Source organism: Aminivibrio pyruvatiphilus (assembly GCF_004366815.1).
GTDB lineage: Bacteria > Synergistota > Synergistia > Synergistales > Aminobacteriaceae > Aminivibrio > Aminivibrio pyruvatiphilus.
Map to the genome: position 1 here is coordinate 1 of NZ_SORI01000009.1, position 115,343 is coordinate 115,343.

The window sequence follows — 115,343 nt, forward strand, 5'->3', positions numbered from 1 at the left end:
GCGGCTCTCGATCTCCGCGAGAAGATTGCGTTTCTCCGTTTCGTCGGTAGTCAGCATCATCTCGAAGAGATTGGCCCTGATATAGTTCATATTTGCCCTGGAGTCGTTCATCCACTGGACGGGCAATACACCGCTCCGGAACATGTCCGTCATGTCCCTTTCCGCGGTGACAAGGCGCTGATAGCCCACAAACGAGGCGCCTGCGGTAAAAAGGCACAGTATGGCAGTCAAGGCGACAAGGCGGACACGGATGGAAACATTTCTGAGAAACTGTAGCTTCAACATAAATGGTCACTCCCCACAAAAAATTAGGCAGCCCGGAGGGGCTGCCTGCATCAGATCCAGTGTCCCCACGCACCACTGGTATGAGCCTGAAAGGTAGTTGAAAAATGCATATCAAGAAAAAATGCTGTTGCCTGAAATCTGCAGGAGGAAAATCCGGAAATCTTCAGGATGCCTCGCAGGTGTTGAATGAAATCTTTTCGAGGATGGTGAAAATTTCTTCGAAAAAAGTTTTCAGTCATCATCCCATGTGCCATGAATGCTGTCAAAAGAAATAAGGGGGAAATAAGCGGGGAAAAGAAGCCTTTTGCTCGAAAAAACATTCAAATGTGTCCCGTTTTAAATAGTTCTCAGGAAGGATATGTTTTTGGTAAGTTTTGCTGTTTAGTTAGGGCAAGAAGCAATATGAAGCATGGTTATAAAGTCCCGGTTCAATCCGGGATAAAGGAATTCTTCATGGTCTGGAAGAGGATGAACTTGGGTGTGAACTAAGGTGATCAGCAGATAATGGTTTGGGGCGGGGAGGAATGAAAACTTCGTTGAAGGATCTTGAATCAGCCTGCGGGAAGGAAAAGCTCCGTGGCGGGTGGACCTCCGGCAGAGTTTCCCGGAGAGAACCAGCGGCAGAGGAGTGATACCCCTGCCGCCCCATGCCTGTCGAACTGACGGTCTGTCCGAACGAAAAATCTTTATTCCTCAACCCACTTCGTCAGGTCTTCCCTTTGACCGGCGACGAGGATCATGTCCCCGGCCTCGATGGTGGTCTCCGCCCTGGGGATGAACCGTTTCCCGCCGCGGTTTATGGTGAGGACCACCGCATTGTACCTGATCCGAAAATCGAGCTCTGCGAGGGTCTTGCCTACCATTTCGGGGATGGGGCGGATTTCGCCCACGTAGAAGAGCGATCCAGGCACCTGGGCGAAATGGGACATCCACGGATGGACAAGCAGCTGTGCCAGCCGTTCGCCCATGTCCCGCTCGGGAAAGATGACCCGATTGGCTCCCACCCTGGCAAGAACCCGGGCGTGAATGTCGTTTTCCGCCCGGGCGATGACATAGGGAACGCCAAGGTCTTTCAGGATGGTGGTGGCAAGAATGCTGGCCTCGACGCTTTCACCAATGGCGACCACTGCGATGTCGGCTTCTTTTGCGCCGCATTTGGCAAGAGCCTCGGCGTCGGTGGCGTCCGCCTGAACGCAGAAATCAACGAGTCCGGCGGTTTCCTCGACGCACTCACTGTCATTGTCTACCGCGATGACCTGGTTATGAAACTCGGAGAGAGTTTTGCACAGAGACTGACCGAACCGGCCCAAACCGACGACCAGCACCACTTTTTCTTCTTTTTTCACGTTCGTTCCTCCAATGGGGGTGAGTCAGGGAATTCCGGCGCACCCGTCCTGCGGATGATACCGGAATTCAGGCGCCGCTGCGGCCGTTCGGCTTCAGTGGGTCTTGACCCAGCGCTCGGCCTCGCTCGGATACGAGTCCCCGTCTCCGGCGAAGACCACCACATCGTCATCTTTATACAGAACGATGGAATGATCCGAAAAAAACAGGCGAAGGCAGCCGTTTTCGTCGAAGGAGAAAGAGCAGTGTTTTTCGGCGAGATCACCAAGACACAGCATCCTTTCCATCTCCTTCCTTTCCCGATTTCCCGCCGTCATTTCCGGCATGGCGGGTTTCACCTGGTACAGACTACCAGAGGGCGAATTAAGGCACCGTCAAGAAAGGAGCCGTCGGCGTAAATTTTTAATAAAGAAAGGGGATTACTGGGCGGAGAAGCGGAATCCTACCCCGGGTTCCGTATGGATGTACCGGGGAAGGGAGGGGTCCGGTTCGATCTTTTTCCTCAGGTTGCTCACGTGGACGCGAAGAAGGGCAGGGTCCCGTTCTTCCCTGTCGTCCCAGATTCTTTCACTCAGCATGCGGTAGGTTACCACGCAGTCGATATTCTGCGCGAGAAGGGAAAGAATCTCGAATTCCGTTCTGGTGAGGGCAATTTCCTGCCCCTGCCGCAGAAGCTGCCGTTTTGCCAGGCTGATGATCAGGTCGCCGGCAACGATCTCCGGAGGCTGGATAATCCTCGATTCCGCCCGCCGGAGAATGGCCCGTATTCTGGCGAGCAGTTCCCCTGCCTGGAAGGGTTTGGTGAGATAGTCATCCGCCCCCAGGTCAAGGGCCTGCACCTTGTCGCTTTCGTTGCCCCTGACCGAGAGGATCAGGATTGGCGAGTTCATCCAGGTGCGCAGTTCCCGGCAGACGTCCTTGCCGTCCATATCCGGAAGGGAAAGGTCGAGGACGACAAGTTCCGGGTTGGTCTCTATGGCCTTTTCGATACCTTCAGCGCCGCCTGAGGCAAGGGTCACGTCGTATTTCCTCAGGGAGAGAATGGACTGGAGGGCCCTCCTGATGGATTCCTCGTCGTCGATGACCAGTATTCTGACGCTTCTTTCCGGGGAGCTCATGGCAGGTCAGCCTCCGTTTCTTCCCTGACGTGGCCGGCAGGCAGGGAGATGATGAAAACCGTTCCTGAAGGCGCATTATCCTCCACCCGTATTGTCCCTTCGTGTACCCGGGCGATTTCCAGGGCGATGGGCAGGCCGAGCCCCGTTCCGCCGGGAAGCAGCCCCGAGTGGATTCCCCGGAAGAACTTGGTAAAGATCATGCGTTTTTCGCCATCAGGTATCCCCGGGCCATTGTCGCCGATGCGGATGTCAAGGCCGGAGGCGGTGCGTTCCGCTCCGACGGTGACGGGGCTGTCTGGGGGACTGTAGGAGAGGGCGTTTTCCAGTATGTGCATCAGCAGTCTGCCCCATTGCTGAAAGTCCACCAGGATGAGAGGGAGATTCTCAGGCAGTTCCGCCTTTACCCGCTCGCGGGCGTGCCGCTCCAGCCGGAAGAGAACCCAGCCGAGGACTTCTCCGGGCTCCACCCACTGAAGGTCGGGCTTCCACGCTTCGGCGGCGAGCCTCGAAAGGTCCAGCAGCGATCCGATGGAGTGGGAGAGTCTGTCCAGATCCTTTTTGACCGATCCGAGTTCCTTTTTTACGTGGCCTGAATTCCACGTCCTGTCCCCCTCGAGAATATCGGAGATCGTTGCCGTCAGTGATGAAAGGGGAGTCTTCAGCTCGTGGGAAACCGAGGAAAAGATGGCCGACTTGAGTTTGTCCCCTTCCATGAGGGTTTCCGCCCGGCGGGCCGATTCGTCCAGCCGGTTTCTCTCCAGGAAGGTTCCGGCCATGTGGGCCGCCGCTGACAGAAGCTGGATTTCGTTCCAGCTGTAGCCCTTTTTGCTCCTCCGTTCGCCGATGTGCAGAATCCCTTCAAGCCCGCTGGAGGAGAGGACGGGAAGAAAAACATCGTTCCGTGAGACGGAGGGGAAGAGAGCGGTGTGAGGGAGGAATCCGGTCTCCTCTCCCGGCGTCGGGCCCCGGGAGGGGGCGATGACAGGTGAGGCGATTCCTGCGGACCGTTCCGCCGTTTCCCGGAGGAAATCCTCTTCAAGGGGATCGATGTCGAGGTCGTTTTTCAGGCCGAAGAGCAAAGACCTGCTCCCGCCTTTGTCCGCCAAGTGAAAACGGATGAACCTGGGGGAGAAGACGGCCTCGATCTCGTTGCAAAGAGCTTCCGCCATATCCAGGGGTTTCTGAAGGGCCAGGAGGCGCCCGGTGAGCCTGTTGAGGAGGGCCATTTCCCGCTCCTGGGCGACGGCAAGGGCTTCCCTTTCCCTCAGCCTGCCGGATGTGAGTCCGATGAGGAGTCCCACCACGAGGAAGACGCCGAGGGAGATCCAGTCCTTGGGGTCGTCCACTCTGAAGGTGTTGTATGGGGGGAGAAAAAACACGTCCCAGGCGAGGAAGGCCGACAGGGCAGCCGCGAAGGAGGGACGAGATCCTGCCACCGAGGCGACCACGGAAATCACCAGAAGGTAGAGAAGGGCCCAGTGTCCCTTTCCCAGGAGTTCCCGCCCCGGAAGAAAAAGCAGGGTCGCTGCTCCGACGATGCCGGGGGCAAAGATAAAGGGGTGGTTTTCAGCCCAGTGCCTTACACTTGTGAAAAACATTCTTCTTCCCGTCGCTTTCATGAGGTTTCCGGCGTATCCGCATCCGGGCTGAACAGCACGGCCCGGCAGGGCGCGCCTTCCGCTCCCCTGATCTTGATTGGGGCCGCCGAAAGGAAATATTCCCCGTCGGGAACTTCATCCAGCCACAGGGATTCGATGAGGGCCACGCCTCCCGAGAGGAGGGGGATATGAATGCCTGCCTCGTCCTCGGGAGGGGCGACGGAAGAGGCGTCCGTCCCGAGGGTCAGGATTCCCCGGCGGAGCAGAAAGGCTGCCCCCGACGGGGCGAGGAAGGATGTGCCGCCGGATTTCAGCAGCAGCCGCCTGGTCCCTTCGGGGATGCGGTCCCTGAGGTCGTCTTCGGTGACGAGGCTGTGTCCGGGCACGGAAAGAAGAAGGCATGGCCCGATAAAATGATCGAGGGGCATGGAGGCGATGTCCTGCCCGTCCCGGCAGAAGTGAAGGAAGGCGTCGCAGTGGGTGCCGGCATGAAGACTGCAGGAAAGGGAGCAGAGGTTGAAGTCCGCTCCCTTCCGCATGTCGAAGACTTTTTCCAGCTCCGGTTCCCGGTCTCCGGGGTAGACCGGCGACGAAAGGAGTTCCCGGGTGATGTCGTAGTATTTCATGAAAAGGGCTCGATCGTTTTAAAAATGCCCGTTTTCGTCATGTTCCGGCGGATTTCAAAGCCGCCGATGGCTTCCACGGGATCAATATCCGCCAGGGCGAAGAAGTTGATGTCGTTCCACTGGTCCCTGTGCACCCGCAGGCTGAAAAGATACTGGTCCTCTTCCCTTCCCGTGGAGGACTGTACTTTCTGGGTATACCCCGAGAGAACGATTTCTGTGACCATGGGAACCGCCCTGAAGACTTCTCCCAGAAGCAGGAAGGCCACGCCGTGGACGTGTCGGGCATAGTCCTTCCGGACCTGGGTTTCGCTTTTCGGCGACTCCGTGAGGCCTGAGCGTTTCGAGAACCCGTAGACCACAGGGGGCATGTCCTCGATCTCGGGAAGGTCCACGTCGAGAAAGGCTATGGTGCCGTCCACCTGGTAGGAGACGTGGGTTTCCCGGGGCCACTCGATGGAGGATATCACCGCTTCGAGGGCGGCTTCGGGCTTCTCTCCGGCGAGCTTCAGCGCTTCTTCGAAGCGGACGGCCCGTTTGTCTTCCTCCCGCTCAAAGGCTTTTTTCCGTTCCTCCCATTCGGCGAGGAGCAGACCGTGGTTTTTCTTCCTCGCGTAGTAGATGTAGCCTTCCCAGAGAGCCCAGGGGATGAAGGAGAGGCCCCATGTGAAGTAGGTGAGGGCGAGTGCCGCCGCCAGCACCGCTCCCCGCAGCCAGAGAGGGAAAGGGGACGGAGGCAGTTCCGGTGCCGGTTCGCCGTATTCCGAAGGGGTGTAGGCAAGGGGCGCCGTGGGCGGAAGGGTCCGGAGATGGATGTCGATGATCTCCTGGACGGCGCTGTTCAGCTCGTCCGCGGCGTTCCTGCCCTCCGGAGCCCCGCCCGCGCCGGAAGAAGGAGCTCCCGCGGCGGAGCCGGACTTCTTTGCCCCGCCGGGCCAGGGAATGGGAAGCTTCTTGCGGTAGAAGATGCCCGATCCGGGAATGCCCACATTCGCGTGGACGCCCCCCCTGCCGATTCCCAGGGTGGCTCCCCTCGGGCCCACCGTGGCGCTGACGCCGCTCTTGCTCAGGTTGATCCTGACTCCGGGGGCGATGGTGATGGTTTTTCGAAAGCGGATGCCCATGGTGCCCTTCTCATCCTCCTTTCGTTGAAGGAAAGGGGTTTCCGTTCCTGATAAGCGGGGTGAAAGAGCCGCCCCTTTGCAAGCCTAGGCTTCCTCTTCCTCCGGGTCGAAGAGCAGGTAGTCCCAGCGTTCTTCTGTGATTTCTCTCCCCCAGATTTCATGCTTCACTTCCTCCGTGGGGGAGAAGCCGTACAGTTCGTAGAGGTGACGGGCTTCCCTGAGTTCCGAAAAGGTCCAGAGGTAGATGCGTCGGTAGAGGTTCAGCCTGCAGAACTCCATGACTTCGTCCATGAGGCGTCTGCCGAGTCCCATGCCCCGGAATTCCGGATGGACCAGGAGCCACCGGAGCTTGGCCGTCCCGTCGTCCTCGTGGTCGATGGCGATGGATCCGACCACGGTGCCGTTGTGATCGGCAACCCAGGCTCCGCCCTTTCCGGCCTCCCTGTTTTTGAGGAAGCGGGCCATACCCTCGAAGAGATAGTACTCGAAGGTACTGTCGAGGCCGTACTCCTTCATGTAGAAGTCCATGTGCTGGGAGGCCATTATCCCCAGATCTCCGGGCTTCGCCGGCCTGATGATCACTTCCCTGGGCTCGCTGGTCAGAATGTTCCGGATGTTCTCCATGGACCGGAGGAGGGTGTCCACATCCACTTTCGGCAATGGGGCCAGAAGGTCTGAAGTCTTTTGTTCCGCCGCTTTTTCGAGGGCTTTGAGGACGTGTTCGCCACGGGGGGTGAGTCGGAGGATGTAGGCCCTGCCGTCCAGGGGGGACCGTTCTTTTTCGAGGAGTTCGTCATGCTCGAACCGCCGGATTATCCTGCTGAGGTAGCCCGGGTCCAGTCCAAGCTGGACGTTGATCTCGCTTGCGGTGGGGGAGTTGTTGTGCTTGATCTCATAGAGAACCCGTGCCTCGGCGAGGGAGAAGGGACTGTTGAGCACCGACTGGTTGACTGCTCCTATGATCCCGGTATAAAATCTGTTGAAACTCCGTATTTGTTTCGTAAACTGTTCGGGAATGTCCTTCACTTGTTTTACCCTCCTTTCAGATACTCTCATCTCTTATAGTATTCCAGTTTATTGCTGATGTCAAGCAAAATATACAATTCGTTCTGTTAATTGATGCTTTTCCTGCGGGGTTTCCTAGCGTGCCGTTCCCGCCTTCGCCATGTCCTTGAGGGCCTGGAGCTCCCGGGGGGACATGGCGCCGGCAAGATAGGCGGAATAGGCCGTCTTGTTTGAGAGCAGGGGTTCGTCCCTGAGTGCGGGGAGCGTCGCGGCAGCCTCTTCAAAGGACGGGGTTCCCGGAACGGGGGAAAACTCCGCAATTCTCGGATTGCCGCCGTGTTCCAGGACGAAGCGGATGGAACGCTCCACCGATTCAACCGACTGGCCCGGCACTCCGGCGAGGATGTAGGTCTCCATCTGCCGGTCCGAAAAGCCGGCTTTCCTGAGGGAAGCCAGGGCGGACAGGTATTCTTCGTCTGATGTCTTGTCCGATCCTCTGTGCTGCATGCCCGGGTCAGAGCTTTCAAAACTGAGCCGCAGGGTCTGGAATCCGCTTTTCTTGAGCACCGAAGCGCATTCGCCGTCGATCTCCCGGACGTGGAGGCCGTTGGGGGTGTGGAGTCCGAGGCCGGGGTACCGTTCGTTCAACGTTTCGAGAAGGGGGTACAGATGCCGTTCCTTTCCTGTCAGGAGGGCGTCGTCGTAGAAGGCAAGATCTCTGACTTCACCGCTCGAGAGCTGCCGTGCCGCGTCTTCCAGCACGAGAGCGGGATCCCTTCTCCTGCAGGACGGCTCGAGGAGGCGGGAGGCGCAGTATTCGCACCGGAAGGGGCAGCCGAAGGTCGTGGCCAGGACGCCGTACCGCAGTCCCAGGTACAGGTCGGTGGCCGGCAGGGAAAAATCGAGGTCCAGAGGTTCCGTCTGGATCATGTCGGCTCCCGAGAGTTTTGCGTGGTCCGGGCAGAGCCGGGCATACACCCCGCCGAGGATCACCGGGATGCCGGGGAACACCTCCCGGAGGGTCTGGATGCAGCTGAAGACTCCGCCGTACCAGTAGGTCATCATGGAGGTCACGAGAATGTAGTCGGGGGCAGGGCAGCTTTCAAGGAGGACGCGGAAATCTTCTTCGCCGAGACCGAAACGGTGATATCTCCTCGGTATTCCGGCGAGGCAGGCCGGCTTGGGTATCTCCGTCTTCCTGACGGCGTTTCTTCCGAAGGAGAGATCTCCCGTCCGTCCCTCAAAGATGCAGTCCGCCAGGAAGACCGTGTTTCCCTGGCGGCGGAGGAGGTCCAGCAGGAAGAGGAGCCCCAGGGGCTTGGCCCACAGGTCGAAAAAGGTGAAATCATGGACTGGGGGGTTGACCCCCAGGACCACGGCTCCCGTCATTTTGCGAAAGAAGGACGACAGATCGGACACGGCGGCATCTCCTTCCCGAAATCCCCTCCCGAGGCGGAAGGGGAGAGATCATGCCGTGGAGTATAATAGCAAAAACGTGCCGGTACGGAGCGGCGACGGGCAGGAATAGATCCCGTCCATTTTTTTACCGGAGCGGAAATCTGTCCACCGGGAGAATTCTGATGAAGTCTGTAACCGAAGAAACACGGTCGATCCTTCTTGAGTTTCAGCGGACGGAGATCACGGAGCATGCCATTTACTCGGCACTGGCGGGGCGGCTGAAGGGCCCCAACAGGGACCTGTTCCGGAGAATCGCCGAAGATGAAAAGCGGCACGCTTCCGTCTGGGAGCGGTACACCGGTGTTTCCCTTTCTCCGGACAGGTGGAAGGTGGTCCTTTTCGTCCTGCTTGCCATGGTGATGGGCATCACCTTCGCCATCAAGCTCATGGAAAAGGGTGAGGAACGGGCGGAGAAGAACTACGGCGCGGTGAAGGAGGCCATTCCCGAAGCCGCCGAAATTCTCAGGGAGGAGACGGAGCACGAGGCAGCCCTTGCCGACCTCATCGACGAAGAGCGCCTCCGGTACATGAGCTCCATGATCCTCGGGCTGAACGACGCCCTGGTGGAGCTGACGGGAGCTCTGGCGGGCTTCACCTTCGCCCTGGGCAGCGGCAAGGTGGTGGCCATGGCGGGAAGCATCACCGGCATCGCTGCTGCCCTTTCCATGTCGGCGTCCGAGTACCTCTCCCAGAAGTCCGAGGAGGGAGACCGGAAGCCCCTCAAGGCGGCGGTGTACACGGGCATTGCCTACCTGGGCACCGTGGTGGTGCTGGTCTTCCCCTATATGGTTTTTGACAGTCCCTTTGCGGCCCTGGCGCTGACCCTGCTGAACGGCGTTGGCATCATTCTGTTCTTCACCTTTTTCATGTCGGTGGTCCGGGATGCGCCCTTCCGGAAGAGCTTTCTCGAGATGCTTTCCATCAGCCTCGGCGTGGCGGGCATCTCCTTCCTCATCGGATACCTCGCCAGGCTTTTTCTCGGCGTGGAGCTCTGACGATATCGGTCCGGTCAGGGACAGACCTTGAGTGAACCGAAGGAGACATCATGCAGACCTTTCTTCCCTACCCCGATTTTTTCCGGTCCGCAGAGGTGCTGGATGTCCGGAGGCTCGGAAAGCAGAGGGTGGAGGCCTTCCAGCTTCTGAACGCTCTGTCGCCGGAGTACGCTCTCCGGGGGTGGCGGAATCACCCGGCCCGGATCATGTGGAGCGCCCATCCGTCGGCCCTTGCCTTCTACGGGGTGGTGGTGTGCCGACGATGGACCGGGCTGGGCTACCGGGACACCTGCAGGGACAAGATCCTGGGCGCACTGAATATCATGGGCGGCGACGGCGACGAGGAACGGCTCGAAGGGCGGTACCGGGACGCCCTCGCCGGGAAGGGACGGGAGTTTCTGCCTCCCTGGTTCGGCGACGAAACCTTCCACCGGTCCCACCGCTCGAACCTCCTGCGAAAGGATCCCGAGTGGTACGGCCGGTTCGGTTGGAGCGAAGGACCAGATCTTCCCTACGCCTGGCCTGTCCCGGCGGCTGAAGAAATGAAAAGGAGCTGACAGAAAGTGAAACCCTTTACCGACCCGGCCTATGCCGGCATTGCCACGTTCCTGAGAGCCCCCGCAAGTGCCCCGGACGACCTTCGGGAGGGGGATATCGCCATTGCGGGCATTCCCTTCGACACCACCTGCGGCTCCCGGCAGGGGGCCCGTTTCGGGCCGAGGGGCATCCGCGAGGGAAGCCTGCATTTCGTCTACCAGATGGACGCCCTGAACAAGGGGGACAAGACCATGATCAACGCCGTCACGGGAGAGACGGTCCGGTTTCCCTTCCGGGACGCGGTCCGTGACCTTGGGGACTTCACCGTGTATCCCGCCGACGTGGAGCGCACCTCCGCTTCCGTGAGGGACGGGGTGGAGGAGATAGTCCTGAAGGGTGCCTTTCCCGTGCTGCTCGGCGGCGACCATTACGTCACCTTTCCGGCCGTGGAGGGGTTCGAGCGGGCGTGGAAGAAGAAAAAAGCCGCTCCGAAACTGGGCTATATTCACATCGACTCCCACCTCGACCTGTCCGATGACACGGAGGCCTGGGGCAGGCTCTACCACGGCTCCACGGCGAGACGGGTGAGCGAGCTTGAATGCTTCTCGCCCTCAAACATGGTCTGGATCGGTGCGAGCGGAGGGTTCGTCAGCAGGGACAGGTGGGATTTCCTGCAGAATTCGGGGACCGTCCAGTTCTCCATGGCCGATATCGAATCCCTGGGCGTCGGCGAAGTGGTCCGCCGGGCGGCGGCCATCGCTTCCGCCGGCTGCGATTCAGTGTACGTCACCATCGATATCGACGTGGTGGACCATGCTTTTGCCCCGGGGACGGGGTCCTATGTCTACGGAGGCATTACGTCCTTCCAGTTCCTTCAGCTTATGGACGCTCTCCGCACGGTGCCCGCCGGGGCCGTGGACCTGGTGGAAGTCGCCCCACCCCTGGACCCGACGGGAACCACGTCCCGCCTTGCGGCCACGGGTCTCATCCGGTTTCTTCTTCCCCGGCTCTCGGGGCGGTGACCGGAAAGGAAGAGTGGAGTATAATAGGCTCATTCGCATCGGGGGAGTCCGAAAAGGACTGAGAGGGGGCATCGCCGCCCCGACCCCTGGAACCTGATCCGGGTCATGCCGGCGAAGGGAAGGTGCCCGCTTCAAGGACATTCCTCCGATGCATATCTGCAAAGGAGGATTTTTTTATGGCCGGTGATAAAAACAGGATTCTTGTGGAAGGCGCCCTCGCTGTGGCCCTTTCGGTTGTCTTTTCTGCGCTGAGACTCTGGACCATGCCCCAGGGAGGCTCCATCACCCTGGAGATGGTGCCTCTCTTCCTCTTCGCCCTGCGGAGGGGAGGAAAGGCCGGATGTTTCGCCGGCGCTGTCTCAGGTCTCATGCAGCTCATGACGGGGGGCTACGTGGTGCATCCCCTTCAGGCTGTGCTGGACTATCCGGCGGCCTTCGGCGTTCTCGGCCTGGCCGGGTTTTTCGCAGGCAGGCCCCTGGCCGGAATGGCCCTTTCGGGGCTGCTGCGGTTCGGATGCCATGTTCTCTCCGGCGTGATCTTCTTCGGCAGCTTCGCCCCCGAGGGGACCAACGTCTGGCTCTATTCCTCGGTCTACAACGGCTCGTTCCTTCTTCCCACCCTGATTGTGTCCGCCGTGCTGGTGCACCTCATTCTGCCCCGGCTTTCGGTGTTCGGGACAGGCAGGCGATAAGCCCCGCCCGGAAGAGCATCTTCCGTACCCTGGCGCTCCCGGCGGGGAGGGGAAGGGAGGCGAGTTCGTCACCTCCGGCCCATCTCCCGCCGGGAGCGTTCTCTTCCAGGCCGTCCGGAACCGGAACGATCACCACCCGGAGGGTGATGCGCCACCGGGTGAAGGAGCACCGGATCAGGCCGAAATCAGCCCCTTCGGTCCGAGAAAGCGCATGGGGCAGGAGAGGCTCCGCCGGGGGAGCTTCCCAGGGGAACTCTTCGAAGCCGGCCCAGAGTCCCCGGGAAGGGCGCTTCCGGAGATAGACTTTTCCATCCCTGAGAAGGACGAGCATGCGCCCCTCCGCCGTCTCCCCCTTTTCCCGCCTGGAAAAGACGGGCCGGAGCAGGGCGGTTCCCCGTTCGCGGGCGCGGCAGACGCCTGATAGGGGGCATTCACCGCACTTGGGCGACCGGGGGACGCAGAGGGTAGCCCCCAGCTCCATCACCGCCTGGTTGAAGTCCCCGGGGCGGTCCCGGGGAAGCATGAGGGAAAAGGCCTCCCGGACGGCTCCCTCGCCGGCGGAACGGTCCACGGGGCAGCCGAGGTCAAGAAGGCGGGAGAAGACCCGTTTCCCGTTGGCGTCTACCGCCGGAACGGGAAGGCCGAAGGCGATGCTCGCCACCGCTCCGGCTGTGTAGGGGCCTACTCCCGGAAGAGCCAGGAGTTCCTCGTAGGACTCCGGAAGCTTTCTGCCCAGGGTATCGGCGATCACCTTCGCCGCTGCCCGGAGGTTCCGTGCCCTGCCGTAATAGCCCAGTCCCTCCCATGCCTTGAGGACGTCCTCCTCGGGGGCGCGGGCAAGGGCTTCCGCCGTGGGGAAGAGGCCGGTCCACCGGAGGTAGTAGTCCGCTGCCCGGGATGTCTGGGTCTGCTGCAGCATCACCTCGGAAATCCAGATTTTGTACGGGTCAGTGGTCTCCCTCCAGGGAAAGGGACGCCGGACCCTGTCATACCAGTCCAGAAGGGCTGATGCCGCCTGCTCCGCTCCCTGCCGGGAGGTGAAGAGTTCCTTTTTCGTCATGAAATAACTCCTTCCGTGTTTCAGTGAAAAACGGTTCTCTCTGCCGTCATAGGGTACAATAACTTTCAGATCGATGCACCACCTGGGGGAGGAGAGAACCATGGCCGGAGCAGAAAAAACGGAGTATGATTTTTCCCTTTTCGGGGAGATGGACTCGTATCTCTTCCGGGAGGGGAACCATTGCCGCCTGTACGAAAAGCTCGGTGCCCACGTCGCGGAACACGGCGGGAAGCGGGGAACATATTTCGCCGTCTGGGCCCCGAACGCCGAGGAAGTGAGCGTGACAGGCACCTTCAACGGGTGGAACAGGACCGCCAACTATCTCTCTCCCCGGAAGGACAGCTCCGGCGTCTGGGAGGGCTTCATCCCGGGCGTGGAAAAAGGGGCGCTCTACAAGTACTCCCTCCGCACACGCCGGGGGAGAGTCATCGAGAAAGGGGATCCCTTCGCCAGTTTCTGGGAAGTGTCCCCCAAGACGGCCTCCATCGTCTGGCCCCATGAATACGAATGGGGCGACGGGGAGTGGATGGCCTCCAGAAGTGAGAAAAACGCCCTCGGCGCCCCCATGTCGGTGTACGAGGTCCATATCGGCTCATGGAGGAGGAATCCCGTGGAGGGGTTCCGGTCCCTCTCCTACCGGGAGCTCGGCCATGAGCTGGGGGACTACGCCCTGTCCATGGGGTTCACCCACGTGGAGCTGCTCCCGGTGATGGAGCACCCCTTCTATGGCTCGTGGGGATACCAGACCCTGGGGTACTTCGCCCCCTCGAGCCGGTACGGCACCCCGGAGGATTTCATGTACATGGTGGACGTGCTGCACCAGAAGGGCATCGGGGTGATCCTCGACTGGGTGCCCTCCCACTTCCCGGCCGACGCCTACGGACTGGCGAAGTTTGACGGCACGTGCCTTTTCGAGCACGAGGATCCCCGCAAAGGCTACCACCCCGACTGGGGAAGCTGGATTTTCAACTACGGCCGGAACGAGGTGCGGGGGTTTCTTCTGAGCAGCGCCTTCTTCTGGCTCGACCGGTTCCACGCCGACGGCCTGAGGGTGGATGCCGTGGCCTCCATGCTCTACCTGGACTATTCCCGGAAGGCGGGGGAGTGGATTCCCAACCGGTTCGGCGGCAGGGAGAATCTCGAGGCCATCAGCTTCCTGAAGAAGCTGAACGAGGCCGTATACAGCGATTTCCCCGACGTGCAGACCATCGCCGAGGAGTCCACCGCCTGGCCCATGGTCACCCGCCCCGTGTTCGTGGGGGGGCTGGGATTCGGCATGAAATGGAACATGGGGTGGATGCACGACACTCTCGCCTTCATGTCGAAAGACCCGGTGTACCGGAAATACAGCCACGACAAGATCACCTTCAGCATAATGTACGCCTTCACGGAGAACTTCCTTCTCCCCTTTTCCCATGACGAGGTGGTCCACGGAAAGGGTTCCATGCTGGGCAAGATGCCGGGGGACGCCTGGCAGAAGTTTGCCTGTCTCCGCCTGCTCTACGGCTATATGTTCGCCCACCCCGGGAAGAAGCTCCTGTTCATGGGGTGCGAATTCGGCCAGGGGAAGGAGTGGAACCATGACGACAGCCTCCAGTGGGACCAGCTTTCCATCCCGGAGCACAGGGGGATTTCCCTTCTCGTTGCGGAGCTGAACAGGGTATACCGGCAGGAGACTGCCCTCCACGAGCTGGATTTCACTCCTGACGGCTTCGAGTGGTGTGATTTCTCCGACTGGGAAAAGAGCGTGGTCTCCTTCGTCCGGAAGAATTCCTCCGGCGGCATGGTCCTGGCAGTGTTCAACTTCACCCCGGTACCCAGGCTCCATTACCGCATCCCCGTCCCCTGCGGGGGCTACTGGCGGGAGATAGTGAACAGCGACGCCGGGGAATACGGCGGTTCGGGGTTCGGCAACTATGGGGGCCTTCATTCGGAGGAGCTTCGGTGGAAACAGAGCGAACACTCCCTCTGCCTCACCCTTCCTCCCCTGGGGATGCTGCTGCTGAAACTGGAACGGTAAAGAAGGGGCGGACCCGGACAGGTCCGCCCCTTTCCCATTGTGACGGTGTGTTTCAGACCGCGGTCTTCGCCAGGGAGAGCACCGCGCCGAGGACCACGTCCACGCCCTTCTTGATCTGGCCGTAGTCGGTCCACTCCTCAGGGCAGTGGCTCCGCCCTCCCTTGCTGGGAACGAAGACCAGGCCCACGTCCGCGGCCGATGCCATGATCATGGCGTCGTGCCCCGCACCGCTCTGCATGACCTTCGACGTGTAGCTCCGCTTCGCCGCCTCGGCTTCGAAAAGGCCGAGGATCTCCGCCGACATCTCCACGGGCCGGACGGTCAGCTTGTCTGTGACGGATATGGTGACGCCGTGCTTCTTCTCCAGTTCCTTCAGGAAGGCGGCGAAGGACCCGGTCACCTGTTCGAGCTTCTCCATGTACACCGAGCGGACGTCGATGGTGAAGAACACCCTTCCCGGAACGATGTTCGCCCCGCCGGGGAAGACTTCCATCCTGCCCACGGTCCCCACCGTTCCACCGGCGGCTTCCTTCGCTGCCCGGTCGAGGAAGAGGACCGCCTCTGCGGCCGCGGTCAGGGCGTTGCACCGCATGTCCATGGGGGTTGTCCCGGCGTGGTCCGGCCTGCCGAGGATCTCCACTTCCCTCTGGCTGATTCCCACGATGGTCTTGACCAGGCCCAGATCCGTCCCGCCGCTCTCGAGGATGGGGCCCTGTTCGATGTGCATCTCGATGAAGGCCTTCAGGCTGCCCTTTGGCCGGACTGCCTCGCCGATTTTGTCGGGATCGAAGCCGAAGGCTTTCATGGCCTCTGCGGCGGACACGCCGTCCCGGTCTTTGAAGGTGTCCAGGGCCTCCCTGGTGACTTTGCCGGTCATGGCCCTGCTGCCGTAGAGCCCTCCGCCGAACCGGGCTCCTTCTTCTTCCACTAGGGCGGCGAACTCCAGGGGGTGCTCCGCGGCGATGCCGTTCTCTTGGAGAACCCTGGCGATTTCCAGGCCCATGACCACCCCCGCCGGGCCGTCGAAGGCCCCGCCGTTCTTCACCGAGTCGAAATGGGATCCGATCATGACAGCCGGCGCCCCGGGAACGGTTCCCTCCCGCCGTCCGAACAGGTTTCCTGCCGCGTCCTCGAAGACCGTAAGCCCTGCCCCTTTCATTTCCGAGGCGATGTAGTCCCTGGTCATCCGGTCCTCCTTCGAGAAGGAGAACCTCGTCATGCCCTTCCCGGGCGTTGCCGTGAACCCGGCCATGGTTTCGATGTCCTTTCTGATCCTCTCTGTTTTTGCCTCCAGCATGTCTATCCTTCCTTTCTTCTCTTGTGCGGTTCGTTCTTTTCCTCTTGTGACGCGATGAAAATCCCCGCCAGGATGAGGGCCCCTCCCGCCGCCTTGCCCAGGGTCACGGGCTCGGAGAGGAAGAGGGCCGCGAGGATGGTGCTGCCGATGGGCTCCCCCAGAAGGCAGAGCGCCACGGTTCCCCCCGAGAGCCAGCGGAGGGCCCAGTTGTAGCTTGAATGGCCCAGGATCTGGGGCACCAGGGCCATGAGAAAGAAGGCAGCCCAGGTTGTCCCGGAATACCCCGAGGGCGGGAGGCCCATGGCGGCCACGATGGCCCACAAGACAAGGGCCGAAGTGCCGTAGTTCAGGGTCACGTAGCCCGTCAGGGACATCCTCGGTCGGACTCTTCTGCCGAAGAGGATGTACAGGGCGGCGAAGAAGCTTCCCAGCAGGGCGAGAAAATCCCCCCAGAGAGCTGTCCCGCCCAGGGCGAAATCCCCCCACCCTATGATGACCCCTCCGGGAAGGGCGAGCAGCAGGCCCTTCTTCAGCCGGGAGGAAAAAGGATCCCCCGTCAGCATGGGAGAGAGCAGCCCCGTCCACAGGGGGATGGCGTTCACGATAACCACGCTGCTCGCCACGGTGGTGTAGAAGAGGGAGGAGATCCACGCGGCGAAGTGCAGGGCGAGGAAGCCCCCCGAGAGAACCACCGTCAGGAGGTCCTTTCTTGAGAGGCCCCGGGCCTCCCGAAGAGTACCCGCGCCGGTGAAGGGCAGGAGGAAGAGGGAGGCGAGCCCCGTTCTGTAGGCGGCGATCACCAGGGCCGGGGCGTCCGCCATGCGGGCGAAGATGGCCCCGGTGGAGATGGCGAACACCCCCACGGAAAGGACGAGCCAGGGCGATACCGGGGGCTTCTCCGCCATGACAGTCTAGGCCTTCGCCTTCCTGTGGCCGAGGTACAGATCGTAGTGCTTTTTCAGCATGGACGGAATGGGGAGGGTGTAGGGGCACTTTTTCACGCAGGCCCCGCACTCCGTGCATTTGGGCAGGGTGTCCATGCCCGCGGAGGCGAATTCGGACGCAACCTCCGGGGACATGCGGCTCGCCAAGAGGGGATAGATCATTCCCTGGGTGATGGAGACTCCCTGGGGACAGGGCTGGCAGTACTCGCACCGTCGGCAGAACTGGCCTCCCAGCTCGCTCCTTACCGCCTCCATGGCGGCAAGGTCATTGCCTGTGACTTCGTTCGGTTTCTCGTAGAACGCGACGATCTGCTCCACCGACTCTACCGAGTCGTACCCGGGAATGGGAAAGAGATTTTCGTGGGAGCGGAGGTACTTGAAGGCCAGGGCAGCGTCGGTGATGGCCCCGCCCGCGAAGGGTTTCATGGCGAGGATGGCCACGCCCTTTTCCCGCGCGAGGGGGTGGAGTTCCTTCGCCGCGTCGGTCTCGATGAAGTTGAAGGGGAACTGGATGGAGACGAACAGGCCCGACTCCACGTACTTCTTCGCCATGGAGAGGCTGTGGGAGGTGATGCCGATAAAGCGGATCTTCCCCGCCTTTTGTGCCTCCAGGACCGCCTCCATGGCGCCTCCGGGAGCCATGATCTTCTCCCAGTCCTTTTCAAGGGCCACCTGGTGGAACTGGAAGAGGTCGATATAGTCGGTATTCAGCCGCCTCAGGCTCAGGTCGATGTGCTCCGCGGCGGAGGCGGCGTCCCGCTTCATGGTCTTTGTGGCGAGGAAGATTGTGTCTCTCACCGGGGCAAGGGCCCTGCCGATTTTCTCCTCGCTGTCGTGGTAGGCGTTCGCCGTGTCGAAGAGGGTGATGCCCAGGTCGCAGGCCCGGCGGAGGGTCCGCTCGGCCTCGGCGAAGGACAGCCGGATGATGGGTATGGCCCCGAATCCGAGTTCGGAGACGGAGACTCCTGTGGTGCCGAAGGGAAAATATTGCATGGTCGTCAGCTCCTTCTCGCCGGACGGTTTCCGGCATTTCACCACAGGATAGCAGACAAGTCCCCGGACCGGAAGAGAGGGGCTTGCATTCCCGCCGCCCTTTGCCTATACTGTGCCTGATGAGAAAATTATTTCAGGAATATATTTCAAACGGAGGATCCCCATGTATTCGGACGCCCTGCTGGTAAAAACCTCGGAGCTCTACTACTACTCCCGGATGTCCCAGGCCGAGATCGGCCGCGTGCTGGGCGTCTCCGTCCCCACGGTCTCCCGCATCCTCCAGGAAGCCATGGAACGGGGCATCATCGAGGTCCGCATCCGGGACACCCTTACCCGGACGGCAGACGCCGAGGAGGCGCTGAAAAAAAAGTTCGGCCTGCTGGACGCCGTGGTGGTGGAGATTCCCCAGGACACCGACGGCAATTTTCTCCGCAAGCTTCTCGGAAAGAAGGCCAGCGAGCTGCTGCCCCGATTCTGCGACCGGGGAGGGACCATAGGCATCGGCTGCGGGGTGACCATCCGGGAGATGATCGAATCCCTGGACCGGTCGCGCCGTTTCCCCGACCTGAGGATCGTCCCCCTCCTGGGGGGATGGGGCAAAGAGGAGCCCGAGCGGGAAACGAACCGCCTCGCCAGCGACATGGGCAACATCCTGGGGTGCGCTTTCTCCTACCTGCTGGCCCCCGCCATCGTCAGCTCCGCGGAAGTGCGTGACCTGCTGCTGCAGGAGCCCCAGATCCAGCTGACCACCCGCCTGTGGGATTCTGTGAAGACGGCCTTTTTCTCCATCGGGCCGGAGCTGGACAGAATGTTCTTTCCCTACATCCCGGCGGAATACCTCGACATGGAAAAGGCCCGCAAAGCAGGGGGCGTGGGCGATGTGCTCGGCAGGATCATCGACGGAAAGGGAAGGGAAGTGCCCATCCCCTACAACGGCAGGCTGGTGAGCATCCCCTTCGAAACCCTGAAGAACATTCCCCGCCGCGTGGGCATCGGCGGCGGGCCCCAGAAGTACAGGGGAATCTACGCCGCCCTGGCGGGAAAACTGGTGAACGTGCTCATCACGGATTTCGAGACGAGCGAATATCTCTTGCATCTGGAGGCGATGGAACATGACGGTATTTGAAGAACTGTTCAAGGTAAAGAAACCCCTTCTCGGGATGGTGCACTTTCCTCCCCTTCCCGGGTCCCCTCTCTACGACGCCGGGGCGGGCATGCAAAAAATCCGCGACACGGCTCTGAGGGACGCGGAAGCCCTGGTGAAGGCGGGCTTCGACGGCATCGTCTTCAGCAACGAGGGAGACCGGCCCTACCTTTCGAAGGTTGACCACGCCACCGTGGCGGCCATGAGCAGAGTCATCTCCGAGACCTCGGCGACCTTCGACGTGCCCTTCGGCCTTTCGGTCCTCGCCGACCCCGAGGCAGCCGTGGCCATCGGCGCGGCGGTGGAGGCCGACTTCGTGCGGATCTTCCTCTCCTGGGTCTTCGTGGGCGACTGGGGCATCGTGGACCCCGACGCGGGGAAGATCCAGAGACTTAAGTCCTCCCTGTCGGGAAAGATGAAGGTCTTTGCCAACATCTCGGGCCACACGGAACCCCTGGGGGGCCGGAAACTCGAAGACATCGCCCGGGGGGCCGTGAAGTTCGGCCTTGCCGATGCGGTCTGCCTGGCGGGCACCACCGCCGGGAGCGAGATCGCCGAGGACGATCTCCGTGCCGCCCGCCGGGGAGCGGGGGATGCCCCTGTGATCGCCGGCACCGGCGTGAGCGTGGAGAACGCGGAGCGGATGCTCTCCCTTGCCGACGGCGTGATCATGGGAACGAGCATCAAGTTCGGCAGGGACACCTTCAAACCCGTGGATCCGGAGAAGGCCGCCGAGTTCATCCGCCGGGCGAAGGACATCAGGGACAGGCTGAAATGACCGTCCTCGAGACCCGGAACCTCACCAAGGAATTTCCCGGGGTACGGGCACTTTCTGACTTCTCCTTTACCCTGGAGAAGGGAGAGATTCATGGGCTCGTGGGCGAAAACGGGGCGGGGAAATCCACCCTGGTGAAGATCCTCGCGGGGGTTCACACCCCCTCCTCGGGGTCCTTCCTCCTGAACGGCAGGGAGATGCATTTCCGGTCTCCCAGGGACGCGGCGGACCGCATCGGCGTGGTGCACCAGGAGAGAGAGCTTGTTCCCCATTTTTCAGGGTGGGAGAACCTGTTCCTCGGCCTGGAATTCTCCTCGGCCGGTTTCCTCCTGAAGAGGAAAATGCGGGAAGATGCCCTCCGGTTCGCTGAAAAATACGGCATGGACGTGGATCTCGACGCCCCCGCGTCCGAGATGGGCAGCGGGAGGCAGGAAATGCTCTCCATCCTGAAGGTGCTTTTCCGGAATCCGGAAGTGGTGATCTTCGACGAGCCCACCGCCCCGCTGAGCGTGAAGGAGTGCGAAAGCCTCTTCGCCCTCGTCCGGGACCTGAAGGCCCGGGGGCTGGCCATCCTCTACATATCGCACCACCTTTCCGAGGTGCTCGACCTGGCCGACCGGGTCACGGTCCTCAGGAACGGGAAAAAGGTGGATACATTGGACGCTTCCTCCGTGGACGAGCAGGGGCTCATCCGCCTGATGATCGACCGGGACCTCGCCGGGCAGTATCCCAAGCGCCCAGTCGCACTGGGGGAAGAGGTCTTTGCCATGGAAGGATGCTCTTCGGCGGCGGGCAGGTTCAAGGACGTGTCCTTTTCCGTCCGCCGGGGGGAGATCGTCGGCTTCGCCGGGCTTGTGGGCTCGGGCAGGACGGAACTTGCCCGGGCGGTCTTCTGCGGGCTCCCCTTCGAGGAAGGGACCATGCGCCTCGCCGGGAAACCCTTCACCTCAGGAAGTCCGGGGGAGAGCATCGCGAAAGGCATGGCCATGATACCGGAGAACCGCAGGGAAGAAGGGGTGGTTTCCGATCTGTCCGTGGGGGAGAACCTGGTGCTGCCCCTGCTGGGCAATTTCACCTCCCTCGGCTTCCTGCGGAAGAAGGATGCCGCCCGCCATGCAGTTTCAGTGTCTGAACGGCTGTCCATCAAGTCGGCGGGCCTGTCCCAGGACGTGCGGACCCTGAGCGGAGGCAACCAGCAGAAGGTCTCGGTGGGGAAGTGGTTCGGCACGCCGTCACTGCTGTGGATTTTCGACGAGCCTACCCAGGGGATCGATGTGGACGCCAAGCGGGAGGTCTACTCCATCATGGAGGACCTCGCCGAGGGCGGCGCGGGCGTGTGGTTCATAAGTTCCGACCTTCGGGAACTGCTCGCCATGGCCGACAGGATCATTGTCATGAAAAACAACCGCATCGCCGGGGAGTTCCGCCCTCCCTGCGACAGCGAAGAAATACTCGCTACCATGATGGGGGAGGAAGGCTGACATGTCCCAGGATAAACTGAATTTCCAGCAGTCGCTGACGAGGTTCGGCACCATACTCGCCCTGATCGTCATCTCGGCGGGTTTTGCCGTCGCCGTCCCCGGCTTTGCGGGCGGGGAGAACATCATGAACATCCTCCGGCAGATCGCCCTGCTTGCCGTCATTTCTGAAGGGTTCACCATGTGCCTCATCGTGGGCGAACTGGACCTGGCCTTTCCCCATATCGCCAGCCTGTCCGGGGCACTCGTGGCGGGGCTTATCTTCGGGGGGATGCACCCCCTGGCGGCGGTGCTCATCTCCCTGGCCGTGGGGATCGCCTTCGGCCTGGCGGCGGGACTGCTGGTGACCAAGATCGGCATCCCGTCCCTCATCACCACCCTCGCCACGGGCATCATCGCAGGCGGCATGGTCTACATGTACACCAAGGGTGTCTCCTTCTACGGCCAGATGCCCCCGTCCTTCCTCGCCCTCGGCAGGGGGAGCGTGGGGCCGGTGCCGTCCCTCATCTTCATCATGTTCGCCGTGGTCGCGGCGGCCCAGGTGATGATTTCCTCCACCCGCACGGGCAAGTACATGCAGGCCACGGGGGCCAACCCTGCAGCCTCCCGCCTCGCGGGCATCAACATCGACCGGTGCAAAATATTCGCCCTTAGCCTCTCCGGCCTGGCTGCGGCCTTCACGGGCATCCTGCTCACGTCCCGCCTCGGCTCGGCCAACCCCGAAGGTGCGTCGGGGTTCATGATGGACGCCTTCGCGGCGGCCCTCCTCGGCATGACGGTGCTCAGCGTCGGCCGGGCAAATCCCTTCGGTACCTTCGTCGGTGCCCTTATGATCGGGGTCATCAACAACGGCATGACCCTCGCCGGGGCGCCCTACTACACCCAGGACATCGTGAAGGGGCTCATTATCCTGCTGTCCGTCACCATAACGTCCCTTCAGGCGAAAAAGATGGCGCGGCACTGACCGTGCCCGGGAAGCACTTTTTCTGGAACGAAACACACATCAGGGAGGGAAGAACGATGAAAAGAACGGCGGTACTGTTGGCGGCAATAGCGGTTGTCCTCGCGGCGGCGGGGTACGGAGCGGCGAAGGAGATCTCGGTGGGCTTCATCGCCACGAACTTCTCGGCGGAAGCCCAGGCGCGGGTGGCCAATTCCTTCGAGAAGCTGGCGAAGGACAAGGGCTGGGACGTGAAGATGCTCAACTCGGCCGGATCCATCGAGACCCAGTCCAACCAGCTCGAGAACCTGTACCAGATGAAGGTCGACGCCGTGGTCATGGCCATGGCCCATCCCCAGGAGATCCGCCCCGCCCTGGACAAGCTCGTGGAGGCGAAGATCCCCGTGATTACCATCGACTCCGGGTACGTGGACGGCGTTGTGGCGGACATCACGGCCGATAACTTCGCCATGGGTGCGAAGGCGTCCACCTTCCTGATGGACACCATCGGTGGCCAGGGCAACATCATCGTCATCAAGTTCGAGAAGCACTACGGCACCCGCCGGAGGGGCAAGGTCCTCGACGTGGTGCTCACCGAGTATCCCGGCGTGAAGATTCTGGCCGAGTACAGCGTGGTGGCCACCAAGCGCTTCATGGACGACACAAGGGCCGCCATGGAGACCTACGCGACCCGTTTCGGCGACCAGATCGACGGTGTGTGGTGCGCCTTCGACCAGCTTGCTTATGTGGCCGGCGACGTGCTCCAGGAGCGGGGCAACAAGAAGGCAGTGATCGTGGGCGTTGACGGCAACCAGGAGACCTTCCGCCGGATCGGCGCCGGACAGATGGCAGCCACGGTGGCCCAGCCCTTCGAAGCCATGGCGGGGAAGGCCATAGAGCTGGTGAACGCCCTCGCCGTGGAAGGAAAGACCGTTGAGGAAGCCACGGGCGGCCGGAAGATCTTCTACATGGACGCTCCTCTCATTGACAGAACCAGCCTGCCGGAATAACATCCGACCAGGTAAAAACAAGCGGAACGCCGCGGGCCGCCGGAAGCTTTTTTCCGCGCGGCCCTTTTCAAAGGAGATGAAGTGTATGCCCCTGTTTCTGGGTGTGGACATGGGAACATCCTCCCTCAAAGCCTGCGTCATCGACGGTGAAGGCCATGGGGCCGCCGGGGCCAAGGTTCCGTCGGAGACCCTTTCTCCGGGGCCGGGCATGTACGAGGTGGACGGAGAAACATGCTGGTGGCGGGGGTTCCTTTCTCTCTGCGGGGAGATTTCCCATTCCGTTCCGCTGTCGGACATCGCCGGGATCTGCGTCAGCTCCGTGTGCGGATCCTTCATCCCGGTGGACGGGCAGGGGCGGCAGACCCACAATGCCATCCTTTACGGTATCGACCGGCGGGCGGCCAAACAGGCGGAGGAACTGAATGAAAAATACGGTCCCCAGCTCGCTGCAAGGCTCGGAGGCCCTTTCACCACCCATTCCGTCTTCCCCAAGATCCTCTGGCTGAAGGAGCGCTGCCCGGATGTATTCCACAGGACAGCCTTCTTCCTGGAGCCCAACAACTTCGTCACCTTCCGCCTTACCGGAGAACGGGCCTGGGATTTTCCTTCCGCCGCCGGGACGACCCTGGTGGATCGTCCGGCTCTGGAGTGGCCCGGGGAGCTCTTTGCCGCGGAAGGGGTCGATCCTGCCCGGTTTCCCCCTCTCCGCTGGCCTCTCTCCGTCCTCGGGCGGGTGACGGCCGGCGCTGCCCGTGAAACGGGACTCCCCGAGGGCATTCCCGTCGCCGTCGGAGCCTGCGACATCAACGCCGAGGCGGCCGCGGCCAGGGCCTTTTTCCCGGGGGACTGCGTGGTGGTCTTCGGCTCCACGGTAAGCCTGCTCCTGACCACGGAGAGACCTGCCGAGGTTCCGGGCTTCGTCTCAGGCATGTCCCTCCTCGAAGGGACCTTCCGCGTCGGCGCGGCCACGGCGTCGGGCTCCCGGTTCCTCCAGTGGATGAACCGGACGTTTCGTTCGGGGGATCCGGAGCGGGAGCAGTCTCCCACGGGCATTCTCATCCTTCCCTGGCTCGACGGGGCACGGACGCCCTTCCACAACCCGGAGGCAAGGATGACCTTCAACGGCATGGACGGGTCAGCCACCCCCGGAAGAATGATCCGGGCAGGAAGGGAAGCCCTGGGCTACGAGCTTTCCTTCCTGCTTTCCAGGATAGGGGAGGTCCGAGCCGTTCCGGACGTGCTCGACGTTTCCGGGGGGCTCTGCAACGACAGGACCCTCATGGGGATCATCAGCTCCATTACGGGGAAAAAGCTCAGGCTTCACCGGGATGTTGACGCGTCCTACGGAGATGCCCTCATTGCGGCCTCCGCGTCGGGCTTCCTTCCGCCGGATGAGCTGAAAGCCATGGGCGGAGGAGGGACCATGGTCTTTCCCGACCGGGCCCTCCACGAGAAATTCCTGCCCTGGAGCCGCTGCTTCAGGAATCTGGCCGAAAACGGGGGAATGACCCGGCCCTAGCCGAACAGAAAGGTCATGAGAAGGGGAAATACCATCAGAATCGTTACGAGGCGGACCGTCTGGAGAATGCTCACCTTCAGGGGGTCCGCCCCCATTTCTTCGGAGATGATGGACATCTGGGAGAGTCCTCCCAGGGAAGTGGAGAGCAGGCAGGTGGGGTAGTTCCACCCCGTCATCCTGTGGAGCAGAAAGCCGAGGGAAAGGCTTGCCGCCAGCATGGCGAAGGTGATGAGGATGACCGGACCGGCCATGGTGGTGAACTGCCTCAGGGTGTCCAGGGTGATGTTGGCGGCGATGATGATACCGATGCCGATTTGAGCGGAGGTTCTCAGGCCTCCGGGCAGGGGAGGCTGTTCTTTCCCCGCCAGGTTCATGGCGGATACGGCAAACATGGCCCCGGTCAGAATGCCCACGGGAAGATGGAGCCGGTACCCCGTGAATCCTCCGGCGAGGGCCGCGGCCGCAAGGACGGCAAATCCACGGGCCGAAGGCCTGTTTTCCCCCCGCGGGGGAGGAAGGTCATCGTCGGCGCCCATATCACGGATTTCCCGGGGCAGGGGGCAGGGGCATGAAACGGCGCCCTGTGTTCTGCCTTCGCACCAGGCGGTCCACCTCCTGCAAAAGACGGGCGTGGCCAGAATGGCGGCGAGAAGCCGGAACACCTGCAGAAGGGTAACGCTTGCCACGTCCGCGCCGAGGGACATGGAAAGCAGGGCCATCTCTGAAATCCCTCCTGCGGTGGAACCCAGGAGGGCCGTGACGGGGGAGAGGTCACTCATGAGATAGAGCAGTCCGCCTCCCGCAAGGGAGATGACCAGCATACCCGCCGAAATCGTGAGGGCGGGGACCGGGAGGTCCCGCAGAAAGCGGACGGAGGTGCGGGTCACCTTCTGCCCCACGTAGGTGCCGATGACGATGTTGCTGAACCACACCACGTACCGGAGAGGAAACTCGGGATAGAAGCCTGCCAGGTTCAGGGCCGCGGCGAAAGAAAGAGAGCCCAGCACCCCCGGAACGGGCAGCCTGAGGCGCCGGAAAACGAAATAGCCGGTGATTCCTGCGGCGAAAACGAGGAGAAGACCTGTCATGGAAGAAAACCTCCGGATAAAATGTCAGAAATGGCGTATGACGAACGAGTCCTCCCCGTTTTCAGGGGGCTTTTCAATGATCGTCAATCGTGTGACCCTGGCGGAAGACGGTCCCCGCCGCAGCCAGTCCGCCATTCTCTCAAGGGATTCCCTTTCCCCCTGGGCCTGGACTTCGACCGACCCGTCGGGGAGGTTCCGGACCCATCCCGTGAGCCCGAGGGAGAGGGCCGTCCTGGCCGTCCAGTGGCGGAATCCCACTCCCTGTACCCTTCCCTCCACGAGAAAGTGATGCCGTTCCACCGTCAGGCGGACGCTCCCATGAGTCCCTCCAGGCGCTCGATCCGGGACGAAAGGGCCGGATGGGTGCTGAAGAGGCTGTCCTTCCCCTTCTTTTTCTTCAGGAGGGGGTTCACGATGTAGAGGTGCTGCATCCCCTGGCTCGCACCCTTCAGCTCCGCGGTGTCGGCGGTGAGCTTCTTCAGGGCCGAGATGAGCCCGGCCGGGTTCCGTGTCAGCTCCACGGCGGATGCATCGGCCAGGTATTCCCTCTGGCGGCTCACCGCAAGCTGGATGATGGATGCCAGAAGGGGGGCGATAATGGAAAGGATCACGGCCACGATGGCCAGGACGGCCTGGGCCTGTCCGCCTCCCCGGGAATCGCGGCTCCGCCGTCTGCCGCCCAGGGAGCTGTAGAATATGCTTCGCCGCACCACGTCGGCCAGGAGGACGATGGACCCCACCATCACCGCCATGAGCATGGCGAACCGGATGTCATAGTTCCGCACGTGGGACATCTCGTGGGCCATGACTCCCTGGAGCTCTTCCCTGTTCAGCTTTTCCAGAAGCCCCCTGGTGATGGCCACGCTGGCGTGCTGGGGGTCCCTCCCGGTGGCGAAGGCGTTCATGGCCTCGTCCTCGATGAGGTACACCTTCGGCATGGGCATCCCTCCCGCGATGGAAAGCTCCTCCACCACGTTCCAGAGCTGGGGGGCCTCTTCGTGGGAGATCTCCTTCGCGCCGCTCGACGCCAGGATCATGGAAGCGCCGAACCGCCAGGAGATGAAGAAGTAGAGTCCCGCCACGGCCACGGCGATGATCACGCCCGTGAGCCAGTCACCGCCCCAGTAGGCACCGAGAGAGGCTCCGAAAAAGGCGAAGAGGACGGCCATGACCCCGAAGAGCAGGATGCTCATGTGCTTGTTGTGGTCGATCAGTTTGTTGAAGCTCGCCATGGAAATCGCCCCCTACCTGAAGGAAACGTCGACGGCGTTCCGCTCGGAAGCGTCGTCCACGGCCCAGAGAGTCCGAGGGGCGTAGCCCAGTTTTCCGGAGATAAGGTTGTTGGGGAAAACGGCGATGGCGATGTTGTACTCCTTCACCGCATCGTTGTAGTACTGTCGGGCGAAGGCTATCTTGTTCTCCGTGGAGGCGAGCTCTTCCTGGAGGGCGAGGAAATTCCGGTTCGCCTTCAGGTCAGGGTAGTTCTCCGACACGGCCAGCAAGGATTTCAGCGCACCGGTGAGCTGGTTCTGCAGCGGGGCCGTCTCTTCTACCGTGGTCGCGGCGAGGGAAGCGCTCCGCAGGGCGGCGATCCGCTCGAAAATCTCCCGTTCATGGGTTGCGTAGGCCTTCACCGTCTCCACCAGGTTGGGGATGAGGTCGTACCGCCTCTTGAGCTGCACGTCTATCTGGCTCCAGCCGTTGTCGGCGTGGGCCTTCTTCCGGACAAGAGAATTGTAGATGTACACGACGTAGAGGACTGCCGCCGCAAGAAGAGCGAGCAGAATATAGAGAATGTTCTCCAAAGAAACCCCTCCTTCACTGGCCAATGGTTGATGTATGTAAGCATTATACCTTTTCTTCAGTCGAGATACAGCGGTATCTGCTCCCTGAACAGCCCGATCAGATTCCGGGTCACGGGTCCCGGCGTTCCGCCGCCCATCACCCTTTCACCGATCTTCACCACAGGCGCCACTTCCTTCACGCTGCCGGTGATGAACGCCTCCGTGACGCACTCCAGCTCGTCGAGGTGGAGACAGCGCATTTCCACGTTCAGGCCGTTCTCCCGGGCGATCTCCATGACGATCTCCCTCGTGATGCCCCGAAGGACCCTGTGGTCCGGCGCCGTGATCAGATTGTCCCCTGCGATGGAGAAAAAACTGCTCGTAGCGGACTCGGTGATCTCGCCCCCGGGACAGTAGAGGGGCTCGAACGTGCCTGCCTCGCGATGGCAGAAAGGGGTCATGTAGTTGATGCTCTTGATGCGGGGCAGTTCTCTCTCCTCGGGAAGAAGGGAAAGGGCCAGCCCCTTTGAATAGACCTCCTCCGGAACGGGAGAGAGGGGAGAGAAGAGGACGAAAAACCTGGGGTGGGGAAATGTCCCGTTTTCTTCCGAGTCGCCGGCGGTCAGAAAAGGTTTGGCAAGGCTGTCGCCCGGAATGCGGGACGCCCCCTCCCGAATGACGGCGGCCATGTCCTCCGGGGGCAGGGGAAGGCGGATCCCGGACAGCCGGGCCGATTCGGCAAGCCGCTCCAGGTGACGCCCCATGGCGAAGGGGCGGCTGCCGTAGGTCCGAACTGTGTCGAATACGGCGATCCCCCTCTGGAGCGCCAGGTCCGAAAGAGGAAGCGCAGCGCAGGAACCCTCCACGAATTCACCGTTGAAATAGCAGAATGACATTTTGAAGAAAGCACCTCGATCCGTTTTTCGATGGCTAATCCTAGCACTTTGAAGGCGGGGGCTCAATGAAAAAATTGCGTCCGGACGAAACTTTTTCTCCGAGAAGGCGCAAAAAAGAGGCTGCCTCCGAAGAGACAGCCTCTTTCTTATATTATGGTAGCCCCAACGGGATTCGAACCCGTGTTTTAACCTTGAGAGGGTTACGACCTAGGCCGCTAGTCGATGGGGCCTTGCTTGCTGGCTGGGGAACCTGGATTCGAACCAAGATTACCTGATCCAGAGTCAGGCGTCCTGCCATTGGACGATTCCCCAACTTCAGTGCTTCTCGTTGCTATTGGTTGTGCGGGGAGTATATTACCACAAATCAAGCATTTGACAAGGGGCGGGCGTGGTAATTTTTTCGATGAAAAAACTCCGAAAATTTAGTCTTTGAGTGTTTTTAAGGAGCTTTTGCTTTCCGCTGCCCCCTCCATATACTCTTATGGGTATATGCTTTGTTCACAGGCAGAATATATTTCTATGTTTTCTTGACACGTCCGGCGAAAGCACTCACAATGACCGCATACGGATTTTCAGCGCGAAAATTTGCGGCCTCGGCCGCTCTCCCTGGGGGAATGAACGATGTTCGAAATGAAAATTACGGCCGAGACCTGGGGGCGAAATGTCTCGCTCACCGGACGGCTGGACGCCAGATCAGCGCCCGATTTCGAGAAGGAGGCCATAGCTGCTGTCGATGCGGCCGGGGGGAGTATCCACCTGATCCTCGACTTCACGAATCTCGAATATATCAGCAGTGCAGGACTGCGGTCGATCCTTGTGCTCGCCAAGCGCATCGCCCCCTCGGGCGGCAAGGTGGTGCTCTGCGGCATGTCCGGCGTCGTTGAGGAAGTCATCGGCGTCTCAGGCTTCGACAGCTTCCTTCCCGTGGCAGGGAGCCGCGAGGAAGCCCTCCGGATCGTCGGAGCGGCGTAGAGGGGGACGAGAAGAATGGAATCCACCGTCAGGGAGCGGACTTTTCCCGCCTCTCTCGATTGCCTGGGCGACTTCCGGGCTTTCATTCTGGAGGAAGACGGAGCAGAGGAGCGCTTGCCCCCGAAGCGCGTGGCTCATCTGGATGTGGCCATCGAGGAGATTGTGGTGAATATATGTTCCTACGCCTACGAGACTCCTCCGGGAGAACTCAATATCAGGGTTGAAGAGTCCCCCGAGGCTTTCGCCGTCGAATTTCTGGACAACGGCGTGGCGTTCGACCCTCTCGCGGTGGACGAGCCGGATGTCACCCGCCCGCTTGAGGAACGTGATCCCGGCGGATTGGGCATTCTTCTGGTCCGGAGGATGATGGACGAGGTCCACTATTCCCGGAAGGGGGCTTTGAACAGCCTCCGTATCGTGGTGAAGACGCCCCGGGAGAGGTAGGGAGGCGACTCAGATGTTTCCCGGTTCTTGGGCCGTCCGTCGTCTGCCGCTTCTCATGGTTCTTTTTCTCCTGTTCGCCGGCTGCGCGCAGGGGCAGGAGAACGCTGCCGCAATGACCAGGGCGACTCTGACCCTTCAATGGTACCCCCAGACACAGTTCGCGGGGTACTATATGGCGCTGGAGAAGGGCTTCTATGCTGCCCGGGGCATCGACCTGGAAATCCGGCGCGGGGGCTCCGACGTGGATGCCATAGGGGATTTGCGCTCCGGCAGGACCGACTTCGCGACGCTCTTCCTCACCGCGGGCATACGCTATCGCTCGAAGGATCTGCCCCTGGTGAACGTGGGGCAGATAGTCAACAGGGGGAACCTGCTCATTGTGGCGTACAAAAACCGCGGCATCAGCTCGGTCAGGGACCTGAACGGGCGCAAGATGAGCCTGTGGGGAGACCATTTTTCCGGCGGATACAAGAAGCTCTTCAGTGACAACGGTATCTGGCCGGTTATCATTCCCCAGTTCATATCGGTGGAGGTCTTCCTGCGGGGAGGAGTGGACGCCTGCTCCGCCATGAGCTACAACGAGTATATCCGAATTCTGCATGCCGGACGCCGCCCCGAGGATCTCGTGGTGATCTCTCTCCGGGATGAGGGGTACGATTTCCCGGAGGACGGTATTTACTGCACGGAAGAAACGTGGCGAAGGAATCCCCGTCTTGCCCGGGATCTGCGGGAGGCCTCGCTGGAGGGGTGGCGCTACGCCGCCGAACACCCCGACGAGGCCGTCGAGCTGATTCTCCGCAAGGCCGACGAGGCAGGGTACATCGTGAACCGTCTTCTTCTGCGCCGGATGCTCGACACGATCCTTCCGTCGATCCTTCCGGAAGACGCCCCGGGATGGACTCCGGGGGTGCTCTCCAAAGCAGACTACGAGCGCACCTTTGACATGATGGAGACTGTCTTCGTCGAGATGACGGAGCGGGTTCCCTATGACGTTTTCTTTCCGGGGGCCGGCGGGCGATGAAGGAGCATCTCTTCCCCCTCTTTCCCGACGGCCGCAGGGGAATTTCCATCGCGGCCAAGCTTTCCCTGATGATTATCGCGGGGGTCGGCGCAATTTTTCTTGCCATCGTTTTTTACGGCTACTCCACGTCGAGGGCTGTCCTGCAGGAGGAATTCGCCGCCCGGATGGAGAATCTCGGCAACGCCGCTGAGAGCAAGTTCCGCCAGATACCTCGCGTGGCCGAGGCAGTGACCCGTGATCTCGTCTCCATGCTCACCTTTTTCAATCCTTCTCCCGGGAAGATTCCCGAAATGATGAGAGTGCTTCTGGAGTCTCATTCCGAAGTCTCCGGGCTCTCGATCGGCTTCTCGAAGCAGGCGGCGGACCCGCTGCTGCGGAACTTCTGCCCTATCGTCTTCCGGAGAGGGGGTTCGATTCTCTACCAGGATCTCGCGCAGGAACTTGACTGGACGGTGCAGGACTGGTACCAGCTCCCGCTCCAGATGGGGAAGCCCCTCTGGACGGAGCCCTTCTTCGGCGACGACGGATCGGGAGCGATGATGGTCAACTACTCAGTTCCGGTCTACGATTCTTCCTGGCGCTACCTGGCCTCGGTCGGCGCTTCACTGGAGCTGAACTGGCTGGCCGGCATCATCTCGGCCATGGAGGTGGGCGGCAAAGGGTACGTCTTCCTGGTGACTTCGAACGGCGCCTTCGTCTCCCACCCGCGCCGGGAGCTGCTCATGAGGGAGACGCTCTTCACCGTCGCCGAGATGGAGAACCGCCCTGACCTGATCCCCCTGGGGTACAGCATGATACGCGGGGAGACCGGAGTGCACTCGCTCTACGATCCTCTCCGCGGAAGGCTTCTGGTCTTCTTTCGCCCCGTGGGGGATATGGGATGGTCGCTCGGCATCGTCTTTCCCGAGGAGGAGGTGCTGGACGACATCATCCGCCTTCGGCGGGTGCAGACGTTCCTCGGCCTGGGCGGATTGATGGCCCTGCTCCTCATGGTCTTCTTCATCTCCGGAAGGATCAGCGGACCCATACGCAGGCTCAAGGACGCCACGCAGCGGCTCTCCTCGGGCGACCTGAACGCGCCTCTCCCGCCGGCCTCCGGACGGGACGAGGTGGCCCTTCTGACCGTCTCATTTGCCTCCATGAGGGAAAACCTGCTTCTTCACCTGGACCGGCTCAAGGCCGAGACGGCGGCGCGTGAGCGAATCTCCAGCGAACTGGACATCGCGCGGTCGATCCAGATGAGCCTCGTTCCGCGAACCTTCCCGCCCTTTCCCCAGGATGGCCGGATCGACCTCTACGCCCGCCTTGAACCGGCCCGGGAGGTGGGGGGAGACTTCTACGACTTCTTCCAGACTGACGAAGACCACCTGATGCTCGTCGTGGGCGATGTCTCCGGAAAGGGGATCCCCGCCGCCCTTTTCATGGCAGTGACGCGAAGCTTCGTTAAGGCCCTGGCGGCGGCTTCAGGCGGATGCCCTTCGCCGGCGGAACTGATGGCGGCGGTGAACGACCGGATCGTCGAGGGGAACGAGGCCTGCATGTTCGTCACCCTTTCCTTCGTCCTGGTGGATCTCCGGGACGGATCATTCCGGTACGCCGGCGGAGGACACCCTTTCCCTAGACTTTTCGGCAGCGAAGGCGCCGCGGCGCTTCCTCCGGTAAAAGGTCCTCTCGTGGGGGCGATGCAGGGAATGCGGTTCGAGGAAGGTTCGGGAAGACTGAAGCCGGGGGAGGGACTCTTCCTCTTCACCGACGGAGTGACCGAAGCGTTCAATGCTGACGAAGCCCTGCTGAGCGAGGATGTCATGGACGGGTGGATTTCGGAGACGCGCTCCCTTGGAAGCGAGGCGCTTGTCCTTGAGATGCGCCTGCGCATCTCGGCCTTCGCAGGCGAAGCGGAGCAGTCGGACGACATCACGATGCTCTGCTTCCGCTATGAGGGACCGAAACCCCGGACGCGGCAGCCGGAGTGAGTTCATGGGGACGCTGAAATGACGGGGCATAGTATGTGATCTTGAGGGAGTGACCATAATGAACGAAGTGTTTTCCATGTGGAAGAAGATGAAGATGGTTGTGCTTGCGGTGCTCTGCGCAGCTGTGTACGCGGCTCTGCTGATCCCTTTCAAGGGATTCGTGCTGATTCAGGGTATCACGGAGTTTCGCCCTGCGAGTGCCCTTCCTGTGGCGATGGGACTGCTTTTCGGCCCGGCAGGGGCCTGGGGGGCAGCCATAGGAAATCTCGCCGGCGACTTTTTCGGCTCGCTGAGTGCCGGCAGTCTCTTCGGTTTCGTGGGGAACTTCATGTTCGCCTACGTGCCGTACAAGCTCTGGATCAACCTGGGGCTGGTCGCGAAGCCTGACAGGGAGCCCGATCTGAAGTCAAAACGGAAGATCGCCGCGTTTGTTATCGTCGCCGTTCTCGGCTCGCTCGCATGCGCCCTGGTGATCGCGTGGGGGCTGGATGTACTGAGAATGGTGCCCTTCGCCGCCCTCGGCAGCATTATCTTTCTGAACAACTCGATCCCTGCGATCGTTCTGGGCATTCCCATGATGATTGTCCTCTACCCGAGGATCAAGGGATGGAATCTTCTCTGGACCGATATTATGAATGAGGAGGACATACCGGCGGCAGGGGGTATGTCCGGAATCGGAGGCATTTTAATGACGGTCAGTATTCTCGTCGGCATGATCGGCGGTTTCATAATGGCTTCCGCGGCCGGGCAGGCGTTCTTATACAGGGGATTCGGCGCGGGCGGTGAAGTCGGCTCTTTCGGTGTGCTTCTGGTCGCCGGAATGGGGACGGCGGGGCTGGTGCTCTCGTGCTTTATTCAGTCCATGCCGGTAAAAAAGTAGGGGAAAGATGTTTTCTGGACGTGGTGGTGACGCCTTATTATAAGGCCTGCCGGACCCATCGCCCCATTACTCTGTCGGCTTCCGCGAGGACGAGCCATAATTCCTGGATTGCGTTTATCAGCTCCGTCCTGCTTTTCTGGTCAGCTTCCTGCGCGGTGATCAGGTCAAGCTGGGATCCCAGCCCTTCGCGGTACATCATCTCGGCGATCTCCAGCTCCTTGTCGGCCCGTTCGGCCTGACGGCGGCGGATGGCGACGATTTCGAGCGCCCGCCCCCATCGTTCGCGGACAAGATCAGCTTCCCGCTTCAGGCTGTCGCGCCTCGCCTCCAGTTCGTACCCGGCCTTTTTGAGCAGCGACTCAGCCGCCCCGGTTTTGTTGGCCGTCTTCCCCCCGTCCGTCAGGGGAACTGTCAGCACGGCGCGGACGAAGACCTCACCGCCCCGCTCCATGGAGGAATTGAGGTCTTCCAGAACCCGCAGCCCCAAGGAGAGATCCACGAAGGGAGACAGCCCCTTCGCGGCGAGGGAGCGCTGCACCGAGGCCCGTTCCCTGGAGAGCATCAGCGAGGCGACGTCGGGGCGGCTCTCCCATGCCTTCGTCTCGTCCACGGCGGGACTCAGCTTCTCGAGTTGGGGGAACATGGTCTCCGGCGTTACCGGAACTCCCCCTGCGAGAGCGCTCATCTCGACGAGCTGCTGTTCGTACTTCTGGCGGGCCTGGAGGAGGAACGCCTCGCCGTCGTCAACCTGCGACTGAGCCCGCAGCAGCTCCAGAAGGGAGACAAGCTCCTTGTCGAATTTCTCGCGGGTGATGAGCAGCGATTCGCGGCGTTTCGCCACGATCTGTTCCATGGCCTCCCGGTTCAGCGCCGCCATCACCGCCCTGCGGTAGGCGGACGCTGCGAGGGCGAGCCGTTCATTGACCGCGTCGGCGTACTGGTTCCGGAGAATCTCGACTCCGAGGAGAAGCTCCCGCTCCTGGAGTCCGTAGCTTCCCGAGAGGTTAACGCGGTGCGAGAGGGAGAGGTCGATCTGCTGATCGCCCCGCTCCTGGTCGAGCCACTTGCTTGCCTCGGCGGAGAGCCCGAGCGAGGGGCGCTGAACGGAAAGTTCCGCCCGGGCGGAGAAAAGCCTCGCATCGATCTCCTGCCTTACGGCGGCGAGGTCGTTGTTTCGCTCCATCACGAGGGCCAGGTACTGAGCCTCCGAAAGCGGCGCGGAGAAGGCCGTCAAGGGAAAGAGAAAAAGAAAAGCAGGCAGTGCGGCGAAGAACATGCTAAATTTCATGGGGCCTCCTTGTCGTCACTTTCGCAGGGTATGGATTTCGGTCCCTCGGGATCATTCTACTCTTTGTGGGAGCACTGAATCCATAGGGTTCACAAAAACATCTCTTTGTGTGAGCACTGAATCCATAGGGGTCACAAAAACATCGAAAGCATCTCCTGAGCCTGCTGCATACGTTACGATGCCTGAAAAATCATCCACAGGCAAAGTGGCGGTGCAAAAAAGAGATCAAATCGCTGACGGAGACGCCGTATTCTGCTCAAAAAGCGGAGTTTTTTAAAACGCGGTTCTTCAGCGATTCAGAGACCTAAATCCGCAGGCAGCGGGGAGCGTCACCGGTGCTCGCTTGTGCCGCCGGTGCAGATTGTCGTCCTTGACAACTGCACCTGAAACCGACATCCTTGTCGGTTTCTCGGCCCGGGCGCTGTCCCCCAGGGGATGATCTCTTCGCCCCTGGCGGGGCGAATTCACCTTATGCCCGGCGACACTCCCTCTGCCAGGAAAACCTGCGGATTTGGGAGAGAGCCGCTGATTGACAATGTTCCCCAGGCTTGACATACTGTTTCAGTATATTCAATCGATTGGGGGGACCATTTGGCAGTAGATGTTTTGCCCTCACAGGACTCGATGGAAGCTGTTTTTCCGGTACGGGAACCCCCCTGTTCCGAGGTCAAAAACGGACAGTGTATATGGCCGCAGGGAAAAGAAGCCAGGCGGCAAATGAATGGCTGTTACCTGTTTTTTGTGAAAGCCGGACGCTCTTTCATTAATTGATCGGTTGGTATTGTATCAACCTGATTCCAAGTATTGGCTGACGCATTCCATGCTTCAGCCAAAATACCCAGCAAAGGAGAATAGATATGACGATTGACGGGGCAAAAGCATTGGCTGCAAAGGTTTTAACCGATGAAGGCCTGGCGAAGCAACTGGGGGAAGCGAAAACCGAAGCGGAATTTAATGCGGTTGTTGCAAAGTTGGGGTACACCTGCACAGCGGCGGAGTTCGAGGCTGCCTTCAAGGAGGCGCAGGAAAACACACCGCTCAGCGACGAGCAGCTGGATCAGGCTTCCGGGGGCCTGAGCATCGTCGGCGTGGATTACGCCTTTACTGCGGTACAGACATCCAAATTGTAGCGAAGGGGTTTTCTCCTTCCAGGTTAATGAAAACGGAGACTGGATAACCATCCAGCCTCCGTTTTCAGGTGGAGGCGAACACGTGGATCTGCTGCTGATTAAAACACACCGCTACGTCAGCGGGTACATTCCCGGAAGCAACCTGGGAATGAATATATTGATACAGCTGCTGACACGACAAGGGTATACGGCACGGATGTATCAGGGCTATGCAAAAGAAGCCCTGAACTACGTGAGAGCGATCATGGACAGCGAGGACCGGCCGAAAGTCATCGGCTTTTACTGTGATTTTGACAATGTTCACTGGGTGAAGATCCTTGCACGGGAAGTGAAAAACGGGTACCCCGGTGTAATTCTGCTGGCAGGCGGCCCTCAGGCCGTCGACATGGACGCCTGGTTTTTGAAGGACACGGGCATTGCTGCCGCCTGCATCGGCGAAGGGGAAGAAACGGTTCCGGAACTCATGGAGTATTTCATTCATAACCGCGGTGCCCTGGAGGCGATTCAGGGAATAGTGTTTCTGGATGCCTCCTCGAACTTTGTTGCCACATCCCCGAGAACCCCGCCGGAGGCGCTGGATGATATCCCATGGCCTGACATCACCCTGACCAGCGATTATAAACACTACGCCCTTCTCCCCATTTTAACCGGACGGGGCTGCCCTTTCGGATGTACTTTCTGTTATGAAGGGGCCAATGCCAAACGGGTCCGCCGTCACTCGGTTTCCTCGCTGATGAAGGAAATCAGGGCGAATTTTCAACGCAATCCGGACATAAAATATATTAATTTTCTCGATGACACCTTTACGCTGGATTCTCAACGGGTCGACCGGATTTGCGAAGAGATCAGGGAAATCAGGAAAGAGTATGATTTCGTCTGGTTTGCCAGCGCCCATATTTCTCTTATCGACAGGCACCGGGCCATGGCCCGGAATCTTGCGGAGTCCGGGCTCAAAAAAATCTTTTTCGGCCTGGAATCCGGCAGTGATGCTGTTTTAAAAAGCTACAACAAGAAAATAACGCGGAAGATGGCAGTGGACGTCATTGAACATTGCGTTGAATCGGGGATTCACGCAATTTCCGGCAACATTATCCTGGGGGGACCCCACGAAACCCGGGAAACCGTCCAGGAGTCCGAAGATCTGATCATGGAACTGCTGTATAAGGCCCCCGGTCAGTTCGAAACCGCCTACTTCTCATTTCTCCCCTTTCCCCAGACCCCGATCACGCTGAATCCCCAAAAATTCGGAATGGAAATTTATGAGGACCTCATCGACTGCTGCAATGAAGATATTCCCCTTTCCGGAACCGCTGCACTGGATTTTCTGGAGCTGACACAGATTCGGCTTGAGGCCAACAGGCGGCTCCAGTATGAAATGCGGAAGATCTATCTCGAAGGAAGAATTCCCGAAGCGGTGATTCTGGATGCGTACCGTTACGGCGGTCAATACGGAGTGTTCACCCGCTGGAACGATTATGTGTACAAGAATCTGCCCATTGATGACGCCTACTGGAAAATGCGCGTTTTCGGCGGGTATGTGCCCGGCAGCCAACTGGGATCACGCGGGGAAGACGCCATTCCGCACCGGACCTTCGAGTTGTGGCTCCATACAGACGTCAGCGGAGAAAAACCGCAGATTGCCGATATCCCCCTGGAGACAATGGATTTCACCCTTCTCACGTTGTGCAGCGGAAAACTTTCAAAACGGGAAGTGCTTCAGCAGGGAAAAACGGCGCTGGATCCTTCGGGGTGCCGGCCTGATTTCTACAGACAGGCAGAAGAATCGCTGAATGCCATGGAAAAAAACAAGTGGATACTCTACCAGAAGCCATGAGAGAAAACCCAATCGTTTTGCTGGTGTACACCCAACGGATGGTCATTGGGCGAACCTTTGAAATGATCGGGAATCTGGGGATATTGACACTGGCGGCCCAGCTCAACGCCAACGGCTTCGACGCAAAAGCCTGTACCGGCATCACCACCGATGTGGCAAAAACCATCGGACGAAGAAAAGACCAACTGTTTGCAGTCTGTTTTTACTGTGACTTCGATAATCAGACGGCTGTTGCGGCCATCATCAAGGATCTGAAAAAAGACGCCGGGAATGCTTTTTATGTGGTCCTGGGCGGACCGCAAACCCTGCATATGACGGAAAGGGATCTGGAAACCTACGGCGCCGATGCCATCATCAAGGGGGAGGGAGAAGAATCCCTGCTCGCCTGGCTTAAAGCGAGGAGCGGGGGAGAAGAAATCTCCGTGCCGGGGGAAATCCTTCCCCATGAGAATCCGGAGTACATATACCTGGACGATTTCTCACAGTACCCTCTGCCTCAGGATGAAGCGGTGCTGGAGTATGCCGAAAGGCCCCTGATGTCCGTGATTACCGCCAGGGGGTGTCCGTACAGATGCGCGTTCTGCTTCGAAGGGGGCAATTCAAAAAATTTGCGAATGCGCTCCGCGGAGCATGTGCTGTTCGAAATCGAAACACGGCTGCAGAAAAGCCGGAGACCCCGCTACCTTTTTTTTTGCGACGATACTTTTACCGCCAATCCCCGGAGGCTGAAAGAGCTGCTTGAAGGATTGAGGCGCCTTCGGAAAAGCCATGATTTTGTCTGGTTCTGCGAAGGGCATCCGGGATTTCTTTCAAAACGCCCGGAGTTGATCAGGGAAATGATGGAGAGCGGCATGGTCCGGATGCAGATCGGTCTGGAGTCCGGAGCTGATTCCGTCCTTCAGGCCTACGGGAAACAGGCCGGCCCGGAAGACGTGAGGAACGTGGTGGATATCTGCTGCCGGGAGGGACTGCCCCAGCTCGCCGGAAATTTCATTATCGGCGGAGCCTTTGAAACCCCGGAAACGCTCGAGGAAACCACCCGCTTCGCCCTTGACCTGCTCGAGGCTGCCCCGGGGATGCTGGATCTATCCACCACCTTTCTGACGCCGCTGCCGGGTACCCGGATCTGCAATGATCCCGGGCAATTCGGTATTGCCATGGAAGACCGGGACTGCCTCACCTCCCTGGAGGACTTTCCGGTGAACCGCACGGGGGAGTTATCCCTGCCGGAAATCTGCAGGGCGCGCTCCGTCTTTCTCACCCGCATTTCGAACGCCATGAAAGAGCAGTACGCGAGCGGGCGGATTCCGGCGGGGCGGATCCGGCGCGACTTCGAGCTGGCCTTTCGATACGGCATTGCGGCAGGATACCTGAAGTTTCTTTACGGCCGGAACCCGGTCACGGTGAGCTACTATCGAAACCTCACCGGGTACCGGGGGCTTCTGAAGGAATGGCATGAGCTTGAAGCGTCCGAAAAGGAAAGGTTTGTCATCCAGCGCGTTCCGGATTTTTCACTGGTGGATTTCACAGCCTTGAGCGATATGGAAACGGATATTCTTCTGGATGCCGGTGTGTATTCGGTGAAGGAGACGGCGGAGAAGCTGGCCGTTTCGGCGGAGAAACTGGCTGTCTGTCTTGAAGGAATGAGCCGGCGTCACCTGGTGTTATTCTCACCCTGCCCCTGAGGCACCGCAAACAGGGGGTTATTGCAGACAATATCTGAAGATGCGGGTGATCCTGTTGATCGCCGGGGTGATTTCGTGAAGCCACGGCAGCAGGTATGCATAAAAATAAAACGTGGAGGCGCGGTGTGAAAACGTTCAACCTGAGACTGATGCTGATCCATCGCGGAACGAGAACCCATTCGATCACACAGATCGAGCCTATCGGTCTTATGTCGCTGGCGGAGATGATGACCGGCCAGGGGATTGAAACGGCCGTTTTTTCAGGAGAGCTGCTGAAAGGGCTGGAATTCCTGAACGCAGCGGGCTGCAGCCGGGATACGGTAGTGGGATTATACTGTGATTACGAGAATCAGTCGGCGGTCGAGAGTTTTTCCAGGGTGATCAAGGAGCGCTTCGGTGCCGTCGTTCTCGTCGGCGGCCCTCAGACCGTGGGGCAGGGAGAAGAATTTCTGCGGGCAAGCCGGGCTGACGGGATCATGCGGGGCGAAGGGGAGTACTCACTGCACGCCGCCCTCCGCGCACTGGAAGAAGACCGGAGGGACCTGTGGGAGACCATCCCCGGGATGTGTTCGTTCACCAAGGACGGAGCATACTTCGACAACGGGATCTACCCGGTCATCGAGGACCTGGACGCCATCCCCGGCATTTCGGGAACCATCAGATCGGCCCAGCACCGGGGCATCAATCATATGGCGGTGATGACAGGGCGTGGCTGTCCTTTCCACTGCTCTTTCTGTTATGAGGGGGCCAACAGCAAAAACGTCCGGCAGCGCAGCGTGGCGGGTGTCATGAAGGAGATCCGGTGCCGCCTGCGGGAGAATCCCAACGTGAAGTATCTCTTTTTTTGCGACGACACCTTCACCCTGAACAGGGAACGGGTGCGCGCCTTTTGCGAAGAGCTGAAAGAGCTGCGGAAGGAGCACGATTTCGTCTGGTTCGCCGACGCCCATGTCAACGTCGTCATCAACCACCCCGATATCGTGAAGATGATGGTGGACGCCGGCCTGGTCCGGATGCAGATCGGCATTGAAAGCTGCAGCCAGCCCATCATCGACATCTACAACAAGAACGTGAAACGGGAAGGCTTTTTTGAAGTCATCGAGATCTGCAAAGCGGCCGGACTTCCCCAGCTTGTGGGCAACATCATCATCGGCGGCGCCCTGGAAACCCGGGAAACGCTCACATATACGTTCGACACCGTCTATGAAATGATACGCGCAGGCAGGGGGATGGTGGAAGTGGTCAGCACCTTCTACATGCCCTTCCCGGAAACGGCGATGTCGAGGGACCCCGAAAGATTCGGCGTTATCGTGAAAGACGGGAAGGCGCTCACCTCGGTGGGAGATTTCCCTGTGATAGAGACGAAGTCCCTGGGCATCGAAGAAATCTGCGCGGCCCGGAACGAATTTTTTGAAGGGACGACCGGAGTTATGCGGAAAATGTTCCGCGACGGCGAAATCCCCGACGAGACCGTCCTGCAAAGTTACGCGCTGAGTGAACGCTACGGTCTCAGCGGTATGTGGCAGAGCCTGGCGTACGCCCGATACCCCTATTTCGACGCCCAGTACAAGGCCCGGATTCGGGGAGACAAGCTCACCAGGGACTATGACGACACCGCCGTGTTCGATACCCACCCGCAGCGGCTCTTTCTGCTTTCGCTGACGCCCGCCCTCTCGGCGGAAATTCCGGCCCTCAATGGATTTGTCTTTTCTCCCTTTGAATTTGAAGTCCTGACATACACGTCCGGCAAGCTGACCATGCTTGAAATGGCGGAAGCGCTTTACCCCGGATATCAAATGAACTTCGGGAGTTTTGAAGCGTTCTCTCTGCACCTGCTGGAAACCGTCAAAAAACTGGAAGCGGCGGGAATGTGCGTGCTGTCCGGCCCGTTGAAGCCGAAAGCAGCCGATCGGGAATGGAAAAATCAAAAACACTCAGAGGAGCCCCCCGTGAAAAATAAGGTCATACTGTTCAAACTATCGACCATGGGCATGCAGATAGCCGGTTACAGCCGGAGCGGAGCATTCCTGGGGATCTACGGGCTGGCAGGCTATCTGGAGGAAAAAGGGTATGATGCCGTGGCCTGCGAATGCCGGCCTGATGAGGTCATGGAGTACCTCCGGCGCATTCCCTTCGGGGAAATCTGCTGCGTCGGCTTCTCGGCGGACTTCGAGAACAGGCATGCAGTCAAAAAGGCCTGCGCCGCCATTGCGGAGTCCTGCGGGATTCCGGTGCTGATCGGCGGCCCCGAATCCATCGCCCTGGATGAAGAGTACCTTCGCCGGTCAAAGGCAACCGCCATTGTTCGGGGCGAAGGCGAACTGGCCATGGCGGCGGTGCTGGATGCCCTGCAGGAGAACAGGAGCCTGGACGGTATTCCCGGGATTTTCTATATCGGCGAAAAAGGGGAGTGCATCGACAGGGGCGAAGGACCGGCGGTGGAAAACCTGGATGAGCTGCCCTTCCCCGCCTATGACAAAAGCATGACCCCCATAGACTGCTCCAACCTGTACATCATGACCAGCCGGGGGTGCCCCTTCCACTGCGCTTTCTGTCATGAAGGCGCCCTCAAACGCCCCATGCGGCAGCGAAGCGTAGCGAATGTCATTGCGGAAATGCGCCATTTCCTTTTGAAATATCCTGAACTCACGTACTTCAGTTTCTGCGACGATACGCTGGTCACCAATCCCGCGTGGCTGGACGAATTTTGCCGGGAGGTAAAGGCCCTTCAGGTCCTCAGACCCTTCCGGTTCTACTGCGAGGCCGATGTGGCCTCCCTGAGCAGGCGTCCGGAGGTCATAAAGGATATGGTGGACGCTGGTCTCAACCGGCTGCAAATCGGCATTGAAACTGTCGACCGGGAGATGCTGAAGATTTACCGCAAAAACATCACGCCGGAAATGGTGGAAATTGTGGTGAAAGCCGCTTACGATGCCGGAGTGCAGCAGGTTTTCGGGGCCCTTCTGGTGGGCGGCCCCTTTGAAAACCGTGAGCATATCGAGAAGAACAAAGCCTTCGGCGCAAAGCTGCTGCGGCTCGGACCGGGGATGATGGAAATATCCCCCAGTATCGTGATGCCCTACCCGATGACCGACATCGGACAGCACCCCGAAAAATACGGCCTGAAGATCACTGACAGGCAGGGGTTGGCCTGCAACTCCGATTACCCGCTCCTGGAGAGCGAAACCATGAACAGGCGGGAGATCATGGCGGCGTACCAGGAGTACCTTCAGAGCTTTGTGGACGAAGTGAAGAAAATGCTCGATACAGGCGAACTGGGTCATGAGGACATCCTGGGCTGTTTCCGCTCATCCCTGAATTCCAGGGGGCCCAAATACTGGAGCAACATCATAGCCCATCATAAACCCGCTCTGACCCCCTATTACACCATGCTGGCCAGGGACGCCGCCAGCCGCATAGTGGACGTGAAGCCGGAGGAGCTGCCCGAGTGGCGCCCGCAGCGGCTCCTCGAAATGTGGCGCGATGTGGACTTCTCCAGGGGCTATCCCCTTGTGAGGGGCGAGGCGCTGTCGCCTTTTGAGTACGAGGTGCTGAAATACTCCACAGGAAAGAGCACCATCGCCGCCATAACCCGGATCCTCCATGACCGGTTCGGAAAACCGTTCGGGGAAACGGAGGAAGAGCTGATGGCGCGAATCATTGAAACCCTGAAGGCCCTTGATGCAAAATACTGGCTGCTCGTGGTTCCGTACTAGAAAAGGTGACGGGATGAAGATTCTTCTCTGCAACGTATCGAAAAAGTACGATACCAGCACCCATGATTATGTGGGGCTCTTTTACCTGGCGGGCGCCCTGGAAGAGGCCGGTTTTGAACCTGTGGTCTTTCATGGAAAACCGGAGCATCTCCTGGACGAGATAGAAAAGAACGGGCCCCGGGCAGTGGGTTTTTCCTGTGATTTCGACAATGTCCGGATCATCGAAGACCTGTCCCTGAAGATAAAGGAACGCTGGAATATCCCCATTATTGTGGGGGGCCCCCAGGGCATTGCCCTGGGGAGGGAGTTTCTTGAAAGCAGCGGTGCGGATTTTATCCTGCGGGGCGAAGGAGAGGTCTCGCTGCCCAGGCTTCTCAATGCGGTCCTGAAGGATGAAGGCGATGTCGGCGAGGTGAAGGGACTGGCGGGAATCAGAGACGGGGTCTTTATGGAAACCCCTCCTGAGATCATCGCCGATCTGGATACCCTGCCGCTGCCGGCCTACCATACGTCGCTGCACAAAGACCGCGCCTACGGAAATTTGATTTTTACCGGCCGGGGCTGCCCCTACCGGTGTGCCTACTGCGCCCCCAGCCCCGGAAAGCAGAAGGTCCGGCTGAGAAGCATCCCCCTTGTGCTGAAGGAAATCAAAACCAACCTGCACAACAACCCCGGACTGCGCTGCCTGATTATCATGGACGACACCTTTACCCTCAGCCGGGAGCGGATACAAGCCTTCTGCGAAGGGATGAGGGAGCTGCGGAAAGAACGGGATCTGGTCTGGTACTGTGAATGTCATGTGGGGCACATCAAAACCTTTATGGATATCCTGCCGGAGATGATCGATGCCGGCCTGATCCGTCTGCAGATCGGGATAGAATCCGGGGACCAGAATGTCATCGACCAGTACAACAAGCACGTCAGAATCGACGACATCGTTGAATTTGTAACCTATGCCGCCGGCTGCGGCCTTGCCCAGATCGCCACGAACTTCATTGTGGGGGGGCCGGCGGAAAAAGACGGGGCGACCGCCTCGCTGATCCGGACCCTGATCGACCGGGCCCCCGGAGTCATCGATATCATTACCGGTTTTTTGCGGGCCTACCCGGGAACTGACATCTCGGAGCATCCGGAGAAATTCGGCTTGCAGCTCCATGACGCCTCCGGCCGCCGGACCGGGGACGACTACCCCTTCGTAACGCCGGTCGGATGCAGCCAGGTTGAGGTGATGCACCATCGCCAGGCACTCAACAAAGAGATCCGCCGCAGCATGCAGCAGAAAATCAAAAAACGCGAACTGAAGCAGGAAGCGGTGAGAAAGCAGTTCGAAGCCGCATTCAAATACGGAATCCGAAGCCGGTGGTTCGCGGAGATTTCAGCCAATCCCAGAGCCTATGAATATTACTATGTGCTGTTTTTGAACGAGGGACAGCCCTTCGAGGAATCCCTGGATTTTTCCCGGGATTATCCCCAGCGGACTTTTGAATTATGGCGTGCCATGACGTTTTCGGAAGGATTTCCCCAGCTGGACGGCACGGCGCTCTCGCCGCTGGAGTATGAGCTGTTGTTGCGGTGCGCAGGTAAAAGAAGCCTCGGGACCATTGAGAATGAACTGTATGGATTGTTTGGTGCCCCGTACGAGGACCAACGGGAATTTCACGCAATGCTGCTCGGCATGCTCGGTACATTCGATTCCAGGTATTGGCTGACTCATTTCGTGGTGTAGCCGGAAAAACGGGGAGCCGGAGGGGCCCCCGCTCCGGCCGCGGAAGAGGTATGCCCGGGCATAGGGGTAGAAGCATATCCAGCATTCAGTAACAGCCGGGCACGCCCCTGTTCTCCGGGAGGCAGCGAACGGGGGCTCTACACCGTCTGCCTGCGGACCAGCTCTGCGAAGAGGCCGTTTTTCGCCATCAGCTCGCCGTACTTCCCCTCTTCGACAAGCCGCCCGTCCTCCAGAACGCAGATCCTGTCCGCTCCGATGATCGTTGAGAGGCGGTGGGCCACCACGATGCGCGTCGCCTGGATACCCTCCAGGCTGCGGCTGATCATCGCCTGCGTCCTGTTGTCGAGGGCGCTCGTGGCCTCGTCGAAGATCAGCACCCGCGGCTTTCCGGCAATGGCCCGTGCCACGAGAAGGCGCTGCTTCTGCCCTCCGGAGACCGTGTTCGCCCCGTCGGTGATGACGGTGTGGATCCCCATGGGCATCGCGGCGATGTCCTCCTCCATTCCGGCCATCCGGAGCGCCTCGTCTATCTGCTCCACCGACAGGCTGCGCGAACAGCGGATGTTGGATGCGATATCGCCCGAAAGCAGCCCTCCGCCCTGGAGGACCACGCCGATCTGCCGGCGGAGTTTCCCCAGGTCCAGCTCGGTGATGTCCCTGCTGTCGTAGAATACTCCTCCCGATTCCGGCTGGTCGAAGCCCAGAAGAAGCCGGATGAGCGTGGACTTCCCGGCCCCCGACGGCCCCACGATCGCCACGAACTCCCCCGGCTCGATGTGGAGGTCCAGCCCCTTCAACACCGGGGGGCCGTCCTTGAGGTACCGGAAAACGACCTGTTCCAGGTCGATCTTCCCCGAAATCTCCCCGGGATCGGTCTTGAGGTCGCCCGCCTCCGGTTCTGCCCGGAGAATGGGCGCGAGGTTCTCGACGAGGGGAAGCATGTTCATCGTGGCGGTAAAGGAGCTCACGATCTGGAAGAAAGCCGCCTGGAGCGCTCCGAAAGCCGACCAGAAGGCCATGAATTGTCCCGTGTTGTAGATGCCGTCCGCGGCGCTCCAGCGGACGAGGGCGTAGAGGACCGCGATGGCGACGGAGAGCGGGAAGAGCGCCAGTACGGTATTCAGAAAAACCTCGAGCTTTCTTGCTTTCGTCCCGAGCATCCGCTGTGCACCGAAAAGCTCGGCCCACCGGGCGAAGGACCGCTCCTCGGCCCCCGCTACCCGTATCTTCGAGATGCCGGTCATGATCTGGAAGGTGAGTGCCAGCAGGCGGTTCTGCAGGCCGGTCATCCTGCGCTGGAAGCGGAGCTGAACGAGATTCACCGCCACCATGAGCACCGCGGGGACGAGAAGGCACCCAAGGCCGGCGAGGGCCAGCTTCCAGTCGTACCAGAACGACTGCCCCAGGAAGAATACCAGGAAGACGCTCTGCACGAGGAATGTCTTCACCGTCCTCGACGCCGTCTCCCGGAGAGCGAAGAGGCCGAGCGCCCGGTTGGCGAGGTCGCCGGAGGTCGTCTTCCGGAAGAAGCCCACCGGCAGGCGCAGGATGCGGTCCCAGAGCCCGGTTGCGACGTCGTGGTCCAGCACTGTCTCCGAACGGAGAAAGGCGATGCCGTTGGCGTAGTGCAGCAGCCCCGAGGAAACCGCCACCGAAACCAGAATTGCGAAGAGCTGGAGCATGCGTCCCCGCTCGGCATGGGGAATCACCTCGCCGAATATCTGGCGGTTGACTTCGGGGGAGACCAGCCCGAGAAGGGCGAGGGCGACCGAGACGACGAAGACGAAGCCGAGGTCCTTCTTTGTTCCCTCAAGGCCGAAGCGGAGCAGGTCCATCCCTCCCAGCGGGGAGCCGGGAAGAGGACGATAGATCTGCACCGCGCCCGGTGCGAGAGTTCCGGCGATTGCCTCGTCGACTGCCCGCTCTCCGTCGTCGTCCGCGATGCGGTATCCGCGGCTCGTGGGCAACAGGGCAACCGGCGTACCGTCCCGGTACGCGATCAGGGGCGCTCCGTCGGAGAGCCACCACGGACCGGCGAGCGTCACCGTTCGATATTTGAGGTTCGAAGCCTGGGCGAGGTCGCGCAGCGATTCGTCTCCTCCCCCCTCTCCTCCCGGGGCGATTTTCCGGCCGAGGTATCCCGCCACGGTGGAAAAGGCCCTCCGGAGCGGAGAGTCCTCCCGCCGCGCAGCCCCATCCTCGCGGAGTTTTCCCGAGAGGGCGGACGCAAGGGTCGAGAGGGCCGTGGAAATGGCCCGCCTGCTCGACATCTGCATCTGCCGGAGTGCGCCGAGGTCGTCCGCGGCCCGAAGCCTGGCGTTCATGGCGAGGGAGGAGAAAACCATCTCGCAGAAGGCGTCGAAGACGGACGGGAATTCGCCCCCGCGAATCAGGTCCTCCGTGGATCGCCCATGCACGGTGCAGGATTCCAGCGGAACGATCCAGCAGTTCGGCGGAAGGGCGAAGGGCGTTCCTCCCGGCGAGAGGTCTTCGGTACCGACGAAGAGGGCTCTCCCCTCGACGATCTCTCCCCAGAGAAGCTCGTCCGTTCCCGCCGGCTTGTTGGCTTCGAGGGCCCCTCTCTCTCCGCCTATCTTCTGCCGCACCTTCGGCAGAGGCACGATGTCCTTGACGATGCCCCGGCCCAGCCCCTCGAGAAATTTGTCGACCAGGGAGGCCGTGAAGGCGATTCCCTGCCCTTCAGTCCCTTCGAGCAGCTTCGACCGGGCGATTCGAAGGACCTTCGTTCCCGGAATTCCTCCGGCGAGAAGCCCCATGGTATCGCCGAAAAATCCCCTTTCAACGCCGAAGAGGGCCTCTCCTGCCTCCATGGTGAAGAGGTAATCCCGCCCGCCGGTCTGAAGGGCGCCGTCCCGGGCGGTGACGTAGACGTCTACCTGGCCGGCGAGGACGCACCAGACGGTCTCCGGATCGTCGAGGAAGAACGGCGTTTTTCCGGTGATCTCAAGTTCTGTGCCATGGAGGGCAAGCTCTTCGAACATGGGGTTCATCCTTCCCTGGCGATCCGAAGCATTCCGCGGCAGGAACCGGAACAGCCCGCCGTGCCCGCCGGCTGTCGGCATGCACTGCTTCCTCCGGTACCGGCGGCAGAAATCTCAGTTCTCGATAAGACCGGCATAGCGTCCTCCAAGCCGCATCAGTTCCTCGTGAGTTCCCCGCTCCGCAACCTTTCCCTGGTGGAGCACGATGATCTCGTCGCAGTCGCGGATGGTCGAAAGGCGGTGAGCCACGATGAGGCAGGTGCACCCCCGGCGGCGGAGCGCACGGTCGATAGCCTCCTCGGTGGGCGCGTCCAGGGCGCTTGTGGCTTCATCGAGCACTATCAGCGACGGGGAGCGGACGAGCGCCCTGGCGATCTCCAGGCGCTGGCGCTGTCCGCCGCTGAAGTTGCGTCCGTTTTCCTCCACGATGGCGTCGTATCCTCCCTGGCGCGCGACCACGTCGCGGTGGATGCAGGCGTCACGGCAGGCCGCCACGAGCTGCTCCGTCGGTATCGACGGGTCCCAGAGGGAGAGGTTGTCGCGGATCGTTCCCTCGTAAAGGGATATCTCCTGGTCCACGAAGGAGAAGGATGTGGCCATCTCCTCCCGGGAAATTGACCCCAGGGGACGGCCGTCCAGCAGAATCTCACCCGTCCACGGCTCGAAGAGGCCGCAGGCGATGCGGGCCAGAGTGGACTTGCCCGAGCCGGATCCTCCCACAAGGGCCACCCGGGAGCCGGGAACGAGCGTCAGCGAAAAGTCACCGATCAGCGGATCGGAAAGCCGCGAATAGCCGAAGGAGATGTTCTTCATCTCCAGGCGCCCCGAGAGACGGACCTTGCGCCCTCCGGACATGGCGCCGTCTTCAAGTGCGGGGCGCTCGGCCATCCGCGGGTAGCGAAGCACGTCGTCGAGACGGTTCAGGTTCCCCTGCGCGGTCTGGAAGGAGTCCCAGAGGGTCACCAGCTCGGTTACCGGATTGATCGTCTGCTGCATCAGTGTCTGCAGCGCGAGCAGCATGCCCATGGTGAGCACACCGTTCATTACGCGGAAGCCGCCGAAGCAGAGCACTCCTGCGGCAGCCAGCGAGGTAAGGGCGGGAAGCACCGACTGGGTGCGGACGGCCAGGCGGGAGAGTCCGGCGCGGCAGTCCGCTATCTTGCTGAGCGAGCCGGCCAGGCGGGCGAACTGCTCTTCCTCGCCCCCGAAGGACTTGATGGTCTCAATGACCGCGAGCCCGCCGATGGCGGCCCCTGCGAATTTCCCCACCTCGCCGGTGAAGCGCTCGTTCAGGTCCGTCCGCCTGCGGTTCACCGAGACGATCAGCAGAGCGCACGTCACCGCCGTCAAAAGGGCGATCACCGAAACGGGCGGGTCGTACAGGGTGATCATCACCGCGTAGAAGAGCACCATGACGCATTGGAGCATGGTCGTCGCAAGCTCCCGCGAGAGGAGCTGCGCGACGCGGTCGTTCAGCTGCACGCGGTTGCCGATCTCCCCGGCGTAGCGCTGAAGAAAGAAGGTGTACGGAAGTTTCAGGAGGTGATGCACGAAGGATGCCGAGTCGCGGATGGCCATCGAGAGCTCCTGCCGGAGGAGCACCGACCCCTGCAGCCATGTCAGCGCGCCCTTGACGAGTGCGATGGCCGCCATAAGGGTGAGCATGGGGCGGAACCACTCGAACCGGCCCTCCACAAGAAGACGGTCGACGAAGATCTGCTGGAACGCGGGCTCCATCAACCCCGGAACGACCAGGGCCAGCCCCGCAAGAACGGCGAAGAAGAGGGCCGCTTTCGCCCCGGCCAGCCTTCTGCCGAGGGCCGCCCATGGACTCCGGCGGCGGCCTGCCGGGCGGAACTGCTCCCCCGGCACTATGGATATGGCGATCCCCGTGAACGACCGGTCCAGCGTCTCCCGGTCCACGGTGCGGGGGCCGGATGCAGGATCGTTGAGATAGACCGTACCGCCCTTGATGCCCTCGAGCACCAGGAAATGGTTGAAGTTCCAGAAGAGAATGAGCGGCAGCGGCAGATCGAAAAGACCCTGAGGCTCCTTCCGGAAACCCGAAGCCTCCATTCCGTGGCTCCGCGCGGCCTTGAGCAGGTTCGTCGCTTTGCTGCCGTCCCGGCTGACGCCGCATTCCTCCCGAAGCGTCTCCAGGGGCAAAAAGAGGCCGTAGTACCCAAGAACAATCCCCAGTGAGGCGGCACCGCACTCGGTGGCCTCCATCTGGATCATCGTCGGTGTCGAGACGCGGCGGTTCTTCCATAAGGGGAATTGTCCCGAAGGGGCAAGGGAAGACTCCCTGGGGGGCGGCGTCTTCATGACGGGGCGATCAGGCATCGCCCTTCCCTCCGCCGATTTCTTCTCCGATCCCGAGGAAGAACTTCTTCAGAAAGGGAAGGACCAGTGTCACCGGGGCCTGCCGCCTGACCACGACAGTCACGCCGCAGAGGGTGCCGCTCTGCAGGACTACGGGGGGGCCGTCGCCCGACGACCACACGTATCCGCTCTCCGTCTCTTCAGAGGGATAGAGAGCCATCATCACGGTGATGGGGGAGCCTCCCCGGGAGAGGGTCTGCACAAGCTGTTCGTTGCCCAGGACACGGGTCATTCCTCTCGCCGAAGCCGGAAACGAGGAGACGTTCGTCACCTTTCCGCGCAGGACGCCGAACTCTTCCTGCTTCACCACGGAAGGGGAGATCTGCGCCTCCATCCCGGACAGGATTTTCTTTCCGTCCTGGGGCTGGACGAAGGCGTGCACGTAGAGAGGCGCCCCGTCGCCGAGCGATTTCTCCACGGAGAGAAGCGCCTCCCCTGCGGATATGACCTGGCCTTCCGACTTGAAGACCTCGAGCACCCGCCCTGCGGCAGGACTGCGAACGGCCGTCTCCAGGTCATATCGTTCTTCGAGAGCGGCGAGCTGCTTTTCTGCGGTCAGAAGGCGCATGTCCACGTCGATCCTCTGCCGTTCGATCTGCGAGGTCGAGTCGGCCGCCGTCATCGGAAGGCGGGCAAGCTCCTCGTTGAACGAGAGGATCTCCTGCAGCACGGCGTTGTAGCGGTCCTTCACCTCGAGATACTGGGAACGGGTGATGTACTTTTTCGCGTAGAGGGCATCGTACTGCTCCAGCTGCTCACGCAGCGAGGATGCACGGTCCCGGGCGACCTTGATGGAGGAATTCAGCGCCTGCCTGCGCCGCGCGAGGTACTCCGACTCCAGGACTTTCTTGCTGTCTCCCATCTCCGTCCCCATGGTCCGTTCGGTCTTAAGGATCTCCACCCGGCCGCGCAGCTCGGTGATCTGGTGCCGCAACTCCATCTGGGCCAGCCGCGCAATGACCTGGTCCTTCTCGACGGGGTCGTCGATATCGACGTAGATGGCTTCGAGACGGCCGTTCCCCGGTGAGGGAGCGTCCGCATGCGCACCGAGGCGCAGCAGAATGCCCTGCCCGGAAACCAGCGTGGTCACCGTACCGTAGAAGCCCCATGCCGCCAGTACCCCCAGCAGCAGCAGCAGTGCTGACAGCGCCGCCCACGTCGCGGGGCGGACGACCTGAAAGAGCATGTCGAGCTGTTCGGGCGAGGAGAGCCTGTCGAGTGCGGACTGGCGGAATATCTGTTTTTTCACGGGCGAACACGCTCCTTCAGATACGGATCGACCTGCTGCTTTATCTCCAGGAAAAAAGCCGCCTTGGAGCCTGTTATAAAGGTTCTTTAAAAAGGGGCTGAATCCTGCGAGCCGTTTTCAGGAACAGGCCCGGCGAAAAAAAGCCTGCGCGGCAGGATGGGGCTGTCGGAACAATTGATTCACTGCTCAAACGGATGAAACAGAATCCCCGCCCCAAAAACATACCCTTCCAGGGGGAAGCATCACGCTGTCCGCTGATCGGAAAATTGATGCCAGGGCAAAATTATACACCGGATCTTTCAAGGAAAAAATCAGTCGCCCTGTGCGTTTTTTCGAGATGGACCGCAGGGAAAAATCTGAATGGCTCTATCTTGCCCGTCTGTGCAATAATTTGAACTGGGTAGCCTCACTACCCAGTTGATCTCTCAGACGTTCTTTTTCGGAGACGGCCTGTCAGGATCTAGCCGAAAGGGTCAAAAAGGCGGCGGAGGTGAACCGGAAAATCCGCGGCGGAGAAGAAGTGCTTTTTCCACAGAATCCATGAAGGAGGCTTTTCCATGATCATCTATCGGAACGCGGTGCCGGACGATCTGGCCGGTGTCGCCGAGCTGCAGAAACGGTACCACATTTCGACCATCCTGGAAGAGGACAAGGCGGACGGGTTCGTGACCACCCTGTTTTCCCCGGAACAGTTCCTGTCCCTGATGCGGGATGAAAACGGCCTGGCTGTGGCGTGCGACGGCGGCAAAATCATTTCCTATGCCATGGCGGCATCCTGGGAATACTGGTCCGCATGGCCCCTGTTCCGGCACATGATCGCCGACCTGCCGAACATCGAATACCTCGGGAGGGTCCTTTCCACGGAGAACTCCTACCAATACGGGCCGGTCTGTATCGCCGGGGAATATCGGGGGCAGGGAGTGCTGGAGCATATTTTCGAATTCTCCCGCCGGCAGATGGCGTCCCGCTACCCGGTGATGGTCACCTTCATCAACAGGATCAACCCCCGGTCCTATGACGCCCATACCCGGAAGGTGGGCATGGACCTGATCAAGACCTTCGACTTCAACGGCAACCACTATTACGAGCTGGGGTACGACATGAGCAGACCTGTCCCCGGGACGAGCCTTCTGTAGTTGCTTCATGCGGATGTTCTTATGGGAACGATTGCGATTCATGTAACGCCGGAAGAAGAGGCAATGTTGAGAAAATGTGCTGAAGGAGCTGGTGTGAGCATCGAGGAGCTTTTAAGAAACTCTGTTCTTCAGTATGTCGCGGATGAGTCCGACAGGCAGGCGTACAGTGTGTATCTTGGGTACAAGGACCGTTGTACTATGCTGTCGTTTGAAGAGGCGAAAAAACTGTGGAAATGAGCTGCTTAAACCGGCTCAGAAGCAGATTTGATCATTCGAGAGAATGGAGCTTTTCTTCGATTCAAAAGGAGGCGATTCTATGATCGAAGCCGTCAGGACAAGGCGCAGCGTGCGCAAGTTTACCGGCAGGGACGTGGAGGACGAGGTTGTCCTTCAGCTTTTTGAGAGTGCCCGGCTGGCCCCGTCGGGGCACAACACCCAGCCGTGGCGGTTCATCGTGGTACGGTCTCCCGAGGCGAAACGGGCGCTGGCGAAGGCTGCCCACGGCCAGTCGTGGATGGATGCGGCCCCCGTGTTTATCGTCTGTGTGGCCGATGTCCGGTGCCGCATACAGGACGAACCCGGCCTCGAGGTAAACGAGACGAGTCCCCAGTTCGCCCTGAAGCAGGTGATCCGGGACACGGCCATCGCCGTGGAGCATGCGGTGCTGGAGGCGGAGGCCCTGGGCCTGGGTACGTGCTGGGTGGCGTGGTACGAGCAGGCGGACGTCCGTCCTATTCTTGGTATTCCGGCCGACAAATTTGTGGTGGCCATCCTGCCCCTGGGGTACCCCGCCGAGGCCCCCGGGGAACGTCCGCGGAAGAAGCTGGACGAGATTGTCATGTTCGAGAAATGGGAGGAAAAGGCTGGAAAAGCATAAAAAAGCGGGATCCTTCCCCTCCGGGGATGTTGCTCGGTTTTCCGCTCTCAGAACGATACTGTTCTGTTGTCATCCTGAGGAGCCGAAGGCGACGAAGGATCTCGTTTTTGGGGCAGGCTGAATCAAAAGCGAGATCCCTCGCTTTCGCTCGGGATGACAGGCAAGGACGGGATCCGCCGCTCCGCTCAGGATGACAAGCAGGGGCGAGATCCTTCCCCTCCGGGGATGCTCCCTCCGCTGCGCTCTGGATGCTGCGCGAGCGCGATCGTTTTGCTCAGGATGATACTGGTCTGTTGTCATCCTGAGGAGCCGCAGGCGACGAAGGATCTCGCTTTTGGGGCAGGTCGAATCAAAAGCGAGATCCTTCCTTTGCTCAGGATGACAAGCAGGGGCGAGATCCTTCCCCTCCGGGGATGTTGCTCGGTTTTCCGCTCTCAGAACGATACTGTTCTGTTGTCATCCTGAGGAGCCGCAGGCGACGAAGGATCTCGTTTTTGGGGCAGGCTGAATCAAAAGCGAGATCCCTCGCATTCGCTCAGGATGACAGGCAAGGGCGAGATCCCTCGCTTTCGCTCGGGATGACAGGCAAGGACGGGATCCCCCGCTCCGCTGGGGATGACAAGCAACGGCGAGGTTATTTCTGCTCCTGCTGCAGTTTCTTGAAGTCCTCCCGCACGGGGCAGAACACGTCGATGACGAGGCAGTCCTCGTGGGCGAAGCCTCCGTGGGCCTCTCCTCCGGCGAAGACGATGCCCTGTCCCGGGGTGAGGGTGACCTTGTGTTCGGCCGTGCCGATCTCCATTTTTCCGGCAAGCAGCAGTGTGGTCTGCTCGTGGGGGTGGTCATGGAAGGTGAGTTCCGTTCCCTTCTTGATCTCCCACTGGGCGAAGGTGAACCCCTCGGAGTGGATGAATTTTCCGATGAAGCCCGGCCTCCCCGTGAATTTTTCGACGGTTTCCATGTCAAATGTCCTCATGTCTGCACGCATCCTTTCGATTGAATGTCGCGGCGCCTGCGGTGAGCCCGAGAATGGGGCGCCGCCCTTGACACAATCCGGTCTCGCGAGTATAAGTAGGAATCAATTTCGTTTCCAATAATATGCCATTTACGCGATGAAGGGAAGAGTACCTTTTTCGGGCGGCGGACAGAGATGGGGGACCCTGGCTGAAAATCCTCCTCCGAAGCGGAAAAGGGAAGACCACCCCCGAGCGGGCGCCGAAGTCCTGAGGGAGGGAAGGCGCCGGGGTCCGCCCCCTACAGCGGGATTGAGCAGCCGATTTATTCGGAAGTGGAGTGGGACCGCGATGAGCCTGCATCGTCTCCAGCATGAGGACGATGCAGGCTTTCTTTTTCAGGAGGGAGATTTATGAGAAAAGGCATTCTGCATTCCTACGAGCGTTTTTTTCCCCTTACGGAGCGGACTCCCCGTCTTTCCCTGTGCGAGGGCGACACTCCCCTCGTTCCGCTGCGGAATATGGGCAGGGAACTCGGGGTGGAACTGTACGGCAAGTATGACGGCCTGAACCCCACGGGGTCTTTCAAGGACCGGGGGATGGTGCTGGCCGTGTCGAAGGCCCTGGAGGAGGGGGCGAAGGCCCTCATCTGCGCGTCCACGGGAAACACGTCCGCCTCGGCGGCTGCCTACGGAGCCGCGGCGGGAATTCCCTGCTTCGTCCTGCTGCCGGCGGGGAAGGTCGCCGTGGGAAAGCTGGCCCAGGCCCTGATTTACGGCGCCCGGGTCATCGCCGTCAGGGGCAATTTTGACCGGGCCCTGGAAATGGCCCGGGAGGCCTCCAGGGAAAAGGGAAGCCTCGCCATCGTGAACTCGGTGAACCCGTACCGGCTGTTCGGCCAGAGGAGCGCTTCGTGGGAGATCTGCGACGAGCTGGGCGACGCGCCGGACTGGCTGGTTCTGCCCGTGGGCAATGCGGGAAACATCAGCGCCTACTGCGCCGGTTTCGAGTTTTACAGGGAGATCGGCCGCATCGAAAAACTGCCCCGCCTGATGGGCGTCCAGGCCGAGGGGGCGGCCCCCCTGGTGAAGGGAAGCCCCGTGGACGAGCCGGAAACGGTGGCCACGGCCATCAGGATCGGTCATCCCGTGAGCGCCGACAAGGCACGGCGGGCCGTGGAAATTACCAGCGGCCAGTTCCTCTCCGTTTCCGACGACGAGATTCTGGATGCCCAGAAAATGCTGGCCTCCTCAGACGGGATTTTTGCCGAACCCGCTTCCTGCGCACCCCTGGCAGGCCTGGTGAAGCTCCGCAAAAACGGAAGGCTGCCCGGGGGGCTGCGGATCGTGCTGGTGCTTACCGGCAACGGTCTGAAGGATCCCGATTCCGCCGTGAGCAGGGTGGATCTGCCGGTGGAAATCGACGGAACTCCCGAAGCCCTGGCGGAGGTGCTCGGACTGTGAGCCTGCTCCGGGTGAAGGTGCCCGCGTCGAGCGCAAACCTCGGCTCCGGTTTCGACACGGTGGGGCTGGCCCTTTCGCTCTATAATTTTTTCGATGTGCTGGAGATCCTGCCCCATGGTCAGTACGAGGTGGACGTGGTGGGGGAGGGTGGCGGCGAGGAGTCCCTCGTGGCACGCAACGGCGTGGTCCGGAGCTACGAGCGGGCCTGCAGGGAGTGGGGCATGGAGCCGCCCGGGCTCCGCCTCCGGACCCTGAACGCCATTCCCATGAAGCGGGGGCTGGGCAGTTCGTCCTCGGCCATCGTGGGCGGTGTGGCCATCGCCAACGAGCTTCGTGAGCGCCCCCTGCCCAAGGAGGATCTCCTCCCCATGATGGTGGCCATGGAAGGCCATCCTGACAACGTGGTGCCCTGCTGCCTCGGCGGCATGGCGGTGAGCTGCTGGGATGGCGGGAACCTCCGGTTAGTCCGGATGCCGCCCCTTCCGCCGGACATGGTGGCCGTGGTGGCCGTGCCGGCGGTGGAACTGAGCACGGAGGACGCCCGGAACGCCCTGCCGAAGGAAGTTTCCATGAAGGACGCCGTCTACAACCTGAGCCGCTCCGCCCTTCTGGCCGCTTCCTGGGCCACGGGGAACTGGGACAATCTCCCCTGGGCCATGGACGACCGGCTGCACCAGCCGTTCCGGGCGAGGCTTTTTCCCGGCGGCGAAGCAATTCTCGAGGAGGTCCGCAGAATCCCCCAGTGTTCCGGTGTGGCCATCAGCGGCTCGGGCCCGAGCGTGCTGGCCTTTGCCCGGGGCGAGGCCCACAGGGTTGCGGAGCTCATGTGTTCCATCTTCACCCGGTCCGGCGTACGGTCCCGGTTTTTCGTCCTCTCGGAGGATTCCGCCGGTGTGACGGTGGCAAAGAACGTCAGCAGTACCGATATTTACCGCCCTCTCAGGAAAGGAAGTGTGTTCCCCATGGCTTTCGGTGTAGACGGTTCGGGCAGGTGCGTCGTGGAAGAAGTGATCAGCGACATGGACGTGGCGAAGATCGCCGTTCTCGGCGTTCCCGACGTTCCGGGCGTGGCGGCGAGGCTGTTCTCGGATCTCGCCGGAGCCGGCGTGGGTGCGGAGATGATCGTCCAGAGCGTCATGAGGGGGCAGATGAACGACATCGCCTTTATCGTGAAGCAGAGCCTTCTCGGGGATGCCATCGCCATCTGCAGGTCCTTCGCTTCCGGCGTGGGAGCCCAGGGGGTCACCTTCGACGCTGAGGTGGCGAAGGTGGCGCTGAAGGGGGATCTTCTCTCCGGGTGCCCGGAGATTCCGTCCCAGATGTTTTCCGTCCTCGCGGGGTGCAGGATCAACATAGACATGATAGCGGCGGCCTCCACGATCATCGCCTGCATCGTTGCCTCCCCCGACATGGAGGGAGCCTCTTCCGCCCTGTCCCAGGCTTTTCTCCGCTCATAGCCCCTATGGCGGAGAGTAAAATTCCTGTACAATAGGGGAAAATTCCGTATGGGAGGCTGTCCCATGAGATATGTTCGTTTCTCCGCTTTTCTTGTTCTGCTTGCTCTCTTCGCCGTTTCGCCCCTTTTTGCCGAGGACCTGGAGCTCACCTCCGACAAGATGCGCTACGAGTCTGAATCGGGGGATTTCTGGGCCGACGGGAACGTGAAGGTTACCAGGGGCACCATTATGGCCACCTCCAAGACTGCGGACGGGAACATGAACCGGCAGGTCTTCACCATGAAGGGGGGCGTCCACGTCTTCGGCGCCTGGCAGAACGACAAGGTGGACATGAAGGGCCAGACCCTGTCGGGAGTGTTCGCCGAGCCCCAGGAATACATCTTCGACGGGGGCGTGAAGGGCTTCTGGGGGTCCCGCCAGGTGGATGCAGACATGCTCCGAATGAAGGGCGACTACTTCTGGGGAACGAAGCTCCGCCGGTACGCCGACACGAAGGAAGGATACGTTCTCGTCTGCGACGCCCTGGAGGGAAAGCTGGAGAACGGTGCAATATCTGAATTTACCGCTGCCGGGAACGTCTATTTTCTTTCCACCCCGAAGCAGGGTGACCCCACGGAGATCCGGGGCAGCAAGGCCGTCTATTCCAAGGCGAGGGGAACCCTGGTGGTGTCCGGCGGCGTGACTGCCGTCCAGGCTGCCAGATCCCTGAAATCGGAAACCCTGATATTCTTCCCCGACAGGAACCGGGTGGAGGCTACGGGCAAACCCCAGCTGATCTTCAAGACGGGCGGATCGAAATGAGCAAGGCAATAACCGCGCGGTCCCTCTGCAAAGCGTACAGGGGCCGCACGGTGGTTTCCGAGGTGGACCTGGACGTCCACATGGGCGAGATCGTGGGGCTGCTCGGTCCGAACGGTGCGGGGAAGACCACCACGTTTTACATGATCGTCGGCCTCGTCAAGCCCGATTCAGGGGCTGTCTCCATCAATTCCCGGGAACTGACGGCCCTGCCGGTCTACCGCAGGGCCCGTCTCGGCGTTGGATATCTTCCCCAGGAGGCGTCCATCTTCCGGAACCTCACGGTGAGGGAGAACCTCGAGCTGGTGCTCCAGGAGAACCCTCCCCCCGAGGAACCGGCAAGGAACGTGGTGGACAGGCTGATAGAGGATTTCGGCCTCCAGAAGATCACCAATATCCCCGGCTATTCCCTCAGCGGAGGGGAGCGCCGCCGTGTGGAGATCGCCCGGAGTCTTGCCATCCTGCCGGACTTTCTTCTTCTGGACGAGCCGTTCAGCGGCATAGACCCCATCGCCGTCTACGACATCCAGCAAATCATCCTCAGCCTGAGGAAGAAGGGATTCGGCATCCTGCTGACGGACCACAACGTCAGGGATACGCTGGCCATCACGGACAGGACCTACCTCATCCACCAGGGAAAAATCGTCATCGAGGGGCCTCCCCAGGATGTGGCGGAGAGCGAAGTGGCACGGAAGTTCTACCTGGGCGACAGGTTTTCCTGGTAGCGCTCCAGTTCTTCCGTGCGCCCAGAACGGAGAACGCCCGCGACCCGTTTCACCGCATCCGCCGCTTCAGGTGAGAGCCTGTCGCCGAAACCCCTTCTCGCCGGCTGGATGCCGATGACGATTATCTCCATGGTGTCCCTGAACGGTTCCAGGAGCAGGGACAGGGGGATGCCGTGGCTGCTGAAGGAAATGCCCCCCGTGTCCTCCAGGTTCATTCGGCGGACGGATCCGCCCGGGAGTCCCATGTCGGCGGCGTCGGCCACGATGAGGACCCGGGGCGGATTTTTTCTGAGGGGGGCGAGCTGGTTTTCCGGCGTGGTTTCGCAGTTCACCGGGGTGACCCCTTCGGCGGGGAAGGCCTCCAGTTCGGCGAAAAGGGCGGGGCCGGCGCCGTCGTCCAGAAGGATGGGGCTGCCGATGCACCACAGTATTGTCTGGTTCATGGGTTTTCACGCTCCTTGCACGTCCGCGGGGCGGAGTGCGGATCAATTTCGGGGAGGCCGCTGACAGTGGCGAGATCGACTTCAACCATGGTGCGTCACGCCCTCTTCATGATGGCGGGAACGCTGGCGAGCAGGGTTCTCGGCCTGGTCCGGGAGATCGTCACCGCCGCGTGGTTCGGCGCGTCGGGGGTGCTCGATGCCTTCAACGTGGCCTTTACCCTAGCGAACCTCGCCCGGCAGCTTCTTGCCGAGGGAGCCCTTTCGGCTTCCTTCGTTCCCGTCTTTTCCAGGGTCCTGGCCGACAGGGGACGAAAAGCGGCGGAAGGACTTGCCCGCCAGGCCTTTACCGTGCTCCTGGCGGCCACGGGTCTGGCCGTTCTGGCCGGCATCGTTCTGTCGCCTCTCCTGGTGGGCATTATGGCCCCGGGATTCGATCCTGTCAAAACGTCCCTTGCGGTGTCCCTCACCCGGTGGATGTTCCCCTTCCTTCTGTTCGTCTCTCTGGCGGCCCTCGCCATGGGCGTGCTGAACAGCATGGGCTCCTTCCTGGTCCCGGCCCTGGCGCCCGCCCTGAGCAACCTTGTCTACATCGCCCTGGTGCTTCTGGTCGCTTCTCCCTGGGGAGTGTGGGGCCTCGCGGCGGCCGTCCTCGCCGGGGGAGCGTGCCAGTTCGCCCTGCAGTGGGGGTGGACGGGAAAGATGGGAGTCTCCCTTCTTCCCGCAAAGCCCGACCTCCGCGACCCGGACCTGCGGAGGATGCTCTCCCTGTTCCTTCCCTATGCCGCCGGACTCTCCCTCAACCAGGTCAACCCTGTGCTCAGCAGGATGCTCGCCTCTTTTCTGCAGGAGGGGGCCATCTCGGTGCTGAACTATGCGAACCGGGTCATCCAGCTTCCCCTGGGGCTGTTCGTCATCGCGGTCTCCCAGGCGGTGCTTCCCCAGCTTTCCCGGTGTTCCGCCGACAGCGTGGACGAATTCCGGGAGATCATGAGGGATTCTCTCCGGTTTGCCCTGTTCGTGGTGCTTCCGGTCACCCTCGGGATGACCCTGGTTTCCAGGGAAATCGTCCACCTTCTTTTCTTCCGGGGCGCTTTCGGGACGTGGGCATGGGAGGGAACGGCCCATTCCCTGGCCATGTATTCCGTCGGCCTCCCGGGCATGGCGTGTTCCACCGTGGTCATGAGGGGGCTCTATGCCCGCAGCCTTCCCAGGCAGGCACTGTGGGTCACCCTGACGAGCGTGGCCGCCACGGCCCTGTTCTCCCTGATCCTCATGAAGCCCATGTCTTTCGGAGGGCTTGCCCTGGCCACCTCCCTCTCCTTCACCCTTTCAGGGTGGGTGGGGGTGAGGCTGCTCTCCAGGAACCTGGGGACCGGCCTCGGTGTTTTTTCTCTTTCATGGGCCGGAAAAATGGCTGCCTCTCTGGCGGTGACCGCGGGGGTAGTCTTCGTGTACACTATTGGAATGCCCTATCCGGCGGAGGGAAGTCTTTCTCTCCGGGGGGCGTGGCTCGGAGGCATCTTCCTGGCCTCCTGCGCCGCCTACGGGGTGAGCACCGGAGTGATGCGCTTCCAGGAATGGGGCTGGCTTCGGGGCGCCCTGGCCCGGAAAAAGGGCGGCAGAGAACCGAAACGATCTGACGGGGAGGAATGAACCATGAAATTGAGAAAAATCGCGGCTCTTCTGTTTCTGTTGATTTTCGCCGTCGCCGGAGCCGCCGGCGCTCAGGATACGGAACGGCTTCTGGATCAGCGGACGGCAAACCTGTGGTTCGAAGGGGAGGCCCTTGGAGATCTCATCATCGGCGCCAGGGCCCAGTTCGCCTTCATTTACGTGGACGGGAAGCTCGTCGAGTCGGCCTGGTCCGACCCCATGGCCCCCGAATGGCTGAAAAACAACACCAGCTTCTACGGAGGCAAGGAAACCAGGAAGAAGGCCATGTTCATCATCCGGGTCCGGACGGTGAAGAACCTCACCCTCGACCATTCCATGATATCCATCGGCTCCCACGTGCTCACTCCGGCGGACGTGCTGACCAACCGGCACTTCGTCCCTGTGGGCGAGCTGCCCCCCGACCTGACGGCGGAGTTTGCCGTGGCCGTTCCCGCGGCGGCGGTGAAGGGGAAGACGGTGCGTTTCGCCGTGGGGGATTACGCCACGGAGCTGGAGCTGCCGAAGAGATGAGCTCACCGGAGCGGGAATTCCTCACCCTCGGAATCGAGAGCAGCTGCGACGACTCCGCCGTGGCCGTTCTTCGGGGCCAAAGGGACGTGGCCGCCGAGCTGCTCTCGAGCCAGGTGGAATCCCACGCCCCCTATGGAGGAGTCATTCCGGAATTTGCCGCGAGGATGCACCTCGAGGCTTTTCTCCCCCTCACGGAGGAAGTGCTCCGGAGGGCCGCCGTAAGGGAGCCGGCGAAGGAGATCGGTCTTATCGCCGTGACCGCCGGGCCTGGGCTCATGGGATCCCTCCTCGTGGGGGTCATGGCCGCCAAGGCCCTCTCCCTTGCGTGGAACGTGCCCCTCGTCGCAGTGAACCATCTCGAAGGGCACATGTTCGCCAACGTGGTTTCCTTCCCCGAACTGGCCCCTCCCTTTCTCTGCATGATCGTCTCCGGAGGCCACACGGAGATCGTCCTTGCTGAGGATTTCGGCAGGTATGTTTTCCTTGGCGGAACGAGGGACGACGCCGCCGGGGAAGCCTACGACAAGGTCGCCAAGGTCCTCGGCCTGCCCTATCCCGGAGGTCCCGCCGTGGATCGTCTCGCCGCTTCCGGCAATCCCGGGGCCTTCGATTTTCCCGTTCCCATGAGGGGAAGTTCGGCAGGGATCGTGTTCAGCTTCAGCGGCCTGAAGACCGCGGCGGTGACGGAAATCGGCCGCCTGCGGGCCGAAGGGAAAACGGTCCCGGTGGAGGACATCTGCGCTTCCTTCCAGAGAGCCGTGGTGGATTCCCTGGTGGGCAAGCTCGCCCTGGCGGTGAAGCGGACCGGTGTGAAAACCGTTGCCCTTTCCGGAGGGGTTGCCGCCAACAGCGCCCTGAGGGCGGCGCTGAAGGAGCAAAGAGGATGGAACGTCTTTCTGCCCCCCGTGAACCGCTGCACCGATAATGCCGTGATGATAGCCGCCGCAGGCTGCAGCGCCTATCTGCGGGGCGTCCGGACGCCCATCGACTTTGCTCCCGATCCTTCGTGGGAGCTCTGGTGAAGCATCTTTAAGCTAAAAAACTCGATAAATCGAAGAAAACAGGAGCAATAACGATATATTCGCCCATAATTCCCCATATTTCCCCTCTCCCGGTGTTGAGATTCCACCTCTTCATCCGTAATATCTATTCCGGTCATTTAGCACTCGCTTCGAATGAGTGCTAGCATTTTGTAAAACATTCTTAGGAGGGATTTGTACCATGAATCTGAAACCGCTTGGAGACAGGATCGTAGTCAAGGTCGTCAACCATGAGGAAAAGACCAGGGGCGGCATCGTTCTTCCCGACACCGCCAAGGAAAAGCCCACCGAGGGCGAAGTCATCGCCGTCGGCACCGGCAAGGTTCTCGAGAACGGCCAGAAGCTTCCCCTTGAGGTGAAAGTCGGCGACAGGATCATCTTCAGCAAGTATGCCGGCACCGAAGTGAAGCTTGACGGCGATGAGTACGTCATTTTCAGCGAGCGGGACGTGCTCGCCATCATCGAGAAGTAGTTCCATCTTCCAGAGGAGGTAGAAAATAATGGCTAAGATTCTTATTTTCGGAGAAGAAGCCCGCCGCGCGATGCTCCGCGGTATCGATAAAGTTGCCGACACCGTGGGTGTCACCCTCGGCCCCAAGGGCCGGAACGTGGTTCTCGAGAAGAAGTTCGGTTCTCCCACCATCACCAATGACGGCGTGACCATCGCCAAGGAGATCGAACTCGAGGACGTGTACGAGAACACCGGCGCCCAGCTGGTGAAGGAAGTCGCCTCCAAGACCAACGACATCGCCGGAGACGGCACCACCACCGCCACCGTTTTCGCCCGGGCCATCATCGCCGAGGGAATGAAGAACGTGGCAGCCGGAGCCAACGGCATGCTTATGCGCTCCGGCATCGAGCGGGCCATCGACCTCGTGGTCGACGAGCTCAAGAAAAAGGCCATTTCCGTGAAGAACCGGGACAAGATCGCCCAGGTCGCTTCCATCTCCGCCAATGACAAGGGCGTGGGCCAGCTCATCGCCGAAGCCATGGACAAGGTCGGCGAGGACGGCGTCATCACCGTCGAGGACAGCCAGACCGTGGGCACCACCCTTGAAATGGTGGAAGGCCTCCAGTTCGACAAGGGCTACATCAGCCCCTACATGGTCACCGATCCCGAGAGGATGGAAGTCTCCCTTGACGACGCCTACATCCTTATCCACGACGGCAAGATCAGCAACATCAAGGACCTCCTTCCCACCCTCGAGAAGGTCGTCCAGACCGGCAAGCCCCTGCTCATCATCGCCGAGGACGTGGAAGGCGAAGCCCTTGCCACCCTCGTGGTGAACAAGCTGCGCGGCGTCATGCAGGTCGCTGCCGTGAAGGCCCCCGGATTCGGCGACCGCCGCAAGGCCATGCTCCAGGACATCGCCATCGTCACCGGCGGCCAGGTCGTCAGCGAAGAGATCGGCATCAAGCTTGACAGCACAGAACTCTCCATGCTCGGCAAGGCCAAGAAGGTCCGCATCACCAAGGAAGAGACCACCATCGTGGAAGGCGCCGGCAATTCCGAGGAAATCCGGAAGCGCGCCGCCCAGATCAAGAAGGAGATCGAGGACTCCAGCTCCGAGTACGACAAGGAAAAGCTCCAGGAGCGCCTTGCCAAGCTCGTCGGCGGTGTGGCCGTGATCCAGGTCGGTTCCGCCACCGAGACCGAGCAGAAGGAACTGAAGCACCGCATCGAGGACGCCCTCAACGCCACCCGCGCCGCTGTCGAGGAAGGCATCGTGGCCGGCGGCGGAGTCGCTCCCGTGAGCTGCATCGACGCCCTCGAGAAGTTTGTCGCCACCCTTGCAGGCGACGAGCGCACCGGCGCCACCATCGTCCTGAAGGCTCTCACCTCTCCCCTGCACCTCATCGCCGAGAACGCCGGCTTCCAGGGCGACGTGGTCGTCGAGAAGGTCCGCGGCCTGAAGGCCGGGCACGGACTGAACGCCGCCACCGGAGATTACGTTGACATGATCGAGGCCGGCATCATCGACCCCGTGAAGGTTACCCGGAGCGCCCTCCAGAACGCGGGTTCCATCGCCGCCATGGTCCTCACCACCGAGGCCATCGTCGCCGACAAGCCCGAGAAGAAGGAACCCGCCATGCCCAGGGGCGGAATGGGCGGCATGGAGGATATGTACTAGAATCCATCCCCCCGCGGGAAGGAAGAAATGGTATAGTGAAGCCTCCCGGAGCAATCCGGGAGGCTTTTCCATTCCTTCATGGAAAGGGTGTGGCGTTCATGAAAGAACCGGCAGCGGACGGAGGTTCCGGAATGACAGCCCGGGAGGGAGGCAGACAGGCCCTTCCGTTTTTCGGCATTCTGGCGGCGGTGGCTTCCCTGGCCCTTGCCGTGGTCTTTCCCCTGATCAAGCCCCTCGCATGGTCGGTGCTCCTTTCCTTTTCAATCTATCCACTGTTTATGAAAATGAAGGAGGGGCCGTTCCGGAGGCGGTCCGACAATTTTTCCGCCGCTGCCGCCACCGGGATGATCGTCCTTTTCGCCGTCCTTCCCTGTATCATTGTCGTCGTCCTGGCCCTGCGGGAAGGCGTCCGCCTCCACGGATTCGTCCTCGAGGTGCTGGCAGCCATGGAATCTACAGGTGAGGGAGCTCTCGCCACTCTCCTTCCGGAATGGCTCGTGGAGCATATCCGCCCGTGGATGGTCCGGTATCCGGCGATCCGGGGGTGGGTTCGGGAGACGGCGGCCCGGGGCGCCGTGGAAGCGGTGTCGGCGGCGGGAGACGCGGCGCTGTTTCTCTACTACGTTTCCATCATCACCGTTTCCTGCTTTTTTCTTCTCCGGGACGGAAAGTACATCGTCTCCTACCTGCGGGAAATCGTCCCCCTCCCATCCGGTCAGGCTGCGGCCTTTTTCGACCGGGGAAAGGGGACTCTCCAGGCGGTGGTGTACGGTGTCCTGCTCACGGCCCTGGTGCAGGGGGCGGCTGGTGGACTCGGGTGGCTCATCGCCGGCCTGCCCAACCCGGTGCTCTTCGGCGCCCTCATGACGTTTTTTGCCCTGATTCCCTTCCTCGGGACCGCCTTTGTCTGGCTTCCCGGCGCTGCATACCTTCTGGCGGTTTCGGACTGGACCGGCGGCCTCATTCTGCTTGGATGGGGCGTTCTGGTGGTGGGGACCATCGGCCGGGTATTGAAGGCCCTTTTCATTTCCGGCGGAGGAAAGATCCACTTCTTCGTGGTCTTTGTGGGCATCGTGGGCGGTCTTGCCGCCTGGGGGATTCTCGGCCTTTTCATCGGGCCGCCCGTGATGAGCCTCTTTCTTTTTCTTCTTGAAAATTACAGGATCATGCGAAAGACCCGGAATCTGCAGCAGGAGGCCCATGCCGGAGCGGATATGGCCTCTTCCGGTGCCGGGGTGTATGATCAGGAAAACTGACGTTCCCGGAGGAAGGCATGAACGAACGGACCCGGAAGCTCGTTGACTGTTTTTTTGCTGAAAACCCCGGCCTGGAACCTGTTAGGGATCAGGTGCTCGAGGCTGCCCATGTGCTGGTCCGCCGATTTTTGGAGGGCGGCACGCTTCTTGTCTGCGGCAACGGGGGAAGCTGTGCCGACAGTGACCATATCGTAGGGGAGCTCATGAAGGGCTTCCTCCTGAAGCGCCCCCTGCCGCCGGCGGAGCGGGAACTCTTCGGCTCCCTCTTCGGCCCGGAAGGCACGGCTCTGGCGGATAAGCTCCAGGGAGCTCTGCCCGCCATATCCCTCTGCAGCCAGCAGGCTCTCGTGACGGCGGTGGCCAACGACGGCGATTACGGCCTCGTATTTGCCCAGCAGGTCATGGGGTACGCCGGCCCGGGAGACGTGGTGCTGGGCATTTCCACGTCGGGGAACGCCCGGAATGTGAAATGGGCCCTCATGGCGGCGAAGGCGAGGGGCGCCTTTTCCATGGCCCTTACCGGCGAAGGGGGAGGGGCGCTGAGGGATGCGGCGGACCTGTGGATTCCCGTCCCGGACGGACGGACATTCAGGATCCAGGAGCTTCATGGGGCCGTCTATCATTTTCTCTGCGCCTTCGCCGAATCGGAGATGTTTCCGGAATGACGGAACACGGAGCGCCTTTTCTGCTGCTTCCGGCGTACAAGGACTACCTGTGGGGCGGAAACAGGCTGGCCTCCCTCTTCGGAAAGAGAGGGGGCCCGGAACGGATCGCCGAGAGCTGGGAACTGTCCGCCCATCCTGACGGTGAATCGGTGATCGCCGGCGGACCGTTCCGCGGGCAGACCCTGACGGCCTTTCTGGAAAGCCACCCCGGGGCGGCCGGGACGGCAGTGCCGGCGGGGAGGGGATTCCCTCTGCTCGTGAAGCTCATCGACGCCGCCCGGAACCTTTCCGTACAGGTCCATCCCGATGAAGACTACGCCCGCCGGACGGAGGGAGGACGGGGAAAGACGGAGATGTGGTATATCCTCCGGAGCGATCCCGGCGCTTTCCTCTACTGCGGCTTTTCCCGCCCGGTGACGAGGGGGGAAGTGGAACGGCGCATCCGGGAGGGCACTCTGCCGGAAGTCCTTCGTTCCGTCCCCGTGGAGCCGGGAGGTGTTTTCTTCATCCCGGCGGGAACGATCCACGCCATAGGGGAAGGCATCGTCCTCGCGGAGGTACAGGAGAGCTCCAACATTACCTATAGGGTCTTCGATTACGGCAGGGCCGGGGAGGACGGACGGCCCAGGCCCCTCCACATCGGGAAGGCCCTGGATGTCCTTCGCATGGATGAAGGCTGCCCTCCGCCCCCGGGGGGGGAAGGGGAGTTCCGTTTCGTTCCCGGAGGGAAGCTTCGCCTCCTGTGCTCCTGCCCATCCTTCACCTGCAGCGTGCTGGAACTGAACGGGCGTTTTTCGCAAAAAGTGGGGGACGAGTTCTTTCTTTCCCTGCTCTGTCTCGACGGAAAAGCCCGTCTCTCATCGTCCGGAGGCGGACTGGGGATCGGCACGGGGGACAGCGCCTTCGTCCCTGCCGGGCGAAGAGACATTGTCCTTGAAGGAACGGGTCACTTTCTGCTTACATTCCCCGGCAGGCCGGAGTAATGTTACTTGCCCGGAGATTCAGCTCAATGTTCCCTTCTGTGGAACGAAGAAGGGCTTTCTGATAAGATACCTGTGCTATACACCCCATTGATTCGGGAGGAATGGTTTTTTGGACAACATCGTCATTCTTGATTGCGGTTCCCAGTTCACCCAGCTCATCGCCCGCAGGGTCAGGGAGCTGAAGGTGCACAGCGAAATCCTTCCCTGGGATGTTTCCCTGGGTGAGATCGAAAGCCGCAGACCGAGGGGCGTCATCATCTCGGGAGGCCCCATGAGCGTCACCGACGAGGACGCCCCCGCCTTGCCGGAAGGACTGTTCTCCCTGGAAGTGCCCGTGCTGGGCGTCTGTTACGGAATGCAGCTTGTCACCAGCATGATGGGAGGCAGGGTCACATCGGGAAAGGCGAGGGAGTACGGCCGCACTGAAATTTCCGTTTCCGGAGAATCCCTTCTCTTCGAGGGAGTGCCGTCCTCTTTCGAGGTCTGGATGAGCCACGGCGACCACATCGATGCCCTCGCCCCCGGCTTCCGTCTGGTCGCCGAGACGTCGAAGGGCGTTCCGGCGGCCATGGAGAATCCCGAAAAGGGCATCTGGGGTCTCCAGTTCCACCCCGAAGTGGTCCATACCCGTTTCGGCACCGAAATCCTCTCCAATTTCCTGTTCAAGGTCTGCTCCTGCTCCCCTGACTGGGACCTGGGGAACTGGATCGATATCATGGTGGAGGAGATCCGGCAGAAGACCGGCGATGACCGGGTGATCTGCGGCCTGTCGGGCGGCGTGGATTCGTCGGTGGCGGCTGTTCTTACGGCCAGGGCCATCGGCGACAGGCTCGACTGCATTTTCGTGAACAACGGCCTGCTCCGCCTCGGCGAGGCCGAGGAAGTGCTGGAGCAGTACAAACAGCTCAGTCTCAAGGTCCACTACGTGGATGCATCGAAAACGTTCCTTTCAGCTCTCGCCGGCGTGACCGATCCCGAGCGGAAGCGGAAGATCATCGGCGAAACCTTCATCCGCGTATTCGAAAAGGAGGCTGCCCGGTTCGAGGACGCGGCATGGCTCCTCCAGGGGACCCTGTATCCGGACGTCATCGAGAGCGGCCACAAGGGAAAGAACGCCTCGGTCATCAAGAGCCATCACAACGTGGGGGGTCTGCCGGAGGACATGAAGCTTAAGGTCCTCGAACCCCTCCGGGACCTCTTCAAGGACGAGGTCCGGTCCACGGGCCGCCTTCTCGGCGTGCCGGAGGCCATCGTCTCCAGGCAGCCCTTCCCCGGCCCCGGGCTTGCGGTGAGGTGCCTCGGCGAGATCGACGAGACGAGACTGGATACTCTCCGCCGCGCTGATGCCATCTTCCGGGAGGAGATCGTCTCCTGGGAGGGGTATCCGTCCATCTGGCAGGCCTTCGCCGTCCTCCTTCCCGTAAAGACCGTTGGGGTCATGGGAGATTCCAGGACCTACTCGGAAGTGGCCGTCCTCCGGGCGGTGGAGTCCCACGACGGAATGACCGCCGACTGGGTCCGGGTGCCCTACGACATTCTCGACCGGACAGCGCGCCGGATCTGCAACGAGGTGAAGGGAGTGAACCGGGTGGCCCTCGACGTGACGAGCAAGCCGCCCTCCACCATAGAATGGGAGTAGGATGAACAGGGGAAGGGCACTGAACGATAGGTACCGGCAGAAAGGGAAGGAATGGTTTCATGCCGCTTCTGATCGCTGTTTCCGGTTTTAAGGACGGGGGAAAGACCACCCTTGCCCTTGCGCTGCTGCGGGAAATTCTTTCCGCCGGTTTGAGCGCCGGTTTTGTGAAACATACCGAGAAAAACGTCCTTTCCCCGGAGGAGACCGATACGGGCAGGGCTTCCGCTCTGGGAGTTTCCTCACTGTACTGGGGCGGGGACGGTGCCGTCCTTGAAGCGGGTGCCGGAGAAATCTCCAGGGAGAAGATACTGGAGTTCTTTCCCGGCAAGGACGTCGTGATCGTGGAGGGGGCCAAATACATCCCCCTCCCCAGGATCTGGGCGGGTTCCCCGGAAGAACTGCCGCCCGACGTGAAAGGCGTGTTCGCCTTTTTCGACCGCACCGGCGCGGGCGGTGACGGAAGCCGCATTTTCGTGCCGGGAACGGAGAAGCAGCTCGCGGCGAGGATTATCGAAATGTACGAAAAAGCCGAGGGAGACCAGCCTGCCTCCCTGTACGTGCAGGGAAAGCAGATCCCCCTGAAAGCCTTTGTTTCGGGGATGATCGCAGGATGTCTCGCCGGGCTCGTCCTTCCCCTGAAGGGAGTGAACTCGCTGAAAGGAGGGGCTGAAATCTACCTGAAACGGCGGAAATAAGCCTTTTTTTGGCAATCCATGCTTGTTTTTTGTATTTTTACTCCCTATAATTGCTGTCGCAGCGGGCTTTGTCCATTTTTTTCGTAATTTGTGGACGCTAGTCTCATCATAACGAGGAGGTAGTGGAAATGGACTTTTTGTTGTTGTTGATCGTCGGCATCACGGGAATCGCCGCCCTTGCTTTCGCCTTCATTTCCTATGTGCGCATCGACATGTTCAGGGTTGATAACGAAAGGGTCTCCGAGCTTTCACACATTATTCACAGGGGGGCAATGGCCTTCCTGTACAGGGAATACAAATGGCTTCTTCCCTTCCTGCTTATCGTGGGAGTGCTGCTCTGGATCAAGATCGGCGGAGCGGCCGGATTCTCCTTCATCATCGGCGGACTCTGCAGCGCCGCGGCCGGCTACGCAGGCATGGTGGTCGCCACCAAGTCCAACGGCAAGACGGCCTTCGCCGCCACCAGGGGCATGAACGAGGCCCTCACCATGGCCTTCAAGGGAGGCAGCGTCATGGGCATGTCCGTGGTGGGCATCGGCGTCCTGGGCATCCTGTTCTGCTACGCCCTCTTCGAAGATCCCACGCTCATCACCAGCTTCGGCATGGGAGCCAGCTCCATCGCTCTCTTCGCCCGTGTGGGCGGCGGAATCTACACCAAGGCCGCCGACGTGGGAGCCGACCTGGTGGGCAAAGTCGAGGCGGGCATCCCCGAGGACGACCCCCGGAATCCTGCGGTCATCGCCGACAACGTGGGCGACAACGTGGGCGACATCGCCGGAATGGGCGCCGACCTGTTCGAGTCCTACGTGAACTCCATCATCGCCGCCATGGCCATCGGCCTGGCCGTGTTCGGATCGAAGGGCGTGGTCTTTCCCCTCGTCCTGGCCGCCGTGGGCATTCTCTCCGCCATCGCCGGAACCACCTTCGTCAAGGTGAAGGACGGCGGAAGCGCTTCCGTGGCCCTCCGGACCGGAACCTTCGTCACGGGCGGCATCATGATCGGCGGCGCCTTCCTCGTCACCCTCGCCATGTTCAGGGAATTCGCCCTCTTCTGGTCCGTCGTCTCGGGTGTGGGCGTGGGCGTGCTCATCGGCTTCGTCACCGAGATCTATACCTCCGGCGACTACGCCTCCGTGAAGCACATCGCCGAGTCCTCCAAGACGGGCCCCGCAACGGTCATCCTCGCCGGCATGGCGGTGGGCATGAAGTCCACCGTGATTCCGGTGCTCCTCATCTGTGCCGCCACGCTTATCAGCTACTACTTCAGCGGCCTCTACGGCATCGCCTGCGCCGCCGTGGGCATGCTCTCCATCACCGGGATGGCCCTGAGCGTTGACGCCTACGGGCCCATCGCCGACAACGCGGGCGGCATCGCCGAGATGAGCCACCTGCCCAAGGAAGTCCGCAAGATCACCGACAAGCTTGACGCCATCGGCAACACCACCGCCGCCATGGGCAAGGGACTTGCCATCGGCTCGGCCGCCCTCACGGCCCTCGCCCTGTTCGCCGCCTACGCCCATTCGGTGAAGCTCACCGCCATCGACCTCAACGACCCGAAGGTCATGGTGGGTCTCTTCCTCGGCGGAATGCTTCCCTTCCTGTTCAGCTCCATGTCCATCCAGGCCGTGGGCCGTGCGGCGGAAGCCATGATCGACGAAGTGCGCCGCCAGTTCAAGGAAATCCCCGGAATCATGGAGGGCACCGGCAAGCCCGAGTATGAGAAGTGCGTGGACATTTCCACTGCAGCGGCCCTGAAGGAAATGATCATCCCCGGCCTGCTCGCCGTCCTCTCTCCCGTGGTGGTAGGCTTCGTTCTCGGCGCCCAGGCCCTCGGCGGGCTTCTCGGCGGCTCCATCGTCACCGGCGTGATGCTGGCCATCTTTATGTCCAACGCAGGCGGCGCATGGGATAACGCCAAGAAGTACATCGAGGAAGGCAACTTCGGCGGCAAGGGTACCCCCGAGCATGCCGCGGCAGTGGTGGGCGATACGGTGGGCGACCCCTTCAAGGACACCGCCGGCCCCAGCCTGAACATCCTCATCAAGCTTATGTCAGTCGTAGCCCTTGTTCTCGCGCCCCTTTTCGTATAAGGGCGAAAGAAGAGTACAATACTGGGGGGAGGGGAAACCTTCCCCCCGAATTTTTTGGTTTTAGGAGGATCAGGGTGCAGTCAGACGACGTCCGCATTATCAAGGAACGACTCGATATCGTGGAAGTGATAGGGGATCATGTCCGGCTGAAGAAAGCCGGGGCGAATTTCATCGGCCTCTGCCCCTTTCACGAGGAGAAGACCCCGTCCTTCACAGTCTCCCCCTCCCGGCAGACCTTCCACTGCTTCGGCTGCGGCCAGGGGGGCGATATCTTCACCTTCGTCATGGAGAAAGAGAGCCTCGGCTTCAGGGAAGCCCTGGAGGTCCTTGCCTCGAGGGCGGGAGTAACTCTTTCCGCCGCCAGGGGAGGGGAGAAAAGGGACCGGAGCCTCTCGGACATCATGGAGATGGCCTGCTCCCATTACCGGAACCTTCTCCGGGGCCCTGAGGGTGAGGCCGCCCGGGCCTACCTTGGAAGGAGAAACCTGCCCCCTGAAACCTGGGAGAGCTTTGAGCTCGGGTGGGCGCCCTCATCATGGGACTCCCTCTGGAACAGCCTGTTCCGGCAGGGCGTACAGCCGAAGGAGGCCCTGGACGCGGGACTCGTCCTGGAAGGGAAGGGGGGGCTCTACGACCGGTTCCGGGGCAGGGTGATCTTTCCGGTGAGGGATATTGCCGGACGGCTCCTCGCCTTCGGAGGACGGCTCATCGACGGCGAAGGGGCCAAGTACATCAACAGCCCGGAGGGAACCCTCTACAGCAAGAGGAAAAACCTCTACCTCCTGCACCGTGCGAAGGAAGCTGCCCGGGCCTCGGGCCGCCTGATCCTCGTGGAAGGCTACATGGACGCCATACGGCTTCACCTCGGCGGCTTCGGGGAAACCGCCGCCTCCCTTGGAACGGCCCTCACAGAAGACCAGGCGGCGCTCATCCGCAGGCTTGCGGACAGGTGCTGCATCTGCTACGACTCCGACCTCGCGGGGCAGGAGGCGGCCATGAGGGGGATGTACGTGCTCCAGAAGGCGGGGCTGGACGTTCGGGTCGTGGAGCTCCCAAGCGGAAAAGACCCCGACGATCTTCTCTCCCTTCCCGAGGGAAAGGATCTCTTCGGGAAGGCCCTCGAGTCCGCCAGGCCCCTGATTCTCCATCACGTATATCTTCGGGGGGAGATGCTCCGTTCCCCGGACAAGCGCCGCAAAGCCACGGACGAAATTCTCTCGGGGCTGGGCAGCCTGTCCCCGGTGGACGTTGCCCCCTACCTGCCGAGGGTCGCCTCCGCCATGGGCATTTTCCCCCATGAACTCAGCGGCCTCCTGGAGGACTACCGGAAAAAAGGAGGGAACCGGGAACCATCCGCCCCGGCGAAGGAAAAGCCCGCCCCGTCCGGAAAGGAAGACGAAGGAAACGAAGTGGAGGCCGCCGTCTGTGCCCTTCTGTGGAAGGACGACCATATCCGCAGGACCGCCGATGAAATGAAGATTCTTTCCCTTCTCGAGGACGAACGGTTCCAGACCGTGGCCGCCGCTCTTCTTTCCGCTCCGTCGAGGGAGGATGTGGAGTCCCGCTGGCATTCCCTCGGGGAGACCTTTCCCCTCCGGGCCATCGCCCGGGGAGGGGAGTGGTGCGAAGGCCTCGGGGAAGCCCGGGCGGCATGGGACGTGGTCCTGGACATTCTCGCCAGGAGGAAGGCCCGGCGGGAGTATGAGCACATTCGGGAAAAACTCTCCCGGGGAGAGGCGGGCAGGGAAGATCTCCTGCGGTTCCAGGAGGTGGCCCTGATCCTGAAGAGCAGTCCCAGGGAAAAGGGAAAATGACTTTGTGAAAGAATTGAAAAATAAGGATGAGGTTTGATATACTTTTCGTTGGTTTCAAAACCGGAGGAAGAAGAATCATGAGACTGGACAAATATCTGAAACTTGCCCGCCTCGTCAAGAGGCGCACCGTAGCGCAGGAAATGGTCACCCTCGGAGCTGTGAGGATCAACGGCAGGCAGTGCAAGCCTGCTGCCGTGATCCGGGCCGGGGACGTTCTCGACATTGCCTACCCGTCGAGGATCCTGACCGTGGAGGTTCTCTGCGACGAAGAAAACGCGCTGAAGCGGTGTGCTCCCGGAGGGGCCTACGGCATCCGGGAGGAGCGGCGGGCGGACCCGGCGGAGAAACCGTGGTAGCGGAAGAAAATCATCCCCTGTACGGATGAGAATGGAACTGAAAAAGGAGCTGAGATCGATGAGCAGTATTATTGGAGTGCACGGAAGAGAAATAATCGACTCCCGGGGAAACCCCACGGTGGAAGTGGAGGTCTGGCTTGACAGCGGAGCCTCGGGAAGGGCTGCCGTTCCCTCCGGTGCGTCCACCGGAACCTACGAGGCGGTGGAGCTTCGGGACGGCGGTCCCAGGTACAACGGCAAGGGGGTTCTGAAGGCCGTGAACGGGGTCAACGAGAAGATCGCCCCCGAGATCATGGGCTTTGACGCCGATGACCAGGCGGAACTCGATGCGGCGCTCATGGAGCTTGACGGAACGCCGAACAAGGGCGAACTCGGCGCCAACGCCATTCTCGGCGTGTCCCTCGCGACAGCCAGGGCGGCGGCGGATGACCACGACATGCCCCTGTGGGCATGGATCGGCGGCCTCGGGCCCTTCTCCCTCCCCACGCCCATGATGAACGTGATCAACGGCGGAGCCCACGCTGACAACAACGTGGACATCCAGGAGTTCATGATCGTCCCCCACGGGGCCGAGACCTTTGCCGAGGCCCTCCGCATGGGGGTGGAGACCTACCATTCCCTGAAGAAGACGGTAAACGCCAGGGGCTACAGCACCGCCATCGGCGACGAGGGCGGATTCGCCCCCGATCTGAAGAGCAACCGGGAGGCCATCGACCTCATCCTCGAGGCGGTGGAGAAGGCCGGGTACGCCCCCGGCAAGGACGTGAGCCTGGCCCTCGACCCCGCCGCCTCCGAGTTCTTCAAGGATGGCAAGTACCATTTCGCCGGAGAGAACAAGGTGTTCTCCGCAGAGGAGATGGTGGATTACTGGGAGGAACTCTGCCGGGACTATCCCATCCTCTCCATCGAGGACGGAATGGCGGAGGACGACTGGTCCGGATGGGCCGTCATGACCTCCAGGCTCGGGAAGAAGATTCAGATCGTCGGCGACGACCTGTTCGTCACCAACCCCGAAAAGCTCTCCAGGGGCATTGAGGAAGGGGTCGCCAACGCGGTTCTCATCAAGCTGAACCAGATCGGCACTCTCTCCGAGACACTCAACGTCATCGCCCTCGCCAAGCGGTACGGATACGGCACCATCATCTCCCACCGCTCCGGCGAGACGGACGACTCCTTCATCAGTGACCTTTCCGTCGCCACCGGTGCAGGCCAGATCAAGACAGGAGCCCCGGCGCGGATCGACAGGGTCGCCAAGTACAACCAGCTCCTGCGCATTGCCGAAGACCTGGAGCGGGCGCCCTATGCCCGGCTTTCCCAGTTCCGGGGTAACCCCTACAGATAATACCTACGAAGGAGGAAACGTGATGAAAAAAATCATTTCCACCACGGCGGCCCCGGCGGCCGTCGGACCCTACAGTCAGGCTGTAAGGGCAGGGAATTTTCTTTTCTGCTCGGGACAGATTCCCATCGATCCCGCCACGGGGAATTTTGTTGAGGGCGGCGTGGAGCAGCAGGCGGAGCAGGTCCTTAAGAATGTCAGGGCGGTTCTCGAGGGGGCCGGCTACACCCTTTCCGACGTGATCAAGGCCACCGTTTTCGCAACAAGCATGGGCGATTTTGCCGTGGTCAACGGCGTATACGCACGACACTTCGACAAGGAGCCGCCCGCGAGGTCCTTCGTGGAAGTCAGCGCCCTTCCCAAGGGCGCCCTCGTGGAAATAGAAGTCGTCGCCTGGAAGGAATAGCTTCCGGGGCGGAGAACGTCTCCGCCCCTTCACCATCCCACTGAAGGAAGTGCGGAAATGAAGATAGCTGAACCCACAGTTGAACGGCTTGTACAGTATCACCGCCTGCTGGAGCAGCTTGTCGCCGAAGGGCAGAAAGTGGTCTCCTCCCAGGAAATGGGGGAGATGCTGTCCTTCAAGGCCAGCCAGGTGAGAAAGGATCTCTCCTATTTCGGAGAGATCGGCAAAAGAGGCGTCGGCTACCACGTTGACCGTCTCCATAAGCATATCAGCCGCATTCTGGCCTCACCCAGGAAATGGTCCATCGGGCTCGTCGGAGTGGGAAAGCTCGGAGAAGCGCTGCTGGGATACCAGGCCTTCCAGAACGACAAATTTCACATCAGGGCTCTTTTCGACGTGGACACGGACAAGATCGGTACGGAAATCCAGGGCATTCTCTGCTATTCCGTGGATGACATCACGGAAATCGTCCGGGAGAAGGAGATAGAGGTTCTGATTCTCACCGTTCCCGGCGGAGCGGCGCAGCATGTGGCCGACAGGGCGGTCCAGGCGGGAACGGTGAAGGGAATCCTCAACTTTGCCCCGGTGTCCCTTTCAGTCCCGGAGAATGTGCTTCTCGCGGCGGTGGATATTTCGGTGGAGCTCGAGAAGCTGCTTTTCTTTCTCAAGCACAAAGAGGAGTAGTATTTGATAGAATATCATGGTCCCCTTCGGGGCCTTCGAACCAAAATACTTTGAGGAGGCGTTTTTTTCATGGATCAGCAGTGCGGACAGGCAGCAGGAGGAGCTGGAGGACAGGGCAGTCTTATGGGAATGCTTTTCCCCCTCGCGATATTCGTCGTTATCTTCTACTTTTTCATCATCAGGCCCCAGAAGAAGCGGCAGAGAACTCAGGATGAACTTCTCGCGTCCCTTTCCAGGGGAGATCAGATCGTGACCATCGGCGGATTCTTCGCCACCATAAGGGAAGTCAAGGATGACAGCATCGTTGTGGAAATAGCAGACGGAGTGAAAGTCCGTATACTGAAGTCAGCAGTGGCCACCAAGCGCGCGGCCGCCGCCCCCCAGCAGAAGGAATCCGCCCCCAGGGAGGATGCAGGCAAAACGGAAGAGGAGAAAAACTGACCTTTTCCCGGGTGAGGAAAGACACCGGTGCGGAGAGGGTCGCCTCCGGGCGGCCGCTCCGCTTTTTCCGGTCCTTTGATATGCACTAATTTCGCGGAGTGTCCAGGAGGGAAGAATTATGCTCAGAAGAGACCGCTGGCGGCTCGGTTTAGTCGCCATCGTGGTTGTTGCGGCTCTCGTGACGGTGTTTCCCATCTCGGGAAAGATCAACCTAGGGCTTGACCTGAAGGGCGGCGCACACATCGTCCTTCAGGCGAAGGAATCTGAAGACAGCAAGGTGACGGAGGACAGCATCGAAAGGCTGCTCGCCGTCCTGCGGAACAGGGTTGACCAGTACGGCGTGGCCGAACCGGTCATCCAGAGGGAAGGCCGGGATAGGGTCATCGTTGACCTTCCCGGAATTCAGGATCCCGATGCGGCTCTCGAACTCATAGGCAAGACCGCCGAACTTGAGTTCCGGTCTGTTGTCGAGGCCACCGCCACCGTTCCCCCCGGCCCCCAGAGGCCGAACTACGACAGTGACGAGGAGTTCAGGCGGGCGGAGACCCGGTGGAACGAAGCCAGGTCCCAGATTGAGGCGGGCAGGGAAACCCTCGCCAAACGGAGCGGGGAAATCGCCGGGTCCAGGGTGTCCAGGGACGACGAAGGCCGGTACTATCTCCTCGGGCCGGTGCTGGTGGGCGGAAAGGACCTCGTGGACGCCAAAACCCAGTACGACAACCTTGGCCGGGCGGTGGTGGCCCTCACGTTCAGCTCCGAAGGGGCCAAGCTCTTTGACAGGGCAACGGCTGACAACGTGGGACGGCAGATTGCCATTGTCCTTGACGGAGTGGTCATATCCGCTCCCGTAGTCCAGGAGAGGATCACCGGCGGAAATGCCCAGATTTCGGGACGGTTCAGCCCCGCGGAGGCAAGCCGGCTTTCCATCATGCTCCGGGCCGGCGCGCTCCCCATCGCCGTCGAAGTCATAGAGAACAGGTCGGTGGGGCCGAGCCTCGGCGAGGACTCCATCAACTCGGGAATCCGCGCCGGCCTGATCGGCGCCTCCCTTGTGTTCCTCTTCATGCTGCTCTACTACAGGACGCTCGGCATTGCCGCCGACGCGGCCCTCGCAGTGGCTATACTCCTCATCTTCGCGGGCCTCATCTCCCTCAAGGCGACTCTCACCCTTCCCGGAATCGCTGGTATCGTTCTTACCATCGGTATGGCCGTGGACGGTAACGTGCTCATCTATGAACGGATGAAGGAGGAGACACGTGCTGGGAAAACGCCCCTGGCGGCCATCGACGCCGGCTTCAAGAAGGCCCTCGCTACGATCCTTGACTCGAACATCACCACGCTCATTGCGGCGGCCGTGCTGTTCTACTTCGGCAGCGGACCTGTCCGCGGTTTTGCGGTGACCCTCAGCATCGGCATCGTGGCGAGCGTTTTCTGTAACGTACTCGTCACCAGGGCGCTCCTCCAGCACTTCATGGGAGGACGGGGTGCGGCCGGTTCCATGCTGCACCGCTCCTGAGAGGGAGGAAAGACGACCATGAGAACTTTTTTCATCGACTTCATGAAACACAGGAAGGCAGCCCTGATGCTCAGCCTTCTTTGCATCGCGGCGAGCCTCGGGCTCATTTTCGTCAAGGGACTGAACCTCGGCATCGACTTTACCGGGGGGAACGTGGTGCAGGTAGAATTCACACAGCCCACGGCCATCGAGGACATCCGGCAGGTTCTGGCCTCCGTCGGCCAGGGAGGTTCCGTCATCCAGTCCTACAGCGATCGGGGGGTCATCATCCGGATCAGCGCCAATGAAGAAGAGGCGCGCAGGCAGACCGTGGAGTCCCTGCGGTCGAAATTTCCGGGCATGCAGGTCATCCGGCTCGAAAAGGTCGGCCCGGTAGTGGGAGAAGAACTGCGGCAGGAGGCTTTTATCGCCCTGATCCTCGCCCTGGCGGGCATTCTCGCTTACATAACCGTCCGGTTCCAGTTCCGCTTTGCCGTGGTGAGCGTCGCGGCCCTTCTTCACGACGCCGTCATCACCCTGGGGATGTTCAGCCTCACGGGCATGGAGATTTCCTCGTCCTTCATCGCGGCAATTCTCACCATCGTGGGATATTCGCTGAACGACACCATCGTCGTCCTCGACCGCGTCAGGGAGAACTGGAAAAATCTCAGGAGCGCGGGGATAGTGGAACTGCTTAATTCATCCATCAACCAGACCCTTTCCAGGACCATCAACACGTCCGTCACAACCCTGCTTCCCGTCATTGCCCTCTATCTGTGGGGCGGAGAGGTGCTCAGGAGCTTCTCCTTTGCCCTGCTGGTGGGAATCCTGGTGGGTACCTACAGCTCCATTTTCATCGCCTCCGGCCTCCTGGCGGAGTGGTGGAACAAGGTGCCCCAGAAGGGCTGATAATTATCCGCAGTACGGGAGCCCCCTCAGGGGGCTCCTTTTTTTTCGTCTTCGTTTCTGTTGTTTGCGGCCGGGGCTTCAGACGGACACCTAAATCCGCAGCTTTTTCTGGCAGAGGGAGTGTCGCCGGGCACAGCGCCCGGGCCGAGAAACCGACAAGGATGTCGGTTTCAGGTGCAGTTGTCAAGGATGACAATCTGCACCGGCGGCCCAAGCGAGCACCGGTGACGCTCCCCGCTGCCTGCGGATTTAGGGGACAGCCTTTAATGTAGAACAAAGAAATTATGTGTTATACTTGCATAATGCCGATAAGACTACATGATGAAAGGGAGATGAATTCATCGACTGAAAAGGAGGTTGAAACCATGAACACTACAGGAGCCAGCGGCCCCTTCAGATTTATGGAATGCTCTCTTCTGCCCGTGAGTACGGGCCTTCGGGCACAGACTCTCAGAGAACTCCGTTCCGCCGTCCCCGAAATTCCTGACAGTTCCCTCTACTACCATTTCTGGGGCAGAATGCTCCGCCCCCATATCGCCGAATCGGAGTTCAACAACGATTTCGCCTCGTGGGCCGATGGAGGGCTCGGAGACACTGAACTCGCGGAAGCCCTCAGCGCCATCAATCCTGTGAAATGCAAGGATCTCGGGGAACTGCGTTCTATCCTTGAGGATATCCTCGAGTCCCGCATCGACCAGGGGGATTTTGTGACCTGGAAGAAGGCGGACAGGGAATTCTATTTCATTGCCTGCAAAAAGTTCATGTTCGATACGGGGAAGGTTACCTCTTCATTGGAAGATTTTCCCGTGGCGGTCAAAACGGCCAGTCGGCAGAGTTTTTTCCATCACTTCCTCGACGGCCGCCGCCGTTCGCCGGAGGGAAAGGACGACTTTACCCTGTGGCTCGAACAGTTCGGCGACACAACCTTGGAAGTGAGACGGCTTCTCGGCAGGGTGGATTCCTATCTCTTCTCCCTCGGTGAACTGAAGGGGCAGATCGTCTCCATCCTCGAGAAGGGGTTCCGGAAGGGAGGGAAGAAATGATGTCCGACATGCTGAAGCAGTACGGCGAAGTCATCGGCTTCCATGCCATGGACAGCCTTCTGGCCATAGCGGAAAGACTCCGGGGAAAGAAGATCGTCCATGTGAACTCCACAAGGGAAGGAGGCGGAGTGGCGGAAATCCTCTCCTCCATGATCCCCCTGTCCCGGGAGCTCGGGCTTGACGTTTCCTGGGAAGTCATCGAAGGGGACGAACCCTTTTTCTCCTGCACGAAAATGCTGCACAATTCCCTCCAGGGGATGGCGGGAGGCCTTTCCGACGGACAGATCGCCTCCTACACGGAAACAAATCACAGGAACGCCGAAAGGCTGAAGGACTACCTGGAAGAGGCGGACTATGTTTTCATCCACGATCCCCAGCCCGCGGCCCTGCTTGGAATGATGCCCGGACGGAAGGGCAAGTGGATCTGGCGGTGCCATATCGACGTCAGCGCCCCGAACAGGTCCGTGTGGCGGTTCGTGAAAAAGCAGGTTGAAGGGTACGACGCTTCCATCTTCTCTTTGCCCGATTTCGCCCAGCCCCTGCCTCATCCGCAGTTCCTCATTACCCCGAGCATCGATCCCCTGAGCGAGAAGAATATTCCCCTCTCGAAGGCGGAGATGGAGAAGACCTACCGGGAGCTGGGGGTGCCCCGGGACAAGCCCGTCATCCTGCAGGTTTCCCGATTCGACAGGTTCAAGGATCCCCTGGGGGTCATTGAGAGCTACCGAATTGCCAGGGAATACGTGGATATCCGGCTTGTTCTCGCCGGAGGAGGGGCCGCGGACGATCCCGAGTCGGGGGAAGTGCTCTCCGCCGTTCAGGAGGCGGCCGCCGGCGACCCGGACATTTCGGTCCTGGTGCTTCCGCCGGATGCTCACCGATCCATCAACGCCCTCCAGTCCGGTGCGGACGTGGTCGTGCAGAAATCCACCAGGGAAGGTTTCGGCCTCACGGTGAGCGAGGGAATGTGGAAGAGAAAGCCGGTCATCGGCGGCGATGTCGGAGGTATCCGGCTGCAGGTCATCAACCGGTTCAACGGTTTCCGGGTGCGGTCTCCCGAGGGGGCCGCCATCAGGATCCGGTACCTCCTGACCCACCGGTGGAAAAGGGAGAGGATGGGCGTGAACGCCAGGCAGTATGTCCTTGAGAATTTCCTGATTACGGGCCAGCTGCGGAACTACCTGTCTCTTCTCGTGACCCTGGACGGAGGGGAAGGGGAATGGGAGCGCTGGATATAGGGTATCCCGGCCTCGGCCTTTCGGACCTTGAGGGCTTCTTCGATTCCTTCAGCGGGGTCAGCCCGCTCCTTGTGAGCGATTATGACGGTACCCTCGCCCCTTTTCGCAGGGAAAGGGACGAGGCTGTCCCTCCGGAGGAGACGAAGCGCCTGCTCCGGAGGATTGTGGAAACGGGAGGGGAGTTCATTCTGCTCACCGGGAGAGAGGCGTCGGAGGCGGCATCCCTTCTCGGCGTGCCTGCGGAAATATGGGGGTGCCACGGATGGCAGCGCCATTCTCCGGGAGGAGAGACGGCCACCACGCCTCTGTCGGGCGCCGAGGAACAGGCCCTTCGTCTTCTTCCGGACCTGTTCCGCCCCTTTCCTCCCGGCGCAGTGGAAAGAAAACCCGTTTCGGCCGCCCTTCACTGGAGGGAGCGGCCCGATGTACTGGAACAGTACGGGAAGCTGGAGAAGTCCATTCTTGAGAGAGCTTCCGAAGTCGGCCTGGAAAGACTCCCCTTCGACCAGGGCGTTGAGTTCCGCCTTCCGTCATGCACCAAGGGGGAGGCTATGAAACGGATACTGGCGGCCCGAAATTTCAGGGACCCCGTCTGCTATCTCGGGGACGACGTGACGGACGAGGACGCCTTCCGGGTGCTCGGCGGAAGGGGCGTGGGGGTTCTCGTGTCGGTTCTTCCGGCGGCAAGCGCCGCCGGTGTCAGAATCCGCCCGGAGGAAGTCCCGGAATTCCTCCGCAAGTGGCTGGCCGCTCTTGAAACCGGAAGGAGGGGAGCGCCGTGAAACGAAAAGGAAGGCTGCTGGTGGTGTCTAACCGGCTGCCGGTGACCCTCTCCTGTGAAGAGGGGAAGTGGAAAGGGGGCCCCGCTTCGGGAGGGCTGGTCAGCGCCATGAATCCCGTGCTGAAGAACAGGGGGGGATTCTGGGCCGGGTGGCCCGGAACGGGTTCGGGTGCCAGGCTGACCGATATCCGTGACATTCTCGGGCCGGTGTCGGAGGAAAGCGGGTACCGGTTTCTTCCCGTCATGCTCACCGGGGAAGATGTCCATGACTTCTACCACGGGTATTCCAACTCCGTACTGTGGCCTCTTTTTCATGACCTCCAGAGCCGGTGCGATTTTTCGCCCCGCTACTGGGACGGATATATCCGCTCCAACGCGAAGTTCGCCAGGGTTGTCCTGAGGCACGCCACGGAGGACGATTTTATCTGGGTGAATGATTACCAGCTCATTCCTCTGGGAGGAATGCTCCGGGAGAAAAAGCCGGGACTCAGGACGTCCTTTTTTCTTCACATTCCCTTCCCGAGCGTGGATGTGTTCATGAAAATGCCCCGGCGCAGAGAAATCCTCGACCAGATGACCCGCTACTCCTTCATGTGCTTTCAGACGGGAAGAGACAGGAAAAATTTCCTCGACTGCCTGAGGGTCTTCCATCCGGATTGCCAGGTATCCGGCCGGGGGCACATCGTAAAGGTCCGCCTGGGGGATCGTTCGTTCTCCATGGGAAGCCTTCCCATCAGCATCGATTACCAGGCCTACTCCTCCCTGGGAGGGTCGAGGCCCGTGGTGGCCCGGTCGAAGGAAATACGGCAGGAGATCTTCGGAGAAAAGTTCATTCTCGGCGTGGACAGGCTGGACTACTCCAAGGGAATACCGGAAAAGCTCAGGGGCTTCCGGAGATGCCTGGAACTGTATCCCGAACTCCGCGAACGGATAACCCTGCACCAGATCGTGGTTCCCAGCAGGGAGACGGTGGAGCAGTACCAGGCCCTGAAGGAGGAAATCGAGCTGCTCATCAGTCGGATCAACGGGGAATTTTCCACCACCCGGTGGGTTCCGGTGAACTGGCATTACGGCTCCGTATCGGGGGAGGAGCTTGCGGCCATGTACAGGGCGGCGGACATGGCCCTGGTGACGTCCCTCAAGGACGGGATGAACCTTGTCTGCAAGGAATACTGCGCCTGCAAGGGACGGGAACCGGGAGTACTCATTCTCAGCGAGTTCGCGGGCGCCGCCCTCCAGCTTTCCCGGGGAGCAGTCCTGGTGAACCCCTATGACGTGGACGCCGTTGCCGGTGCCATCAGGGGAGCGTTCTTCATGGAAGACAGGGAGAAAAAGGAGAGAATGCGGTATCTCCGCAAGTCCATCGCCCGGCAGAATGTCTTCTGGTGGGTGGATAACTTTCTTCGGGCAGCCGCCGGAAAAAAACTGGAAGATTTTCCCGAGCAGGCCATTCCCTCCCTCTGGCCCGGAGTGGCGGACGGGGAGGCAAACGACCCCGGCGTGTAGACGCTCCCAAATCCTCAATTGTTCCCGGCACCGGTGACGCTCCCCGTTGCCTGCGGATTTGGGGGAATGCTGCGGGAGTTTACTTCTCAGGGGGCACAGACTACAATATAAATACGCTGATTTGCAGTTGCGCGGAGCCCGGGCATAACGTATACTCCGGCTCCGCAAATGTCTTTTTTTGATGCTTTCCGGCGGAAAAGGCCGATTCCGGGGAGGAATTTCATGAGGAACCCATTTTTGGCCGCCGACTTGAAGACGGTTGAGGCGGTCGTGTTTTCATATCATTGCAGGAGAGAGTATCCCGTTCCCGCCGGCTTTTCCGCAGCCGGGACACGTCCAGCGGGGGAACTGTCCCGTTGACCGCCCTCTGCAGGACGGACCGTCTCCGTATTGTCCGGCCTACCTCATCCGTAAAGACTATCGCAGAAAGGGAGGGCTGTTCCCTGCTCACTGCCGCCGTTCTTGAATGCCGGGGCAGCCGGGAGGGAAATTCCTCGTTCCGCAGACCTTCTCTTTCCGGGCTTCTCGAAGGGCTGGACCTGGGCCGGGGATCCGCCGAGGCGGCCGGGCGCTGGAAGAAGATCCCGAACCTGGGGAAAGTGCTTGTCTACGGTGATTATGACGTGGACGGCGTAGCTTCCACCACCCTCGCTATGGAAATCTGCCGATCAAAAGCACAGCAGGTCCGCTTCTTCATTCCCCACCGCCACGAGCAGGGGTACGGCCTTCATGAGGCTGTCATGGACCAGCTCCTCCCCATGGGGTGGAATACCCTGGTCGTGGTGGACTGCGGCTCCAAGGACCATGAGATTCTCGAAAAGGCCGCCGCCGCAGGGATCAACATCTTCGTTTTCGACCACCACCAGCCGGAGGAAGGAAAGGACTTCCACGGCACCGTGGTGAATCCCCACGGCACGGGAGGGTGTTCCTTCGGCAAAGCCCTCTGCGCCACAGGAGTCCTGTGGGCATGGGCATGGAAGTTCGACATCCTTCCCCGGAACCGGATGGAAGGAATGCTGGATCTTGCGGCCCTTGCCACCCTGGCTGACTGTATGCCCCTCAACGCCCTCAACAGGGAGCTTGTGAGGGAGGGGATCAGCCTGATGAAATCCCGGCCCAGGACCGGCCTGGCGAGGCTGTTTTCCCGGCTGGGACTGACAGGGCAGGCTCTCTCCGAGGAATCCCTCACCATGAAGGTCATCCCCTGCCTGAACGCGGCGGGAAGGATGGACCTCGCCGATACGGCGGTAGGCGTGCTTCATGGCAGGTCGGGGTCCGACCAGAAAGTGGAAACCCTGCTCTCCCTGAACAAAAAGCGCCAGGTGCTGTCGGGGCGCATTTCCGGCGAGGCGGAAGAACTGCTCAGCGGCACCTTCAGTCATGTGGCCCTGGGGGAAAACTGGCCTGTGGGAGTGCTCAGCGGCGTGGCGAGCAGGCTGTGCAGCACGAAGTCGTCGCCGGTGGTGCTGGCCGCCCCTGTACGGGGAGGCATCCGGGGAACCCTGAGGGTACCGGAGGGCGGCGACGCCATGAAGGTGCTCGACCCCATTTCCTCCATGCTGGACGCATGGGGCGGCCACCAGTACGCTGCAGGCTTTTCCGTGGCCCGGGCAAACTGGCCGGATGTCTCCAGGTATCTTGAAGAGGCCCTCTCCTCCATGGAACTGGAGGAACCCCCGGTGACCGCCCTTGAGATAAACCCGGACGAAATCGCCCTCGACTCCTGGAAGGAAGTGAGCGCTCTCGGCCCCTTCGGCAACGGCAATCCCGCGCCCCTGTTCTTTACCGCCCGGACGGGGGGCGAGAAAATGCTCCCCCTGGGCAGGGACGGGCGGCATATCCAGATAGAGACGGGCGGAGTTCGACTCCTTGCCTTTGACGGAAAAAGCGCCATGGATGCCATGTCCTCTTCCGGGGGATGGGTATACCGCCCCCGCCTGGACTACTGGCAGGGCCGCGAACGGCTGCAGTACGTGGTTGATTACGTCGTCGTGGACGACATCACCTGACGGAGCGTGGACGAAATGGACCCGAAGGAACTCAGCGAAAGCATTCTCGGGGAACAGGAAATCGAAACAGGGGAGAAAATATCCCCCCGGGACGACGAACACTCCGAAATGGACCGGAAGGCCTCCGGAAAACTGAGGGACAGCTACATCGGCCGGATTCCCGAGGAAGACCGGGCCATCTCGGTGAAGTTCGCGTGGCACGAGCTGTGGTCCAAGGTAGTCCATTACCTTTCCCGGGAGGAGCTCATGACCCTCGGCGAAGCCCTGGTCCTCGCCGGGGCGGCCCACAAGGATCAGAAACGCTCCACCGGCGACCCTTATATCGTTCACAGCATCAACGTCGCCTCCATCCTCGCCGAGATGCAGCTCGACGTGGTCACCCTCGCCGCGGCGCTCCTTCACGACGTTCTCGAGGATACGGACATCACCATCGAAAAACTGAAAGGCGCCTTCGGCGCGGACGTGGCTACCCTCGTGGACGGGGTCACCAAGCTCGGCAAGCTCCCCTTCAAATCCTTCGAGGATTACCAGGCGGAAAACCTCCGCAAGATGTTCGTGGTCATGGCCAAGGACATCCGGGTGGTACTCATCAAGCTGGCTGACAGACTGCACAACATGCGCACCCTGGGGGCCCTGAGGAAGGACAAGCAGATGCGCATCGCCAGGGAGACCCTGGAAATCTACGCGCCCCTGGCCCATCGCCTCGGCATCTACCAGGTGAAGCGGGGGCTCGAGGACCTTGCTTTCAAGTACGCCGACCCCGAGATGTACTACGAAATCCGGAGACGGGTCCGCAAAAAGCTGCCCGAGAGGGAAACCGTGGTCCGGAAGGCCATGGAGGTTCTCAGCGCCAGGCTGGCGGAAGAGGGAATCCACTGCAGGGTCAAGGGCAGGGCGAAGCACTTTTTCAGCATCTACGAGAAAATGAACCGGAAGAAGCTGCCCGTGGAGCAGCTCTATGACCTCCTGGCTCTCAGGGTGGTGGTGGATGACATCGCGGCGTGCTACACCGTGCTCGGCATCGTCCACACCATCTGGAAGCCCATCCCCGGTCAGTTCGACGATTACATCGCCAACCCCAAGAGCAACATGTACCAGTCCCTCCACACCACGGTGGTGGGGCCCACGGGAGAGCCCCTGGAGGTACAGATCCGCACCTGGGACATGAACTCCCTGGCGGAGTACGGCATCGCCGCCCACTGGCGCTACAAGGAAGGGGGAGGCGGGCTTGACGACCTCGACGCCAAGCTGACCTGGATACGCCAGGCCCTCGAGGGGGATCACGACGGTACCCCGGAGCCCTCTGAATTCCTGGAGAGGCTGAAGGACGACGTTCTCTCGAGCGAGGTGTTTGTCTTCACCCCTCAGGGAGAAGTGGTTTCTCTTCCCAGGGGGTCTTCACCCATCGACTTCGCCTACGCCATCCATACCCAGGTGGGCATGCGGTGCGTGGGAGCCATGGTGAACAACAGGATCGTGGCCATGGGCTACGAGCTCCAGAACGGGGATATCGTCAAGATCATCACGTCGCCCCAGGGAACACCCTCCAGGGACTGGCTGAAAATCGCCCGGAGCAGCAAGGCCAGGAGCAAGATACGTGCTCATTTCCGTGCACTTGAAAAGACGGAGCGGATCGAAAAGGTCCAGAGGGGCAGGGATCTGCTTGAACGGGAGCTCCGCAGGAGGGGGACGCCGGAGTTTGAATCCTTCGAGGATCTTCTTCCCCTGCTCAACAAGATCGCCAGGGATACGGGACAGTCCAACGGAGAGGACCTGCTTTCCGCCATCGGTGCGGGACACCAGAGCGTCTCCCTCATAGCACAGCGCCTCGCGGGAAAGGCCCAGTCCCAGGCGGCCCCTCCGCCGGCCCCGCCGGAGCAGGAGAAACATACATCATTCGCGGGGAAAAAGGGAGAATCGGATATTGTCGTCGAAGGGGCGGAAGGTGTCCAGGTGGTGCTTTCAAACTGCTGCGAGCCTGTTCCCGGCGACCCTATCGTCGGCTTCTCCACCCGTTCGAGGGGCATCACCGTCCACCGGGCAGACTGCGAAAACGTGAAGAACGCCAAGGAAGAGCGGTTCATCTCCGTCTCCTGGGGATACACGGGGAACAGAAGGTACACCGCCCGGCTGAAGCTCGAAGCCATCGACAGGGGCGGCCTTTTCGGCGACGTGGCCCAGGCCATCATCGCCGGGGACGGTGCAATGACCGGCATCAAGGCCGGAGTGGTGGGCGGGAACCTCGCCCGGATGAAACTGGAGGTCCGTGTCAGGGATCTGGAACACCTGTATTTTATCGTGGCAAAACTGAATGCGGTCAAGGGAATGATCAACGTCTCACGGGGGTGACGTCAATATGAGGGCAGTAGTTCAGAGAGTCTCCTCCGCGAGGGTTTCCGTGGACGGAGAGACCATGGGAGAGATCGGCAGGGGGTTGTGCGTTTTGCTGGCCGCTTCCCGCACCGACGGTGAGGCGGAAGTGGAGTGGATGGCCGAGAAAATTGCCGGCCTTCGGATCTTCGAGGATGACCAGGGGAAGATGAACCTCTCCCTGGCGGACGTGGGAGGTTCGGTGCTCGCTGTCTCCCAGTTCACCCTGTACGGCGACTGCCGAAAGGGACGGCGTCCTTCTTTCATCGCCGCCGGTGAACCCGGGGAGGCGAACCGGCTGTACGAATCTTTCAAGAAGGCGGTGGCCGCGAGGGGAATCCCTGTGGAAAGCGGGGTCTTCCAGGCCCACATGCTTGTGGAAATCGCCAACGACGGTCCCGTGACGCTCATACTGGAAAAAGAGTCCGGCTGCGGAGACTCCCGCAGCGGCTGATAAACCTGGATAATGGAGGTTGATCGGACAATGAAATACAAACGTTTTCCCCTCGGGCCTCTCTGGACGAACACGTACCTGGTCTGGGAGGCCGGAAAGGGTTTTCTCGTCGACCCTGCCGGAGACCCGGACCAGATCGCCGCTTTCGCACAGGCCCGGGGTGTCTCCATAGAAAAAATACTGCTCACCCACGGTCACCTGGATCACGCCGGGGGACTCCCTGCCGTCATGGAACGGTTCAAAGCCCCGGTGTATGTTCCCGAAAAGGACGCCTCGATGGTGGCTTCTCCGGACCCCGCCGCGCTGGAGTGGATGGGGTACGACTTCAGCGGAACGGACGATTTTTCTCCACTCCGGGACGGGGATGTCCTCTCCGTGGGGGAGATGAGGATCACCGTCCTGGCCACTCCGGGGCACACTCCGGGGAGTTCGTGCTACCTGGCCGAATCGGGAGAAGGAAGCTTTCTTCTCTCGGGCGACACTCTCTTCGCCCGGAGCGTCGGCAGGACGGACCTTCCGGGAGGAGATCCCGGTATGCTGGACCGATCGATCCTCAGGCTCGGTGTCCTTCCCGACGGTCTGCAGGTGCTGCCGGGGCACGGACCGGAGACCACCATCGGTGCCGAACGGAAGCACAATCCTTTCTGGCCTGACGGAGAAATCGCCTGATGAAGCTCGCCGCACTTCCCGGGGAAGAACGGCCGAGGGAGCGCCTGCGGCGCAGGGGAGCGTCCTCTCTCTCCCTGGCGGAGCTGCTCGCTGTCCTTCTCCGCACAGGCAGCAGGAGCAGGGACGTGCTGGAGCTCGCTTCGGACCTCTTGAAAGAATTCGGGAACGCAAAGGGGCTTTCCCGGGCGACGGAGGAGGAGATGCTCTCCTTCCCCGGCCTGGGAGAAGCGAAGGCCTGCGTTCTGCTGGCGGCTCTTGAACTGGGGAAGCGGATTCATTCCGAAAAGAGCGAGCCCGAGGAGGGGCTCCCCTGGGAGAAGCGCCTCTCCTCTCTGGCGGCGGAGCTTTCCCCGGAGGAGAGGGAATATATCGTGGGACTCCACGTGCGGCGAAACGGGACCCTCATCACCTCCGACGTAATTTCCTACGGGGGTCCGGACGGAGCTTTTCTTGATGTAAAATACCTCTTGCGGAGGGCTGTCCGCCTCGACTCATGGGGACTTGTTCTTGTACACAACCACCCCGACGGAACCCTCAGCCCCAGCAGGGAAGACAGGATGCTGACGGACTATCTCGCCGGGAGAACGAAGATGCTGGATATCAGGTTCATCGGGCATTATGTGGTGGCGAACGGGAAGCATGTCTCCATTCCGCTTCCCGGTGAAGCCTAGAAAGCGGGGACTGAAACAGGTGTTCGGATTATTCAAGGGTATGTTCGGCGGTGATATTGGCATCGATCTCGGAACGGCCAATATCGTGGTGTTTGTGAAGGGCAGGGGGATCGTGCTCAGCGAACCCTCCGCCGTGGCGGTCCGGAAGCGCCCGAAGGGCGGGGCCGCAGACGTGATCGCCGTGGGGAGAGAGGCCAAGGCCATGGCAGGGAAGACCCCCACGGGGGTTTCCACCATCTGGCCCCTTCAGGACGGCGTGATAGCCAACTTCGACATGACGGAAGAACTCATCCGCCACTGCCTGCGGAAGGCAGGCGGCGGACGGGGACTGCTGGCCAACCCGCGGGTGGTCATTTCGGTTCCTGCGGAAGTCACCGAGGTTGAGCGGAAGGCAGTGGTGGATGCCACCCTCGGTGCGGGTGCTCGGGAAGCCTACGTGGTCGAGGAGCCCATTTCCGCGGCTCTTGGCGTGGGGCTTCCCATACAGGAGCCAAGGGGCAGCATGATCCTCGATATCGGGGGCGGCACGAGTGAAGTGGCGGTGCTCTCCCTCGGAGGAATCGTGGTCACCAATTCCCTCAGGGCTGCCGGCAAGGATATGGACAACGCCATCGTGGCCATGCTCAGGCAGCGCTATGCCCTGCTCATCGGAGAGACCACGGCGGAAGAGGTCAAAATCGCCATCGGCTCGGCGCTGCCTCTCGACAAGGAACTCGAGATGGCGGTCAAGGGACGGGATCTCGCCGACGGGCTCCCGAAAGCTGACACGGTGACCTCCGTGGAGGTCAGGGAGGCCCTCGAACCAATCGTGCTGCGCATTGAGGACATGGTTAAGGTCGCCCTCGAACAGACTCCTCCCGAGCTGGCGAAGGATATCGTTGACCAGGGCATCCTGCTGTCCGGCGGGGTTTCCCAGCTCCGGGGCCTGGCGGAGAGGCTCTCCAGGGCCCTGAACACTCCCGTGATCGTGGCGGAGGATCCTCTGTTCGCCGTGGCCAGGGGAGTGGGAAAAATCCTCGACAATCTCGACGACATGAGAAAGGTGCTCCTTTCCGTGGAAAGGGGATCCAAGTAAAAGTTAACCCGGGGCGGGGAAAGGTTTTATGACAGAAAAACATCTTGGAAAAGAATGGATTCACGGGCTTCTCATGATTATCGCGAGCCTGCTGCTGCTGGCGGCGGCGCCCAGGAAGGACGTCTTCAAGGGTGCTGTTGATCTGGTGGGAGAAATTCTCCGGTATCCCGAGTATCCCGCTGCGGCGCTGGAGCGGAACGCCAGGAGGGTCTCCTTCTGGTTTGCCGACAAGAGCGCCCTCAAGGAACGGCTCGATTTCCTGGAGGAGGAGAACACCCGGCTCAGGCTGGCCTGGTCCGTGGGTTCAGCCAGTCACCTGAAGCAGGAGCTTGACAGGTTTTACGGCTACGCCCGGGTTACCCTCAGGGAACCCATGTCCTGGTGGTCCGAGGTGAGGATCAACAAGGGAACCTCCGACGGCGTCTTTTTCGGGGCGCCGGTCCTCCATAACGGCCATCTCGTGGGCAGGGTCAGCTCCTCGGAGGGGAATTACTCCTGGGTGGAGCTGATCACGTCCTCATCCCTCATGGTTCCGGTGGTCATCGAAGAAACGCGGGATCTCGGCGTGGTCGCCGGGGACGGCGAAGGCGGCCTCTGGCTGCTGTACGTGCCGGAGGGAAGAACTTTTTCAGAGGGGATGACGGTCAGCACCGCCATGGTGAGCGAGGCCCTTCCGCCGGGAATTCCCGTGGGGCGCCTTTCCACCGAAACCAGGAATTCCGGAAGTGCGTACCTCGCGTGGCGGGTTGTCCCCGGAGCGGGCCTCACCCAGCTCTACGCCCTTGAAATATTCGGCGAAGCCGTTCCTGGCGGGAGACGGGAGGGTCGCTCCCCGTGATATATGTCATATCGTGGTATATTCAGGATTTTCTCTGGGTCCTCGGCACAGGAAGGGTGATTGTGCCCGAAATATTTCTCCTGGTCCTCGTCTTCCTCTCTCTCAGGCATTCGTCCCGGGGTGTGGAAATACTCTGGGCGGGCTTTGTCGGCGGCATTCTCTGGGACCTCCGGTGGATAGGCTTTCCGGGGCTTTCATCCCTGTTTTACGCGGTCACCATCCTGATGTCCCGGTGGGCGTGGTTTTCCCTGCCCGTCTCGGGCCGGACCGTGCCGGTCTTCAGTGCGATCCTGTGGGCCGCCTTCTTTCCTATTTCGGTGGTCCGGATTTTCATGGGAGGCGCCAGAGGACTGGGGATCTTCACCACCTATTTTCTCCAGCAGAGCTACCTGCTCCCCCTGGTACTGTTCGCCTCCCTCATTTACGGATGGAGGCTGAAGAACTCCGATGCCTGATTTCAGGCCCGTGCTCAATTTCCGCCTGAAGCTCTGGCGGACGGCAGTCCTGTTTTCCATGGCGGTTCTCGCAGGCGGCCTGTACTTTTTCCAGGTAGTCCATGCGGATACCTACATCCGCCTCGCGTCGAACAACCGCCTCCGGCTGATCCGCTTCCCGCCGGTCAGGGGGGAGATCTACGACCGGAACGGGGCTCTGCTCGCGGTGAACGTGACCACCTTCGATATCATGGGCTACCCCCTGGACATCGAGAAGAACGATATGCTGGAACGGCTGGCGGAACTTCTTTCCGGGCACGGTATCCCCTTTACTGCCGAGGATCTCTCCCGGTCCATTAAAAGGCAGTCCTGGGCTCCCTACAGGGTGGTCCGCCTTGTGGGAAACATCACCCTTGCACAGATGGCCGACCTTGTGGCCGACCCGGAATTCCCCAGGGAGCTCTTCCCTCTTCCCGTCTGGCGGAGAACCTATCCGGCGGGCAGTCTTGCCTCGAACATCACGGGCTACGTGGGGGAAATCAGCGAGAATGAGCTCCGTCAGTTCAGCGGAGGAAACTACGTCGCCGGGGACCAGATCGGAAAGAACGGCATCGAGCGGCAGTACGAGGATCTTCTCCGGGGAACCCCCGGAGAAGAATCGGTGGAAGTGGACGCCAGGGGCAGGAAGGTCAGGACCATCGACGCCCGGCCTGCGGGGCGGGGGCAGGATCTGCACCTCACCATCGACCTCGGGGCCCAGCGTCTCGCTGCGGACCTCATGAAGGGATACAGGGGTGCCATCGTGGTGATGGACGCAAACACCGGAGAGGTGCTCGTCCTCTATTCGTCCCCCTCCTACGACAACAACCCCCTGGCGTGGGGCGTTTCCGTCCGGGAATGGAACGCCCTGCTCAACGACCCGGAAAAACCCATGCTCGACAGGAGCATTTCCGGCCAGTATCCGCCGGCCTCCACCTTCAAGGCTCTTGTGGGGCTCGCCGCCCTGGAGGAAAAAGAGACGAACACGTCCGTCACGGTGCACTGTTCCGGGGCCTTCACCCTGGGGAACCGGACTTTCCGGTGCTGGAAGCGCTCGGGCCACGGTACGGTCAACCTTCTGAAGGCCCTCCAGGAATCCTGCGACGTGTATTTCTACCAGGTGGGGCTCAAGCTCGGAATATCCAGGCTTCTCAAATGGTGTTCCCTCTTCGGTCTCGGTTCCCCCACGGGGATCGACCTCCCCGGCGAATCGGCGGGGGTCATCGCTGGCCCGGACTGGAAGAGGGCCAGGTTCAGGGAATCCTGGTTCCAGGGAGATACGGTCAACTATTCCATCGGCCAGGGCTTTCTGCTGACCACGCCCCTCCAGATCGCAAGGCTCTACGCCGTGATCGCCAACGGCGGCAGACTCGTCCGGCCCCACCTTTCGCCGGTGGCGGGCGCATCGGTCCGGGATCTGCCCATTGACAGGAAAAACCTGGATGTCATCAGGCGGGGCCTCGACTATGTGGTGAGGCGGGGAACCGGCAGGCAGGCGGGGAGCTTCGGCATCACCGTTGCGGGAAAGACGGGTACGGCCCAGAACGCCCACGGCGACGACCACGCCCTTTTTGCGGGCTATGCCCCCATGGACAACCCGAAGTACGTAGCGGTGGCCATGATAGAGGCGGGACTTCACGGCAGCTCGGTGGCATCGCCCATGGTGGGTGAGATTCTCTCCTACCTGCTCGTCCCCGAAGCAAGGGGAAAGGCCCAGTGACCCCGGGTCCCGGAAGAAAAAATCAGGCGGGATTCTCCGCCGTTGAATTCCTAGGAGGTGCTGTCGTGTCGGATCCCCTTGAGCACAGGGAGGCCCAGGCGGTCTCAGGTGAAATACTCCTGAAAGGCGCGGGGTACGGAATACGGATGATCTTTCCCGAGGCGGGAAACGAGGACAAGCTTCTTTCTGACCTGGAAAAACTCTTCGGCGAAGCTTCGCTGCTTTCGGGAAATCTTGGCGTGGTCCTCGATTTCCAGGGCCGGAGAGTGTCCAGGTTCTTTATCCAGAAACTTCTCTCCGATTTCATCTGGTCGCGGAAGATACATGTCCTTTCCTGGATCTCCCTGGACGGGGAGACCCTGGATGACCTCCGTTCCATGGGAGTGGCTACCGGTGAGCCCGTGCCGGAGCGGTCCGGAAAGAAGGAAAAGACGTCGGGGGGCTCCCTGTTCCTGCCCCGTTCCCTCCGGTCGGGCCAGAGAGTGGAGCACGAAGGGGATGTGATTGTCATCGGTCACGTGAACGACGGTGCAGAGGTCTTCGCTTCGGGCAGCATCTGCGTCTGGGGGAGGCTGAAGGGACTGGCCCACGCCGGACTCGACGGCGGGGAGGACCATACCGTGGTGGCGGGACTCTTCGAGGCCAAGCAGGTCCGGGTCGGCGGAAAAGTGAGCTCTTCCCTCGGGAGTTCCATGGAATGGTGGGGAAAACCTGTTATTATTACTCTGGAGAACAATTCCCTCGTGGTGAGGGAGTTAAAATTATAAAATGAAATGATGTTCCCGGAAGACTTCGTTCTCCGGGGAAGGGAAGGGGAGAAGTTCAGTGGACCCTCGGGTGATAGTGATTACATCTGGAAAAGGCGGTGTCGGCAAAACCACCACCACCTCGAATATCTCGGTGGCCCTTGCGCGGGCCGGTCACAAGGTTGTGGCCGTGGACGCCGACATCGGGCTGAGGAACCTCGACGTGGTGATGGGCCTGGAGAACAGGGTGGTATACAACTTCATCGACGTGCTGGAAGGCACGTGCCGCCTCAACCAGGCCCTGGTCAGGGACAAACGGGTGGACAACCTGTTTCTTCTTCCCGCGGCCCAGACCAGGACGAAGGACGCCGTGAGTTCCGAACAGATGCAGGAATTGTGCGGCATGCTCCGCAAGGAGTTCGACTTTATCCTTCTTGACAGCCCCGCCGGCATCGAGTCGGGGTTCCGCAACGCCTCCATCGGGGCGGACGAGGCTCTCGTCATCACCACGCCGGAGGTTCCCGCAGTGCGGGATGCCGACAGGATCATCGGCCTCCTTGAATCCATGGGCAAGTCCCCCATCCGCCTTGTGATCAACCGGCTCCGTTCCCGGCTGGTCAAGCAAGGCGAGATGCTCGACGTGCGGGACGTACTGGACATTCTCGCCATCGATCTCGTGGGCATCGTCCCCGAGGACGACAGCGTGGTGAAGTCCGCGAACAGGGGAGAGCCCCTCACCTTCGGCGACTCGGCCCCGGCGGCCCAGGCATTCCAGCGTATCGCATCGCGAATACTCGGCGAAACCGTCCCCTTCCCCGACTTCAGCGAAGAACAGGGAAAAGGCCTGTTTGCGGGAATCCGGAAGTTCTTCGGCAGAAAGGAATAGGGGGAAGGCGCCATGGCACTGGAATTCCTGAAGAAGTTTTTCGGCTCCGGCGGTTCGAAGAATATTGCCAAGGAGCGTCTGCAGATCGTTCTCATCCATGACCGGGCTGACATTTCGCCTGAGATGCTCGAACAGCTCAGGCGGGACATGATCGACGTGATCACCCGCTACATGGACATCGACACGTCCAAGATAGAGATGGATTTCGACCGGGCGGACAGGTCCGTAGCCTTCGTGGCCAACATACCGGTCATTCGGATCAAGCGGGGGGCTGCCCCCGGAAAGATGGAACAGGAGATTCCGGATGGAGGAAAAAAGACTCACCCTAAGAGAAAATCTGGCCAGTCTGGATAGGCTCCAGCTTTTTCCCGCCCTGGTGCTTCTCTTTCTCGGCGTCGTGTCCATTTTCAGCGCGGGCGCCGGATTCGCCGGGAGGGGAGGCGGTTTCGCGGCCCGCCAGATCCTGTGGGGCTGCCTCTCCGCCGCAGCGTTTCTTACCGTGCTCCAGATCGGGTACGCCAGGCTTTTCTCCTGGGCCTACAGGATTTATACCTTCGCCCTCGTCCTGCTGCTGGGGGTCATTGTGCTCGGGCTGACGGTGAAGGGATCCCAGAGCTGGTTCCACCTGGGGTTTTTCCGGTTCCAGCCGGCCGAGTTCGGCAAAATAGCCCTCATCCTGGTGCTGGCGAAACATTTCTGCCGGTATCCTCCCATGACGCTGCCCTCCTTCCTGGGAGGCCTCGCCCTGGCGGGGGTTTCGGGATGGCTGGTGCTCCTCCAGCCGGACGCCGGAAGCGCCATGGTCTACGGAGCCATTACCATGGTGACCATCGTGGTTGCAGGGGCCCCCTGGAAGTACCCCGCAGGGCTCATCGGCCTGATGATGGCCGCCGTGCCCCTGGTATGGCAGTTTCTGAAGGAGTACCAAAAGATGCGCATCCGTGTCTTTCTGGATCCGTGGGTGGATCCCCTGGGAGCGGGATACAACGTGATTCAGTCCAGAATTGCGGTGGGATCGGGAGGTCTCCTCGGGAAGGGGTTCATGGAGGGGCTTCAGAGCAAGCTCCGGTTTCTGCCCGAGCCCCACACCGATTTTATATTCAGCGTCTACTGCGAGGAATTCGGCTTTATCGGGGCCATCGGCATGCTCCTTCTCTTCGGGCTGCTCTTCTGGCGGCTCATCGAGACGGCCATGCGAACCAAGGACAGCCGGGCGAAGGTGCTCATCGCCGGCATTTCGGCATGGATATGGTTCCAGATGGCGGAGAGCATCGGCATGAGCATCGGGCTTCTTCCCGTCACGGGACTGCCCCTGCCGCTGGTGAGCTACGGGGGAAGTTCCCTTCTGGCCCTCTCCATTGCCCTTGCCCTTGCCCAGAGCGTGTACATCTCCACGCTGAAAACCTATTAGCGAGAAAAAACCCGAAGGGGGAGGAGTACTTCCGCCGTATTCGGGTATTTTGGACCGGACGTCCCGAGGTCTGCGCCCGGGACGCCGGAATTTTCTAGGAGGCGCTGTATGCATTTTCCTGAATATGCCGATGGAATGTGGCCGCTTCTCTCGGATGTGAAGCGGCCTTCCCGGTATGCCGGATGCGAGTTCGGCTCCCTGCCCCCGAAGGAGGATTCCGGGGGACTGGTCCGGGTGTGCCTGGCCTTTCCGGACGTCTACGAAATCGGAATGAGTTACCTCGGATTCCAGATCCTCTATTTCCTGGTCAAGGGGCTGCCCTGGGCAGACGCTGAAAGGGCCTACTGTCCCTGGACCGACCTCGAGGGACTGCTTCGGGAGAAGGGAATGCCCCTGGCCTCCATGGAGAGCGGCCGCCCCCTGGACCGGTTCGACGTGGTGGGTTTCACCCTCCAGTACGAACTGAGCTACACCAATATTCTTACCATGCTCGATCTGGGGGGCATCCCGCTCCTGGCGGAGGACCGGGGAGAAGATGCTCCCCTGGTGGCTGCCGGAGGGCCGGGAGCCCTGGCCCCCGAACCCCTGGCGCCTTTCGTGGACTTCTTCTGCGTCGGCGAAGGGGAAGAGCTTCTGCCCGAAGCCCTGAAGATCCTCTCGGAGACGAAGGGAAGGCCGAGGAGAGACCGACTCGAGGCCCTCGCCCGGGTGGAGGGGATCTATGTTCCCTCCCTGGTGGACTGCGATTTCGTTCCCGGCGGAGGAACGGCCTTCCGGTCGACCGGAGCGGCCCTTCCCGTCCGCCGGAGAATCGTGGACTCCCTCGACGGAGCCTTTTACCCCGACATGCTCCTGGTTCCGTCCGGCGGCATCGTCCACGACCGGGTTCCCATGGAGCTCTTCCGGGGGTGCACCCGGGGGTGCCGGTTCTGCCAGGCGGGTATGGTCACCCGTCCCGTGAGGGAACGGTCCGTGAAGACCGTAGTGGAGAAAACCCTTTCCCTGGTGGAAAAGACCGGCTGGGAGGAAGTGGGGCTCCTCTCCCTCGCTTCCTGCGATTACAGCGGCATTTCGCCGGTCATCCGGGAACTCTCCGCCGCCCTTGCCCCGAAAAACGTGAAGATCAGCCTCCCCAGCCTGCGAATGGACGCCTTCTCGGTGCACCTCGCCGCGGAGATGGAGTCCATGCGCCGGGGCGGCGTCACCTTCGCTCCGGAGGCGGGCACCCAGAGGCTTCGGAACGTGATCAACAAGGGGGTCTCCGACGAGGATTTCACCCAGTGCCTCGAGACGGCCTTCTCCAAGGGATGGGACAGGGTGAAGCTCTACTTCATGATGGGGCTTCCCACCGAGACCCCCGAAGACCTGGAGGGAATTCTCGACCTCGCCGAGCGGGCCCTGTCCATCGGAAAGAGCAGGGGAAAAAAAGCCCAGGTTGCCCTGTCCGTGGCCGGCTTCGTCCCCAAGGCCCACACTCCCTTTCAGTGGGAGCCCCAGGCGGGAGTGGACGAGCTCCGGTCCGCCGGGCGCTTCCTGAAGGGAAAACTTGCCTCCCGGCACGGCGGAAAGAACAGCCGGGTCTCCCTCAAGTACCACGAGCCGGAGCAGACCTTTCTCGAGGGCGTCTTCGCCCGGGGAGACCGCCGTCTCGCCCCGGCGCTCCTGGAAGCGTGGAGGACGGGGGCGAGGTTCGACGGCTGGAGCGAGACCTTCTCCCTGCCCCGCTGGATGGAAGCCTTTGAAAAGACGGGGATCGATCCGGCGGAATTCACCGCCCGCAGGCGGGCGGCGGACGAGGGGCTTCCCTGGGATCATATCGATGCCGGGGTGAGCAAGGCATTTCTTCTCAGGGAGAGGGAACGGGCTCTCGGGGAACTGGTATCCCCCGACTGCAGGCCCCTGGGCGGAATGGAAGGAGCCCCGTGCAGGGCCTGCGGCGTGCAGGACCGGTGCCCTGTCCTCGGGAAGGGAGGGGCATCCCGTGATTAGGGTCCGCCTCACCTATGCGAAGCGGGGGAGGGCCTGCTTCATTCCCCACATCGCCATACCCTCCGTGCTGGCCCGGGGCGCCGCCAGGGCTTCCATCAGTTTCCGGCTTTCCGAGGGATTTACCCCCCGTCCGAAGATCAGCCTGGGGCCCGAACTTTCCGTGGGCGTTCCCGCCCTTGCCGAACCTTTCGAAGCCTGGCTTACCGGGTACGATGAAGATACCCCCCGCCGGTGGAATCTCTTTTTGCCCGAAGGGTTTTCCCTCACGGGAAGCACAGTGGTGGACGGTCTCCCCGGAAGCGATGAGGCGAAGTCCCTCGGCAAATGGTGCCGGGCTTCGTCGTGCATTCTCGCCCTCAGGGGAAAAAACAGCCCCTCCCTCCAGGAGTTCCTGGAAGAGCTTCGGGAGGAGGGAACGGTCCTTTCCTTCGGCAGCGGACCGGACCTTCCGGCCGGCTTTTTCCGCCTCGTGATGGAGGATCCGGCGAAAAGGGGCCCCGGCGTGCTGGTGAAAGCCCTGGCCGCCCGGGGGATCATAACGGGGTGGCCCGATGTCTTTATCCTTCGGGAGGCGGTGGGGTCTCTCTCCCATCCGGAGGGCGGAGGAGAGATCCGGGTCCTGCCTCTTGCGGAACCCCTCAGGGTTCCGGCCCGGGAGGACGGAAGAGAATGAAGCATTTCCGGGGGAGATCCGTCCCCCTGTTTTTGGATAATCAGTTTTCTTCGGGAGGAGGGCGTCGCCGTGAGTGAAAGACATGCGGAGCCGGGCGCCGTGAACCGGAAGATTGTGGCCAACTGCATCGATCCGGAAGAGACGAGGGTCGCCATCATCGAGGAGGGCCGCCTCGCCGACCTGTTCGTGGAGCGGATGTGGGAGCGCCAGAAAGCGGGAGAGATCTACAAGGCCCGGGTGGAGAGCGTCCTTCCGGGCATCCACGCATCCTTCGTCAACCTCGGCGACGGAAGGAACGCCTTCCTGTACCTGAACGACGCCCGGGGGCTCAATCTCCAGCCGAACCAGGAGCTGCTCGTCCAGGTCACCAAGACGGCGAGGAAGAACAAGGGAGCCCGGGTAACTTCCCGGATCTCCCTTCCGGGGCGCTACGTGGTCCTCGTGCCCCACGGCCAGGAGTCGGGGGTTTCCAAGAGGATCATTGACGAGAACGAACGCAGGAGACTGAAGACCATCGCCCGGGAACTTCGGGGAGAGGATTACGGCATCATCGTCCGGACCGCTGCCGAAGGGGTGGACGAGGAAAGCCTCTCCCATGACGTGGAGGTTCTCCTCGCGCTCTGGAGGGAGATCGAGCACAACGGCAGGATCCAGTCCGCCCCGTGCCTGCTCTACAGGGACCTGGGCCTTCTCGGGAGAGTCCTCCGGGACGAGCTCACCGACGCCGTGTCCGAGATCGTGGTGGACGGCAGGGAAGAGTACGAAAACGTCAACAACAGCCTGTCCCTCTTCTCGGGAACGGACCACCCGGAGGTGAGCCTCTACGGGGGCACCACGCCCCTCTTCGAGTTCTACGGCATCGAAAAGGAGATCGAGGCGGCCCTGGAGCGAAAGGTGTGGCTCCAGTCCGGGGCCTATCTCATCATCGACCACACCGAGGCGCTGACGGTCATCGACGTGAACACGGGAAAATTCATCGGCAAGACGGACCTCCGCCATACGGTGCTGGAGACCAATCTCGAGGCCGCGTCCGAAATCGCCCGGCAGCTCCGGCTGCGGGCCATCGGCGGCATCGTGGTCATCGATTTCATCGACATGGATTACGAGGAAGACAGGGCACTCCTCTTGAAGCGACTGGAAGAGGTGTTCCTGCCCGACCGGTACCGGGCGCGTATTTTCGGCGTATCCCAGCTCGGGCTCGTGGAGATCACCAGAAAGCGGGCCCGGCCCGACATCCGGTCCACCCTCACCAGGAGCTGCCCCTTCTGCAGCGGCAACGGGTGGGTTCACCGGGAGGACACCATATCCATGACCATCAAGCGCTTTCTCCGGAAAGTGTCGGCGTCGAACCGCTCGGAGGCCCTCCTGCTGGAGGCCAACCCGGCGGTGGCCCACTACATTTACGAAACCTACCTCTCCCTCTGGGAGGAGGAGCTCGGCCGGAAGATCTTCCTCGCGGCGGTTCCCGACTTCGCCTGGAGCAAGTTCCGGCTGGACGCCCAGGGAGGGCTCGAGCAGGTGGAGCGGAGAATGGAACAGATGGAAAAATGGGAGGCCCGTCTCGTTGTATATCGAACGTCTACATCTTAAAGGCTTCAAAAGTTTCGGGGCTTCCCAGGACCTGGTGTTTTCCCCGGGGCTCACCGCCATCGTGGGCCCCAACGGGAGCGGAAAGAGCAACCTCCTCGACGCCCTCCGGTGGGTGCTGGGCGACGGTGGATTCCAGAGGCTCAGGATCGTCAGGCAGGGGGACCTGCTTTTTTCCGGAAGCGTGAGCATTCCCCCTGCAACAAGAGCGGAAGTGGCCCTTTTCATCAGGCAGGACGGAACTGCCGGCGCAGAAAGCTGCGTCCTCAAGAGATCTTTTTCACCGGAAACGGGCGCGGTGATTACCGTGGACGGCATCCGGACGAGGCTGTCCGACCTCGATGCCGTAAAGAGGCTCTGGAAGCTCGAAGGCGACCAGTTCGCCTTTATCGGCCAGGGAGAGGTGGCGGAGGCCATCCGCCAGAGGCCTGCCCAGAGACGGGCCCATCTCGAGCTTCTCTTCGGCATCGACCAGTACCGCCGAAAAAGGAACGAGACTTCTGCCAAGCTTGTCTCGGCGGAGGAGGAAAGCCTCCGGCTCGGGGCCCTGGTGGCCGAACTCACCAACCGTAGGGAGGAGATAGCTCCTGCCGTCGCCCTCGCGTCCCGGGCTAAGGTCATCACCGACGGGCTGGAGGAAAAACGGCGGCTCTTTTATTTTCACCGGAGGCGCGTTCTCGAAAAAAGCCTGGACGCCCTCGGGGAGGAAATCCGGACCCTTGGCGCGGAAGAGGCCTTCCGTATCCGCTGGAGAGACCTGTGGGAACAAATGTACGGCCGCTCTCTCCGGGAGCGGGGGGAACTTGAAGAGCGGGTGAAATGCCTGAGGGGAGACCGGGAGGAGCTGCTCCGGAAGAGGGAGGATCTCCGGAGAAGCTGCTTCGCCGCCGCCGCCGCCGTCCGGGAGATACGCTCCAGGATGGCCTCCCTTGAAGGGGAGAAGAAAACCCTTTCAGCCCGTCTCGGAGAAATGGAGGCCGAAAGGGGCGATATTCTCTCGAAGGAGAACGCCCTTTCCGCCGAGCGTGCCTCCGCTGTCGGGGAAAGAGACAGGCTCCGGGGCCGTATGAACGAGCTCCGGGCTGCCATCGAAAAAGAGCTGGAGAGGAAAAAAAACCTCTCCGCCGCCCTTTCGGCTCTGGGCGGGGAAAAGGAAACCCTGCGGTCGAAAAAGGAATCCCGGGAGGCCTTTCTTGCCGACTGCGACGCCCGGATCATGGCGTCCGGAAAGGCTCTGGCCGCCATGAAGGAAGAGTCGGCCGCCCTGGAAGAGAAAATTGCCGGTCTTGAACGGAGGGAGGCCGAAGTGGTGGAGGCTCACGGCGACGCCTTTGCCGCCTGCCGGAAAACGGCTTCCGCCCTGCAGCAGGCCCGGAAGGAAGCCGCTTCCCTCGAAGCGGCCGCCGAGGACCTGAAGACGGCGGAGAGCTCGTCCTACCCGGAACCCGTCCGTTTTCTCACATCGGCATACCGCCTCGGGAAACTTCAGATTCCGGTGACGGTGGCCGCCGAGTCCTTTTCCTGCCCCCCCTCAATCACCTCCGCCCTGGAGGCATACCTGGGAGGACGGCAGTACTGGATTTTCGTCAAGACTCTGGCCGAGGCCGGAGCCTGCATCGATCTCCTGAAGGAACGCCGGGCGGGACGAGCCACCTTCCTTCCCCTCGAGAAAAGCCGCCCCCGGTTTCCCGACAGAAGGGCCGCCCTTCCCGCCCGGGGGATCGTGGGCTGGGCCATGGAGATCATCACGCCGTCGGATGAGTGGGAAACCTGCGTTTCCCACCTCCTCGGGGACCTGCTGCTGGTGGAGGAGTACTCCGTTGGGGCGCAGCTCGCTTCCAGGGGAGCTTCCTATCCCATAGCGTCCCTGGAGGGGGAAGTGTTCCTTCCCTCGGGCACGGTGAGCGGCGGACGGACACGGGCCGCCGCGGGGGCCATCGAACGGCGCCGCCGTATCCGGGAGGCGGAGGAACGCCTCGAAAGGGTCAGGCAGGAAGCCGCCTCCCTTGCCGCCGCCCTCGAAAAGGAAGAGACCCTGGAACGGGCCCGGTCCGCCGAAAAAGAAGCCCTTACCCTGGAGCTGCGGGAGACCAGAAAGCGCCTTGAGGAAAAGAATCGGGACATGGACATCGAGCGGGCCGCCGGAGAACGGCTGGACCGTGACCGGTTCCAGGCACTCGCCGATGCTGCCTCGTGGGAGAAACGGATGGCCGAGATCGACGGGGAGATGGAAACCCTCTCCGCTTCCATGCCGTCCCAGAGCGGAGACGATGAAGAAGCCTCCCTTCCGGCGCGGCTCGCCGAAGCGGAAAATACCTGCGTCCTTCTGGAGGAGCGCCTGTCCAGCGTGGCCTCCCTCAGGAACCGGGCCGCCTCCGAACTTGAGCGGACCCGGGAGAGGCTGACCCTGCTCGGGGGCGAGCGGGAGAGCTGTCTCGCCAGGGAGCGGGGAGAGAAGGAGCGCCTTGAACGGTGGGGCAGGGAGCAGTATGTCCTTTTCCGGGAGATCCGGGAGAAGGAGGCCGCCCTGCAGGTTCTGCTCGAAAAGGAAAAGCTGCTGGCTTCCCGTTCGGGGCGGATTTCCGCCCGGAGCAGGAGAGCTGTGGAGGCCGCCGGCGCCGCCGGAGAACGGGCCCGTACCATCGCCTCGAAAAGGGAGGTGCTGAACGGCGAACTCCGGCAGCTCGCCGAGATGTGGGAAGAACAGTACCCCTACAGTCCCGAAGAAGCTCCCTCCGGAGAGGAAGGGGAAGCCGCCTCGGCGGCGGTCCGCAGACTGGAGCGGGAACTTCGGGCTCTCGGGAACGTGGAATGGGGGGCCCTTTCCGAGGACCAGTCCCTGTCCGCCCGTGTAGCCTTTCTCTCCGAGCAGCTCGGGGACGTGCGTGCGGCCATAGGGGAACTCCGGGGCATCATCAGCGAGACGGACCGCCATGTGGGCGTCCTTTTCGGCGAGGCCCTGGAGAACATCAACTCCCGCTTCAATTCCCTCTTCTGCAGGCTCTTCGGCGGAGGGGAAGCCTGGCTTCGCCTTCAGGGACCCGATCCCGACGACTCCCCCGACGAGGGGGAGAAAGAGGCGTCCCCCGCCTGGGACGCCGGGGTGGAGATCGTGGCCCGTCCCCCGGGAAAGCACCTGCAGAACCTGGCCCAGCTTTCGGGCGGCGAGCAGACCCTCACAGCCATAGCCTACCTCTTCGCCTCCATGGAAGTGGCAGGGGTGCCCCTGGCGGTCCTCGACGAAGTGGACGCCGCCCTTGACGAATCGAACCTCCTGAGGTTCGGGGACCTTGCAAGGGAATATTCCTCGCCTCCCGGCCAGGGCAAGGGGATCCAGCTTCTCGTCATGACCCATCGCCGGGCCACCATGGAGAGGGCCGACATCCTCTACGGCGTCACCCTCGCGGAGCCCGGGCTCTCAAAGGTCGTGGGGATGAAGGTGGAGGACTGGGCCGAGCCGGAGGAGAGGGACAGCAGAAGGTTTTCCGGGGCGGTGCGGCGATGACCGTCACGAGGGACGATCTTCTCTACGGCGCCCTTTCCCTCCGTCAGCCCGCCGGGGGGCCGAGGGTGAACGTGGACACCATCCTTCTCGCAGCCTATGTCCGGAATACTTTCCCCCGTTCGGGGGGCAGGGTCATGGAGCTCGGGTGCGCCTCCGGCGCCGTGTCGCTGATCCTCGCCCTGCGGTTCCCCTCTGTGACCGTCACCGGACTCGAGATCCAGGAGGATCTGGCGGCCCTCGCGGAGGAGAACGCCCTTTCCAACGGGCTCTCGGGGAGAGTGTCCGTCGTCCGGGGCGACCTCAGGAATTCAGGGACCCTCTTTCCCGCCCAGTCCTTCGACTGCGTGGCCATGAACCCTCCCTACGGGGAACCCGGCCGCGGAAGGCCCAGCGCCTCCAGTTCGGACCGGCCTGCCCGTCAGGGTATCTGGTGCTCTCTTTCCGACCTGGCGGGGGCGGGAAGGCATCTTCTGAAGCACCGGGGAAGGATGTACGTTGTCTTCCGGGCGGGCAGGAGCGCCGAACTCATTTCCTCCCTTTCGGAGCAGGGTGTGGAGCCCAAGCGGGTCCGCTTTGTCCACCCCCTGCCGGGAAGGAAAGCCTCGGTGGTCCTCGTGGAAGCCCTCCGGGGCGGAAAACCGGGCATGACCGTGGAGCCTCCTCTTTTCATCGCGGACGGCAGCGGGAAGTACACGGAAGAGCTTTTGTCCGCCTATACGAAGGAGGGACTGCCATGCCGCTCGCAGTGATCCCCACCCCTGTGGGAAACCTGGAAGACATGACGCCGAGGGCTGTCCGGATGCTGAAGGAAGCCGACGTGATCGCCTGCGAGGATACCCGGACCTCCCTGCCCCTGCTCCGGCATTTCGGCATTTCGGCCCGCCTCGTCTCCTACCACGCCCACAACGAAAAGGGCAGGACGGAGCACCTTTTCTCCCTGTTGGCGGAGGGGAAAAATGTCGCCCTCATCTCCGACGCGGGAACGCCCGGCATTTCCGACCCGGGCTGGGAAATCGTTCGGAGATGCATTGATGAGGAAGTGGACGTGACGGTCCTGCCCGGGCCCACGGCCTTCGTCCCCGCCCTCGTGCTCTCCGGACTGCAGCCCCACCCCTTCCTGTTCCACGGCTTTCTTCCCGACAAACAGGGGGAGAGGGAGAAGGTCCTCCTGGATCTGGCTCCCCTGCAGTGCACTCTTGTCTTCTACGTGTCGCCCCACAAGGCGGAGAAGCATCTCCGCCACGCCGCGGACGTGCTCGGAAACAGGAGTGCCGCCCTCGTCCGGGAGATCAGCAAGGTGTACGAGGAGGCCCGGAGGGGTACCCTGGCGGAACTTGCGGATTCCGTGGCGGAGGGAGTCCGGGGCGAGATCGTCTTGGTGGTGGAAGGGGCCTCCCCGCCGGAACCCGACGGTGACCGGTGGAGGGAAGCGGCCCTGGCCATGCTGTCGGAAGGCCTTTCCTCCCGGGAGGTTGTCAAAATCGTCTCGAAGGAGTATGGTTTATCGAAAAATGACGTCAAATCGTTCCTTTTCGCTGAAAAAGCGGAGGACTGAATTCGAGGAAACGCAGGAGGGAACTGCCATGCCGGAGAACCTGAACCAGGAGAACAAAACCTTTTATCTCACCACCCCGATTTACTACGTGAACGACATTCCTCACATCGGCCACGCCTACACCACCATCGCCGCCGACGTGATGTGCCGGTACAAGCGCATGAAGGGCTATGACGTCATGTTCCTCACCGGGACGGACGAGCACGGGCAGAAGATCCAGCAGAGCGCCGCCGCCAAGGGGCTGACCCCCATCGAGCTCGCCGACCGTACCGTGCTGAACTTCAGGGAGCTCTGGCACGCTCTCGGCATCTCCAACGACGACTTCATCCGCACCACCGAGGAGCGACACCACAGGACCGTGCAGGCCATCTTCAAAAAGCTTCTCGACCAGGGGGACATCTACAAGGGAACCTACGAGGGCTGGTACTGCGTCCCCTGCGAGACCTACGTGCCTGAGAGCAGCATGGGCGAGGACAAGACATGCCCGGACTGCAGGCGTCCCCTCCAGATGATGGAGGAGGAGAGCTACTTTTTCCGGGCGTCGAAGTACGTGCCCCGGCTCCTCGAGTACTACGAGAAGAATCTCCGCGGGGTCATGCCCAGGAGCCGATACAACGAGATCGTGAGCTTCCTGAAAAGCGGCGTCCGGGACCAGTCCATCTCCAGGACCACGCTGAAATGGGGCATCCCTGTTCCAGGCGACGATGCCCACGTGGTGTACGTGTGGTTCGACGCCCTCATCAACTATGTGACCGCCTGCGGCTACCTGGACGACCCGGAGAAGTTCGCCAGATTCTGGCCCTCGGCCCACCACCTCGTGGGAAAGGACATCATCCGCTTCCACTGCGTCGTCTGGCCCATCATGCTCCTCGCCCTGGGCGTGAACCCTCCCGTGACGGTCTTCGCCCACGGCTGGTGGACCGTGGAGGGGGAGAAGATGTCCAAGTCCAGGGGCAACGTGGTGGATCCCTTCGAGATGGTGGAGCGGTACGGACGGGATCCCTTCCGCTATTTCCTCCTGCGGGAAGTGCCCTTCGGCCTTGACGGCGACTTCTCGGAAGCTGCCCTGGTGGGGAGGATCAACTCCGACCTCGCCAACGATCTGGGCAACCTTCTCAACCGGACCCTCCAGATGGTGGACAACTTCTGCGGCGGCGTCCTTCCGGTCTCGGGCGCCGCAGGGCAGCTTGAGCAGGAGATTGCGGAGCTTGCCGCCAAAACCGTGCGGGACGTGGACGAAAAGATCTCCGATTTCGCCTTCGACGAGGCCCTGAAGGCCATCTGGGCTCTCATCGGCAGGGGCAACAAGTACATCGACGAGACCATGCCCTGGAAGCTCGCCAAGGAGGGGAAGGAAGAGGACCTGCACCGGGTGCTCAACACCCTGTACGACGTCCTCAGGCTCGGCTCCCTCCTCGTGGCCCCCTTCGTTCCCGACACGGCGGCCCGCCTGTGGGAACAGCTCGGCCTGGAGGGAGACCCCGGAAAGTGTGCCATCGACGGCTTTGCCTGGGGCGAGAGGACCCCGGGGCTGAAGGTGAACAAGGGCAAGGTGCTCTTTCCACGGATCGACATGAACGAATGGAAGAAGGACAAGGAGGCCAGGGATGGGCGGAAGGCCGCTCCCGCCGCGGCCGCCCCCGCGCCGGAGATCCCCCTGGAGCACGAGGAAGCGGTGGAGATCGACGCCTTCCGGGCCGTGGAACTCCGGGTGGCCCAGATCGTCAGTGTGGAGGAGATTCCCAAGTCGAAGAAGCTCTACAAGCTTTCCATCGACCTCGGGTATGAGAAGCGGACCATCGTCTCCGGCATAAAGGAATTCTTCACCCCGGAAGAGCTTCTGGGCAAGCGCATCGTGATCGTGGCCAACCTGAAGCCGGCGAAGCTCTGCGGCGTGGAGAGCAACGGCATGCTCCTGGCAGCCGGAGACGGGAAGAAGACCACCCTCTCCCTCCTGACCCCCGACAGGGACATCCCCCTGGGCTGCAGGGTCAGCTGAACGCCCCAGCCCCGGACGGAATTCCCGGGAGCCTCCGGCGGAGCTGCCGGAGACTCCCGGTTTTTATTGAAGAGAAAAAGAGGAAACGATCATGGAAAACCACGACAGAAACACGGCCCGCCCCGTCCTGGCGGACACCCACTGCCACGTCATCGAGGGGCGGGACGGTTACGGAGACGCGAACGCCGTCTTCAAAAGAGCTTCGGACGCCGGGGTCGCCCGGATGCTCCTCGCGGGAAGCACCGTCCCCACGAGCGCCCTGGCGGTGGCCACGGCCGAAAAATACGCGCTCCTCGGGGTATTTGCCGCCGTGGGGGTCCATCCCCACGACGCCGCCTCCATACCCTCCTGCTCCGTGGAGGGGAAGGGCATTCCCCGGGAGCTTGCGGACCTGGCCGCGTCCCCCCGGGTGGTCGCCATAGGCGAAACGGGTCTTGACTATCATTACGACCATTCGCCCCGGGAGCAGCAGAAGGAAGCCTTCCGGGCCCACATCCGCTGGTCCCTCGAATCGGGGCTGCCCCTGGTGGTCCATGGCCGCGAGTCCTACGGGGACATAATCGCCATATTCAGGGAAGAGGGTGCCTCCAAAACCACCGGAGTCATCCACTGCTTTTCCGGCACGGAAGAGGATGCCGCCTTCTTCCTGGAGGCGGGCTACTGCCTCTCCTTCGCAGGCCCCCTGACCTTCGCCCGGAACGGAGGGCTCCGGGACCTGTTCCGCAGCCTGCCCCCGGACAGGATCCTTCTGGAGACAGACTCCCCCTGGCTGGCCCCCGTGCCGTACCGGGGAAAGACCAACGAGCCCGCCTTCGTGAAGCTGGTCTATGAAACGGCGGCGGACGTCCGCAACGTCTCCCTGGAGGACCTGGCCCGGACCGTATCCGCCAACGCGGCCCGGCTCTTCGGCTGGGGAGATCCCTGCACCGCGGTGGAGGCAGGACGATGAATTTCCCGGACACGGCCTTCAGCTTCACCCTCGACGCCGTCTGCCCCGTCACCGGGGCCCGGGCGGGAACTCTCCATACTCCCAGGGGAGACATTCAAACCCCGGTCTTCATGCCCGTGGGGACCCAGGCCACCGTGAAGGCCATGGCTCCCTTCGAACTCGAGGAGATGGGGGCGAGGATCATCCTGGCCAATACCTACCATCTCTATCTCAGGCCCGGCGCGGACATCGTCGCCGAAGGAGGAGGGCTCCACGGCTTCATGCAGTGGAAAAGGCCCATTCTCACCGACAGCGGCGGCTTCCAGGTCTTCTCCCTCTCCACCCTCAACCGGATTTCCGACGAAGGGGTCTGGTGCAGGTCTCACCACGACGGGACCCCACACGTCATGAACCCCGAGTGGTCCATGTCCGTACAGAAACAACTCGGCAGCGACATCGCCATGTGCTTCGACCAGTGCGCCCCCTGGCCCTGCTCCAGGGAGGAGGCGGAAGGGGCGGTGCGGCGCACCGCCCTCTGGGCCGCCAGGTCGAAGGAGGCCCACGCCCGGGAATGGCAGGGGGAGCGGCGGCAGGCCCTGTTCGGCATCGTCCAGGGGTCCGTCTGGGAGGACCTCAGGCTCCGCTCGGCGAAGGACATCATTCCCATGGATTTCCCCGGCTATGCCGTGGGCGGCCTCTCCGTGGGAGAACCCCACGGGGACATGTACCGCATCCTCGACAGCCTGAAGGGCGTGCTCCCCTCCGGCAAGCCCCGGTATCTCATGGGGGTCGGGCGTCCCGACAACCTGGTGGAGGGAGTGGCCCGGGGCATCGACATGTTCGACTGCGTCCTCCCCACGAGAAACGGGAGAAACGGTACCCTCTTCACCCCCTATGGTGCGGTGAACATCAAAAAAAAACAGTACGAACGGGATTTTACCCCCGTGGATCCGGAGTGCGACTGCTATGCCTGCCGGACCTTCACCAGGGCCTATATCCGCCACCTGTACCGCTCCGGGGAGATCCTCGCCTCCAGGCTGTGCAGCTGGCACAATCTCCGGTTTCTGATCCGTCTGGGCGAAGAAATGAGGAAGGCTATTCTCGAAGGCAGGTTCCCGGAATTCCGGCGGGCCTTTCTCGGCCGTTTCTCCGGAGGTGAGGCGGAGTGAGTTTTCCCCGCATTCTCGCCGTGGATCCCTGGAACCCGGACCCGAAGGCCATCGGAGAGGCTGCGGAGTTTCTCCGATGCGGCCGCCTCGTCGCCTTTCCCACGGAGACCGTCTACGGCCTCGGGGCGAACGGCCTCGACCCTGCTGCTGCGGCGAAAATCTATGCCGCCAAGGGGCGTCCCTCGGACAATCCCCTGATCCTGCATTTTTCCTCCCCCGGGGACGCAGAATCGGCCGTCCTGGTGAACGGGAGGGCCAGACGGCTCATGGAGCTGTTCTGGCCCGGTCCCCTGACACTGGTCCTTCCCTCCCGGGGAGTCGTGCCGCGGGAAGTGACGGCGGGCCTCGACACCGTTGCGGTCCGGATGCCCTCCCATCCCGTGGCCCTTGCCCTGATCGCGGCGGCGGGACTGCCGGTGGCCGCGCCGAGCGCCAACTCCAGCGGCCGGCCCAGCCCCACTGATGCCCTTGCCGTGGCCTCGGACCTGGAGGACAGGGTGGATCTCGTCCTCGACGGCGGCCCCACGTCAGTGGGACTCGAGTCCACGGTTCTCGACCTCACGGGGGAGCAGATGGTCCTTCTGCGGCCGGGAGGATGCCCGGTGGAGGAGATCGAGGGCAGGACGGGCGGACAGGTTCTCCGTTCAGGCGGCAATGTGCGCCGCTCCCCGGGAACGAGATATCGCCATTATGCCCCCTCGGTTCCGCTGATCCTGCACGACGGAGCAGGCGCGAGGGAGAAAGCCCTCGCCTTCGGGGGACGGATTGCCTGGCTCGGCATGGACGGACCGGAGATCCTCTTCGCTCCCGGCGAGACGGACGGGGAGCTATCCCTCCGGTTTTCCACGCCGGAAAATTTTGCCCGGGGACTCTTCCACGCCCTTCGGGTTCTCGAGTCGTCAGGAGCTTCGGTCATTGTCGCCCAGCGGCCCGGGAACGAGGCGGGCATCGCCCTCGCCCTCAGGGATCGCCTGGAAAGAGCGTCTTCCGGAGAGAAGAACAGCGGCTTGGAAAATTAAGGCTTGCCAAAGGCTCCGGGCCTTGCTAAAATTACCCTCGTGATTCAAGCCGGGGTGGCGGAATTGGTAGACGCGCTAGATTCAGGTTCTAGTGGGCGATAGCCTGTCGGGGTTCGAGTCCCCGCCTCGGCACCATACTGAAGAAAAAGCAGCAACCTTTTTTCTAAAGGTCGTATTATGTCCGTTGACATAATGCGACCTTTTTGTTATCTTTTCTATTTGTCAGTACTCATTTCCCACCAATCTTTTCAGGGAGGTCATACGGTTCATGGCCGAATTTGTCCCCGTCAGCAGCGAGCGCCAGAGATTGACCTTCGGACGTGCCCGGGATCTTGTCGAGATTCCCGACATGATCGAGGTGCAGCGCGACTCATACAACTGGTTCTGCCAGGAAGACGCCGCTCCGGAGGCGCGGGTTCCTCAGGGGCTGCAGGAACTGCTCCACGAAGTGTTTCCTATCGAAAGCTATGACGGCTCCTTCGCCCTCGAGTTCGTCAGGTATCTTCTCGACGAACCCTCCACCGAGGAAGAGGAATCCCGCCAGAGGGATCTCACCTGGTCGCGGCCCATCAGGGCCACAATTCGTCTGGTGAACCGGAAGACGAAAGAAATGAAGGAAGAGGAGATTTTCCTCGGCGACTTCCCCCTGATGACGGGAAGAGGCACCTTCATCATCAACGGAACGGAGCGCGTGGTGGTAAACCAGCTCGCCCGCTCCGCAGGCGTCTATTTCACCAAGGATGAACAGATTCCCGGCCAGGAAGCCTATTCCGCGAAAATCATCCCCGACAGGGGAGCATGGCTCGAATTCAGCCTGACCCCCGGGGATCTTATCTCCGTCAATATCGACAACAGGAAGAAGATTCCCGCGACCCTCCTGCTGAAAATCTTCGGCGCGTCCACAAACGAAGGCGTCCTCGACCTCTTCGATGCGAAGACGGTGCAGAAGGATGTCACCGAGGAGGACGTGAAGGGCATGCTGTCCGCCGAGTCCGTCCTCGACCAGGACGGCTCCACGGTGCTGCCCAGGAACAGGACCATCACCAAGGAACACCTGGAGAAGCTCTGGAGCATGGGCAGGACGAAGGTCCTGGTGTGGGACGCCGACACCGCCGTGGCCGCCACCCTTGAAAAGGACGGGGCCTTCAACACGGACGAGGCCATGGTTGAGCTGTTCCGCAAGCTCCGCCCCAACGAGCCCGCCCGGATCGAGAACGCCCGGGAATATGTCCACAGCCTCTTCTTCGACCCCCGCAGGTACAACCTCGGCCGCGTGGGCCGGTACAAGATGAACCGCAAGCTCGGCCTGGAGATCCCCGAGGAGGTGCGCCTTCTCACAAAGGAAGACCTGGTGAGCATCATCAGGGGGATCATCGACCTCAAGAACCCCGAGAAGACGGACGACGACATCGACCATCTCGGCAACCGGCGGGTCCGTTCCGTGGGCGAACTGCTCCAGAACCAGATCCGCATCGGCCTGCTCCGCATGGAGCGTATCGCCAAGGAGAGGATGACCACCATCCCCGACCTGGGCAACGCCATGGCCAGGGACCTGATCAACGTACGCCCCATCGCCGCCTCCCTTCGGGAATTCTTCGGATCGGGTCAGCTTTCCCAGTTCATGGACCAGACGAACCCCCTCGCCGAGGTCACCCACAGGCGGAGGCTTTCCGCCCTGGGCCCCGGGGGCCTTTCAAGGGAACGGGCCGGGTTCGAGGCCCGGGACGTCCACTATACCCATTACGGCCGGGTCTGCCCCATCGAGACGCCTGAAGGCCCCAACATCGGCCTCGTGACCTCCCTCGCCACCTATGCCCGGCTCAACGAGTACGGGTTCCTCATCACCCCGAGGCGGAAAGTGGAAAACGGCCGGGTGACCGGCGAAATCGTCTTCCTGTCCGCCGACGAGGAGGACAATGTCTTCGTGGGCATGGCCAACACCCCCGTGGATGCCGACGGCAGGATCACCGAGGAGCAGTGCTTCACCAGGTACCAGGGCAACATCGTCACGGTGCCCCGGGAGGAAGTGTCCTACCTCGACGTGTCGCCCAAGCAGATCGTCTCCGCCTCCACGGCGCTCATTCCCTTCCTGGAGCACGACGACGCCAACCGGGCCCTCATGGGCTCGAACATGCAGCGCCAGGCGGTGCCCCTCATCGCTCCCGAGGCCCCCGTGGTGGGCACGGGAGTGGAGCACCGCATCGCCAAGGATTCCGGATCCTGCGTGGTGGCAGTGAAGGACGGCGTGGTGGAGTACGTGGATTCCACCCGGATCGAGATCCGCAAGGGCGCTGAATCCCACATCTATCCCCTCGTCAAGTTCCGCCGGTCGAACCAGGGCACGGTGATCCACCAGAAGCCCATCGTCCGCAAGGGAGAAAGCATCGCCAAGGGCCAGATCATCGCCGACGGACAGGCCTCCGAGGGAGGAGAGCTCGCCCTCGGAAGGAATGTGATCGTCGCCTTCATGCCCTGGGAGGGCTTCAACTTCGAGGACGCCATCCTGCTCAGCGAACGGCTTGTCAAGGAGGACTTCTACTCCTCCATCCACATAGAGGAATACGAGATCGAAGCCCGGGACACGAAGCTCGGCCCCGAGGAGATCACCAGAGACATCCCCAACGTGGGCGAGGACATGCTGAAGAACCTCGACGAGGACGGCATCGTCCGCGTGGGTGCGGAGGTCAACGCCGGCGATATCCTCGTCGGAAAGGTCACCCCCAAGGGAGAGTCCGACCAGACGCCGGAAGAGAAGCTCCTTCGGGCCATCTTCGGAGAGAAGGCCCGGGAAGTCCGGGATACGTCTCTCAAGGTGCCCCACGGAGCACGGGGAAAAATCGTGGCGGTCAAGCAGATGACCAGGGCCGACAGCCCCGACGCCCTCAGCCCGGGCGTCAACAAGGTGGTCAAGATCTACGTCGCCCAGCTCCGCAAAATCACCGTGGGAGACAAGATGGCCGGACGGCACGGAAACAAGGGCGTCGTCTCCAGGATCCTC

At 61.3% G+C, this 115,343-nt stretch carries 100 protein-coding genes, 3 tRNA genes and 1 riboswitch (1 of these 104 running past the window's edge); of the genes, 77 read left to right on the top strand and 26 right to left on the bottom strand.

Annotated features, from left to right (window positions below; genetic code table 11):
• Positions 1-285, bottom strand: a 285-nt coding sequence (locus tag C8D99_RS07990; RefSeq protein ID WP_133957616.1) for an MCP four helix bundle domain-containing protein, incomplete at its 3' end; no start/stop codon positions are given.
• Positions 286-537: 252 nt separating this feature from the next.
• On the opposite strand from C8D99_RS07990, the gene C8D99_RS15420 reads away from it, so the two are divergent.
• A complete protein-coding gene (locus C8D99_RS15420) occupies positions 538-774 on the top strand; it encodes a hypothetical protein (RefSeq protein WP_208321130.1) in 237 nt (78 codons plus the stop codon).
• Between the two features lie 197 nt (positions 775-971).
• Here the strand turns inward: C8D99_RS15420 and C8D99_RS07995 are convergent, their stop codons facing one another.
• From C8D99_RS07995 to C8D99_RS08030, 8 genes are all read right to left on the bottom strand, one after another.
• Entirely contained in the window at positions 972-1,631 is a 660-nt protein-coding gene (locus C8D99_RS07995) for a potassium channel family protein (RefSeq protein ID WP_133957617.1), read from the bottom strand.
• 93 nt (positions 1,632-1,724) lie between these two features.
• Complete coding sequence (locus C8D99_RS08000) at positions 1,725-1,916, bottom strand: hypothetical protein (RefSeq protein ID WP_208321131.1); 192 nt, start codon at positions 1,914-1,916, stop codon at positions 1,725-1,727.
• A 132-nt stretch (positions 1,917-2,048) separates the two neighbouring features.
• The gene (locus C8D99_RS08005; protein WP_133957619.1) at positions 2,049-2,747 is read right to left on the bottom strand and encodes a response regulator transcription factor; all 699 of its coding nucleotides are present in this window, start codon (positions 2,745-2,747) and stop codon (positions 2,049-2,051) included.
• Positions 2,744-4,345, bottom strand: a complete 1,602-nt coding sequence (locus C8D99_RS08010; protein WP_166670080.1) for a DUF4118 domain-containing protein — start codon at positions 4,343-4,345, stop codon at positions 2,744-2,746. Before C8D99_RS08010 ends, C8D99_RS08005 begins: the two co-directional genes overlap by 4 nt.
• Before the next feature lie 17 nt (positions 4,346-4,362).
• Entirely contained in the window at positions 4,363-4,971 is a 609-nt protein-coding gene (locus C8D99_RS08015) for a cyclase family protein (protein ID WP_133957621.1), read from the bottom strand.
• Complete coding sequence (locus C8D99_RS08020) at positions 4,968-6,092, bottom strand: DUF4236 domain-containing protein (RefSeq protein WP_133957622.1); 1,125 nt, start codon at positions 6,090-6,092, stop codon at positions 4,968-4,970. Before C8D99_RS08020 ends, C8D99_RS08015 begins: the two co-directional genes overlap by 4 nt.
• An 84-nt stretch (positions 6,093-6,176) precedes the next feature.
• Entirely contained in the window at positions 6,177-7,118 is a 942-nt protein-coding gene (locus tag C8D99_RS08025; protein WP_166670081.1) for a bifunctional helix-turn-helix transcriptional regulator/GNAT family N-acetyltransferase, read from the bottom strand.
• Positions 7,119-7,232: 114 nt separating this feature from the next.
• A complete protein-coding gene (locus C8D99_RS08030) occupies positions 7,233-8,516 on the bottom strand; it encodes a B12-binding domain-containing radical SAM protein (protein ID WP_243833869.1) in 1,284 nt (427 codons plus the stop codon).
• A 161-nt stretch (positions 8,517-8,677) separates the two neighbouring features.
• On the opposite strand from C8D99_RS08030, the gene C8D99_RS08035 reads away from it, so the two are divergent.
• From C8D99_RS08035 to thiT, 4 genes are all read left to right on the top strand, one after another.
• Positions 8,678-9,550: a VIT1/CCC1 transporter family protein gene (locus tag C8D99_RS08035; RefSeq protein ID WP_133957624.1), complete on the top strand. Its 873-nt coding sequence runs from the start codon at positions 8,678-8,680 to the stop codon at positions 9,548-9,550.
• A gap of 50 nt (positions 9,551-9,600) precedes the next feature.
• Complete coding sequence (locus tag C8D99_RS08040) at positions 9,601-10,107, top strand: MSMEG_6728 family protein (protein ID WP_133957625.1); 507 nt, start codon at positions 9,601-9,603, stop codon at positions 10,105-10,107.
• A gap of 6 nt (positions 10,108-10,113) precedes the next feature.
• Entirely contained in the window at positions 10,114-11,109 is a 996-nt protein-coding gene (locus tag C8D99_RS08045; protein WP_133957626.1) for an agmatinase family protein, read from the top strand.
• 30 nt (positions 11,110-11,139) lie between these two features.
• Positions 11,140-11,247, top strand: a riboswitch (TPP riboswitch).
• Positions 11,248-11,285: 38 nt separating this feature from the next.
• Complete coding sequence (gene thiT / locus C8D99_RS08050) at positions 11,286-11,801, top strand: energy-coupled thiamine transporter ThiT (RefSeq protein WP_133957627.1); 516 nt, start codon at positions 11,286-11,288, stop codon at positions 11,799-11,801.
• Here thiT and C8D99_RS08055 read toward each other — a convergent pair.
• Positions 11,758-12,861, bottom strand: a complete 1,104-nt coding sequence (locus C8D99_RS08055) for an A/G-specific adenine glycosylase (protein ID WP_166670082.1) — start codon at positions 12,859-12,861, stop codon at positions 11,758-11,760. The genes thiT and C8D99_RS08055 overlap by 44 nt on opposite strands.
• Before the next feature lie 100 nt (positions 12,862-12,961).
• Between C8D99_RS08055 and glgB the strand changes: the two genes are divergently transcribed.
• The gene (gene glgB / locus C8D99_RS08060; RefSeq protein WP_243833870.1) at positions 12,962-14,881 is read left to right on the top strand and encodes a 1,4-alpha-glucan branching protein GlgB; all 1,920 of its coding nucleotides are present in this window, start codon (positions 12,962-12,964) and stop codon (positions 14,879-14,881) included.
• 52 nt (positions 14,882-14,933) lie between these two features.
• Here glgB and C8D99_RS08065 read toward each other — a convergent pair whose 3' ends face one another.
• Genes C8D99_RS08065 through C8D99_RS08075 form a run of 3 tightly spaced genes read right to left on the bottom strand, consistent with a single transcriptional unit; the run spans position 14,934 to position 18,115 of the window.
• Positions 14,934-16,178, bottom strand: a complete 1,245-nt coding sequence (locus C8D99_RS08065; RefSeq protein WP_208321132.1) for a Zn-dependent hydrolase — start codon at positions 16,176-16,178, stop codon at positions 14,934-14,936.
• 2 nt (positions 16,179-16,180) lie between these two features.
• Entirely contained in the window at positions 16,181-17,083 is a 903-nt protein-coding gene (locus C8D99_RS08070; protein WP_133957629.1) for a DMT family transporter, read from the bottom strand.
• A 6-nt stretch (positions 17,084-17,089) separates the two neighbouring features.
• Complete coding sequence (locus tag C8D99_RS08075; RefSeq protein ID WP_133957630.1) at positions 17,090-18,115, bottom strand: aldo/keto reductase; 1,026 nt, start codon at positions 18,113-18,115, stop codon at positions 17,090-17,092.
• A 163-nt stretch (positions 18,116-18,278) separates the two neighbouring features.
• Between C8D99_RS08075 and C8D99_RS08080 the strand changes: the two genes are divergently transcribed.
• From C8D99_RS08080 to C8D99_RS08105, 6 genes are all read left to right on the top strand, one after another.
• Positions 18,279-19,241, top strand: coding sequence for a sugar-binding transcriptional regulator (locus tag C8D99_RS08080; RefSeq protein WP_133957631.1), 963 nt, complete (start codon positions 18,279-18,281; stop codon positions 19,239-19,241).
• Positions 19,228-20,037, top strand: coding sequence for a BtpA family protein (locus tag C8D99_RS08085; protein ID WP_133957632.1), 810 nt, complete (start codon positions 19,228-19,230; stop codon positions 20,035-20,037). Before C8D99_RS08080 ends, C8D99_RS08085 begins: the two co-directional genes overlap by 14 nt.
• Complete coding sequence (locus C8D99_RS08090; RefSeq protein ID WP_133957633.1) at positions 20,034-21,515, top strand: sugar ABC transporter ATP-binding protein; 1,482 nt, start codon at positions 20,034-20,036, stop codon at positions 21,513-21,515. The genes C8D99_RS08085 and C8D99_RS08090 overlap by 4 nt, the downstream gene beginning before the upstream one ends.
• A gap of 1 nt (position 21,516) precedes the next feature.
• Positions 21,517-22,476: an ABC transporter permease gene (locus tag C8D99_RS08095; RefSeq protein WP_133957634.1), complete on the top strand. Its 960-nt coding sequence runs from the start codon at positions 21,517-21,519 to the stop codon at positions 22,474-22,476.
• A 56-nt stretch (positions 22,477-22,532) separates the two neighbouring features.
• The gene (locus tag C8D99_RS08100) at positions 22,533-23,462 is read left to right on the top strand and encodes a sugar ABC transporter substrate-binding protein (RefSeq protein ID WP_133957635.1); all 930 of its coding nucleotides are present in this window, start codon (positions 22,533-22,535) and stop codon (positions 23,460-23,462) included.
• Positions 23,463-23,547: 85 nt separating this feature from the next.
• Positions 23,548-24,981, top strand: a complete 1,434-nt coding sequence (locus tag C8D99_RS08105; RefSeq protein ID WP_166670083.1) for a xylulokinase — start codon at positions 23,548-23,550, stop codon at positions 24,979-24,981.
• On the opposite strand, the gene C8D99_RS08110 is transcribed toward C8D99_RS08105, so the two are convergent.
• The 7 genes from C8D99_RS08110 to C8D99_RS08140 form a co-directional block, all read right to left on the bottom strand.
• Positions 24,978-26,069, bottom strand: coding sequence for an AbrB family transcriptional regulator (locus C8D99_RS08110; RefSeq protein ID WP_133957637.1), 1,092 nt, complete (start codon positions 26,067-26,069; stop codon positions 24,978-24,980). The genes C8D99_RS08105 and C8D99_RS08110 overlap by 4 nt on opposite strands.
• 24 nt (positions 26,070-26,093) lie before the next feature.
• Entirely contained in the window at positions 26,094-26,369 is a 276-nt protein-coding gene (gene yccX / locus C8D99_RS08115; RefSeq protein ID WP_133957638.1) for an acylphosphatase, read from the bottom strand.
• A 2-nt stretch (positions 26,370-26,371) separates the two neighbouring features.
• On the bottom strand, positions 26,372-27,301 hold the full coding sequence (htpX, locus tag C8D99_RS08120) for a zinc metalloprotease HtpX (protein WP_133957639.1): 930 nt from the start codon (positions 27,299-27,301) through the stop codon (positions 26,372-26,374).
• A 12-nt stretch (positions 27,302-27,313) separates the two neighbouring features.
• Complete coding sequence (locus C8D99_RS08125; protein ID WP_243833871.1) at positions 27,314-27,874, bottom strand: LemA family protein; 561 nt, start codon at positions 27,872-27,874, stop codon at positions 27,314-27,316.
• A gap of 56 nt (positions 27,875-27,930) precedes the next feature.
• The gene (locus C8D99_RS08130) at positions 27,931-28,749 is read right to left on the bottom strand and encodes an aminotransferase class IV (protein ID WP_133957640.1); all 819 of its coding nucleotides are present in this window, start codon (positions 28,747-28,749) and stop codon (positions 27,931-27,933) included.
• A gap of 154 nt (positions 28,750-28,903) precedes the next feature.
• Positions 28,904-28,979: transfer RNA gene (locus C8D99_RS08135), tRNA-Glu, on the bottom strand.
• 8 nt (positions 28,980-28,987) lie between these two features.
• Positions 28,988-29,061, bottom strand: a tRNA-Gln gene (locus C8D99_RS08140).
• 309 nt (positions 29,062-29,370) lie between these two features.
• Here C8D99_RS08140 and C8D99_RS08145 point away from each other — a divergent pair.
• The 5 genes from C8D99_RS08145 to C8D99_RS08165 are packed head-to-tail and all read left to right on the top strand — an operon-like array spanning position 29,371 to position 34,039.
• Complete coding sequence (locus tag C8D99_RS08145) at positions 29,371-29,721, top strand: STAS domain-containing protein (RefSeq protein WP_243833872.1); 351 nt, start codon at positions 29,371-29,373, stop codon at positions 29,719-29,721.
• A 15-nt stretch (positions 29,722-29,736) separates the two neighbouring features.
• Positions 29,737-30,165 carry an ATP-binding protein gene (locus C8D99_RS08150; RefSeq protein WP_133957641.1) on the top strand — a complete coding sequence of 143 codons (429 nt, stop codon included), beginning with the start codon at positions 29,737-29,739 and terminating at the stop codon, positions 30,163-30,165.
• A gap of 13 nt (positions 30,166-30,178) precedes the next feature.
• Positions 30,179-31,186 carry an ABC transporter substrate-binding protein gene (locus C8D99_RS08155; RefSeq protein ID WP_133957642.1) on the top strand — a complete coding sequence of 336 codons (1,008 nt, stop codon included), beginning with the start codon at positions 30,179-30,181 and terminating at the stop codon, positions 31,184-31,186.
• A complete protein-coding gene (locus tag C8D99_RS08160; RefSeq protein ID WP_133957643.1) occupies positions 31,183-33,159 on the top strand; it encodes a SpoIIE family protein phosphatase in 1,977 nt (658 codons plus the stop codon). Before C8D99_RS08155 ends, C8D99_RS08160 begins: the two co-directional genes overlap by 4 nt.
• Before the next feature lie 58 nt (positions 33,160-33,217).
• Positions 33,218-34,039, top strand: coding sequence for a QueT transporter family protein (locus C8D99_RS08165; RefSeq protein ID WP_133957644.1), 822 nt, complete (start codon positions 33,218-33,220; stop codon positions 34,037-34,039).
• A 37-nt stretch (positions 34,040-34,076) separates the two neighbouring features.
• On the opposite strand, the gene C8D99_RS08170 is transcribed toward C8D99_RS08165, so the two are convergent.
• Entirely contained in the window at positions 34,077-35,327 is a 1,251-nt protein-coding gene (locus C8D99_RS08170; RefSeq protein WP_133957645.1) for a TolC family protein, read from the bottom strand.
• 857 nt (positions 35,328-36,184) lie between these two features.
• Between C8D99_RS08170 and C8D99_RS08175 the strand changes: the two genes are divergently transcribed.
• From C8D99_RS08175 to C8D99_RS08195, 5 genes are all read left to right on the top strand, one after another.
• Positions 36,185-36,457, top strand: coding sequence for a Nif11-like leader peptide family RiPP precursor (locus tag C8D99_RS08175; RefSeq protein WP_133957646.1), 273 nt, complete (start codon positions 36,185-36,187; stop codon positions 36,455-36,457).
• A gap of 82 nt (positions 36,458-36,539) precedes the next feature.
• Positions 36,540-38,291 carry a B12-binding domain-containing radical SAM protein gene (locus C8D99_RS08180; RefSeq protein WP_133957647.1) on the top strand — a complete coding sequence of 584 codons (1,752 nt, stop codon included), beginning with the start codon at positions 36,540-36,542 and terminating at the stop codon, positions 38,289-38,291.
• A 62-nt stretch (positions 38,292-38,353) separates the two neighbouring features.
• A complete protein-coding gene (locus C8D99_RS08185; RefSeq protein ID WP_166670084.1) occupies positions 38,354-39,976 on the top strand; it encodes a B12-binding domain-containing radical SAM protein in 1,623 nt (540 codons plus the stop codon).
• 125 nt (positions 39,977-40,101) lie between these two features.
• The gene (locus tag C8D99_RS08190; RefSeq protein WP_166670085.1) at positions 40,102-43,692 is read left to right on the top strand and encodes a B12-binding domain-containing radical SAM protein; all 3,591 of its coding nucleotides are present in this window, start codon (positions 40,102-40,104) and stop codon (positions 43,690-43,692) included.
• A gap of 13 nt (positions 43,693-43,705) precedes the next feature.
• Complete coding sequence (locus C8D99_RS08195) at positions 43,706-45,418, top strand: B12-binding domain-containing radical SAM protein (protein WP_166670086.1); 1,713 nt, start codon at positions 43,706-43,708, stop codon at positions 45,416-45,418.
• A gap of 137 nt (positions 45,419-45,555) precedes the next feature.
• On the opposite strand, the gene C8D99_RS08200 is transcribed toward C8D99_RS08195, so the two are convergent.
• From C8D99_RS08200 to C8D99_RS08210, 3 genes are read right to left on the bottom strand one after another with little or no spacing between them, the layout of a single operon-like run.
• Positions 45,556-48,501, bottom strand: a complete 2,946-nt coding sequence (locus C8D99_RS08200) for an NHLP bacteriocin export ABC transporter permease/ATPase subunit (protein ID WP_133957651.1) — start codon at positions 48,499-48,501, stop codon at positions 45,556-45,558.
• Between the two features lie 33 nt (positions 48,502-48,534).
• On the bottom strand, positions 48,535-50,763 hold the full coding sequence (locus C8D99_RS08205) for an NHLP family bacteriocin export ABC transporter peptidase/permease/ATPase subunit (protein WP_208321133.1): 2,229 nt from the start codon (positions 50,761-50,763) through the stop codon (positions 48,535-48,537).
• Positions 50,756-52,051 (bottom strand): NHLP bacteriocin system secretion protein, encoded by a 1,296-nt coding sequence (locus C8D99_RS08210; RefSeq protein WP_133957652.1) that lies wholly within the window; start codon positions 52,049-52,051, stop codon positions 50,756-50,758. Before C8D99_RS08210 ends, C8D99_RS08205 begins: the two co-directional genes overlap by 8 nt.
• A gap of 557 nt (positions 52,052-52,608) precedes the next feature.
• Here C8D99_RS08210 and C8D99_RS08215 point away from each other — a divergent pair.
• The 3 genes from C8D99_RS08215 (at position 52,609) to C8D99_RS08225 (ending at position 54,064) form a co-directional block, all read left to right on the top strand.
• Positions 52,609-53,187, top strand: coding sequence for a GNAT family N-acetyltransferase (locus tag C8D99_RS08215; protein ID WP_243833873.1), 579 nt, complete (start codon positions 52,609-52,611; stop codon positions 53,185-53,187).
• Positions 53,188-53,208: 21 nt separating this feature from the next.
• Complete coding sequence (locus tag C8D99_RS08220) at positions 53,209-53,424, top strand: DUF6290 family protein (protein ID WP_133957653.1); 216 nt, start codon at positions 53,209-53,211, stop codon at positions 53,422-53,424.
• Between the two features lie 79 nt (positions 53,425-53,503).
• A complete protein-coding gene (locus C8D99_RS08225; RefSeq protein ID WP_133957654.1) occupies positions 53,504-54,064 on the top strand; it encodes a nitroreductase family protein in 561 nt (186 codons plus the stop codon).
• Positions 54,065-54,698: 634 nt separating this feature from the next.
• Here the strand turns inward: C8D99_RS08225 and C8D99_RS08230 are convergent.
• Complete coding sequence (locus tag C8D99_RS08230) at positions 54,699-55,040, bottom strand: cupin domain-containing protein (protein ID WP_166670087.1); 342 nt, start codon at positions 55,038-55,040, stop codon at positions 54,699-54,701.
• Between the two features lie 390 nt (positions 55,041-55,430).
• Between C8D99_RS08230 and thrC the strand changes: the two genes are divergently transcribed.
• The 4 genes from thrC (at position 55,431) to lptB (ending at position 59,460) form a co-directional block, all read left to right on the top strand.
• The gene (gene thrC, locus C8D99_RS08235; protein WP_133957656.1) at positions 55,431-56,480 is read left to right on the top strand and encodes a threonine synthase; all 1,050 of its coding nucleotides are present in this window, start codon (positions 55,431-55,433) and stop codon (positions 56,478-56,480) included.
• A complete protein-coding gene (gene thrB, locus C8D99_RS08240; RefSeq protein ID WP_133957657.1) occupies positions 56,477-57,937 on the top strand; it encodes a homoserine kinase in 1,461 nt (486 codons plus the stop codon). Before thrC ends, thrB begins: the two co-directional genes overlap by 4 nt.
• 63 nt (positions 57,938-58,000) lie before the next feature.
• Positions 58,001-58,738 (top strand): LptA/OstA family protein, encoded by a 738-nt coding sequence (locus C8D99_RS08245; protein WP_133957658.1) that lies wholly within the window; start codon positions 58,001-58,003, stop codon positions 58,736-58,738.
• Positions 58,735-59,460 carry an LPS export ABC transporter ATP-binding protein gene (lptB, locus tag C8D99_RS08250; RefSeq protein WP_133957659.1) on the top strand — a complete coding sequence of 242 codons (726 nt, stop codon included), beginning with the start codon at positions 58,735-58,737 and terminating at the stop codon, positions 59,458-59,460. Before C8D99_RS08245 ends, lptB begins: the two co-directional genes overlap by 4 nt.
• On the opposite strand, the gene C8D99_RS08255 is transcribed toward lptB, so the two are convergent.
• The gene (locus C8D99_RS08255; protein WP_133957660.1) at positions 59,433-59,903 is read right to left on the bottom strand and encodes a hydrogenase maturation protease; all 471 of its coding nucleotides are present in this window, start codon (positions 59,901-59,903) and stop codon (positions 59,433-59,435) included. The two genes, lptB and C8D99_RS08255, sit on opposite strands and share 28 nt — an antisense overlap.
• A 66-nt stretch (positions 59,904-59,969) precedes the next feature.
• On the opposite strand from C8D99_RS08255, the gene murJ reads away from it, so the two are divergent.
• The 48 genes from murJ to rpoB all read left to right on the top strand — a co-directional run.
• Positions 59,970-61,556: a murein biosynthesis integral membrane protein MurJ gene (murJ, locus tag C8D99_RS08260; protein WP_133957661.1), complete on the top strand. Its 1,587-nt coding sequence runs from the start codon at positions 59,970-59,972 to the stop codon at positions 61,554-61,556.
• A 3-nt stretch (positions 61,557-61,559) separates the two neighbouring features.
• Positions 61,560-62,087, top strand: coding sequence for a hypothetical protein (locus C8D99_RS08265; protein ID WP_133957662.1), 528 nt, complete (start codon positions 61,560-61,562; stop codon positions 62,085-62,087).
• Complete coding sequence (gene tsaD, locus C8D99_RS08270; protein WP_133957663.1) at positions 62,084-63,109, top strand: tRNA (adenosine(37)-N6)-threonylcarbamoyltransferase complex transferase subunit TsaD; 1,026 nt, start codon at positions 62,084-62,086, stop codon at positions 63,107-63,109. The genes C8D99_RS08265 and tsaD overlap by 4 nt, the downstream gene beginning before the upstream one ends.
• 199 nt (positions 63,110-63,308) lie before the next feature.
• Positions 63,309-63,599 carry a co-chaperone GroES gene (gene groES / locus C8D99_RS08275; RefSeq protein ID WP_133957664.1) on the top strand — a complete coding sequence of 97 codons (291 nt, stop codon included), beginning with the start codon at positions 63,309-63,311 and terminating at the stop codon, positions 63,597-63,599.
• Between the two features lie 28 nt (positions 63,600-63,627).
• On the top strand, positions 63,628-65,259 hold the full coding sequence (gene groL, locus C8D99_RS08280; RefSeq protein WP_133957665.1) for a chaperonin GroEL: 1,632 nt from the start codon (positions 63,628-63,630) through the stop codon (positions 65,257-65,259).
• A 131-nt stretch (positions 65,260-65,390) separates the two neighbouring features.
• Positions 65,391-66,515 (top strand): AI-2E family transporter, encoded by a 1,125-nt coding sequence (locus C8D99_RS08285; protein WP_166670088.1) that lies wholly within the window; start codon positions 65,391-65,393, stop codon positions 66,513-66,515.
• A gap of 17 nt (positions 66,516-66,532) precedes the next feature.
• Positions 66,533-67,180, top strand: coding sequence for a D-sedoheptulose-7-phosphate isomerase (locus tag C8D99_RS08290; RefSeq protein ID WP_133957667.1), 648 nt, complete (start codon positions 66,533-66,535; stop codon positions 67,178-67,180).
• Positions 67,177-68,163: a type I phosphomannose isomerase catalytic subunit gene (locus C8D99_RS08295; protein WP_133957668.1), complete on the top strand. Its 987-nt coding sequence runs from the start codon at positions 67,177-67,179 to the stop codon at positions 68,161-68,163. Before C8D99_RS08290 ends, C8D99_RS08295 begins: the two co-directional genes overlap by 4 nt.
• A gap of 109 nt (positions 68,164-68,272) precedes the next feature.
• Positions 68,273-69,802 carry a glutamine-hydrolyzing GMP synthase gene (gene guaA, locus C8D99_RS08300; RefSeq protein ID WP_133957669.1) on the top strand — a complete coding sequence of 510 codons (1,530 nt, stop codon included), beginning with the start codon at positions 68,273-68,275 and terminating at the stop codon, positions 69,800-69,802.
• Positions 69,803-69,861: 59 nt separating this feature from the next.
• Positions 69,862-70,497: a molybdopterin-guanine dinucleotide biosynthesis protein B gene (locus tag C8D99_RS08305; RefSeq protein ID WP_133957670.1), complete on the top strand. Its 636-nt coding sequence runs from the start codon at positions 69,862-69,864 to the stop codon at positions 70,495-70,497.
• 128 nt (positions 70,498-70,625) lie between these two features.
• Positions 70,626-72,587, top strand: coding sequence for a sodium-translocating pyrophosphatase (locus C8D99_RS08310; RefSeq protein WP_133957671.1), 1,962 nt, complete (start codon positions 70,626-70,628; stop codon positions 72,585-72,587).
• Positions 72,588-72,661: 74 nt separating this feature from the next.
• Entirely contained in the window at positions 72,662-74,401 is a 1,740-nt protein-coding gene (gene dnaG / locus C8D99_RS08315; protein ID WP_133957672.1) for a DNA primase, read from the top strand.
• A 77-nt stretch (positions 74,402-74,478) separates the two neighbouring features.
• Positions 74,479-74,757, top strand: coding sequence for an RNA-binding S4 domain-containing protein (locus C8D99_RS08320; RefSeq protein WP_133957673.1), 279 nt, complete (start codon positions 74,479-74,481; stop codon positions 74,755-74,757).
• Between the two features lie 58 nt (positions 74,758-74,815).
• Positions 74,816-76,099, top strand: coding sequence for a phosphopyruvate hydratase (gene eno / locus C8D99_RS08325; protein WP_133957674.1), 1,284 nt, complete (start codon positions 74,816-74,818; stop codon positions 76,097-76,099).
• A gap of 22 nt (positions 76,100-76,121) precedes the next feature.
• The gene (locus tag C8D99_RS08330; RefSeq protein WP_133957675.1) at positions 76,122-76,502 is read left to right on the top strand and encodes a RidA family protein; all 381 of its coding nucleotides are present in this window, start codon (positions 76,122-76,124) and stop codon (positions 76,500-76,502) included.
• 57 nt (positions 76,503-76,559) lie between these two features.
• Complete coding sequence (locus C8D99_RS08335) at positions 76,560-77,186, top strand: redox-sensing transcriptional repressor Rex (protein ID WP_133957676.1); 627 nt, start codon at positions 76,560-76,562, stop codon at positions 77,184-77,186.
• A gap of 69 nt (positions 77,187-77,255) precedes the next feature.
• Positions 77,256-77,627, top strand: a complete 372-nt coding sequence (yajC, locus tag C8D99_RS08340; RefSeq protein ID WP_133957677.1) for a preprotein translocase subunit YajC — start codon at positions 77,256-77,258, stop codon at positions 77,625-77,627.
• Positions 77,628-77,745: 118 nt separating this feature from the next.
• Positions 77,746-79,143 carry a protein translocase subunit SecD gene (gene secD, locus C8D99_RS08345; protein WP_133957678.1) on the top strand — a complete coding sequence of 466 codons (1,398 nt, stop codon included), beginning with the start codon at positions 77,746-77,748 and terminating at the stop codon, positions 79,141-79,143.
• Positions 79,144-79,161: 18 nt separating this feature from the next.
• Entirely contained in the window at positions 79,162-80,031 is an 870-nt protein-coding gene (gene secF, locus C8D99_RS08350; RefSeq protein ID WP_133957679.1) for a protein translocase subunit SecF, read from the top strand.
• A 365-nt stretch (positions 80,032-80,396) separates the two neighbouring features.
• Positions 80,397-81,074 (top strand): DUF5752 family protein, encoded by a 678-nt coding sequence (locus C8D99_RS08355; RefSeq protein WP_133957680.1) that lies wholly within the window; start codon positions 80,397-80,399, stop codon positions 81,072-81,074.
• Positions 81,074-82,312, top strand: coding sequence for a glycosyltransferase (locus tag C8D99_RS08360; RefSeq protein WP_133957681.1), 1,239 nt, complete (start codon positions 81,074-81,076; stop codon positions 82,310-82,312). The genes C8D99_RS08355 and C8D99_RS08360 overlap by 1 nt, the downstream gene beginning before the upstream one ends.
• Positions 82,294-83,094: a trehalose-phosphatase gene (otsB, locus tag C8D99_RS08365; RefSeq protein WP_133957682.1), complete on the top strand. Its 801-nt coding sequence runs from the start codon at positions 82,294-82,296 to the stop codon at positions 83,092-83,094. The genes C8D99_RS08360 and otsB overlap by 19 nt, the downstream gene beginning before the upstream one ends.
• Entirely contained in the window at positions 83,091-84,599 is a 1,509-nt protein-coding gene (locus C8D99_RS08370) for an alpha,alpha-trehalose-phosphate synthase (UDP-forming) (protein WP_133957683.1), read from the top strand. The genes otsB and C8D99_RS08370 overlap by 4 nt, the downstream gene beginning before the upstream one ends.
• A gap of 356 nt (positions 84,600-84,955) precedes the next feature.
• Positions 84,956-86,608 carry a DHH family phosphoesterase gene (locus tag C8D99_RS08375; RefSeq protein WP_133957684.1) on the top strand — a complete coding sequence of 551 codons (1,653 nt, stop codon included), beginning with the start codon at positions 84,956-84,958 and terminating at the stop codon, positions 86,606-86,608.
• A gap of 108 nt (positions 86,609-86,716) precedes the next feature.
• Positions 86,717-88,957 carry a RelA/SpoT family protein gene (locus tag C8D99_RS08380; RefSeq protein ID WP_133957718.1) on the top strand — a complete coding sequence of 747 codons (2,241 nt, stop codon included), beginning with the start codon at positions 86,717-86,719 and terminating at the stop codon, positions 88,955-88,957.
• 7 nt (positions 88,958-88,964) lie between these two features.
• Complete coding sequence (gene dtd / locus C8D99_RS08385) at positions 88,965-89,432, top strand: D-aminoacyl-tRNA deacylase (protein ID WP_133957685.1); 468 nt, start codon at positions 88,965-88,967, stop codon at positions 89,430-89,432.
• A 30-nt stretch (positions 89,433-89,462) separates the two neighbouring features.
• The gene (locus C8D99_RS08390) at positions 89,463-90,101 is read left to right on the top strand and encodes an MBL fold metallo-hydrolase (protein WP_133957686.1); all 639 of its coding nucleotides are present in this window, start codon (positions 89,463-89,465) and stop codon (positions 90,099-90,101) included.
• Complete coding sequence (locus tag C8D99_RS08395) at positions 90,101-90,772, top strand: JAB domain-containing protein (RefSeq protein WP_133957687.1); 672 nt, start codon at positions 90,101-90,103, stop codon at positions 90,770-90,772. The genes C8D99_RS08390 and C8D99_RS08395 overlap by 1 nt, the downstream gene beginning before the upstream one ends.
• A gap of 40 nt (positions 90,773-90,812) precedes the next feature.
• Complete coding sequence (gene mreB, locus C8D99_RS08400; RefSeq protein WP_133957719.1) at positions 90,813-91,847, top strand: rod shape-determining protein; 1,035 nt, start codon at positions 90,813-90,815, stop codon at positions 91,845-91,847.
• Between the two features lie 73 nt (positions 91,848-91,920).
• Entirely contained in the window at positions 91,921-92,685 is a 765-nt protein-coding gene (gene mreC, locus C8D99_RS08405; protein ID WP_208321134.1) for a rod shape-determining protein MreC, read from the top strand.
• On the top strand, positions 92,682-93,140 hold the full coding sequence (locus C8D99_RS08410; RefSeq protein ID WP_133957689.1) for a hypothetical protein: 459 nt from the start codon (positions 92,682-92,684) through the stop codon (positions 93,138-93,140). Before mreC ends, C8D99_RS08410 begins: the two co-directional genes overlap by 4 nt.
• Positions 93,133-94,878, top strand: coding sequence for a penicillin-binding protein 2 (mrdA, locus tag C8D99_RS08415; protein ID WP_133957690.1), 1,746 nt, complete (start codon positions 93,133-93,135; stop codon positions 94,876-94,878). Before C8D99_RS08410 ends, mrdA begins: the two co-directional genes overlap by 8 nt.
• A gap of 65 nt (positions 94,879-94,943) precedes the next feature.
• Complete coding sequence (gene minC, locus C8D99_RS08420) at positions 94,944-95,645, top strand: septum site-determining protein MinC (RefSeq protein ID WP_133957691.1); 702 nt, start codon at positions 94,944-94,946, stop codon at positions 95,643-95,645.
• A 58-nt stretch (positions 95,646-95,703) separates the two neighbouring features.
• Positions 95,704-96,510, top strand: a complete 807-nt coding sequence (minD, locus tag C8D99_RS08425) for a septum site-determining protein MinD (protein WP_133957692.1) — start codon at positions 95,704-95,706, stop codon at positions 96,508-96,510.
• Between the two features lie 12 nt (positions 96,511-96,522).
• Positions 96,523-96,864, top strand: a complete 342-nt coding sequence (gene minE / locus C8D99_RS08430) for a cell division topological specificity factor MinE (RefSeq protein WP_133957693.1) — start codon at positions 96,523-96,525, stop codon at positions 96,862-96,864.
• Positions 96,815-97,921, top strand: a complete 1,107-nt coding sequence (rodA, locus tag C8D99_RS08435) for a rod shape-determining protein RodA (protein WP_133957694.1) — start codon at positions 96,815-96,817, stop codon at positions 97,919-97,921. Before minE ends, rodA begins: the two co-directional genes overlap by 50 nt.
• A 108-nt stretch (positions 97,922-98,029) precedes the next feature.
• The gene (locus tag C8D99_RS08440; protein ID WP_133957695.1) at positions 98,030-99,910 is read left to right on the top strand and encodes a TIGR03960 family B12-binding radical SAM protein; all 1,881 of its coding nucleotides are present in this window, start codon (positions 98,030-98,032) and stop codon (positions 99,908-99,910) included.
• A complete protein-coding gene (locus C8D99_RS08445) occupies positions 99,903-100,583 on the top strand; it encodes a DUF2344 domain-containing protein (protein WP_166670089.1) in 681 nt (226 codons plus the stop codon). The genes C8D99_RS08440 and C8D99_RS08445 overlap by 8 nt, the downstream gene beginning before the upstream one ends.
• Positions 100,584-100,652: 69 nt before the next feature.
• Positions 100,653-102,173, top strand: coding sequence for an Rne/Rng family ribonuclease (locus C8D99_RS08450; protein ID WP_243833874.1), 1,521 nt, complete (start codon positions 100,653-100,655; stop codon positions 102,171-102,173).
• The gene (gene smc / locus C8D99_RS08455) at positions 102,148-105,675 is read left to right on the top strand and encodes a chromosome segregation protein SMC (protein ID WP_133957697.1); all 3,528 of its coding nucleotides are present in this window, start codon (positions 102,148-102,150) and stop codon (positions 105,673-105,675) included. Before C8D99_RS08450 ends, smc begins: the two co-directional genes overlap by 26 nt.
• Positions 105,672-106,424 (top strand): tRNA1(Val) (adenine(37)-N6)-methyltransferase, encoded by a 753-nt coding sequence (locus C8D99_RS08460; protein WP_133957698.1) that lies wholly within the window; start codon positions 105,672-105,674, stop codon positions 106,422-106,424. Before smc ends, C8D99_RS08460 begins: the two co-directional genes overlap by 4 nt.
• Positions 106,409-107,230: a 16S rRNA (cytidine(1402)-2'-O)-methyltransferase gene (rsmI, locus tag C8D99_RS08465; protein ID WP_133957699.1), complete on the top strand. Its 822-nt coding sequence runs from the start codon at positions 106,409-106,411 to the stop codon at positions 107,228-107,230. Before C8D99_RS08460 ends, rsmI begins: the two co-directional genes overlap by 16 nt.
• 28 nt (positions 107,231-107,258) lie before the next feature.
• Positions 107,259-109,229, top strand: coding sequence for a methionine--tRNA ligase (gene metG, locus C8D99_RS08470; RefSeq protein WP_133957700.1), 1,971 nt, complete (start codon positions 107,259-107,261; stop codon positions 109,227-109,229).
• 91 nt (positions 109,230-109,320) lie between these two features.
• Positions 109,321-110,178 carry a TatD family hydrolase gene (locus C8D99_RS08475; RefSeq protein WP_133957701.1) on the top strand — a complete coding sequence of 286 codons (858 nt, stop codon included), beginning with the start codon at positions 109,321-109,323 and terminating at the stop codon, positions 110,176-110,178.
• Positions 110,175-111,326, top strand: a complete 1,152-nt coding sequence (gene tgt, locus C8D99_RS08480; protein ID WP_133957702.1) for a tRNA guanosine(34) transglycosylase Tgt — start codon at positions 110,175-110,177, stop codon at positions 111,324-111,326. The genes C8D99_RS08475 and tgt overlap by 4 nt, the downstream gene beginning before the upstream one ends.
• Entirely contained in the window at positions 111,323-112,345 is a 1,023-nt protein-coding gene (locus tag C8D99_RS08485) for an L-threonylcarbamoyladenylate synthase (protein ID WP_133957703.1), read from the top strand. The genes tgt and C8D99_RS08485 overlap by 4 nt, the downstream gene beginning before the upstream one ends.
• 48 nt (positions 112,346-112,393) lie before the next feature.
• A tRNA-Leu gene (locus C8D99_RS08490) sits at positions 112,394-112,480 on the top strand.
• Positions 112,481-112,613: 133 nt separating this feature from the next.
• On the top strand, positions 112,614-115,343 hold the 5' portion of the coding sequence (rpoB, locus tag C8D99_RS08495; protein ID WP_133957704.1) for a DNA-directed RNA polymerase subunit beta. The gene runs 873 nt beyond the window's last position; only the first 2,730 of its 3,603 coding nucleotides appear in the window; the start codon lies at positions 112,614-112,616; the stop codon falls past the right edge of the window.

What these genes read in the sequence shown, in the direction of transcription:
- rsmI (WP_133957699.1), top strand. Translation starts at nt 106,409, where the DNA reads ATGCCGCTCGCAGTGATCCCCACCCCTGTGGGAAACCTGGAAGACATG.
- C8D99_RS08095 (WP_133957634.1), top strand. Translation starts at nt 21,517, where the DNA reads ATGTCCCAGGATAAACTGAATTTCCAGCAGTCGCTGACGAGGTTCGGC.
- glgB (WP_243833870.1), top strand. Translation starts at nt 12,962, where the DNA reads ATGGCCGGAGCAGAAAAAACGGAGTATGATTTTTCCCTTTTCGGGGAG.
- C8D99_RS08205 (WP_208321133.1), bottom strand. Translation starts at nt 50,763, where the DNA reads ATGCCTGATCGCCCCGTCATGAAGACGCCGCCCCCCAGGGAGTCTTCC.
- C8D99_RS08170 (WP_133957645.1), bottom strand. Translation starts at nt 35,327, where the DNA reads ATGAAATTTAGCATGTTCTTCGCCGCACTGCCTGCTTTTCTTTTTCTC.
- tgt (WP_133957702.1), top strand. Translation starts at nt 110,175, where the DNA reads ATGAATTTCCCGGACACGGCCTTCAGCTTCACCCTCGACGCCGTCTGC.
- mrdA (WP_133957690.1), top strand. Translation starts at nt 93,133, where the DNA reads ATGCCTGATTTCAGGCCCGTGCTCAATTTCCGCCTGAAGCTCTGGCGG.
- C8D99_RS08185 (WP_166670084.1), top strand. Translation starts at nt 38,354, where the DNA reads ATGATCGGGAATCTGGGGATATTGACACTGGCGGCCCAGCTCAACGCC.
- C8D99_RS08130 (WP_133957640.1), bottom strand. Translation starts at nt 28,749, where the DNA reads ATGTCATTCTGCTATTTCAACGGTGAATTCGTGGAGGGTTCCTGCGCT.
- C8D99_RS08460 (WP_133957698.1), top strand. Translation starts at nt 105,672, where the DNA reads ATGACCGTCACGAGGGACGATCTTCTCTACGGCGCCCTTTCCCTCCGT.
- C8D99_RS08265 (WP_133957662.1), top strand. Translation starts at nt 61,560, where the DNA reads ATGAAATTGAGAAAAATCGCGGCTCTTCTGTTTCTGTTGATTTTCGCC.
- secF (WP_133957679.1), top strand. Translation starts at nt 79,162, where the DNA reads ATGAGAACTTTTTTCATCGACTTCATGAAACACAGGAAGGCAGCCCTG.
- C8D99_RS08160 (WP_133957643.1), top strand. Translation starts at nt 31,183, where the DNA reads ATGAAGGAGCATCTCTTCCCCCTCTTTCCCGACGGCCGCAGGGGAATT.
- C8D99_RS08005 (WP_133957619.1), bottom strand. Translation starts at nt 2,747, where the DNA reads ATGAGCTCCCCGGAAAGAAGCGTCAGAATACTGGTCATCGACGACGAG.
- C8D99_RS08100 (WP_133957635.1), top strand. Translation starts at nt 22,533, where the DNA reads ATGAAAAGAACGGCGGTACTGTTGGCGGCAATAGCGGTTGTCCTCGCG.
- C8D99_RS08360 (WP_133957681.1), top strand. Translation starts at nt 81,074, where the DNA reads ATGTCCGACATGCTGAAGCAGTACGGCGAAGTCATCGGCTTCCATGCC.
- C8D99_RS08390 (WP_133957686.1), top strand. Translation starts at nt 89,463, where the DNA reads ATGAAATACAAACGTTTTCCCCTCGGGCCTCTCTGGACGAACACGTAC.
- C8D99_RS08245 (WP_133957658.1), top strand. Translation starts at nt 58,001, where the DNA reads ATGAGATATGTTCGTTTCTCCGCTTTTCTTGTTCTGCTTGCTCTCTTC.
- C8D99_RS08440 (WP_133957695.1), top strand. Translation starts at nt 98,030, where the DNA reads ATGCATTTTCCTGAATATGCCGATGGAATGTGGCCGCTTCTCTCGGAT.
- C8D99_RS08330 (WP_133957675.1), top strand. Translation starts at nt 76,122, where the DNA reads ATGAAAAAAATCATTTCCACCACGGCGGCCCCGGCGGCCGTCGGACCC.
- C8D99_RS08080 (WP_133957631.1), top strand. Translation starts at nt 18,279, where the DNA reads ATGTATTCGGACGCCCTGCTGGTAAAAACCTCGGAGCTCTACTACTAC.
- C8D99_RS08475 (WP_133957701.1), top strand. Translation starts at nt 109,321, where the DNA reads ATGGAAAACCACGACAGAAACACGGCCCGCCCCGTCCTGGCGGACACC.
- C8D99_RS08255 (WP_133957660.1), bottom strand. Translation starts at nt 59,903, where the DNA reads ATGAACCAGACAATACTGTGGTGCATCGGCAGCCCCATCCTTCTGGAC.
- C8D99_RS08085 (WP_133957632.1), top strand. Translation starts at nt 19,228, where the DNA reads ATGACGGTATTTGAAGAACTGTTCAAGGTAAAGAAACCCCTTCTCGGG.
- C8D99_RS08285 (WP_166670088.1), top strand. Translation starts at nt 65,391, where the DNA reads ATGACAGCCCGGGAGGGAGGCAGACAGGCCCTTCCGTTTTTCGGCATT.
- C8D99_RS08035 (WP_133957624.1), top strand. Translation starts at nt 8,678, where the DNA reads ATGAAGTCTGTAACCGAAGAAACACGGTCGATCCTTCTTGAGTTTCAG.
- C8D99_RS08000 (WP_208321131.1), bottom strand. Translation starts at nt 1,916, where the DNA reads ATGGAAAGGATGCTGTGTCTTGGTGATCTCGCCGAAAAACACTGCTCT.
- C8D99_RS08070 (WP_133957629.1), bottom strand. Translation starts at nt 17,083, where the DNA reads ATGGCGGAGAAGCCCCCGGTATCGCCCTGGCTCGTCCTTTCCGTGGGG.
- groES (WP_133957664.1), top strand. Translation starts at nt 63,309, where the DNA reads ATGAATCTGAAACCGCTTGGAGACAGGATCGTAGTCAAGGTCGTCAAC.
- mreC (WP_208321134.1), top strand. Translation starts at nt 91,921, where the DNA reads ATGATTATCGCGAGCCTGCTGCTGCTGGCGGCGGCGCCCAGGAAGGAC.
- rodA (WP_133957694.1), top strand. Translation starts at nt 96,815, where the DNA reads ATGGAGGAAAAAAGACTCACCCTAAGAGAAAATCTGGCCAGTCTGGAT.
- C8D99_RS08290 (WP_133957667.1), top strand. Translation starts at nt 66,533, where the DNA reads ATGAACGAACGGACCCGGAAGCTCGTTGACTGTTTTTTTGCTGAAAAC.
- C8D99_RS08165 (WP_133957644.1), top strand. Translation starts at nt 33,218, where the DNA reads ATGAACGAAGTGTTTTCCATGTGGAAGAAGATGAAGATGGTTGTGCTT.
- thrC (WP_133957656.1), top strand. Translation starts at nt 55,431, where the DNA reads ATGAGAAAAGGCATTCTGCATTCCTACGAGCGTTTTTTTCCCCTTACG.
- C8D99_RS15420 (WP_208321130.1), top strand. Translation starts at nt 538, where the DNA reads ATGAATGCTGTCAAAAGAAATAAGGGGGAAATAAGCGGGGAAAAGAAG.
- C8D99_RS08010 (WP_166670080.1), bottom strand. Translation starts at nt 4,345, where the DNA reads ATGTTTTTCACAAGTGTAAGGCACTGGGCTGAAAACCACCCCTTTATC.
- tsaD (WP_133957663.1), top strand. Translation starts at nt 62,084, where the DNA reads ATGAGCTCACCGGAGCGGGAATTCCTCACCCTCGGAATCGAGAGCAGC.
- C8D99_RS08175 (WP_133957646.1), top strand. Translation starts at nt 36,185, where the DNA reads ATGACGATTGACGGGGCAAAAGCATTGGCTGCAAAGGTTTTAACCGAT.
- C8D99_RS08090 (WP_133957633.1), top strand. Translation starts at nt 20,034, where the DNA reads ATGACCGTCCTCGAGACCCGGAACCTCACCAAGGAATTTCCCGGGGTA.
- C8D99_RS08105 (WP_166670083.1), top strand. Translation starts at nt 23,548, where the DNA reads ATGCCCCTGTTTCTGGGTGTGGACATGGGAACATCCTCCCTCAAAGCC.
- C8D99_RS08395 (WP_133957687.1), top strand. Translation starts at nt 90,101, where the DNA reads ATGAAGCTCGCCGCACTTCCCGGGGAAGAACGGCCGAGGGAGCGCCTG.
- C8D99_RS08310 (WP_133957671.1), top strand. Translation starts at nt 70,626, where the DNA reads ATGGACTTTTTGTTGTTGTTGATCGTCGGCATCACGGGAATCGCCGCC.
- C8D99_RS08305 (WP_133957670.1), top strand. Translation starts at nt 69,862, where the DNA reads ATGCCGCTTCTGATCGCTGTTTCCGGTTTTAAGGACGGGGGAAAGACC.
- C8D99_RS08065 (WP_208321132.1), bottom strand. Translation starts at nt 16,178, where the DNA reads ATGCTGGAGGCAAAAACAGAGAGGATCAGAAAGGACATCGAAACCATG.
- C8D99_RS08335 (WP_133957676.1), top strand. Translation starts at nt 76,560, where the DNA reads ATGAAGATAGCTGAACCCACAGTTGAACGGCTTGTACAGTATCACCGC.
- C8D99_RS08040 (WP_133957625.1), top strand. Translation starts at nt 9,601, where the DNA reads ATGCAGACCTTTCTTCCCTACCCCGATTTTTTCCGGTCCGCAGAGGTG.
- htpX (WP_133957639.1), bottom strand. Translation starts at nt 27,301, where the DNA reads ATGGCGAGCTTCAACAAACTGATCGACCACAACAAGCACATGAGCATC.
- lptB (WP_133957659.1), top strand. Translation starts at nt 58,735, where the DNA reads ATGAGCAAGGCAATAACCGCGCGGTCCCTCTGCAAAGCGTACAGGGGC.
- C8D99_RS08220 (WP_133957653.1), top strand. Translation starts at nt 53,209, where the DNA reads ATGGGAACGATTGCGATTCATGTAACGCCGGAAGAAGAGGCAATGTTG.
- C8D99_RS08150 (WP_133957641.1), top strand. Translation starts at nt 29,737, where the DNA reads ATGGAATCCACCGTCAGGGAGCGGACTTTTCCCGCCTCTCTCGATTGC.
- C8D99_RS08320 (WP_133957673.1), top strand. Translation starts at nt 74,479, where the DNA reads ATGAGACTGGACAAATATCTGAAACTTGCCCGCCTCGTCAAGAGGCGC.
- C8D99_RS08020 (WP_133957622.1), bottom strand. Translation starts at nt 6,092, where the DNA reads ATGGGCATCCGCTTTCGAAAAACCATCACCATCGCCCCCGGAGTCAGG.
- otsB (WP_133957682.1), top strand. Translation starts at nt 82,294, where the DNA reads ATGGGAGCGCTGGATATAGGGTATCCCGGCCTCGGCCTTTCGGACCTT.
- yajC (WP_133957677.1), top strand. Translation starts at nt 77,256, where the DNA reads ATGGATCAGCAGTGCGGACAGGCAGCAGGAGGAGCTGGAGGACAGGGC.
- secD (WP_133957678.1), top strand. Translation starts at nt 77,746, where the DNA reads ATGCTCAGAAGAGACCGCTGGCGGCTCGGTTTAGTCGCCATCGTGGTT.
- thiT (WP_133957627.1), top strand. Translation starts at nt 11,286, where the DNA reads ATGGCCGGTGATAAAAACAGGATTCTTGTGGAAGGCGCCCTCGCTGTG.
- C8D99_RS08225 (WP_133957654.1), top strand. Translation starts at nt 53,504, where the DNA reads ATGATCGAAGCCGTCAGGACAAGGCGCAGCGTGCGCAAGTTTACCGGC.
- C8D99_RS08230 (WP_166670087.1), bottom strand. Translation starts at nt 55,040, where the DNA reads ATGAGGACATTTGACATGGAAACCGTCGAAAAATTCACGGGGAGGCCG.
- C8D99_RS08110 (WP_133957637.1), bottom strand. Translation starts at nt 26,069, where the DNA reads ATGACAGGTCTTCTCCTCGTTTTCGCCGCAGGAATCACCGGCTATTTC.
- minE (WP_133957693.1), top strand. Translation starts at nt 96,523, where the DNA reads ATGGCACTGGAATTCCTGAAGAAGTTTTTCGGCTCCGGCGGTTCGAAG.
- eno (WP_133957674.1), top strand. Translation starts at nt 74,816, where the DNA reads ATGAGCAGTATTATTGGAGTGCACGGAAGAGAAATAATCGACTCCCGG.
- C8D99_RS08380 (WP_133957718.1), top strand. Translation starts at nt 86,717, where the DNA reads ATGGACCGGAAGGCCTCCGGAAAACTGAGGGACAGCTACATCGGCCGG.
- C8D99_RS08015 (WP_133957621.1), bottom strand. Translation starts at nt 4,971, where the DNA reads ATGAAATACTACGACATCACCCGGGAACTCCTTTCGTCGCCGGTCTAC.
- C8D99_RS08055 (WP_166670082.1), bottom strand. Translation starts at nt 12,861, where the DNA reads ATGACGAAAAAGGAACTCTTCACCTCCCGGCAGGGAGCGGAGCAGGCG.
- groL (WP_133957665.1), top strand. Translation starts at nt 63,628, where the DNA reads ATGGCTAAGATTCTTATTTTCGGAGAAGAAGCCCGCCGCGCGATGCTC.
- dtd (WP_133957685.1), top strand. Translation starts at nt 88,965, where the DNA reads ATGAGGGCAGTAGTTCAGAGAGTCTCCTCCGCGAGGGTTTCCGTGGAC.
- C8D99_RS08295 (WP_133957668.1), top strand. Translation starts at nt 67,177, where the DNA reads ATGACGGAACACGGAGCGCCTTTTCTGCTGCTTCCGGCGTACAAGGAC.
- metG (WP_133957700.1), top strand. Translation starts at nt 107,259, where the DNA reads ATGCCGGAGAACCTGAACCAGGAGAACAAAACCTTTTATCTCACCACC.
- C8D99_RS08195 (WP_166670086.1), top strand. Translation starts at nt 43,706, where the DNA reads ATGAAGATTCTTCTCTGCAACGTATCGAAAAAGTACGATACCAGCACC.
- C8D99_RS08355 (WP_133957680.1), top strand. Translation starts at nt 80,397, where the DNA reads ATGAACACTACAGGAGCCAGCGGCCCCTTCAGATTTATGGAATGCTCT.
- C8D99_RS08075 (WP_133957630.1), bottom strand. Translation starts at nt 18,115, where the DNA reads ATGCAATATTTTCCCTTCGGCACCACAGGAGTCTCCGTCTCCGAACTC.
- C8D99_RS08215 (WP_243833873.1), top strand. Translation starts at nt 52,609, where the DNA reads ATGATCATCTATCGGAACGCGGTGCCGGACGATCTGGCCGGTGTCGCC.
- C8D99_RS08200 (WP_133957651.1), bottom strand. Translation starts at nt 48,501, where the DNA reads ATGCCGACAGCCGGCGGGCACGGCGGGCTGTTCCGGTTCCTGCCGCGG.
- mreB (WP_133957719.1), top strand. Translation starts at nt 90,813, where the DNA reads ATGTTCGGCGGTGATATTGGCATCGATCTCGGAACGGCCAATATCGTG.
- C8D99_RS08155 (WP_133957642.1), top strand. Translation starts at nt 30,179, where the DNA reads ATGTTTCCCGGTTCTTGGGCCGTCCGTCGTCTGCCGCTTCTCATGGTT.
- C8D99_RS08145 (WP_243833872.1), top strand. Translation starts at nt 29,371, where the DNA reads ATGTTCGAAATGAAAATTACGGCCGAGACCTGGGGGCGAAATGTCTCG.